This is a genomic window from Cupriavidus laharis, assembly GCF_914271435.1.
Taxonomy (GTDB): domain Bacteria; phylum Pseudomonadota; class Gammaproteobacteria; order Burkholderiales; family Burkholderiaceae; genus Cupriavidus; species Cupriavidus laharis.
The window spans coordinates 398080-513422 of the sequence record NZ_CAJZAI010000001.1 but is presented as its reverse complement, the minus strand read 5'-3'; the positions used below and the strand labels follow the sequence as shown (position 1 = coordinate 513422).

At 63.8% G+C, this 115343-nt stretch carries 102 protein-coding genes, 5 tRNA genes, 2 pseudogenes and 1 riboswitch (1 of these 110 running past the window's edge); of the genes and pseudogenes, 47 read left to right on the top strand and 62 right to left on the bottom strand.

Annotated elements, in window-relative coordinates; all coding sequences use genetic code 11:
• The 11 genes from LDO29_RS02310 to LDO29_RS02260 all read right to left on the bottom strand — a co-directional run.
• Positions 1-800 carry the 5' portion of an NADH-quinone oxidoreductase subunit D gene (locus tag LDO29_RS02310; protein ID WP_224078171.1) on the bottom strand. 454 nt of this gene lie to the left of the window's left edge, so only the first 800 of its 1254 coding nucleotides appear in the window; the start codon lies at positions 798-800; the stop codon falls past the left edge of the window.
• A gap of 9 nt (positions 801-809) precedes the next feature.
• Positions 810-1409 carry an NADH-quinone oxidoreductase subunit C gene (locus tag LDO29_RS02305; protein WP_224078170.1) on the bottom strand — a complete coding sequence of 200 codons (600 nt, stop codon included), beginning with the start codon at positions 1407-1409 and terminating at the stop codon, positions 810-812.
• 1 nt (position 1410) lies between these two features.
• Positions 1411-1893 carry a NuoB/complex I 20 kDa subunit family protein gene (locus LDO29_RS02300; RefSeq protein ID WP_011297145.1) on the bottom strand — a complete coding sequence of 161 codons (483 nt, stop codon included), beginning with the start codon at positions 1891-1893 and terminating at the stop codon, positions 1411-1413.
• Positions 1894-1899: 6 nt separating this feature from the next.
• Positions 1900-2259 (bottom strand): NADH-quinone oxidoreductase subunit A, encoded by a 360-nt coding sequence (locus LDO29_RS02295; RefSeq protein WP_224078169.1) that lies wholly within the window; start codon positions 2257-2259, stop codon positions 1900-1902.
• Between the two features lie 166 nt (positions 2260-2425).
• Positions 2426-2510: transfer RNA gene (locus LDO29_RS02290), tRNA-Leu, on the bottom strand.
• A 184-nt stretch (positions 2511-2694) separates the two neighbouring features.
• A complete protein-coding gene (gene secG / locus LDO29_RS02285; protein WP_224078168.1) occupies positions 2695-3060 on the bottom strand; it encodes a preprotein translocase subunit SecG in 366 nt (121 codons plus the stop codon).
• Positions 3061-3111: 51 nt separating this feature from the next.
• Positions 3112-3849, bottom strand: coding sequence for a triose-phosphate isomerase (tpiA, locus tag LDO29_RS02280; protein ID WP_224078167.1), 738 nt, complete (start codon positions 3847-3849; stop codon positions 3112-3114).
• Between the two features lie 99 nt (positions 3850-3948).
• Positions 3949-4953, bottom strand: coding sequence for an NAD(P)H-quinone oxidoreductase (locus LDO29_RS02275; protein WP_224078166.1), 1005 nt, complete (start codon positions 4951-4953; stop codon positions 3949-3951).
• A gap of 165 nt (positions 4954-5118) precedes the next feature.
• Positions 5119-7287, bottom strand: coding sequence for a polyribonucleotide nucleotidyltransferase (gene pnp, locus LDO29_RS02270; protein WP_224078165.1), 2169 nt, complete (start codon positions 7285-7287; stop codon positions 5119-5121).
• 432 nt (positions 7288-7719) lie between these two features.
• Positions 7720-7989 carry a 30S ribosomal protein S15 gene (gene rpsO, locus LDO29_RS02265; RefSeq protein WP_010809136.1) on the bottom strand — a complete coding sequence of 90 codons (270 nt, stop codon included), beginning with the start codon at positions 7987-7989 and terminating at the stop codon, positions 7720-7722.
• A gap of 173 nt (positions 7990-8162) precedes the next feature.
• Positions 8163-9413, bottom strand: a complete 1251-nt coding sequence (locus LDO29_RS02260; protein WP_224078164.1) for a branched-chain amino acid ABC transporter substrate-binding protein — start codon at positions 9411-9413, stop codon at positions 8163-8165.
• Positions 9414-9614: 201 nt separating this feature from the next.
• Between LDO29_RS02260 and LDO29_RS02255 the strand changes: the two genes are divergently transcribed.
• Positions 9615-10145: a hypothetical protein gene (locus tag LDO29_RS02255; RefSeq protein ID WP_224078163.1), complete on the top strand. Its 531-nt coding sequence runs from the start codon at positions 9615-9617 to the stop codon at positions 10143-10145.
• 132 nt (positions 10146-10277) lie between these two features.
• Here LDO29_RS02255 and LDO29_RS02250 read toward each other — a convergent pair whose 3' ends face one another.
• The 7 genes from LDO29_RS02250 to LDO29_RS02220 form a co-directional block, all read right to left on the bottom strand.
• On the bottom strand, positions 10278-11819 hold the full coding sequence (locus LDO29_RS02250; RefSeq protein ID WP_224078162.1) for a 2-isopropylmalate synthase: 1542 nt from the start codon (positions 11817-11819) through the stop codon (positions 10278-10280).
• 309 nt (positions 11820-12128) lie between these two features.
• A complete protein-coding gene (lysM, locus tag LDO29_RS02245; RefSeq protein ID WP_224078161.1) occupies positions 12129-12632 on the bottom strand; it encodes a peptidoglycan-binding protein LysM in 504 nt (167 codons plus the stop codon).
• A gap of 132 nt (positions 12633-12764) precedes the next feature.
• The gene (gene pssA, locus LDO29_RS02240) at positions 12765-13661 is read right to left on the bottom strand and encodes a CDP-diacylglycerol--serine O-phosphatidyltransferase (RefSeq protein ID WP_224078160.1); all 897 of its coding nucleotides are present in this window, start codon (positions 13659-13661) and stop codon (positions 12765-12767) included.
• A gap of 25 nt (positions 13662-13686) precedes the next feature.
• Entirely contained in the window at positions 13687-14340 is a 654-nt protein-coding gene (locus LDO29_RS02235; RefSeq protein ID WP_224078159.1) for a phosphatidylserine decarboxylase, read from the bottom strand.
• A gap of 256 nt (positions 14341-14596) precedes the next feature.
• The gene (gene ilvC, locus LDO29_RS02230) at positions 14597-15613 is read right to left on the bottom strand and encodes a ketol-acid reductoisomerase (protein ID WP_224078158.1); all 1017 of its coding nucleotides are present in this window, start codon (positions 15611-15613) and stop codon (positions 14597-14599) included.
• A 126-nt stretch (positions 15614-15739) separates the two neighbouring features.
• On the bottom strand, positions 15740-16231 hold the full coding sequence (gene ilvN / locus LDO29_RS02225; protein ID WP_224078157.1) for an acetolactate synthase small subunit: 492 nt from the start codon (positions 16229-16231) through the stop codon (positions 15740-15742).
• Positions 16232-17995, bottom strand: a complete 1764-nt coding sequence (locus LDO29_RS02220) for an acetolactate synthase 3 catalytic subunit (RefSeq protein WP_224078156.1) — start codon at positions 17993-17995, stop codon at positions 16232-16234. It abuts the gene before it with no gap.
• Between the two features lie 342 nt (positions 17996-18337).
• On the opposite strand from LDO29_RS02220, the gene LDO29_RS02215 reads away from it, so the two are divergent.
• The 10 genes from LDO29_RS02215 to LDO29_RS02170 all read left to right on the top strand — a co-directional run bounded on the left by LDO29_RS02215 (position 18338) and on the right by LDO29_RS02170 (position 25814).
• On the top strand, positions 18338-18904 hold the full coding sequence (locus LDO29_RS02215; RefSeq protein ID WP_224078155.1) for an RNA polymerase sigma factor: 567 nt from the start codon (positions 18338-18340) through the stop codon (positions 18902-18904).
• Positions 18901-19335, top strand: coding sequence for a DUF3619 family protein (locus tag LDO29_RS02210; protein ID WP_224078154.1), 435 nt, complete (start codon positions 18901-18903; stop codon positions 19333-19335). The genes LDO29_RS02215 and LDO29_RS02210 overlap by 4 nt, the downstream gene beginning before the upstream one ends.
• Positions 19336-19337: 2 nt before the next feature.
• Positions 19338-20087, top strand: a complete 750-nt coding sequence (locus tag LDO29_RS02205) for a DUF3106 domain-containing protein (protein WP_224078153.1) — start codon at positions 19338-19340, stop codon at positions 20085-20087.
• Positions 20088-20208: 121 nt separating this feature from the next.
• Positions 20209-20745, top strand: a complete 537-nt coding sequence (locus LDO29_RS02200) for an RDD family protein (RefSeq protein WP_224078152.1) — start codon at positions 20209-20211, stop codon at positions 20743-20745.
• Entirely contained in the window at positions 20742-21719 is a 978-nt protein-coding gene (locus tag LDO29_RS02195) for an esterase/lipase family protein (RefSeq protein ID WP_224078151.1), read from the top strand. The genes LDO29_RS02200 and LDO29_RS02195 overlap by 4 nt, the downstream gene beginning before the upstream one ends.
• A 116-nt stretch (positions 21720-21835) precedes the next feature.
• Positions 21836-22834, top strand: coding sequence for a UDP-2,3-diacylglucosamine diphosphatase (locus LDO29_RS02190; RefSeq protein ID WP_224078150.1), 999 nt, complete (start codon positions 21836-21838; stop codon positions 22832-22834).
• A gap of 55 nt (positions 22835-22889) precedes the next feature.
• Positions 22890-24029, top strand: coding sequence for a glycosyltransferase family 4 protein (locus tag LDO29_RS02185; RefSeq protein WP_224078149.1), 1140 nt, complete (start codon positions 22890-22892; stop codon positions 24027-24029).
• Positions 23944-24429 (top strand): diacylglycerol kinase, encoded by a 486-nt coding sequence (locus LDO29_RS02180; RefSeq protein WP_224078148.1) that lies wholly within the window; start codon positions 23944-23946, stop codon positions 24427-24429. The genes LDO29_RS02185 and LDO29_RS02180 overlap by 86 nt, the downstream gene beginning before the upstream one ends.
• A 96-nt stretch (positions 24430-24525) precedes the next feature.
• Positions 24526-25233 carry a TetR/AcrR family transcriptional regulator gene (locus LDO29_RS02175; RefSeq protein ID WP_224078147.1) on the top strand — a complete coding sequence of 236 codons (708 nt, stop codon included), beginning with the start codon at positions 24526-24528 and terminating at the stop codon, positions 25231-25233.
• The gene (locus tag LDO29_RS02170) at positions 25230-25814 is read left to right on the top strand and encodes an LOG family protein (protein WP_224078146.1); all 585 of its coding nucleotides are present in this window, start codon (positions 25230-25232) and stop codon (positions 25812-25814) included. Before LDO29_RS02175 ends, LDO29_RS02170 begins: the two co-directional genes overlap by 4 nt.
• 28 nt (positions 25815-25842) lie before the next feature.
• Here LDO29_RS02170 and LDO29_RS02165 read toward each other — a convergent pair whose 3' ends face one another.
• The 5 genes from LDO29_RS02165 to LDO29_RS02145 all read right to left on the bottom strand — a co-directional run bounded on the left by LDO29_RS02165 (position 25843) and on the right by LDO29_RS02145 (position 31426).
• Positions 25843-26448, bottom strand: coding sequence for a DUF924 family protein (locus tag LDO29_RS02165; protein WP_224078145.1), 606 nt, complete (start codon positions 26446-26448; stop codon positions 25843-25845).
• Positions 26449-26488: 40 nt separating this feature from the next.
• Positions 26489-26908 (bottom strand): group II truncated hemoglobin, encoded by a 420-nt coding sequence (locus LDO29_RS02160; protein ID WP_224078144.1) that lies wholly within the window; start codon positions 26906-26908, stop codon positions 26489-26491.
• 38 nt (positions 26909-26946) lie between these two features.
• Complete coding sequence (locus LDO29_RS02155; protein ID WP_224078443.1) at positions 26947-29451, bottom strand: ABC transporter permease; 2505 nt, start codon at positions 29449-29451, stop codon at positions 26947-26949.
• 180 nt (positions 29452-29631) lie between these two features.
• Positions 29632-30234, bottom strand: a complete 603-nt coding sequence (locus LDO29_RS02150) for a DUF4126 domain-containing protein (RefSeq protein WP_224078143.1) — start codon at positions 30232-30234, stop codon at positions 29632-29634.
• Positions 30235-30328: 94 nt separating this feature from the next.
• The gene (locus LDO29_RS02145) at positions 30329-31426 is read right to left on the bottom strand and encodes a substrate-binding domain-containing protein (RefSeq protein ID WP_224078142.1); all 1098 of its coding nucleotides are present in this window, start codon (positions 31424-31426) and stop codon (positions 30329-30331) included.
• 142 nt (positions 31427-31568) lie between these two features.
• On the opposite strand from LDO29_RS02145, the gene LDO29_RS02140 reads away from it, so the two are divergent.
• On the top strand, positions 31569-32402 hold the full coding sequence (locus LDO29_RS02140) for a substrate-binding domain-containing protein (RefSeq protein ID WP_396022615.1): 834 nt from the start codon (positions 31569-31571) through the stop codon (positions 32400-32402).
• A 55-nt stretch (positions 32403-32457) separates the two neighbouring features.
• Here the strand turns inward: LDO29_RS02140 and LDO29_RS02135 are convergent, their stop codons facing one another.
• The gene (locus LDO29_RS02135; RefSeq protein ID WP_224078141.1) at positions 32458-33405 is read right to left on the bottom strand and encodes a LysR substrate-binding domain-containing protein; all 948 of its coding nucleotides are present in this window, start codon (positions 33403-33405) and stop codon (positions 32458-32460) included.
• A gap of 209 nt (positions 33406-33614) precedes the next feature.
• Here LDO29_RS02135 and xdhA point away from each other — a divergent pair, with 209 nt between their 5' ends.
• The 8 genes from xdhA to ilvD all read left to right on the top strand — a co-directional run bounded on the left by xdhA (position 33615) and on the right by ilvD (position 45402).
• Positions 33615-35117: a xanthine dehydrogenase small subunit gene (gene xdhA, locus LDO29_RS02130; RefSeq protein ID WP_224078140.1), complete on the top strand. Its 1503-nt coding sequence runs from the start codon at positions 33615-33617 to the stop codon at positions 35115-35117.
• A 12-nt stretch (positions 35118-35129) separates the two neighbouring features.
• Positions 35130-37502: a xanthine dehydrogenase molybdopterin binding subunit gene (gene xdhB / locus LDO29_RS02125; RefSeq protein ID WP_224078139.1), complete on the top strand. Its 2373-nt coding sequence runs from the start codon at positions 35130-35132 to the stop codon at positions 37500-37502.
• A gap of 167 nt (positions 37503-37669) precedes the next feature.
• Positions 37670-38662 (top strand): xanthine dehydrogenase accessory protein XdhC, encoded by a 993-nt coding sequence (gene xdhC, locus LDO29_RS02120; protein WP_224078138.1) that lies wholly within the window; start codon positions 37670-37672, stop codon positions 38660-38662.
• A 20-nt stretch (positions 38663-38682) separates the two neighbouring features.
• Positions 38683-39738, top strand: a complete 1056-nt coding sequence (locus tag LDO29_RS02115; protein WP_224078137.1) for an adenosine deaminase — start codon at positions 38683-38685, stop codon at positions 39736-39738.
• 63 nt (positions 39739-39801) lie between these two features.
• A complete protein-coding gene (gene guaD, locus LDO29_RS02110; RefSeq protein WP_224078136.1) occupies positions 39802-41124 on the top strand; it encodes a guanine deaminase in 1323 nt (440 codons plus the stop codon).
• A gap of 172 nt (positions 41125-41296) precedes the next feature.
• Positions 41297-42439 (top strand): fatty acid desaturase, encoded by a 1143-nt coding sequence (locus LDO29_RS02105; RefSeq protein ID WP_224078135.1) that lies wholly within the window; start codon positions 41297-41299, stop codon positions 42437-42439.
• A 51-nt stretch (positions 42440-42490) separates the two neighbouring features.
• Positions 42491-42715, top strand: a riboswitch (yybP-ykoY riboswitch).
• A 29-nt stretch (positions 42716-42744) separates the two neighbouring features.
• Positions 42745-43320, top strand: a complete 576-nt coding sequence (locus LDO29_RS02100) for a TMEM165/GDT1 family protein (protein ID WP_224078134.1) — start codon at positions 42745-42747, stop codon at positions 43318-43320.
• A gap of 222 nt (positions 43321-43542) precedes the next feature.
• Complete coding sequence (gene ilvD / locus LDO29_RS02095) at positions 43543-45402, top strand: dihydroxy-acid dehydratase (RefSeq protein WP_224078133.1); 1860 nt, start codon at positions 43543-43545, stop codon at positions 45400-45402.
• 225 nt (positions 45403-45627) lie between these two features.
• Here the strand turns inward: ilvD and LDO29_RS02090 are convergent, their stop codons facing one another.
• Positions 45628-46839 carry a urate hydroxylase PuuD gene (locus LDO29_RS02090; protein ID WP_224078132.1) on the bottom strand — a complete coding sequence of 404 codons (1212 nt, stop codon included), beginning with the start codon at positions 46837-46839 and terminating at the stop codon, positions 45628-45630.
• 31 nt (positions 46840-46870) lie between these two features.
• A complete protein-coding gene (gene uraH / locus LDO29_RS02085; RefSeq protein ID WP_224078131.1) occupies positions 46871-47224 on the bottom strand; it encodes a hydroxyisourate hydrolase in 354 nt (117 codons plus the stop codon).
• 338 nt (positions 47225-47562) lie between these two features.
• On the opposite strand from uraH, the gene LDO29_RS02080 reads away from it, so the two are divergent.
• The 6 genes from LDO29_RS02080 to LDO29_RS02055 all read left to right on the top strand — a co-directional run bounded on the left by LDO29_RS02080 (position 47563) and on the right by LDO29_RS02055 (position 53259).
• On the top strand, positions 47563-48321 hold the full coding sequence (locus LDO29_RS02080; RefSeq protein ID WP_224078130.1) for a GntR family transcriptional regulator: 759 nt from the start codon (positions 47563-47565) through the stop codon (positions 48319-48321).
• A gap of 147 nt (positions 48322-48468) precedes the next feature.
• Positions 48469-49875, top strand: coding sequence for a nucleobase:cation symporter-2 family protein (locus tag LDO29_RS02075; protein ID WP_224078129.1), 1407 nt, complete (start codon positions 48469-48471; stop codon positions 49873-49875).
• Between the two features lie 169 nt (positions 49876-50044).
• Positions 50045-50995: an allantoinase PuuE gene (gene puuE, locus LDO29_RS02070; RefSeq protein WP_224078128.1), complete on the top strand. Its 951-nt coding sequence runs from the start codon at positions 50045-50047 to the stop codon at positions 50993-50995.
• Positions 50992-51510 (top strand): 2-oxo-4-hydroxy-4-carboxy-5-ureidoimidazoline decarboxylase, encoded by a 519-nt coding sequence (uraD, locus tag LDO29_RS02065; RefSeq protein WP_224078127.1) that lies wholly within the window; start codon positions 50992-50994, stop codon positions 51508-51510. The genes puuE and uraD overlap by 4 nt, the downstream gene beginning before the upstream one ends.
• Positions 51511-51708: 198 nt before the next feature.
• Positions 51709-52776, top strand: a complete 1068-nt coding sequence (locus LDO29_RS02060; protein ID WP_224078126.1) for a porin — start codon at positions 51709-51711, stop codon at positions 52774-52776.
• Between the two features lie 237 nt (positions 52777-53013).
• The gene (locus tag LDO29_RS02055; RefSeq protein ID WP_224078125.1) at positions 53014-53259 is read left to right on the top strand and encodes a hypothetical protein; all 246 of its coding nucleotides are present in this window, start codon (positions 53014-53016) and stop codon (positions 53257-53259) included.
• Between the two features lie 99 nt (positions 53260-53358).
• Here LDO29_RS02055 and LDO29_RS02050 read toward each other — a convergent pair whose 3' ends face one another.
• The gene (locus LDO29_RS02050; protein ID WP_224078124.1) at positions 53359-55686 is read right to left on the bottom strand and encodes an NADP-dependent malic enzyme; all 2328 of its coding nucleotides are present in this window, start codon (positions 55684-55686) and stop codon (positions 53359-53361) included.
• 267 nt (positions 55687-55953) lie between these two features.
• Positions 55954-56625, bottom strand: coding sequence for a DUF4136 domain-containing protein (locus LDO29_RS02045; RefSeq protein ID WP_224078123.1), 672 nt, complete (start codon positions 56623-56625; stop codon positions 55954-55956).
• 227 nt (positions 56626-56852) lie between these two features.
• On the opposite strand from LDO29_RS02045, the gene pepN reads away from it, so the two are divergent.
• The 3 genes from pepN (at position 56853) to LDO29_RS02030 (ending at position 60919) form a co-directional block, all read left to right on the top strand.
• A complete protein-coding gene (gene pepN / locus LDO29_RS02040; protein ID WP_224078122.1) occupies positions 56853-59552 on the top strand; it encodes an aminopeptidase N in 2700 nt (899 codons plus the stop codon).
• A 76-nt stretch (positions 59553-59628) separates the two neighbouring features.
• Positions 59629-60648 carry a class 1 fructose-bisphosphatase gene (locus LDO29_RS02035; protein WP_224078121.1) on the top strand — a complete coding sequence of 340 codons (1020 nt, stop codon included), beginning with the start codon at positions 59629-59631 and terminating at the stop codon, positions 60646-60648.
• Positions 60649-60843: 195 nt separating this feature from the next.
• Positions 60844-60919 (top strand) — tRNA-Thr (locus LDO29_RS02030).
• Positions 60920-61042: 123 nt separating this feature from the next.
• On the opposite strand, the gene LDO29_RS02025 is transcribed toward LDO29_RS02030, so the two are convergent.
• Together LDO29_RS02025 and LDO29_RS02020 are read right to left on the bottom strand one after the other, a co-directional pair.
• Positions 61043-61414, bottom strand: a complete 372-nt coding sequence (locus LDO29_RS02025) for a hypothetical protein (RefSeq protein ID WP_224078120.1) — start codon at positions 61412-61414, stop codon at positions 61043-61045.
• 186 nt (positions 61415-61600) lie between these two features.
• Complete coding sequence (locus LDO29_RS02020) at positions 61601-62269, bottom strand: GntR family transcriptional regulator (protein WP_224078119.1); 669 nt, start codon at positions 62267-62269, stop codon at positions 61601-61603.
• 315 nt (positions 62270-62584) lie between these two features.
• Here LDO29_RS02020 and LDO29_RS02015 point away from each other — a divergent pair.
• The 3 genes and pseudogenes from LDO29_RS02015 to LDO29_RS02005 all read left to right on the top strand — a co-directional run.
• A pseudogene (locus LDO29_RS02015) lies at positions 62585-62717 on the top strand (D-glutamate cyclase family protein); the annotation flags it as partial.
• Positions 62718-62735: 18 nt separating this feature from the next.
• Positions 62736-64397, top strand: a complete 1662-nt coding sequence (gene pxpB, locus LDO29_RS02010; protein WP_224078118.1) for a 5-oxoprolinase subunit PxpB — start codon at positions 62736-62738, stop codon at positions 64395-64397.
• The gene (locus LDO29_RS02005; RefSeq protein ID WP_224078117.1) at positions 64394-66118 is read left to right on the top strand and encodes an acetyl/propionyl/methylcrotonyl-CoA carboxylase subunit alpha; all 1725 of its coding nucleotides are present in this window, start codon (positions 64394-64396) and stop codon (positions 66116-66118) included. Before pxpB ends, LDO29_RS02005 begins: the two co-directional genes overlap by 4 nt.
• Before the next feature lie 250 nt (positions 66119-66368).
• Here LDO29_RS02005 and LDO29_RS02000 read toward each other — a convergent pair whose 3' ends face one another.
• The 3 genes from LDO29_RS02000 to LDO29_RS01990 form a co-directional block, all read right to left on the bottom strand.
• Positions 66369-67925: a methyl-accepting chemotaxis protein gene (locus tag LDO29_RS02000; RefSeq protein ID WP_224078116.1), complete on the bottom strand. Its 1557-nt coding sequence runs from the start codon at positions 67923-67925 to the stop codon at positions 66369-66371.
• A gap of 326 nt (positions 67926-68251) precedes the next feature.
• Positions 68252-68725 carry an SRPBCC family protein gene (locus LDO29_RS01995; protein ID WP_224078115.1) on the bottom strand — a complete coding sequence of 158 codons (474 nt, stop codon included), beginning with the start codon at positions 68723-68725 and terminating at the stop codon, positions 68252-68254.
• Between the two features lie 358 nt (positions 68726-69083).
• Positions 69084-70700 carry a DUF342 domain-containing protein gene (locus LDO29_RS01990; protein ID WP_224078114.1) on the bottom strand — a complete coding sequence of 539 codons (1617 nt, stop codon included), beginning with the start codon at positions 70698-70700 and terminating at the stop codon, positions 69084-69086.
• Between the two features lie 259 nt (positions 70701-70959).
• On the opposite strand from LDO29_RS01990, the gene LDO29_RS01985 reads away from it, so the two are divergent.
• The gene (locus tag LDO29_RS01985) at positions 70960-71793 is read left to right on the top strand and encodes a class I SAM-dependent methyltransferase (RefSeq protein WP_224078113.1); all 834 of its coding nucleotides are present in this window, start codon (positions 70960-70962) and stop codon (positions 71791-71793) included.
• Between the two features lie 9 nt (positions 71794-71802).
• Here LDO29_RS01985 and LDO29_RS01980 read toward each other — a convergent pair whose 3' ends face one another.
• Complete coding sequence (locus LDO29_RS01980; protein WP_224078112.1) at positions 71803-72393, bottom strand: DUF1415 domain-containing protein; 591 nt, start codon at positions 72391-72393, stop codon at positions 71803-71805.
• A 94-nt stretch (positions 72394-72487) separates the two neighbouring features.
• On the opposite strand from LDO29_RS01980, the gene LDO29_RS01975 reads away from it, so the two are divergent.
• Positions 72488-73762, top strand: a complete 1275-nt coding sequence (locus tag LDO29_RS01975; RefSeq protein WP_224078111.1) for a TIGR03862 family flavoprotein — start codon at positions 72488-72490, stop codon at positions 73760-73762.
• Here the strand turns inward: LDO29_RS01975 and LDO29_RS01970 are convergent, their stop codons facing one another.
• Positions 73763-75379 carry an NAD(P)/FAD-dependent oxidoreductase gene (locus LDO29_RS01970; RefSeq protein ID WP_224078110.1) on the bottom strand — a complete coding sequence of 539 codons (1617 nt, stop codon included), beginning with the start codon at positions 75377-75379 and terminating at the stop codon, positions 73763-73765.
• Positions 75380-75855: 476 nt separating this feature from the next.
• On the opposite strand from LDO29_RS01970, the gene LDO29_RS01965 reads away from it, so the two are divergent.
• The gene (locus LDO29_RS01965; RefSeq protein ID WP_396022614.1) at positions 75856-77331 is read left to right on the top strand and encodes a sensor domain-containing diguanylate cyclase; all 1476 of its coding nucleotides are present in this window, start codon (positions 75856-75858) and stop codon (positions 77329-77331) included.
• 72 nt (positions 77332-77403) lie between these two features.
• On the opposite strand, the gene lpxO is transcribed toward LDO29_RS01965, so the two are convergent.
• From lpxO to LDO29_RS01950, 3 genes are all read right to left on the bottom strand, one after another.
• Complete coding sequence (gene lpxO / locus LDO29_RS01960; RefSeq protein WP_224078108.1) at positions 77404-78306, bottom strand: lipid A hydroxylase LpxO; 903 nt, start codon at positions 78304-78306, stop codon at positions 77404-77406.
• A 145-nt stretch (positions 78307-78451) separates the two neighbouring features.
• The gene (locus LDO29_RS01955) at positions 78452-78757 is read right to left on the bottom strand and encodes a hypothetical protein (protein WP_224078107.1); all 306 of its coding nucleotides are present in this window, start codon (positions 78755-78757) and stop codon (positions 78452-78454) included.
• Between the two features lie 36 nt (positions 78758-78793).
• Complete coding sequence (locus tag LDO29_RS01950) at positions 78794-80206, bottom strand: DUF2252 domain-containing protein (RefSeq protein WP_224078106.1); 1413 nt, start codon at positions 80204-80206, stop codon at positions 78794-78796.
• Positions 80207-80581: 375 nt separating this feature from the next.
• On the opposite strand from LDO29_RS01950, the gene LDO29_RS01945 reads away from it, so the two are divergent.
• Positions 80582-80884 carry a hypothetical protein gene (locus LDO29_RS01945; protein ID WP_224078105.1) on the top strand — a complete coding sequence of 101 codons (303 nt, stop codon included), beginning with the start codon at positions 80582-80584 and terminating at the stop codon, positions 80882-80884.
• 94 nt (positions 80885-80978) lie between these two features.
• Positions 80979-81248 (top strand): hypothetical protein, encoded by a 270-nt coding sequence (locus LDO29_RS01940; protein WP_224078104.1) that lies wholly within the window; start codon positions 80979-80981, stop codon positions 81246-81248.
• Between the two features lie 142 nt (positions 81249-81390).
• On the opposite strand, the gene LDO29_RS01935 is transcribed toward LDO29_RS01940, so the two are convergent.
• The 4 genes from LDO29_RS01935 to LDO29_RS01920 all read right to left on the bottom strand — a co-directional run bounded on the left by LDO29_RS01935 (position 81391) and on the right by LDO29_RS01920 (position 82622).
• Positions 81391-81466, bottom strand: a tRNA-Met gene (locus LDO29_RS01935).
• Positions 81467-81563: 97 nt separating this feature from the next.
• On the bottom strand, positions 81564-81803 hold the full coding sequence (locus LDO29_RS01930; protein ID WP_224078103.1) for a hypothetical protein: 240 nt from the start codon (positions 81801-81803) through the stop codon (positions 81564-81566).
• Between the two features lie 220 nt (positions 81804-82023).
• Positions 82024-82308 (bottom strand): hypothetical protein, encoded by a 285-nt coding sequence (locus LDO29_RS01925; RefSeq protein WP_224078102.1) that lies wholly within the window; start codon positions 82306-82308, stop codon positions 82024-82026.
• Between the two features lie 237 nt (positions 82309-82545).
• Positions 82546-82622, bottom strand: a tRNA-Arg gene (locus LDO29_RS01920).
• 132 nt (positions 82623-82754) lie between these two features.
• On the opposite strand from LDO29_RS01920, the gene greB reads away from it, so the two are divergent.
• Positions 82755-83321: a transcription elongation factor GreB gene (gene greB / locus LDO29_RS01915; protein WP_224078101.1), complete on the top strand. Its 567-nt coding sequence runs from the start codon at positions 82755-82757 to the stop codon at positions 83319-83321.
• Between the two features lie 17 nt (positions 83322-83338).
• Here greB and LDO29_RS01910 read toward each other — a convergent pair whose 3' ends face one another.
• The 4 genes from LDO29_RS01910 to LDO29_RS01895 all read right to left on the bottom strand — a co-directional run bounded on the left by LDO29_RS01910 (position 83339) and on the right by LDO29_RS01895 (position 87928).
• Positions 83339-85900 carry a RelA/SpoT family protein gene (locus LDO29_RS01910; protein WP_396022613.1) on the bottom strand — a complete coding sequence of 854 codons (2562 nt, stop codon included), beginning with the start codon at positions 85898-85900 and terminating at the stop codon, positions 83339-83341.
• 75 nt (positions 85901-85975) lie between these two features.
• Positions 85976-86179, bottom strand: coding sequence for a DNA-directed RNA polymerase subunit omega (gene rpoZ / locus LDO29_RS01905; protein WP_006578656.1), 204 nt, complete (start codon positions 86177-86179; stop codon positions 85976-85978).
• 90 nt (positions 86180-86269) lie between these two features.
• Positions 86270-86920: a guanylate kinase gene (gmk, locus tag LDO29_RS01900; protein WP_224078100.1), complete on the bottom strand. Its 651-nt coding sequence runs from the start codon at positions 86918-86920 to the stop codon at positions 86270-86272.
• A 72-nt stretch (positions 86921-86992) separates the two neighbouring features.
• Positions 86993-87928 carry a YicC/YloC family endoribonuclease gene (locus LDO29_RS01895; RefSeq protein ID WP_224078099.1) on the bottom strand — a complete coding sequence of 312 codons (936 nt, stop codon included), beginning with the start codon at positions 87926-87928 and terminating at the stop codon, positions 86993-86995.
• A gap of 158 nt (positions 87929-88086) precedes the next feature.
• Between LDO29_RS01895 and LDO29_RS01890 the strand changes: the two genes are divergently transcribed.
• The 5 genes from LDO29_RS01890 to hemW all read left to right on the top strand — a co-directional run bounded on the left by LDO29_RS01890 (position 88087) and on the right by hemW (position 92798).
• Positions 88087-89151 (top strand): serine/threonine protein kinase, encoded by a 1065-nt coding sequence (locus LDO29_RS01890; protein WP_224078098.1) that lies wholly within the window; start codon positions 88087-88089, stop codon positions 89149-89151.
• Between the two features lie 50 nt (positions 89152-89201).
• On the top strand, positions 89202-90116 hold the full coding sequence (locus LDO29_RS01885) for a PP2C family protein-serine/threonine phosphatase (RefSeq protein WP_224078097.1): 915 nt from the start codon (positions 89202-89204) through the stop codon (positions 90114-90116).
• Positions 90117-90200: 84 nt separating this feature from the next.
• Entirely contained in the window at positions 90201-90920 is a 720-nt protein-coding gene (rph, locus tag LDO29_RS01880) for a ribonuclease PH (protein WP_224078096.1), read from the top strand.
• A 15-nt stretch (positions 90921-90935) separates the two neighbouring features.
• Positions 90936-91553, top strand: coding sequence for an RdgB/HAM1 family non-canonical purine NTP pyrophosphatase (gene rdgB / locus LDO29_RS01875; RefSeq protein WP_224078095.1), 618 nt, complete (start codon positions 90936-90938; stop codon positions 91551-91553).
• 3 nt (positions 91554-91556) lie between these two features.
• Positions 91557-92798 carry a radical SAM family heme chaperone HemW gene (gene hemW / locus LDO29_RS01870; RefSeq protein ID WP_224078094.1) on the top strand — a complete coding sequence of 414 codons (1242 nt, stop codon included), beginning with the start codon at positions 91557-91559 and terminating at the stop codon, positions 92796-92798.
• An 81-nt stretch (positions 92799-92879) separates the two neighbouring features.
• Here the strand turns inward: hemW and LDO29_RS01865 are convergent, their stop codons facing one another.
• A complete protein-coding gene (locus tag LDO29_RS01865) occupies positions 92880-93386 on the bottom strand; it encodes an outer membrane lipoprotein (protein WP_224078093.1) in 507 nt (168 codons plus the stop codon).
• 236 nt (positions 93387-93622) lie between these two features.
• Between LDO29_RS01865 and LDO29_RS01860 the strand changes: the two genes are divergently transcribed.
• Positions 93623-93712: transfer RNA gene (locus LDO29_RS01860), tRNA-Ser, on the top strand.
• Between the two features lie 112 nt (positions 93713-93824).
• Complete coding sequence (locus tag LDO29_RS01855; protein WP_224078092.1) at positions 93825-95618, top strand: site-specific integrase; 1794 nt, start codon at positions 93825-93827, stop codon at positions 95616-95618.
• A gap of 710 nt (positions 95619-96328) precedes the next feature.
• Here LDO29_RS01855 and LDO29_RS01850 read toward each other — a convergent pair.
• Positions 96329-98152, bottom strand: coding sequence for a hypothetical protein (locus LDO29_RS01850; RefSeq protein WP_224078091.1), 1824 nt, complete (start codon positions 98150-98152; stop codon positions 96329-96331).
• On the bottom strand, positions 98149-99000 hold the full coding sequence (locus LDO29_RS01845; RefSeq protein ID WP_224078090.1) for a hypothetical protein: 852 nt from the start codon (positions 98998-99000) through the stop codon (positions 98149-98151). Before LDO29_RS01845 ends, LDO29_RS01850 begins: the two co-directional genes overlap by 4 nt.
• Before the next feature lie 719 nt (positions 99001-99719).
• Here LDO29_RS01845 and LDO29_RS01840 point away from each other — a divergent pair.
• Positions 99720-100862 carry a hypothetical protein gene (locus tag LDO29_RS01840; protein WP_224078089.1) on the top strand — a complete coding sequence of 381 codons (1143 nt, stop codon included), beginning with the start codon at positions 99720-99722 and terminating at the stop codon, positions 100860-100862.
• 272 nt (positions 100863-101134) lie between these two features.
• Here LDO29_RS01840 and LDO29_RS01835 read toward each other — a convergent pair whose 3' ends face one another.
• The 12 genes and pseudogenes from LDO29_RS01835 to LDO29_RS01780 all read right to left on the bottom strand — a co-directional run bounded on the left by LDO29_RS01835 (position 101135) and on the right by LDO29_RS01780 (position 113924).
• A complete protein-coding gene (locus tag LDO29_RS01835; RefSeq protein ID WP_224078088.1) occupies positions 101135-102457 on the bottom strand; it encodes a hypothetical protein in 1323 nt (440 codons plus the stop codon).
• A 575-nt stretch (positions 102458-103032) separates the two neighbouring features.
• On the bottom strand, positions 103033-103599 hold the full coding sequence (locus tag LDO29_RS01830) for a hypothetical protein (protein WP_224078087.1): 567 nt from the start codon (positions 103597-103599) through the stop codon (positions 103033-103035).
• A gap of 663 nt (positions 103600-104262) precedes the next feature.
• A pseudogene (locus tag LDO29_RS01825) lies at positions 104263-104802 on the bottom strand (HD domain-containing protein); the annotation flags it as partial.
• 264 nt (positions 104803-105066) lie between these two features.
• Positions 105067-105297 (bottom strand): hypothetical protein, encoded by a 231-nt coding sequence (locus tag LDO29_RS01820; RefSeq protein ID WP_224078086.1) that lies wholly within the window; start codon positions 105295-105297, stop codon positions 105067-105069.
• 169 nt (positions 105298-105466) lie between these two features.
• Positions 105467-106246 (bottom strand): hypothetical protein, encoded by a 780-nt coding sequence (locus LDO29_RS01815; RefSeq protein WP_224078085.1) that lies wholly within the window; start codon positions 106244-106246, stop codon positions 105467-105469.
• A 174-nt stretch (positions 106247-106420) separates the two neighbouring features.
• Positions 106421-107278, bottom strand: a complete 858-nt coding sequence (locus LDO29_RS01810; RefSeq protein WP_224078084.1) for a hypothetical protein — start codon at positions 107276-107278, stop codon at positions 106421-106423.
• Between the two features lie 2702 nt (positions 107279-109980).
• The gene (locus LDO29_RS01805) at positions 109981-110568 is read right to left on the bottom strand and encodes a hypothetical protein (RefSeq protein WP_224078083.1); all 588 of its coding nucleotides are present in this window, start codon (positions 110566-110568) and stop codon (positions 109981-109983) included.
• Positions 110569-110673: 105 nt separating this feature from the next.
• Positions 110674-110841 carry a hypothetical protein gene (locus LDO29_RS01800; RefSeq protein ID WP_224078082.1) on the bottom strand — a complete coding sequence of 56 codons (168 nt, stop codon included), beginning with the start codon at positions 110839-110841 and terminating at the stop codon, positions 110674-110676.
• Between the two features lie 189 nt (positions 110842-111030).
• Positions 111031-111915, bottom strand: coding sequence for a hypothetical protein (locus LDO29_RS01795; protein WP_224078081.1), 885 nt, complete (start codon positions 111913-111915; stop codon positions 111031-111033).
• Between the two features lie 130 nt (positions 111916-112045).
• Positions 112046-112306 carry a CopG family transcriptional regulator gene (locus LDO29_RS01790; RefSeq protein WP_224078080.1) on the bottom strand — a complete coding sequence of 87 codons (261 nt, stop codon included), beginning with the start codon at positions 112304-112306 and terminating at the stop codon, positions 112046-112048.
• Positions 112307-112329: 23 nt separating this feature from the next.
• Positions 112330-112959 (bottom strand): AAA family ATPase, encoded by a 630-nt coding sequence (locus LDO29_RS01785; protein ID WP_224078079.1) that lies wholly within the window; start codon positions 112957-112959, stop codon positions 112330-112332.
• Positions 112960-113120: 161 nt separating this feature from the next.
• Positions 113121-113924 (bottom strand): hypothetical protein, encoded by an 804-nt coding sequence (locus tag LDO29_RS01780; RefSeq protein ID WP_224078078.1) that lies wholly within the window; start codon positions 113922-113924, stop codon positions 113121-113123.
• Between the two features lie 311 nt (positions 113925-114235).
• On the opposite strand from LDO29_RS01780, the gene LDO29_RS01775 reads away from it, so the two are divergent.
• Positions 114236-114676: a hypothetical protein gene (locus LDO29_RS01775; protein WP_224078077.1), complete on the top strand. Its 441-nt coding sequence runs from the start codon at positions 114236-114238 to the stop codon at positions 114674-114676.
• Between the two features lie 60 nt (positions 114677-114736).
• On the opposite strand, the gene LDO29_RS01770 is transcribed toward LDO29_RS01775, so the two are convergent.
• Entirely contained in the window at positions 114737-115282 is a 546-nt protein-coding gene (locus LDO29_RS01770; protein ID WP_224078076.1) for a hypothetical protein, read from the bottom strand.
• Positions 115283-115343 lie beyond the last annotated feature (61 nt).

Here is a 115343-nt window from a genome sequence, read left to right as displayed (position 1 = left end):
TCCATCTTGTCGTACACCTCGTACGGCTGCTTCTTGCGCAGGTCCCAGGCAATGCCCGAACCACGCAGCATCGGGCCAGTAAAGCCCATCTGCAGTGCACGCTCCGGGCTCACCACGCCGATGTCCACCAGGCGCTGCTTCCAGATCCGGTTGTCGGTCAGCAGCGTCTCGTACTCGTCGACGTACTTCGGGAACCGGTTGGTGAAGTCCTCGATGAAGTCCAGCAGCGAGCCCGAACGCGCTTCGTTCATGACCTTGATGGCACGCTCGTTGTGAACCTTGGACGCCCGATATTGCGGCATTGTGTCAGGCAGGTCGCGATAGACACCGCCCGGACGGTAATAGGCAGCGTGCATGCGCGCTCCCGACACCGCCTCGTACATGTCGAACATATCCTCGCGCTCGCGGAAAGCGTAGAGGAACACCGCCATGGCGCCCACGTCGAGCGCATGCGCGCCGATCCACATCAGGTGGTTCAGCAGACGGGTGATTTCGTCGAACATCACGCGGATGTACTGCGCGCGGACCGGCACTTCAATGCCGAGCAGCCGCTCGATCGCCATCACGTAGGCGTGTTCGTTGGACATCATCGACACATAGTCGAGACGGTCCATGTACGGAACGTTCTGAATCCAGGTCTTCTGCTCGGCCAGCTTTTCAGTGGCACGGTGCAGCAGGCCGATGTGCGGGTCGGCGCGCTGGATCACTTCGCCGTCCAGCTCCAGCACTAGGCGCAGCACGCCGTGCGCGGCCGGGTGCTGCGGGCCGAAGTTCAGGGTGTAATTCTTGATATCTGCCATGGCGCGTAATCAGTGCTGCGTGCCGCCGTAGTTTTCCTCGCGGATCACGCGTGGCGTGATTTCGCGGGGTTCGATCGTCACCGGCTGGTAAATGACCCGCTTCTGCTCCGGGTCATAGCGCATTTCCACGTAACCCGAGGTCGGGAAATCCTTGCGGAACGGATGGCCGACAAAACCGTAGTCGGTCAGGATGCGGCGCAGGTCCGGATGGCCTTCGAACACGATGCCGTAGAAATCGAACGCCTCGCGCTCGAACCAGTTCACCGAATTCCACACGTCGATCAGCGACGGCACCACCGGGAAGTCGTCATCCGGGGCAAACACGCGCACGCGCAGGCGCCAGTTGTGGGTCACGGACAGCAGGTGCGACACCGCAGCAAAACGCAGGCCATCCCAGGCGCCATCGCCATATTCGGAATAGTCGACACCGCACAGGTCGATGAGCTGTTCGAAACGCAGCGACGAATCATCGCGCAGGATGCGGGCAACTTCCAGGTAGTCGTCAGCCTTGACGATCAGCGTCAGTTCGCCGGTCGCCTCGATCAGTTTTTGCACGCGCTTGCCGAGAACTTTCTCGAGCGCGGCCTTCAGGGTCTCAAGCTTCGCCATGTCAGCCCTTGCGCGCGATGGTATTGGTACGCTTGATCTTGTTCTGCAGCTGGATCACGCCATAGATCAGCGCCTCAGCCGTGGGCGGGCAGCCCGGCACATAGATGTCCACCGGCACAATGCGGTCGCAGCCACGCACCACCGAGTACGAATAGTGGTAGTAGCCGCCGCCATTGGCGCAAGAACCCATCGAGATCACCCAGCGCGGCTCGGCCATCTGGTCGTAGACCTTGCGCAGCGCGGGTGCCATCTTGTTGCACAGCGTGCCGGCCACGATCATCACGTCCGACTGGCGCGGCGACGGGCGGAACACCACGCCGAAGCGGTCCAGGTCGTAGCGCGCGGCGCCGGCATGCATCATTTCCACGGCACAGCAGGCCAGGCCAAAGGTCATCGGCCACAGCGACCCGGTGCGGGTCCAGTTGATCAGCTTGTCAGCGGTAGTCGTGACAAAGCCTTCGTTGAGAACGCCTTCGATTGCCATTTCACATCACTCCCAATCGAGCGCGCCCTTTTTCCAGATGTAGACGAAGCCCACGATGAATTCCAGCAGAAACACGCCCATGGCGATGAATCCCGGCCAGCCAATATCCTTCAGGGCAACACCCCACGGAAACAGGAAGGCGGTTTCGAGATCGAACAGGATAAAAAGGATGGCGATGAGGTAGTAGCGCACGTCGAACTTCATGCGCGCATCCTCGAACGCTTCGAAGCCGCACTCGTACGGCGACAGCTTCGCGGGATCAGGTTTGTTCGGGCCGAGAATCCGACCAATCGACATCAGCGCCACGCCGAGCACAACGCCGAAGATGATGAAGATGAGAACGGGGAAGTAGGCTTCGAGAGTCAAGGTACGGCCAGCCTTATCTGGAATGTTGTCAACAGCACCAGCTGAAGCGGCGTTCTGTTGCCCACCCCAGGCGCTATGCCGAAAAACTCACGGCGCGCCGCCTTGCGGATTGCCGGAGCCCTCTGGCCGGGAGCATTGCCCGACAGCGGACTCCGATCAAGTTGTTTGGTGCCGACGGCGAGACTCGAACTCGCACAGCTTTCGCCACTACCCCCTCAAGATAGCGTGTCTACCAATTTCACCACGTCGGCTGGGGGAGAAACAATATTGCCTGGCGCCGGGTTTTCAGGCCCTTCAGGGCTTTGCAGAGGTTTTCCCTTTGCTCAAGCCCCATCGCTGGGGAATCGTTTCAAGCCTTGAATTCTAACCCGGTTCGCTGCATTGTTCAACGCACAACTGCAAAAAAAATCAGGAATCGAATACAAGGCTGCTTGATTATTTCGGTACAGCGGGCACAGCCGGAGCCGAAGCGTCCGCAGCCGCTGCAGCAGGTGCCGAGGCACTGGCCGGAGCCGGCGCAGAAGCCGGAGCCGAACCCATCACGCCCAGCGATGCGGCAGGCTTGTAGTTACCCATCAGCGTGAGGCTGAGCGTGCAGATGAAGAAGAATGTCGCCAGCACCGCAGTCGTACGCGACAGGAAGTTTGCCGAACCCGTTGCGCCGAACAGGCTGCCCGAAGCACCGGACCCGAATGCCGCGCCCACATCGGCACCCTTGCCGTGCTGAATCAGCACCAGGCCGATGACGCCGAGCGCCGACAACACCTGCACCAGTACCAACAAAGTCTTGAAAATTGCCATTTGGATAAAGTAGCGTTACTTGCCTGATCGAATGTCCGGTGCGACAGGCATTCAGGCGTTGCCGATCGCGAGAAAATCTTCCGACTTCAGCGAGGCACCCCCAATCAGGCCCCCGTCAATATCGGACATGGAAAACAGTTCAGCTGCATTGTCCGGCTTGACACTGCCGCCGTACAAAATGGCCATGCGCTCAGCCACGCCGGCATCGCGCTCGCGGACCTTGCGGCGCAGGAAGGCATGCACGGCCTGCGCCTGTTCGCTGGTCGCGGTCTTACCCGTGCCGATCGCCCAGACCGGCTCGTAGGCCAGCACCACACGGCCCAGTTGCTCGACCGACAGCGCGTCAAGGACTGCCTGCAACTGGCGACCCACGACAGCCTCGGTTTCACCGGCTTCGCGCTCGGCCAGCGTCTCGCCGACGCAGATCACCGGCAAGATGCCGAACTCCAGGGCACGCAGAGCCTTGGCGGCAACCACCACATCGGTTTCCGCATGATACGTACGTCGCTCGGAGTGACCAACCAGCGCGTATGTGCACCCGAACTCACCCAACATGGACGCCGCAACTTCGCCGGTGAAGGCGCCACGCGCCTCGGCGGACACATCTTGTGCCCCCCAGGCCACCTGTGAGCCGTTGAGCAGCGCCTGGCACTGTGCAAGATAGGGGAAAGGTGCGCAGACCGCCAGCCGCGCGCGCGCGGGTGCTGCCTTGATACCTTCCAGCAGCGCGGCGTTGGCGGCAAGGCTGCCGTGCATCTTCCAGTTGCCGATGACGAGCTTTTGTCTCACGGGGTCCCCTCCCAAATCAAACCCGTTATTGTAGCTTGCGGCAGGGGGCCGGCGCTACCGCGCCCGGCCAGCCCCCGGCGCGGCAACACTTCGAGGCAATTACCAGGTCAGCACGATCTTGCCGATGTGCTCGCTCGACTCCATCAGCCGGTGCGCCTCGGCCGCCTGGGCAGCGGGAAAGACCTTGTGAATGACCGGCTTGATCTTGCCCGCCTCAAGCAGCGGCCACACCTTCTGATGCAGTGCCTGCGCAATCTGCCCTTTGAACGCCGCGGAACGCGGGCGCAGCGTGGAGCCCGTGACGGTGATACGGCGGCGCAGGATGTCGCCGAGCGGAATCTCTGCCTTGGCGCCACCGAGCAACGCGATGATGACGATGCGGCCGTCATCGGCGATGCACTTCAGCTCGCGCCCAAGGTATGACCCTGCCACCATGTCGAGGATCACGTCAACGCCCTTGCCTTCGGTCAGGCCTGCCACTTCGGCAACGAAATCCTGCGTCTTGTAGTTGATGGCACGGTCCGCGCCGAGCGCCTCGCAGGCCTTGCACTTTTCGTCCGTGCCAGCGGTGACGAACACCTTGTAGCCCAGCGCCTTGGCGATCTGGATCGCGGTCGTGCCGATGCCGCTCGAGCCGCCCTGGATCAGCAGCGTCTCGTCCTTGCCGCGCGGGCCCTGGCCCAGGTAGCCGCGGTCGAACACATTGCTCCAGACCGTGAAGAACGTCTCCGGCAGCGCCGCGGCCTCGATGTCGCTCAGGCCCTTCGGCGCCGGCAGGCACTGGGCTACCGGCGCGGTGCACAGCTGCGCGTAGCCGCCGCCCTGCACCAGCGCGCAGACACGGTCGCCCACCTTGAGCCCAAAGTGATTGTCCGCATGGGAAAGGTCACCGCCGACCACCACGCCCGCCACCTCCAGGCCAGGCAGGTCCGACGCGCCCGGCGGCACTGGATAGTTGCCCGTACGCTGAAACACGTCCGGGCGGTTGACCCCTGCCGCGGCCACGCGGATCAGGATTTCGCCGGCACCCGGCACCGGGTCAGGCCGCTGCGTTTCCTGCAGGACTTCGGGGGCACCGTATTCGCGAATCTCGATGGCTTGCATTGCTGCTCCTGTTCTTGGTCTCGCGCGCGAAGCGCTGATGCCGTCGCGGCGTGTCGGTGAGAGCGGTTGCTCAATTGGGTTGCCCGGCAGTGTAAACAAAAAAGCGGCTGGACATCGCCAGCCGCTTTTTCTCCGATACCGCCTGATGGCGGCACCGATCCCAGCTTACTGCTGCTGGTCCGCCGGGGTGACCGGAGCAGGCGCCGCTTCCGCGTTGTTCTGCGGGCTGATGCTGCCGCCCTCTTCCGCCAGCGCGGCCTTCAGCGACAGACGCAGACGGCCCTTCTCGTCAGCCTGGATCAGCTTGACGCGCAGTTGCTGGCCTTCCTTCAGCCAGTCCTTGATGTCCTTCACGCGCTCGTTGACGATCTCCGAGATATGCAGCAGACCGTCCTTGCCCGGCAGGATGTTCACGATCGCGCCGAAGTCCAGCAGCTTCAGCACCGTGCCGTTGTAGATCTTGCCCACTTCGGCTTCGGCGGTGATGCCTTCGATGCGGCGCTTGGCTTCGGCCATGCCCTCGGTCGAGGTCGAGGCGATGGTGATCGTGCCGTCTTCCTGGATGTCGATGGTGGTGCCGGTTTCCTTGGTCAGCGCCTGGATGGTCGAGCCGCCCTTGCCGATCACTTCGCGGATCTTGTCCGGATGGATCTTCATGGTGATCATGCGCGGTGCGTGCGCCGACAGCTCGGTGCGCGCGTGGCCCATCGCCTCCTGCATCTTGCCCAGGATGTGCAGGCGGCCTTCCTTGGCCTGCGCCAGGGCAACCTGCATGATTTCCTTGGTGATGCCCTGCACCTTGATGTCCATCTGCAGCGCGGTGATGCCGTTGTCGGTACCCGCCACCTTGAAGTCCATGTCACCCAAGTGATCTTCGTCACCCAGGATGTCGGTCAGCACAGCGAACTTGTTGCCTTCCAGGATCAGGCCCATGGCCACGCCGGCCACGTGCGCCTTGACCGGAACGCCGGCGTCCATCAGTGCCAGGCAGCCGCCGCAGACCGAAGCCATCGACGACGAACCGTTGGATTCGGTGATTTCCGAAACCAGGCGGATGGTGTAGGCGAACTCGTCGTCCTTCGGCAGCACCGGGATCAGTGCGCGCTTGGCCAGGCGGCCGTGGCCGATCTCGCGGCGCTTCGGGCTGCCCACACGGCCGGTTTCGCCGGTGGCGAACGGAGGCATGTTGTAGTGGAGCATGAAGCGGTCGCGGTATTCGCCGGCCAGCGCGTCGATGATCTGCTCGTCGCTCTTGGTGCCCAGCGTGGCCACGACCAGCGCCTGCGTTTCACCGCGGGTGAACAGCGCCGAACCGTGGGCACGCGGCAGGACCGACGAACGGATCTCGATCGGACGCACGGTACGCGTGTCGCGGCCGTCGATGCGCGGCTCGCCGCCCAGGATCTGGCCACGGACGATCTTGGCTTCCAGGTCGAACATGATGTTGCCGACTTCCACCTTGTCGGCTTCCACGCCAGCGGCTTCCAGCGCGGCCGCCACATTGGCGGACACTTCCTTCAGCTTCTGGCTGCGGGCCGACTTCTGGCGCAGCTGGTAGGCTTCCTGAAGCAGCGGCAGCGCAACTTCGGTGACCTTGGCGATCAGCGCTTCGTTCTTCGGCGCAGCGACCCAGTCCCACTCAGGCTTGCCGCCTTCGCGCACCAGTTCGTGGATCGCGTTGATGGCGATCTGCATCTGCTCATGGCCGTACACCACGGCGCCCAGCATCACGTCTTCCGACAGCTGGTTGGCTTCCGATTCCACCATCAGCACGGCGCGCTCGGTACCGGCGACGACGAGGTCGAGGTCCGACGTGGCCATCTGCGAGCGGGTCGGGTTCAGCAGGTATTGGCCGTCCTTGTAGCCGACGCGGGCAGCGCCCACCGGGCCGTTGAACGGAATGCCCGACACGGCCAGCGCGGCCGAGGCGCCGATCAGCGCGGGGATGTCAGCCGGCACTTCCGGGTTCAGCGACACCACGTGCACGACCACCTGCACGTCGTTGTAGAAGCCTTCCGGGAAGAGCGGACGCAGCGGACGGTCGATCAGGCGCGAGGTCAGCGTCTCGTTTTCCGACGGACGGCCTTCACGCTTGAAGAAGCCGCCGGGGATCTTGCCGGCAGCATAGGTCTTTTCGATGTAGTCGACCGTCAGAGGGAAGAAGTCCTGGCCGGGCTTCGGGCTCTTGGCAGCGACCACGGTCGCCAGCACGACGGTATCTTCCACATCGACCAGCACGGCACCGCCAGCCTGGCGGGCGATTTCACCGGTTTCCATGCGGACCGTGTGCTGGCCCCACTGGAACTGCTTGACTACTTTGTTGAACATGGACATTTGCATTCCTTGTCTTGCGTGCACGCTGCAATCGTTACGCAGCGTGTCTCGCCCGCGTTCTCAGCCGCGGGCTAACTGCCGGAGGCGGTCGCAGTCGCAGGGAAGTGCTATGCCATTCCAGCGCGGCACTGTCGCCGATGCCGCGCTGGAATGACACAAAGCCCTGTTTCCTTGGCCGGTCCGGATACTAAAAACCATGAAAAAGAGCAACTTACTCCGTTGCGGGGCTTGCCGCAACGGGGGACCAGCGAATCAGAATTCACCTGATCCAGCGATCTGAAAATCACTTTTCAACATGTTGCACTTCCGCCCAGGCGCGAAATCGGCCGGCCAGAAATGCAAAATGCCTGCCCCAGCAATGCTGAAGCAGGCATCGAGGCCTCACGCGAAACCGTGCAAACCCAGGATTCGCGCTGCCATGCCAGCCGATCCTTACTTGCGCAGGCCCAGCTTTTCGATCAGGGCGCGGTAACGGTCAGCGTCGTTGGACTTCAGGTAGTCCAGCAGGCGGCGGCGGCGGCTCACCATGCGCAGCAGACCGCGGCGGCTGTGGTGGTCCTTCATGTTGGCCTTGAAGTGCGGGGTCAGTTCGTTGATGCGGGTGGTCAGCAGGGCCACTTGCACTTCGGGGCTGCCAGTGTCGTTGGCGCCACGGGCGAACTGCTTGATGACTTCGGACTTGTTGATATCGGCGACTGCCATGATGATTTCCTTTCACTTGCGAACGCCACAGCGCGGGATGCGCCGCTTGCGTCGTGCCATGCATAAACAGGCATCTGCCCTCACGCCGGCGGGAGCCGGATGACGACAGCGGCGAATTATAACGGAAAAGCGATACCGGGGGTCACTCTTCCCGTCAAACTCGCGCACAGGCTCTAGGGGCGCTGCATACGGCACGTGGTAGGCAGCGTGGTCTGGGCTGCCTTGAGCTTGCGCACTGTGCGGAAACCGTAGCCTGATCCCTCGTTGTCGAACCGGACTTCGCCGCCCTGCCGCTCCATCACCGAAACGTACAACGGCTGGAGTACCTGATGGTCTTCAGCGCGGATAGTGGCCTCATGAAAGTCGTTGACGTAGCGCATGTTCTCCAGCGCACTGGCGACCTTCACCGCATCGATCGAGCCCGCCTTCTCGATCGCACGCGCCAGCATTTCCACCATCATCTGCATGCGCAGGTGCACGTAGTCGTCCTTCGGCTCGGGATAGCGCGCGCGGAACTGCTCGTAGAACGCATCCGACGCCGCGCCGCCGACATTCGGATGCCATTCCGCCACGGCCAGCACGCGGCCCACGCCGGCATCGCCCATCGCGGCAGGCGCGCCGAGGCCGTTGCCATAGAAGGTGTAGAACTTTGCCTGCAGGCCCCCTTCACGCGCAGCCTTGACCATCAGCGTGAGGTCGTTACCCCAGTTTCCGGTCACGACGGCGTCAGCCCCGCTGGCCTTGATCTTGGCGATATAGGGCGCAAAGTCCTTGATCTTGCCGATCGGGTGGAATTCGTCGCCGACGAACTGCACGTCCGGCCGCTTGGCCGCCAGCATGGCGCGCGCGGAGCGCGATACCTGATGGCCGAAGCTGTAGTCCTGGTTGACCAGGTAGATACGGCGCACCGAGTGGTCCTGCCGGATGACTTCGGCCAATGCCTGCATGCGCATGTCGGCGCTGGCGTCGAAGCGGAAATGCCAGAAGCTGCAGTTTTCGTTGGTCAGGCTGGGATCGACCGCCGAGTAGTTCAGGAACAGCACCCGCGCATCCGGCTGTCGCGCGTTGTGGCGATTGATCGCCGCGACCAGCGCGCTGGCCACGGCCGAACTGTTGCCCTGCAGGACGAAGGGAATGCCCTTGTCCACGAGGCTTCGAAACTGGATCAGGCTTTCATCGACATTGCCCTTGCTGTCGAAAGTGACCAGCTCCATCGGCCGCTGGCCCTGCGCCGTCTTCACACCGCCCCGCGCATTGATCCGCTCGATTGCAATGCGCAGGTTGCGCACCACGGCTTCGCCGGCGTTGGCGAACGGCCCGGAAAGCCCGTCGATCATGCCAAGCCGGATCGGCTCCTGCGCCTGGGCGCCCGCTGCCATCCACATCAGGCCCGCCGCCAGCCAGCCCTTCGCCAGTTTCCACATGCCATGTCTCCACGAAAGCGCGCATGGTAAGGCAGCACCCGGCAAGCCGCAAATCGCTGCGTGTCGTTGATTCCTGCGAAAGTAACGTCGGTCATGCGCGAACTTGCCGGACGTTCGCAACAAAAGATACGCCAGATGCACATCAACCATGTGACTCGCTACACTTCCGCTATACGTACCGACATGAACCGGGAGGCAGTCATGAACCAGACTTTGCTGCACGCCAGTCGCCGCCTGGTGCTGGCGGCGACCATCGCCGTCCTGTCGGCATGCGCCACGCTGATGCCGGTGGACGAAGGCCGCAAGCTCATCGGCGCCCCTCAGGCAGCCGTGCAGGCCCGCTTCGGCCCGCCGCCCGAAGTCTATGCCCTGCGTGACGGCACCACGCGCTGGATCTATTCGAAGCAGCCGCTCGGCCAGCAGGCCTACGCGGCCGACTTCGATCGCAACGGCAATCTGACCGACTTCCGCAACATGCTCGACACGCTCGAGTTGTACAAGGCCGAGATCGGCAAGTGGACCAAGCGCGATGTGCAGGAACACTTCGGCATGACACGCGAGCCGGTCGAGTATTTCCCGCGCATGAAGCGCGAGGTCTGGGCCTACCGCTTCCGCCATGAAGGCGTGTGGCCGTCACTGTTCAACTTCTATTTCGACGACGACGGCATTCTGCGCCAGACACAGATCACGCCAGACCCCCTCTACGACCCCGATCGGCGGTGGCGCTGGTAAGCCTGCGCAATGAAAACAGCCCGCGGACCACGTCTGGCGGCCGGCAGGCTGGTTCTGGCGTTCAGGCCGGATAGGCCCGTCGCCGCCGGCGCCACTCCGGATGGGAACGGCGCCAGGATGCGGGTCTGAATATCAGATTTGCGGGTTGATCTTCTGCACGGCCTTGTCGTGCAGCTTGTTCAGCGCGGCCAGGTAGGCCTTGGCCGAAGCCGCCACGATGTCAGGGTCGGTGCCGACGCCGTTGACGATGCGGCCGGCCTTGGACAGGCGCACCGTCACTTCGCCCTGCGCCTCGGTACCGCCGGTAATGGCGTTCACCGAGTACAGCACCATCTCGGCGCCGCTACTCACCTGCGATTCGATCGCATGCAGCGTGGCGTCGACCGGGCCGTTGCCCTCGCCTTCGCCGGCGTGTTCCTGGCCGTCCATGTTGAACACCACACGGGCATGCGGGCGTTCACCGGTTTCCGAGCGCTGCGACAGCGAAATGAAGCGGTAATACTCGTTGGCATCATGCTGGGCCTCGTTCGAGACGATGGCCATGATGTCTTCATCGAAGATCTCTGCCTTCTGGTCGGCCAGCTCCTTGAAGCGGCCAAAGGCGGCATTGACTTCGGCTTCGCTTTCGAGCTCGACACCAAGTTCCTGCAGGCGCTGCTTGAACGCGTTGCGGCCCGACAGCTTGCCCAGCACGATCTTGTTGGCGGTCCAGCCCACATCCTCGGCACGCATGATCTCGTAGGTGTCGCGCGCCTTGAGCACGCCGTCCTGGTGGATACCGGAGGCATGCGCGAACGCGTTGGCACCAACCACCGCCTTGTTCGGCTGCACCACGAAACCTGTGATCTGCGACACCAGTTTCGAGGCCGGCACGATCTGCGTGGTATCGATGCCGACATCGAGGTTGAAGTAGTCGCGGCGGGTCTTCACGGCCATCACGACTTCTTCGAGGCTGGTGTTGCCGGCACGCTCGCCCAGGCCGTTGATCGTGCATTCGATCTGGCGCGCACCGCCCAGCTTCACTGCAGCCAGCGAGTTCGCCACGGCCATGCCGAGGTCGTTGTGGCAGTGGACGGACCACACGGCCTTGTCGGAATTGGGGATACGCTCGCGCACCGAGCGGATCAGGTCGGCGTAACCCTCCGGCACCGCGTAGCCTACGGTGTCGGGCAGGTTGATCGTGGTCGCGCCTTCGGCGATCACGCCTTCGAGCACGCGGCACAGGAAATCCATGTCCGAGCGGCTGCCGTCTTCCGGCGAGAACTCGATATCATCCGTGAACTGGCGCGCGAAGCGCACAGCCAGACGCGCTTGCTCGTACACCTGGTCCGGCGTCATGCGCAGCTTCTTTTCCATGTGCAGCGCCGAGGTGGCGATGAACGTGTGGATGCGGAAGGAATTGGCCGGCTTGAGGGCTTCGGCGGCGCGGGCGATGTCCTTGTCGTTGGCGCGGGCCAGCGAGCAGATGGTGGAATCCTTCACGACCTGGGCGATGGCACGGATGGCCTCGTAGTCGCCATTGGAGCTGGCGGCAAAACCGGCTTCGATCACGTCGACCCTCAGGCGCTCCAGTTGCTTCGCAATGCGGATTTTCTCCTCGCGCGTCATCGAGGCGCCGGGCGATTGCTCGCCATCGCGCAAGGTGGTGTCGAAAATGATGAGTTTGTCAGACATTGTGGAGCTCCTGGGCTTTATCGTGTGCTGTCCCCGCCATCGTGCCGTCGGGTACCGCCTGTTTCGCACCTTCACTGCGAGTGAATGCAAAACGCCCCGGCGTGCATCGATGCAGGCCGGGGCGTTGGAAAATTCCTTGGCGATTCCGCGCTAAGGGTATAGGCAGCCTTAGCGCGCGCGCGTCCCGACCTGATGGCCTAGTAGGCCACCTAGGGTAGTGCGGGCGAGTAGGGCTTGGCGCGAAATCATGGCAAGGACTATAGCGGAGTTGCCGCGCCCGTGCAAGACGGGCATTCCACAGGCGTGGGCTCAGGCCTTCGGCGGGATCCGGAGCTTCTGCCCCGGGTAGATCTTGTCGGGGTGGGACAGCATCGGCTTGTTGGCTTCGAAAATACGGTTGTACTCGGCACCGTTGCCATAGGCAGCCTGCGAGATCGCCCACAGCGTGTCGCCCTTGACCACGGTGTGCCACTGCGACTCCGACGACTCCACGTTGACCGACATCTTGTCCTCGACCTTGTCGACGCCGTCGACATTGCCGCAGCACAGGACGATCTTTTCGCGCGTGGCCTGGTCCGGTGCCACGCCGAACACGGTCACCAGCCCCTGGGAGCCGTCCACCTGCACCGCCAGCCCCGTGGCATCGAGCCCCATCTTCCTGATGTATGCCTCGATGGCGTCGCCGGCGGCCCGGTTGGCCGCATCCACCTTCTCGGCTGATGCGTCCGCCGCAGCGGCCGCCTGCGCGGCCTTGGCCTCGCCGGTACCGAACAGCTTTTCTCCCGCTTCCTTGATGAAGTCGAACATGCCCATGACATCCTCCTGACGGTGAGTGGAAAACACAGAATGCATGCCTTGGCCGCAGCCATGGCAATCCAGATCCGGCCAAGCAGCGGCCGCGGCAAAGCACGAAGGGCGCCGCAGCGCCCTTCCCTTTCGCGCCGCTCAGTGATTACCGTTCTCGCGCACCTTCTTTGCCACGCCTGGCTGGCCATGCATGCCTCGCCAGGCCCACAGCACATAGCCGGATATCGCGTAGGCGACAAACAGCGCGAACAGCGCGACCGGCGGATCGGTCGACACCAGCACGAACAGCACGAGCACCAGCACCATCATGCCGAACGGCACGCGGTAGCGGACATCAAGCGCCTTGCCGCTGTAGAACGGTGCGTTCGACACCATCGACAGCCCGGCATACAGCGTGATGCCGAATGCCACCCACGGCATCCACAATTCCTTGACCGGTAGCTTGTTGTCGATGACGAGCCAGACGAAGCCAGCCACCAGCGCTGCCGCGGCAGGGCTCGGCAGTCCCTGGAAGAAACGCTTGTCGACCACGCCGATGTTGGCATTGAAGCGTGCCAGCCGCAGGGCTGCGCATGTGCAGTAGACAAAGGCGGCTATCCAGCCCCACTTGCCCAGGTCATGCAGGATCCATTCGTACATCACCAGGGCAGGCGCCACGCCGAACGACGTCATGTCCGACAGCGAATCGTACTGCTCGCCGAACGCACTTTGCGTATTGGTGATGCGCGCCACGCGCCCATCCATGCCGTCCAGTACCATTGCCGCGAAGATGGCAATGGCCGCCACGTCGAAGCGCATGTTCATGGCCTGCACGATGGCGAAGAAGCCGGCAAACAGTGCTGCCGTCGTGAATGCATTGGGCAGCAGGTAGATGCCGCGCCGGCGCGGGCGCGGGCGCTCGTAGACCATGTCCTGGTCATCGGCGGCATCGTCGTCCAGGTCGTCCGCGCCACGCAGCTGGTTGTGGCGGAATGGACGCAGGTGCGTCACGTTGCCGTTGGAAATCCGCTTGTTGCGTCGGTGGAAGGCAACCATTACAGCGCTCCTGTCTGGTTGTCGCTTACTTCAGTTCATCCAGCTCGGCGAGAATCGTCGACGATGCCGACACCTTTTCGCCGATGGTGACACGGGGCCGCGCGCTCAGCGGCAGGTAGACGTCCACCCGGGAACCGAAGCGGATGAAGCCATAGCGCTGGCCGCGCGACAGGTTCTCGCCCACCTTGGTGTAGCACAGGATGCGGCGTGCCACCAGGCCGGCCACCTGCACCAGCGTCACGAGCTGGCCGTCCGCCGCGCGCCGGATCACCAGCGCATTGCGTTCGTTCTCGGTGGAAGCCTTGTCCAGGTCCGCGTTGACGAACTTGCCGGGAAAATACTCGACCTTCTCCACCTTGCCGTCGACCGAGGCGCGGTTCGAGTGCACGTTGAAGACATTCATGAACACGCTGATCTTCAGCGCCTCGCGCCCGGCGTACGGGTCCTGCACCTTCTCCACCGAAACGATGCGTCCATCCGCAGGTGCCAGGACGGCATTCGGTTGCGACGGAATCGGCCGCGGCGGATCACGGAAGAACTGGAGCACGAACAGCGTGATGATCCACAACGGCAATGCCCACCAGAAACCCGCGCTGGCATGCACCAGCAGCGAGATAAGAAAGGCGCCGGCCAGGAACGGCCAGCCTTCACGGGCGATCAGCGGATGAGGATAGTTCATGCAGTGCTTGCTTGGTTGAGGGGAAAAGGCACGATCGCGCACTCAGGTGCAGCAGATGCGGCCACTGGGAGGGCCCGACGGCACCGATGCAGAGCAGGATAAGGCACGCTCCGCCCAAAGTCCGACAAGGATAACAAAAAGCCGTTCAGGCCCCGCGAATCCCTTCCCACTATAGAAGTAGAAGGCATCCACGAGACACTGAACGGCTGCGGCCGGCCACCCCAGCGGGCGGCGCGGCCTCACGCTGGCAGGCAGCTTAGTTCTTCGACTGGTCGACCATCTTGTTCTTGGCGATCCACGGCATCATGGCGCGCAGCTTCTCGCCAACCACCTCGATCTGGTGCTCGGCGTTCAGGCGGCGGCGCGACGACAAGGTCGGGGCGCCAGCCTTGTTTTCCAGCAGGAAGCTCTTGGCGTACTCGCCGGTCTGGATGTCCTTCAGGACAGCCTTCATCGCCTTCTTGGTGTCGTCGGTCACGATGCGCGGGCCGGTGACGTATTCGCCGTACTCCGCGTTGTTCGAGATCGAGTAGTTCATGTTGGCGATGCCGCCTTCGTAGATCAGGTCGACGATCAGCTTCAGCTCGTGCAAGCACTCGAAGTAGGCCATTTCCGGCGCGTAGCCGGCTTCCACCAGCGTTTCGAAGCCAGCCTTGATCAGCTCGACGGTACCGCCGCACAGAACAGCCTGCTCGCCGAACAGGTCGGTTTCGGTTTCTTCGCGGAAGTTGGTTTCGATGATGCCGGCACGGCCGCCGCCGTTGGCGGTGGCATACGACAGGGCGATGTCACGGGCGGCGCCGGACTTGTCCTGGTACACGGCGATCAGGTGAGGCACGCCGCCACCCTGCGTGTACGTGGCGCGCACGGTGTGGCCCGGGGCCTTCGGCGCGATCATGATGACGTCCACGTCAGCGCGCGGCACGACGGCACCGTAGTGCACGTTGAAGCCGTGGGCAAAGGCCAGCGCGGCGCCTTCCTTGATGTTGGCGTGCACTTCGTTCTTGTACACGTCGGCGATCTGCTCGTCCGGCAGCAGGATCATGACCACGTCGGCGCCCTTCACGGCCTCCGCCACTTCCTTGACCTGCAGGCCGGCGTTGACGGCCTTGTTCCACGACGCGCCGCTCTTGCGCAGGCCGACCGTCACGTTCACGCCCGAATCCTTCAGGTTCAGCGCGTGGGCATGGCCTTGCGAGCCGTAGCCGATGATGGTGACGTTCTTGCCCTTGATCAGGGAGAGGTCGGCGTCCTTGTCGTAAAACACTTTCATGATAATTCCTTCAGTCTCAATCTTTGTATGAGGAGGCGGCATCATCGGGCGCATCGTGTGCAACCGGATCGCGCCGCCCGGGGGGATACTGCGTAAAGTTTCAGCGTGCGTTGCCGGACGTCCCGGTCAGACCTTCAGGATGCGCTCGCCGCGGCCGATGCCCGAGCCGCCCGTGCGGACGGTCTCGAGGATGGCGGTGCGGTCGATGGCATCGAGAAACGCATCGAGCTTGACGCCGTTGCCGGTCAGTTCGATGGTGTAGGTCTTCTCGGTGACGTCGATGATGCGGCCGCGGAAGATGTCGGCGGTGCGCTTCATTTCCTCGCGCTCCTTGCCAACCGCGCGCACCTTGACGAGCATCAGCTCGCGTTCGATGTGTGCACCCTCGGTCAGGTCGACCACCTTGACCACCTCCACCAGGCGGTTCAGGTGCTTGGTGATCTGTTCGATGATGTCATCCGAACCGGTCGTGACGATGGTCATGCGCGACAGCGAGGCGTCCTCGGTGGGGGCCACCGTCAGCGTCTCGATGTTGTAGCCGCGGGCCGAGAACAGGCCCACCACGCGCGACAGCGCGCCCGGTTCGTTTTCCAGCAGGACCGAAATGATGTGTCGCATTTACAGGTCCTCCGCGCCGAGCAGCATTTCCGAAATGCCTTTGCCCGCCTGGACCATCGGCCAGACGTTTTCGGTGGGATCGGTCTGGAAGTCCAGGAACACGGTACGGTCCTTCAGGCGGAAGGCCTCGCGCAGCGCCGGCTCGACGTCGGACGTCTTCTCCACGCGCATGCCGATATGGCCATAGGCCTCGGCCAGTTTCACGAAGTCGGGCAGCGCATCCATGTAGGAGTGCGAGTAACGGTTGTCGTACTCGATCTCCTGCCACTGGCGCACCATGCCCAGGTAGCCATTGTTAAGCGAGCAGATCTTGACCGGCGTGTCGTACTGCAGGCAGGTCGACAGCTCCTGGATGCACATCTGGATCGAGCCTTCACCGGTGATGGTGACGACTTCCTTCTCCGGAAATGCCTTCTTGATGCCCATGGCATACGGCAGACCCACGCCCATCGTGCCCAGGCCACCGGAGTTGATCCAGCGGCGCGGCTCGTTGAACTTGTAGAACTGCGCGGCCCACATCTGGTGCTGGCCCACGTCGGAGCAGATGAAGGCATCGCCCTTGGTCAGTTCCCAGATCTTCTCGACCACGTACTGCGGCTTGATGATCTCGGAGCTGCGGTCGTACTTGAGGCAGTCCACCGAGCGCCACTGCTCGATCTGCTCCCACCACTTGGCCAGGGCCTCGCGCTTGGGCTTGACGTCGCTGGCCTGGAGCTGGGCGATCAGTTCCTGCAGCACGTCCTTGACGTTGCCGACGATGGGGATATCCACCTTGACGCGCTTCGAGATCGACGACGGGTCGATGTCGATATGGATGATCTTGCGCGCCTGCGAGGCGAAGTGCGCCGGGTTGCCGATCACGCGGTCATCGAAACGCGCGCCGACGGCGATCAGTACGTCGCACTCCTGCATGGCCATGTTGGCCTCGTACGTGCCGTGCATGCCGAGCATGCCGACGAACTGCTTGCTGCTTCCCGGGAACGCGCCAAGGGCCATCAGCGTGTTGGTGACCGGGTGGCCCGTCAGCGCGGCAAGCTGGCGCAGTTCCTCGCTGGCATTGGCCAGCACCACGCCGCCGCCGGCGTAGATGTACGGACGCTCCGCGCCCTGCAGCAGTGCCACGGCCTTGCGGATCTGGCCCGAGTGACCCTTGTTCACCGGGCTGTACGAGCGCATGTCGATCGACTTGGGGTACTCGTACTTGCAGGTGTTGCGCGAGACGTCCTTGGGAATGTCCACCACCACCGGGCCCGGACGGCCGGTGGAGGCAATGTAGAACGCCTTCTTGATGGTCGAGGCGAGGTCGCGCACGTCCTTCACCAGGAAGTTGTGCTTGACGATCGGGCGGGTGATCCCGACGGTGTCGCACTCCTGGAAGGCATCCTGGCCGATCGCGTGGGTCGGCACGTTGCCGGTGATCACCACCAGCGGGATCGAATCGAGATACGCGGTGGCAATGCCCGTGACGGCATTGGTCACGCCTGGACCCGAGGTCACCAGGGCGACGCCCACCTTGCCGGTTGCCCGGGCATAGCCGTCTGCGGCATGGACCGCGGCCTGCTCGTGGCGCACCAGGATGTGCTCGAATTTCGTTTGTTTGTGAAGCTCGTCGTAGATATACAGCACTGCGCCGCCGGGATAACCCCAGACGTATTCAACGCCTTCTTCGGCAAGTGCATGAACGAGAATTTCCGCACCGATCATTTCGGGTGCGGCAGATGAATTGCTGTCTGCGTGGGAGAATTCCGCGCTGGGCATGTTCATTTCAGTCCTTTGCAATTTTCGGCAAAAAATTGTTTGGATGCTCTCTGCCGGGCTTGTGGCGCGGGTTCAAGCGGTGCGCGTCTGCATGAGAAGACCGCCTCATAAGCGGTCTGATGAGACAACCACTGATGTCGTGAACCGTCGATGATACTGCAATGCACCAGCGCGGTCTATGGTCTTTTTGTGTCGTCCGGCCAGCATTTTAGGGGGACCATCTTGTATTCAGTGCAATACAGAAGTGGTCATGCCCGCTTGTTTTTTGCTAGCATCGCACCACTCCAGGTACGCCGCGAGCCGTTCGCAGCACATCCGCCAGCACAGATACCGTCCTCACCCGCCTGCATGGCTACCGACCAGGAACTGTCCGATTTTCTCACCAGCGTCGAACGGCGCGCCTTCAAGCAGGCCGTATTTGCCGTGCGCGACGACGAAGCTGCGCTGGATATCGTCCAGGATGCCATGATCAAGCTGGCGGAAAAATACGGCGACAAGAGCGCCGCGGAGCTGCCTCCGCTGTTCCAGCGCATCCTCCAGAACACCATCCACGACTGGTTTCGGCGCCAGAAGGTGCGCAATACCTGGGTGTCACTCTTCTCAACGCTGCGCGACGACCGCGAAGGTGACGATAACGACCTCCTCGACACACTCGAGGCCGCTGCCGGTACGGAATTGGCCGAGAGCAGCGCCGACAAGGTGGAGCGGGCCCAGGTCATGCATATCATCGAGCAGGAAATCCAGCGCTTGCCCACGCGTCAACGCGAGGCATTCCTGATGCGTTACTGGGAGGATATGGACGTCGCCGAAACCGCCGCGGTCATGGGGTGCTCTGAAGGCAGCGTCAAGACGCACTGTTCCCGTGCCACGCATACCCTGGCGCAAGCACTGCGCGCACGGGGGGTTCGACTATGAGCAGAAACGACAGAGAAATCCAGGAACGACGCTTCGCGCATGAGATTCGCGCAGCACTTGACGCGTCCGCCGACGATTTGCCGGCGGGCGTGGCCGAGCGGCTCGCAGCCGCCCGGCGCATGGCGCTGGCCCACAAGAAGGCCGAGGCCCCGGTGCGCGTGCCGCAATTTGCCACGCCGGCGGGCCATGCGCCGTCGTTCGATGAGGAAGACGACTCCGCACTTCACCGGATCGGAGCGTGGCTGCGCCGCGGGGCGCTGGTCTGGACCCTGGTCGCACTCGGCGCAGGCCTGATCGGCATCTATCACTGGCAGCAACAGAAACGTGTCGAGGAGCTGGCGGACATCGATGCCGCCATGCTGCTCGATGACCTCCCGCCGACGGCATACGCCGACCAGGGCTTCCACGTGTTCCTGAAGCGCGGGCAATAGACATGGCCTGCGCGACTTTCCGTTCCGACGCACCACGCCGCCGGCTGAGTACCCTGCTGCTGGCCGGCTTCTGCGCGGCCGCCGCCTGGTGCCTGGCACCGTCCCCCGCGCAGGCCCAGGGCCCGGCGTCGGCACCGCACGCCGAACCGGCCATCAACGCGCGCCCGGCATGGTCGGAACTCACGCCCGTCCAGCAGCGCATCCTGGCACCGCTGCAGCCACTGTGGGACACGCTGCCCGAACTCAACCGGCGCAAGTGGCTGCGTATTGCCGAACGCTATCCGAAGTTCTCGCCGGAAGAACAGGCACGGCTGCAGACGCGCATGGCCGAGTGGGTCAAGCTGACACCGCAGCAGCGCCGCCTGGCACGCGAGAACTACCAGATCACCCGGGCCCTGCCGGCGCAAAAGAAGGCCGAGGCCTGGGACAAGTACCAGCAACTGCCCGAAGAGCAGAAGAAAAAGCTTGCCGCGGCCGAACGCGTGCCGCACCGGCCTGGCGCTGTCAGCGCGCTACCCAGCGGCAAGCGCCTGCCTAGCGACACCAGCCGCCAGATCCGCCCGGACAAGAAGTCCGCAACGGTAGCCGCCAAGCCGGCCTCGGCCGCCGAGGCCGGCACCGCCGACGCCTCCGTGGCTGCCCCAACGGTAACGCCGCCCGCGCCCGCTGCGCCCGCTGTCGCACCAGCAACGACCGAAGCCGGGCCCGAAGCCGCTGCCGCCACGCAGGCCGACAGTACGATCCGGCAATAAGCTAGGAACGGCAACGCGACCCATTGACCGGCATTTGGCATAATCGCCGGATTCCGCACGTGGCCGAGCCGGGCTTGGCCACTGCCGGAACGCCTGAACCAAGGTTCCCAGTTCCCGTGCCATGCCAGCCGCCACTCTCGCTCCGTCGTCCACCACCGCTTTCCCTCCGGCCGCCCCGCCGCTACGCCGCCGCATCGCCTGCATGCTCTACGAGGGCGTGCTGCTGTTCGGCGTGCTGAGCGCTTCGACAGCGCTCTTCCTGCTGGTCCGCCCGACATTGCAGAAGCTCGGCCTCGACAGCCCCTACGCCATCCAGGGCTGGAGCTTCATGGTCATGGGACTCTACTTCACGTGGTTCTGGCAGCGCAGTGGCCAGACGCTGGCCATGCAGACCTGGCGCATGCGCGTCGAGACCGCAGGCGGCAAGCCGCCGCGCTGGCCGCAGGCGGCGCTGCGCTACGTGCTCGCATGGCTGTGGCTGCCGCCATCAGCCGCCCTCGGGCACGGGCTTGGCCTGGTGAAAGGCCCCTTCGTCGGCGTGCTGTGTGCCGGCCTGCTGGTGTGGATCCTGCTGGCCTGGCTGGATCCGCGCCGCCAGTTCCTGCACGACCGCCTGGCCCGCACGCGCCTGGTCGACCTGCGCCCGCCGCGCCCATGACCCTGAGCGCCGCCGGTGCCCGCCGCGTGGCGGTGATGCTGCAGGCGGCGACGGCGGCCGGCATCGGCTGGCAACTGACGCAGCACGCTGGCTGGAACTGGCCGGCGGCTTGGCTCGCCGGCGTCCTGGCGGTGCTCGCCGGACTTGCCCTGGGCATTGGGCTGGCGTTCGCGATGACCCGGCACGGTGCCGGCGTGGCGCGCCACCAGCAACCGCCACCGGCGCCAGCCTGGCTTGCCAGCGGCCGGCAGCCACTGCAACTGGCCGACGCGATACGGTGCTTTGCCAATGAGTACATCGCGGTGTTTCGCATGTTCAACTGGCTGCAGCCATTCTGCTCCCACCGCCGGTATGTACAGCCCTCGGACAGCCTCCCGGCCCGCCAGACACCCACCGTGCTGCTGGTGCATGGCTATGCCTGCAACCACGCGGTCTGGCTGGACCTGCAACCCGCGCTGGCGGCCGCCGGCTACCACTGCGAAGCGATCGACATGGAGCCCGTGCTCGGCGACATCGACGACTATGCCGATGCCTTGCTGCAGCATATCGAGCAGATCCGGGCGCGCACCGGGCGCGCACCGCTGCTGGTGTGCCACAGCATGGGCGGACTGGCCGCGCGCGCGGCGCTGTCGAGACGTGCACGGGACCTCTGCGCCGGCGTCGTCACGCTTGGCACCCCGCACCACGGCTGCGCCGTGGCTCGCTTCGGAGCCGGCCGCAATGCCTGGCAGATGCGCTGCGGCAGCCCCTGGCTGAAGGCACTCGCCGACGCCGAGGCGCCCGCGTTGCGCGCGCGCGTGGTTTCCATCTTCAGCTGGCACGACTCCATTGCCGGCCCGCCGTGCACCAGTTGGCTGGACGGCGCGCGGCACATGCCGCTGGCCGGCATCGGCCACGTATCGCTGCTGCGAGATCCGCGCGCCGTCGCGGCCGTGGTGGCAGCACTGGCGGCGCTGCGCAACACGGCGTCCTGACAACGTCGCGCTGCGCTGTCGGATAGCGGCAACGTTTCATATGTCATTCATGTTTCCGTCACGGCTCCGTCATGGCGCGGTGGCTGAATGCAGCCATTGCCGTCACCGGGGCCGCCATGGTTCAAGCAATCCGATCCGCACTCGGATATCTGTCGGGAGTCACGCACAGGCTGCGCGGCAGTCCTGATCCCGAACTCTCCCAGGTCTTGTCGCGCATCGCCGCGCTCGCGGCCTTCGTGCCACCGCCGGCCGAACCTCCCGCCGTCCCGGCACTGACGCCCCCGGCCGACGCTGGCCAGCACTTCCCCCCCGAGCCGCATCCGATCCGGCAATACCGCGCCATCTGGCTGTCCGACATCCACCTGGGCACCGCCGGCTGCCAGGCAGACTATCTGCTCGACTTCCTCAAGCACAACGAATCCGAACGGCTTTACCTGGTCGGCGACATCATCGACGGCTGGCAACTGCGCCGCGGCTGGTACTGGCCGCAGAGCCACAACGACGTGGTGCAGAAGCTGCTGCGCAAGGCGCGCAAGGGCACCGAAGTCATCTACGTGCCCGGCAACCACGACGAGATCGCGCGCCAGTTTGACGGCCTGGCATTCGGCGACATCACGGTGCGCGAGGAAGCGGTCCATGTGACGGCCACCGGCAAGCGCCTGTGGGTCGTGCACGGTGACCTGTTCGATGGCGTGGTGCAGCACGCCCGCTGGCTGGCCTATCTCGGCGATTCGCTGTACACGGTGATCCTGGCGATGAACCGCCACTTCAACCGCGTCCGCGCACGGCTCGGCTTTCCGTACTGGTCGCTGTCGCAGTACCTGAAGCACCAGGTCAAGAACGCGGTGAACTACATCAGCTCGTTCGAGCACGCCATGGTCGACGAAGCGCGCCGGCGCGGCTGCGACGGCGTGGTCTGCGGCCATATCCACAAGGCCGAGATCCGCGACGTGAACGGCCAGCTCTACTGCAACGACGGCGACTGGGTGGAAAGCCTGTCCGCGCTGGTCGAGACCATGGAAGGCGAGCTGAAGATCGTCTACTGGACCACGCTGCTCGATGCGCCGAAGGCCCAGCCGCGCAAGCGCCGCCGCGCGGCCGCCATCAGCGGCTGAACGGCCCGCCAGCCCCCATCTTTCAAGAACGCGGCCACACCACCGAGGAGTCCGCATGAAGATCCTGATCGTCACCGATGCCTGGGAACCGCAGGTCAATGGCGTGGTGCGCACACTCAAGTCCACCCGCCGCGAGCTGGAGGCCATGGGCCATACGGTGGACATGATCACGCCGCTGGAATTCCGCACGGTGCCGTGCCCCACCTATCCCGAGATCCGCCTGTCGCTGTTTCCCTCGGCGCGCGTCGCCCAGCGCATCCGCGACTTTGCTCCGGACGCGCTGCATATCGCCACCGAGGGCCCGCTGGGCATGGCCGCGCGCCGCTATGCGCTGCGCCGGGAAATGCCGTTCACGACGGCCTACCACACGCGCTTTCCGGAGTACGTGCACGCACGCTTTGGCATTCCGCTGTCGTGGACGTACCGCTTCCTGCGCTGGTTCCACGGCCCCGCGCAGGCCGTGATGGCGCCCACGCCCGTAGTGCTGGACGACCTGCAGCGCTACGGCATCGGACACTGCGTGCTGTGGACCCGCGGCGTGGACCTGGACGTCTTCAAGACACAGCGCGTCAACGTGCTCAACACCGCGCATCCGATCTTCCTTTATGTCGGCCGCGTGGCCGTGGAAAAGAACGTGGAGGCCTTCCTGGCGCTGGACCTGCCAGGCTCAAAATGGGTGGTCGGCGACGGTCCGGCGCTGGCTTCGCTGCGCGCGCGCTATCCCGGCGCGAACTACCTCGGCGTGCTGACCCAGCCAGAACTGGCCAGGGTGTATGCTTCGGCTGACGTCTTCGTGTTCCCGAGCCGCACCGACACCTTCGGCCTGGTGCTGCTCGAAGCGCTTGCCAGCGGCCTGCCGGTGGCGGCCTATCCCGTGACCGGCCCGATCGACGTGCTTGGCGACAGCCCGGCAGGCGTAATGCACGAAGACCTGCGTGAAGCCTGCCTGGAAGCGCTGCGCATTGACCGCGCAACCGCCCGCGCCCATGCCGAGCGGTTCTCGTGGCGCGCCGCCTCCGAGCAGTTCCTGGCACACCTGCGTCCGCTTTCGGCCGGCGGCAGTACCGGCAGCGCGGGCGAGGTGCCGACTCAACCAGCCTCGCAGAACCATGTCGAAACCACCTCAGCCGCTGCCGTCCGATCCGCCACTGCGGGGGCAAGCGCCACGCCCGCCAAGCAGCGACTACTCGATTGAGCAGAATCCGCACAAGGGCAACCGCGGCCTGTCCCGCGCCTGGCATGCCGCGCTGAACTCGCTGTCCGGCCTGCGCTACGCGGTACTCGAAGAAAGCGCGTTCCGCCAGGAACTGACGCTGGTGGCGATCCTCACGCCGTGCGCGTTCGTGCTGCCCGTCAGCACGGTCGAGCGCATCATGCTGCTGGGCACGCTGCTCGTTGTGCTGATGGTGGAGCTGCTGAACTCGAGCGTCGAGGCGGCGATCGACCGCATCTCGCTGGAGCGGCACAGCCTGTCCAAGCGCGCCAAGGATTTTGGCAGCGCCGCGGTCATGCTCGCGCTGATCCTGTGCGGCGGAACGTGGATGGCGATTGCCGGACCGCACGTGCTGCACTGGCTGCGCCAGCTGGGAGGCTGAGCGCACGAGCCACCGCGCCGGGCCGGCGGACAGGGCAGGCAGGCCGATTGCTTATAATCGCTACCCTGCCCCGATTTACCGATCGCCCGGACGCCCATGGAACCCAAACCGCAAACCGGCCCCCGTCGCACCAGGGACCGCATCCTCGACGTCTCGCTGCGCCTGTTCAACGAAGTCGGCGAGCCCAACGTCACCACCACCACCATTGCGGAAGCGATGGAGATCAGCCCCGGCAATCTCTACTACCACTTCCGCAACAAGGACGACATCATCAATTCCATCTTCGTGCGCTTCGAGCAGGAGATGGAACGCCGCCTGAAGCTGCCGGACGACCACAAGGCCACGCTGGACGAGAGCTGGGGCTACCTGCAGTACATGTCGGAGTTCCTGTGGAACTACCGCTTCCTGTACCGGGACATCAACGACCTGCTCGCGCGCAACCGCATGCTGGAGACCAACTTCAAGCGCATCGTCGAGCAGAAGCAGCGCTTTGCGCTGGAGATCTGCCGCCAGTTCATCGACGATGGCGAGATGGAAGCCACGCCCGAGCAGGTGGAAGCGATCTGCACCAACATGGTCGTGATCGCGACCTACTGGCTGTCGTTCCAGTTCGTGCAGCATCCGCGCCAGTACAACGATCCCGAGCAGATCCGCGGCTACCTGCACGGCTCGAGCTACCACATCTTCTCGATCCTGGCGCCCTACCTGCGCGGCCGCGCGCGCGACGCGTTCGACCAGCTCGCCCGCGACTACGCGGCGTCCAGGGCGGCCCAGGAAAACCAGTCAGACAAGGACAGGAAGTGAAATCCGTTTGCGTGTATTGCGGTTCCAGCCCCGGCAACCGCCCCGAGTACGCCCAGGCCGCCCGTGCGCTCGGCAAGGCCCTGGTGGAAAACGACATGTCGCTGGTCTATGGCGGCGGCAAGGTCGGCCTGATGGGCGTCGTTGCCGATGCCGTCCTGGAGCACGGCGGCACCGCCATCGGCATCATTCCCGATGCGCTGATGCAAAAGGAGGTGGGCCACCGCGGCCTGACCGAGCTGCACGTGGTGCGCAACATGCACGAGCGCAAGCAGATGATGGCCGACCGTGCCGATGCCTTCATCGCGATGCCCGGCGGCGTGGGGACCTTCGAAGAGCTGTTCGAGACCTTCACGTGGCTGCAGCTCGGCTACCATGCCAAGCCGGTCGGCCTGCTCAATGTGGCGGGCTTCTATGACGGCATGCTGGGCTTCCTGTCGCATGCTGTGCAGGAAGGCTTCCTCAAGCAGGTGCATGCCGACCTGCTGCACGTGGCCGGCACGCCGGCCGCGCTGCTGACGAAGCTGACCGACGCGCCGCGCGTGCGCGTCGACAAGTGGCAGGAACGCCGCGACGAGACCTGAGCCTGGCTCATTGGGCCGGGCGCGACGGTCAGAATCGAGAGCCCGGCTCCTTCAGGAAGGCCAGTTCCTCCGGCGTGCTCTGCCGGCCCAGGATGGCATTCCGGTGCGGAAAGCGACCGAAGCGCGCGATGACCGCGCGGTGCTTTTCCGCCCACTCCACCACATCCACCTTGCCCGCGGTCTCGTCGCACAACTGCGTCATCAGCCTGACGGACTCGTCCTGGTCCTGCATCGACTCGGAGTGTTCGAACGGCATGTAGCAGAACATGCGGTGATGGCCGGTAGGCAGCTCGCGGTCCATGCCGCCGGCCACGATGCGCCGTGCCAGCTCCAGGGCCTGCGCATCCGTGGCGAAGCTGCGCGGGTCATTGCGGAACAGGTGGCGCGGAAACTGGTCGAGCAGCACGATACGGGCGCAGGCGCCCTCATGGGTGGCGCACCAGTCCTCGCCCTCTTCGGGGTCCCCCGAATGGGCGGTCTCCCAGACCGTCAGGAAATTCGCACGAATGGCTTCATCGAACGCGGGAGACTTGGCGAACCATTCCGGCCGTGCGGTATTCCAGGCCGGCGAACCATGGTGGCCGAACCAGAAATCCAGCAACTGTCTCGCAGTGTCGGGCAGCTTGTCTTGCATCGCTCCACCTTTTCTCGAATTGGCGCACCCGCTGCGGTCGTCAGCGGGCCACGTTGCGCATCCAGTCAGCGGTCTGGAAGAAGGCCTGCATCAGGCGCAGCTGCAGGTCCTCGGACAAGCCGACGTCCTGCATCGCCAGCGCCATGCATCGCATCCACTGGTCGCGCTCGCTGACGCCGATCTCGAACGGCATATGGCGCGCGCGCAGGCGCGGATGGCCAAAGCGTTCGATGAAATGATTCGGGCCGCCCAGCCAGCCGCACAGGAACCAGAACAGCTTGTCGCGCGAACCGTCCAGCGAAGGCGGATGCAGCGCGCGCAGGCCGGCGAACTCGGGTTCCAGGTCCATCAGGTCGTAGAAGCGGTCCACCAGCTCGCGCACGCGTGCTTCGCCGCCGACCAGGTCGAAGGCAGTGACGTCGGCGCCGGCCTTGCCGGTGGATTCAGGTTCGGTGCTCATTCAGATACTCGCAAACAGCAGACAGGCTCTCCGGGGCATCAGGCGTCACGCAATGTCGCCAGCGCCGGCTGGCGCAGCACATCGCGCAGGCCCAGCCAGCCGCCCGCAAAAGCGCACAGCATGCCAGAAACCACGCCGGTCGGCACGATCCACGGATTGAAGCGGTACGGGAAGTCGAAGACGTGCTGGGACAGTCCCCAGCCGACTGCGATCGCGCCAAGGCTGGCCAGCAGGCCCGCAAGCCCGCCGACCACCAGGAACTCGGCATATTGCGTCTGCCGGACCTGAGCCGCGGACGCTCCGAGCGCCTTGAGCAGCCCCGCATCGCGCATGCGCTCGTCGCGCGCGCCCGATAGTGCCGCATACAGCACCGTGACGCCGGCTGCCAGCGTGAAGACGAAGAGGAACTCCACGGCGGCGATGACCTGGTCCAGCACTGCCTGGATCTGCCGCAGGATCAGGTCCGTGTTGACCACGGTGATGTTGGGAAAGGCCGCGATCAGCCGGTTGCCGAGCGCGGCGCGTGCCGGCGGTAAGTGAAAGGCCGTGATGTAGGTCTCCGGCAGCCCGTGCATGGCGGCCGGCGGCAGGATCACGAAGAAATTGACACGCATCGACCCCCAGTCGAGCTTGCGCAGCGACGTCACGGGCGCCTGCACGGTCTGGCCGGCGACGTCGAAGCGCAAGGTATCGCCGAGCCGGATGCCGAGGGTCTTGGCGATGCCCTCCTCGACCGAAGCGCCTGCGCCGGAGCCATTGAGCCAGTGCCCGGCCACCACCTGGTTGCCTTCGGGCAGCGCGTCGGTATAGGACAGGTTGAACTCGCGCTCCACCAGGTTGCGGGCGCGCCCTTCGGCGTAGCTGTCCGCACGGATCGCGCGCTCGCCGATATGCGTGAGGCGGCCGCGCACCATCGGGTACAGCAGGTCATGGATGCCGGCCGTCGCCAGCATGCTGCGCAGCGGCTCGCGCTGGTCCGGCTGGATATTGATGATGAAGCGGTTGGGCGCGTCGGCCGGCGTCGCATTGCGCCACGAATCGACCAGGTCGTTGCGCGTCATGCCAAGCAGCAGCAGCGCCATCAAGCCCACCGCGAGCGCCACGGTCTGCAGCACGGTCACGGCACGGCGGCGTTCCAGCACGGCCAGCGCGAAGCGCCAGCCGACGGCGGACCGGCCGGCCAGGCGGCCGCGCAGCGCGCGCGACAGCAGCGTCAGCATCGCCAGCGCCAGCAGCGCAAACACGGCACCTGCACCGGCAAACCCGCCAGCGGTTGTCAGCCCGAGGCGCAAGTCGCGCGCCGCCACCAGCAGCAGCGCGACGAATGCGCCCAGGCCCAGCGCGTAGGCCGCCCACGCCGACACCGGCGGCGGCCCGATGTCACGGCGCAGCACGCGCAGCGGCGCCACGCGCGTGAGCGCGAGCAGCGGCGGCAAGGCAAAGCCCGCCAGCAGCACGAGCCCGGCCAGCACGCCTACGATCGCCGGCAACAGCGACGGCTGCGGCAGCGATACCTGCAACAACCCGCCCAGCGACAGCAGCAGCCCATAGTGCGCCAGGTAGCCAAGCACCACGCCAACCACGGCGCCGGCAGACCCGAGCAGCAGGAATTCCATGCCGAACGCCGCCAGGATCTGCCGGCGCGACAGCCCCATGCACTTGTAGACCGCGCAAGCGTCGGTGTGCCGCTGCATATAGCGGCGCGCCGACATGGCGATCGCCACCGCGGCGATCATCGACGACAGCACGGCGACCAGCGACAGGAAGCGCTCGGCGCGGTCCAGCGTGGCGCGCATCTGCGGCTGCCCCGACTCGAGCGATTCCACGCGCGTGTTGCGCAGCCTGAGGCGCTCGATCTCGCCGGCCGCCCAGCGCTGGTAGGCGCGGCCGGCGGCGTCGGGGCCCGCAATAAGCAGACGGTAGCTCACGCGGCTACCCCAGCCGATCAGGCCAGTGCTGTCGAGGTCGGACAGCGGCATCAGCACGCGCGGCGCGAAATTCATGAAGCCCGCGCCGCGGTCCAGTTCCTGCGTCACGATGCGCTCGATGCGGAACGTACGGCTGCCAAGCTGCAAGGCATCGCCCACGCGCAGCCCCAGCGCGCCCAGCAGCGCCTCGTCCACCCAGACCGTGCCCGGCGTCGGAATGCCTTCGGCGGCCTGTTCCGGCCCACCGGGCGTGGCGGCCACCTTCAGCTTGCCGCGCAGCGGATAGCCCGGGCTGACCGCCTTGAGCGCGGCGAGCTGGCTCGGCGCTTCGGCGCCGGCCGGGGCACCGGCCCGGCGTGCCGTCGCCATGCTCGGGAACGTCACGGTGTGCGCCACCGCCAGCCCGGCCGCTGCCGCACGGCTGGTGAATGCGGCGTCAAACGGGTGATCGGACACCAGCAGCACGTCCGCCGCGATCATCTGCCGCGCATCGCGCTCCAGCCCCAGGCGCATGCGGTCGGCGAGGAAGCCGACGCTGGTCAGCGCCGCGACCGCCAGCACCAGCGCAAACAGCAGCAGGTAAAGCTCGCCAGCCAGCCAGTCGCGCCGGGCCATGCGCAGGGCCTGGCGCCAGGCAGAGAATCGCCGCCCTTGCAGCAAGGCAGTGGCAACAGATCGGGAAACGGCGGTGTCGGGCGTGGAAGCGGGCTCGGTTGGCATCAGTCGTGGTTCCAGTCTCGTTCACGGCGCCGCCGGCCTGGCATGGGCTGGTGGCGTTGGGGCCGGGATGGGCGGTCAGGTTCGCCGTGCAGGCGGGTCCGCACGGTTGCGCAAGGTAGCATGCAGACGGCGCACGCCGCGCCAGAGCTTGGGCAGCAGCCACACGGCAATCAACAGGAAAACCGCCAGCAGGACCAGGAACAGCACCGGCAGGAAAAAGGCCAGCAGCAGGCTGCCGGTCGCCGCCACGTCCTCCGTGAATGAGGCCGCCCAGTTGGAAAACGGTTCCGGCGAGATATTGATCAGCGCGCGCGTGCCCGCCTTGGTGGCGTGGGCCGTGCCTGCCAGCGTGCCGCCCACCAGGCCGGCCGCGACCATCCATTCCGGATCCATCTGGCCAAACGCCGCCGCGGCGAGAATCGCCCCGGCAGGAATCCGCACGAAGGTCTGGATGCCATCCCAGACCGAATCGAAACCCGGCACCTTGTCGGCAATGAACTCCGCCAGCGCCAGCACGGCTGCCACGCCGATCACCCACCACGATTCCAGCACCTGCAGCCCGGGCGGCAGGTCCAGCCAGCCCAGCCGCGACAGCACGCCCGCGGTCAGGACGGCCAGGTAGAGGCGAAAGCCGCTGGCCCAGGACATGCCTGCGGCCAGCGCAGCGGTTTCCAGCATGATGCTCCTCGCGATGGCAGGGCGATGGCACAGGCCATCCCAAGGAGTGTAGCGCGAAGACTGTCCCTGCAATCAGGCGACAGGCACCGGCGGCTCAGCCGCCCTCTTTGCCGTCCGTCCCATACCAGGGCAAGGCTTCCTGCGGCGTCAGGATGCCGGCTGGCTCGGCCATGGCATAGCCCGGCAACGCTTCGATGCGGCGAGCGAACTCCGGATCGGCCAGCAGAGCCAGCAGGCCCGCCATCCAGCCCGCGGTCTGGTCGTTCTTGCGCAGTGCCAGGTAGTACGCCTCCCGCGTGAGCGGCACGAAGCCCAGGCCCAGCGCCTCGGCGTTCATGCGCAGCCCGAAGCCGACCTGCGCGCGCCCGGCATGAACCGCTTCCGCCACCTTTTCGTTGCTGAACTCGGGTTCGTCGTAGCCGATGATCTGGTCCGGATAGAGCCCTTGCGCGGCCAGAAGCTGGTCGAACAGCATGCGCGTACCGGAACTGCGCTGCCGGTTGACGAAACGCGCCTGAGTGCGCACCAGGTCATGCAGGTCATGGATTTCGCCGGCCATGCCGGGCGCCACGATCAGGCCCTGCTCGCGCCACGCCAGGCGCAACAGCCGTACCGAGGCGGGCCGCAGCCACTTGCGCAATGTCAGGTGCGCGACGGAACCCGCTGTCTGCACCGGCGAAACATAGAAACCGGCCAGCTCCGACTGCCGCTCCTGCAGGCAAATCAGCCCTTCCACGCTGCCACAGAACACGGTATCGAGCTGGAGCCCGGGCGCCTGGCCCTTGAGGGCACCGGCCAGGACCTCGATGGCGGGATCGTGGCTGCCGGAAAAGTGCACGCAGGTCTGTGGCTGGGCCGCGTCGTCGAGGTCGGCGATGAACTCGGCCATGGCGCGCTGTACGGCCGGGTCGATGGTTTCGCGCAAGCGCATTTCGGCGCGCAGCAGGCGTTCGCCAAAGCGCGTCAGCGACGCGCCGCGGCCGCGCTCCATGTCCAGCACGGAGCGGCCGAGCATGGCCTCCCAGGTCCGCATCACGCCCCAGGCGTGGCGGTAGGACAGACCGATCTCGCGTGCCGCGCGGTGCAGCGAACCGGTCTCGCGCACTGCCTTGAGCAACTGGAACACCTTGCCATTGGCACGCGGATTGTCGTCCGCGGCAATCACGGGGAACAGGTCAAAACGGAATGTCATATGTTCCACCATGCATATTTACATCTCGAATGTGCGTCGGTGACAATGAATCACCGCGCTTTTCATGTAGTTGCTTGCATTCTCCATGACCCATCAGGGCATGGCAATTATGTTTTTAAAAACATAAATGGAGAAACCACACATGTCACGGATCGCGTTTCGCAAGCTTCCTGTTGCTGCCGGCATTGCCTGCCTGATGGCGCTCTCCGCCGTGCAGGCTGGGGAGCTGAAGCTGGCCACCACTACCAGCACGGAGAACTCGGGCCTGCTCAAGTACCTGCTGCCGAAGTTCGAGCAAAAGACCGGAGTGAACGTCAAGGTCATTGCTGTCGGCTCGGGCAAGGCCATGAAGATGGGCGAGATGGGCGACGTGGACGTGCTGCTTGTGCATGCGCGCAAGATGGAAGACGAGTTCGTGGCGGCCGGCTACGGCGTCAACCGCCGCGACGTCATGTACAACGACTTCATCGTGGTCGGCCCGGCCAGCGACCCCGCTGGCATCAAGGGCAGCAAGGACGTGCTGGCGGGCTTTCGCAAGCTGGCCGGCAGCGGCAGCAAGTTCATCTCGCGCGGCGACAACTCCGGTACCGACGTGATGGAGAAGGACTACTGGAAGCAGATCGGCATCGAACCGAAGGGTCAGCCCTGGTATGTCAACGCAGGCCTCGGCATGGGCGAGGTGCTGACCATGGCCGCGCAGATGCCGGCCTATACGCTGTCGGACCGCGCCACCTATGGCGCCTATCGCGCCAAAACCGGCCTGGCCGTCGCCGTACAGGGCGACCCGAAGATGTTCAATCCGTACGGCATCATCGCGGTCAACCCGGCCAAGCACGCGGGCACCAACTACACCGACGCGATGAAGCTCGTGGAATGGATCACCTCGCCGGAAGGCCAGCAGGCCATTGCCGGCTACAAGGTCGAAGGCGAGCAGCTGTTCTTCCCAGACTACAAGGGTACACAAGCCAGCAAGTAAGCCGACCAACGGCAGAGCCGCGGATCAAGGCAGCCCTGCGCTGCCCTTTCCCGTTTCAGCCCGCCTCGGCTTCCAGGCGCGGCAATTGCGGCAAGTCCGCGGCCACTTCGGCGATCATCCTGCGTATCCACATCACATCAGGCGCCGCATGGCATCGCTCGTGCCAGAGCTGGTAGAAGCGCATGCGCGGGAACGTGACCGGCGACGGCACCATGCGGATCGGCAAGTACTGCGCATAGTGCGCGGCAAACTGGCGGCCGGTCGTGAACACCATGTCGGTCTTCATCAGCACATACGGCACCAGCCCAAAATACGGCAGCGTCACCTGGATATTGCGCTTGTAGCCCTGCTCGGCCAGCGCCTGGTCGATCATGCTGCGCTGCATCGAGGCATAGGGCGCCGGCGCCAGATGGGGCATCTCCAGGTAATGCTTCAGGGTCAGCCCCTTGCGCGCCAGCGGGTGCTGCGCGCCCAGCATGCAGACCACCTCGTCGTCGAACAGCGGCGAGATATGCAGGTGCTCGGGCGGCGACAGCCAGTTGCCGACGACAATGTCCAGTTGCCCCTGCTCCAGGTCCTCCAGAAAGTCGCCCGACGAGGTCATCGGGTGCACGAACAGCTTGGCTCCGGGGGCCAGCCGGCGTACCCGCTCGACGATGTTGGGCAGGAAGAAGGCATCCAGGTAGTCAGGCGCGCCCAAGTGGAAGGTACGGGTCGTGGTGGCCGGGTCGAACTGCTGCGGCGGACGCGCGATGCGGTCCATCGCCGCCAGGCTCTGCTCGGCCAGCGCCAGCAGTTCGCGGCCGCGCTCGGTCGGCACCATGCCGTTTTTGCCCCGCACCAAAATGGCGTCGCCGGTGATCTCGCGCAGGCGCTTGAGCGTGTTGCTGATGGCCGGCTGCGACTGGCCCAGGCGCACTGCCGTGCGGGTCACGCTCTGCTCGGTCAGCAGGGTGTGGAGCACCCGCAGCAAATAAGTATCGAGATGGTCGCGTCCGTGCATGGCAATAGGCGTCCTGCCGGTGCTGGGCCGGGAGGCTGGCGTGGGGGAAGGGAACGGCGCATAGTGTATGTCACGCAACCCGCCACCGGTCAATCCACGTGCGGGAAGGCCGACGGACGGGCTTTCTGATGGGGCATATCACCTGGGCTGAATATTGCATGAATTGCGTCGATGCTATGTTTCCGCCATCACAGAACGAGATAAAGACCATGGAGACGCAAACCATCCGCTTTTTCCATCGCGGCCAGGTCAGGGAAGTGTCCGACGCCCCCGTTACCCGCACCGTGCTGCAGTACCTGCGCGAGGACGTTCGCTGCACCGGCACCAAGGAAGGCTGCGCCGAAGGCGACTGCGGCGCCTGCACCGTCGTGATCGGCGAGCTGCAGGACGGCGGCGACGTCGAGTTCAAGGCTGTCAACGCCTGCATCCAGTTCCTGCCCACGCTCGACGGCAAGGCGCTGATCACCGTCGAAGACCTGCGCCAGGCCGACGGCACCCTGCACCCGGTGCAGGAAGCCATGGTCGAGTGCCACGGGTCGCAATGCGGCTTCTGCACGCCCGGCTTCGTCATGTCGCTGTGGGCGCTGTACCAGCAGCACACCCCGGGCGGCGAAGCCCCGGCGCGCCAGGCCATCTGTGACGCGCTGACCGGCAACCTGTGCCGCTGCACCGGCTACCGCCCGATCATCGACGCCGGCGAGCGCATGATGGCCCTGCCCGCGCCGCACGCCAGCAAGCTCGACCCGAAGCAGATCGCCGACACGCTGCGCAACCTCAAGCGCGGCGAGACCTTCCGCTACAGCGCCAAGGGCCAGAATTTCTACGCGCCGCGCACCGCAGCGGAATTCGGCGCGATCAAGGCGGCCGAGCCCGGCATCCGTATCCTGGCCGGCAGCACCGACGTCGGCCTCTGGGTCACCAAGCAGTTCCGCGAACTCGGCAACCTGCTCTACATCGGCCAGGTGGAAGACCTGCAGTCCGTCACCGAGCGCGACGGCATGATCGAGATCGGTGCCGGCGTGACGCTGGAGAAGGCCTACGCGGCGCTGACCGCCGCGCACCCGGAGCTGGAAGAGCTGTGGAAGCGCTTCGCCTCGCTGCCGATCCGCAATGCCGGCACGCTCGGCGGCAATATCGCCAACGGCTCGCCGATCGGCGACTCGATGCCGGCCCTGATCGCGCTCGGCGCGGAGGTGGTGCTGCAGCACGGCAAGACGCGCCGCACGCTGCGGCTGGGAGACCTCTACCTGGCCTACCAGAAGACGGCCATGGCCGAGGGCGAGTTCGTCGCCGCGCTGCGTGTGCCGGTCAAGGGACCGCAGCACTTCAGGACCTACAAACTGTCCAAACGCTTTGACGAGGATATTTCCGCCGTGTGCGCTGCGTTCGGCATTACCGTCGAGCAGGGTGTGATCACGCAGGCGCGCATCGCGTTCGGCGGCATGGCCGCCACGCCCAAGCGCGGCGCGGCCACCGAAGCCGCGCTGACCGGCCAGCCCTGGAACGAGGCTACCGTCCGCGCCGGTATGGCTGCCCTGTCGCAGGACTTCACGCCGCTGACCGACATGCGTTCGACCGCCTCGTACCGCACACGCGGTGCCGCCAACCTGCTGTACCGCTTCTGGCTGGAGACGCGCGCCGATGCGCTGCCCGCATCCGCCGTCAACGTCCGCGCGATCGGCGCCGGCGCCACCGCAACCGTCACGGCCTGAGGAGAGATCGGCATGAACAAGCAAACCGAACCCTTCCTGCTCGACGCCAGCGTGGCCGACGAGACCGTGCCGCAGGTCGGCATCTCGCGCCCCCACGAATCGGCGCACCTGCACGTGGCAGGCACCGCCACTTATACCGACGATATTCCCGAGCTGGCCGGCACGCTGCACGCGGCGCTCGGCATGAGCAGCCGTGCCCATGCCCGCATCCAGTCGATTTCGCTCGACAAGGTGCGCGCGGCACCCGGCGTGGTGGACGTGCTGACCGTGGACGACATTCCCGGCGTCAACGACTGCGGCCCGATCATCCACGACGATCCGATCCTGGCGCGCAGTGTGGTGCAGTTCATCGGCCAGCCGATCTTCGTGGTGGTCGCGACCTCGCACGACGCGGCGCGCCGCGCGGCGCGCCTGGGCGTGATCGAATATGAAGACCTGCCTCCGGTGCTCTCGCCCGAGGCCGCGCACGCGGCGGGCAGCTACGTGCTGCCGCCGATGCACCTGACCCGCGGCGAGCCGCTGCGGCATATCGCTGCCGCCGCGCACCAGGACGCGGGCAATATCCGCCTGGGCGGGCAGGAGCAGTTCTACCTCGAAGGTCAGATCGCCTACGCCGCGCCGCGCGAGAACGACGGCATGCATGTGTGGTGCTCGACCCAGCACCCGACCGAGATGCAGCATGCCGTGGCCCACATGCTGGGCTGGCACGCACACCAGGTGCTGGTGGAATGCCGCCGCATGGGCGGCGGCTTCGGCGGCAAGGAATCGCAGTCGGCCATGTTCGCGTGCTGCGCATCGCTGGCGGCATGGAAGCTGATGTGCCCGGTCAAGCTGCGCCCGGACCGCGACGACGACATGATGATCACCGGCAAGCGCCACGACTTCGTGTTCGACTACGAAGTCGGCCACGACACGGAAGGCCGCATCGAAGGCGTGAAGATCGACATGGTGTCGCGCGCCGGCTTCTCGGCCGACCTGTCCGGCCCGGTGATGACCCGCGCGATCTGTCACTTCGACAACGCCTACTGGCTGCCGAATGTGCAGATCGACGGCTACTGCGGCAAGACCAATACGCAGAGCAATACGGCGTTCCGCGGCTTCGGCGGCCCGCAGGGCGCGTTCGCGATCGAGTACATCCTCGACAACGTGGCACGCAATGTCGGCAAGGATTCGCTGGACGTGCGCCGCGCCAACTTCTATGGCAAGACCGAGCGCAATGTCACGCCGTACGGCCAGACCGTGGAGGACAACGTCATCCACGAACTGATCGACGAACTGGTGGCGACCAGCGAATATCGCGCGCGCCGCGAGGCCACGCGTGCGTTCAACGCGACCAGCCCGGTCCTGAAGAAGGGCATCGCGATCACGCCGGTGAAGTTCGGCATCTCGTTCAACGTGGCGCACTACAACCAGGCCGGCGCGCTCGTGCACGTCTACAACGACGGCTCGGTGCTGGTGAACCATGGCGGCACCGAAATGGGCCAGGGCCTGAACACCAAGGTGGCGATGGTGGTGGCGCATGAGCTGGGTATCCGCCTGGAACGCGTGCGCGTGACGGCAACCGATACCAGCAAGGTGGCCAACACTTCGGCCACCGCCGCATCGACCGGCGCCGACCTGAACGGCAAGGCCGCGCAGGACGCCGCCCGCCAGATCCGCGAGCGCCTGGCCGCCTTCATCGCCCGCAAGGCCGGAGTCGAACCGGACACGGTACGCTTCAATGACGATCTGGTCATCGCCGGCGAACTGCGCGCGTCCTTCGGCGATCTCGCCCGCGAAGCCTATGTGGCGCGCGTGCAGCTGTGGTCCGACGGCTTCTACACCACGCCCAAGCTGCACTGGGACCAGAAGAAGCTGCACGGCCGGCCGTTCTATTACTACGCCTACGGCGCGGCCTGCTCCGAGGTGCTGGTGGACACGCTGACCGGCGAATGGAAGCTGCTGCGCGCCGATGCGCTGCACGATGCGGGTAAGTCGCTGAACCCGGCCATCGACATCGGCCAGGTGGAAGGCGCCTTCATCCAGGGCATGGGCTGGCTGACGACCGAGGAACTGTGGTGGAACAAGGATGGCAAGCTGATGACGCATGCCCCGTCCACCTACAAGATCCCGACCATCAACGACTGCCCCGAAGACTTCAACGTGCGCCTGTTCCAGAACCGGAACGTGGAAGACAGCATCCACCGTTCCAAGGCTGTGGGCGAGCCGCCGCTGCTGCTACCGTTCTCGGTGTTCTTCGCGATCCGCGATGCGATCGCGGCCGTGGGTGACTATGAAGTCAACCCGCCGCTGCGCGCACCGGCCACCAGCGAAGCCATCCTGGACGCCGTGGAAGCGGTGCGCGCCATGCGCGATATGCGCGAAGCCACCGCACAGCCGGCCTGACGCGCGCGCCTGCCGGGCCCGCCGGACTTTCCCCCCTTGCCCGCCCGCCGACGGGCCAGGGGCCGGCCGCCCGCGCAGGTGCGCGCCACCCCGCCGGCAGGCAACCACAGACCGCAGCATCGACAACGAGACCGGCGCCAGCCGGCATCACAGACAAAGGCCCCGACATGCAGGACGCACCGCTCAAACCCTTCCGCTTCGCCGACGCCGCACGCATGGTGCGCACCGGCGTGCCGGTGGCGATGGTCACCATCGTCGAAGTCAAGGGCTCCGCGCCGCGCGAGCCGGGCATCCGCATGCTGGTCAGCGCCAATGACCTGGTCGGGACCATCGGCGGCGGGCATCTCGAATGGCGCGGCATGGATATCGCGCGCGCCATGCTCGACGAAGGCAAGGAACAGCGCCGCATCGAGCGCATTCCGCTAGGCCCCGCCCTGGGCCAGTGCTGCGGCGGCGTCGTGCAGCTGGCGTTCGAAGTGCTCGGGCAGGACGACCTGCACTGGCTGGATGCCGTGGAGGCCGCATTTGCCGCGGGCAAGTCACTGCAGCGCTCGGTGCCCGCACAGGGGGCCGTGGCCGCCACGGAAAGCCGTGCGGTAGTACCGTCCGTCACGCTGGAAGCAGATGGTTCCTGGACCGACACCCTGGTCCCCGATGACATGCACGTCGTGCTGTTCGGCGCGGGCCACGTCGGCCATGCGCTGGTCAAGGTACTGGCCAACCTGCCGTGCCGCGTCCACTGGGTCGACGAGCGCGACACGCTGTTCCCGGCCGGCCTGCCCGACAACGTCGAGGCCGAGGCCAGCGACACGCCTGAAGCCGTGGTGGCGCAGGCGCCAGCGGGCAGCTACTTCCTGGTCATGACGCACAGCCATGCGCTGGACCAGACCCTGTGCGAGGAGATTTTCCGCCGCACGGACTTTGCGTACTTCGGCCTGATCGGGTCCAAGACCAAGCGTGCGCGCTTCGAGCACCGGCTCGCGGACCATGGCGTCGACCCGGCGCGCTTCCCGGAAATGACTTGCCCGATGGGGGTATCGGGGATCACAGACAAGGCTCCGGCTATGATTGCGGTAGCCATCGTCGCCCAGTTGCTGCAGGTCCGCGACCAGCGTCTCGCCGCGCTGCACGCGAGCCAGGGGGAGACGGTGCATCCGTAACCAAAAGACCGAGGCCCCACATGACCATCGATGCCGCGCTGGCGGACAAGATCCGCCGTACTCCCAAGGCCGAACTGCACGTGCATATCGAAGGCACGCTCGAACCCGAGCTGATCTTCCGGCTGGCCCAGCGCAACCACGTGACCCTGCCCTACCCGAGCGTCGAGGCCCTGCGCGCGGCGTATGCGTTCACCGACCTGCAATCGTTCCTGGACATCTACTACGCCGGCGCCAGCGTACTGCTGACCGAGGAAGATTTCTTCGACATGACCATGGACTACGTCAAGCGCGCCGTCGCCGACAACGTCCGCCATGCCGAGATCTTCTTCGATCCGCAGACCCATACCGCGCGCGGCGTGCCGATCGGCACCGTGATCGACGGCATCGCCGATGCGCTGGCCCAGGCCCGCACCGAATACGATTTCTCGAGCAGCATGATCCTCTGCTTCCTGCGGCACCTGTCCGAGGAAGACGCGTTCGCAACGCTGGAGGCCGCCCTGCCCTTCCGCGACCGCTTTGTCGGCGTCGGCCTGGATTCCTCCGAGAAGGGCAACCCGCCCGAGAAATTCGCGCGCGTGTTCGCGCGTGCCCGCGAACTCGGCCTGCACCTGGTAGCCCATGCCGGCGAGGAAGGCCCCGCGCAGTACGTCAGCGACGCGCTGGACATCCTCAAGGTCGAGCGCATCGACCACGGCGTGCGTTCGATCGACGATGCCGCGCTGATCGAGCGCCTGGCACGCGAGCGCGTGGCGCTGACGGTGTGTCCGCTGTCGAACCAGAAGCTCAAGGTGCATCCGGACCTGCGCGCGCACCCACTCAAGCGCATGCTCGATGCCGGCATCATGATCACGCTGCATTCGGACGACCCGGCCTACTTCGGCGGCTACATGAACGCCAACTGGGAGGCCACGTTCGAGGCGCTGCCGCTCGATGCGGCCGACGCCCACCAGCTCGCGCGCAACAGTTTTGAAGCGGCTTTCCTGCCCCCGGTGCAGAAGGCCGAGTTCCTGGCCGAAGTCGACCACTTCTGGTCGGCCACGCCCACCTCCCCGCCCGCCACGGCCCCCGCGGCCTGAACGCGGAGCATACCCATAGACCGGCCCGTCGCCTGCGCGCGGGCCGGCCCCGAGAGACAAGCCATGACGACCACTCCCCCGACCCCGTCCATTACCCGCGCGATCCGCGGCCGCGTGCTGCATTTCCTGCACGACCCGCAGTTCCATGAGGACGCCTATCAGTATTGGGAGGATGGTCTGCTGATCGTCACCGCCGGGCGCATCGTCGCGGCCGGCGACTACACGGCTCTGGCATCGCGCATCCCGGCCGGCGCGGAGGTGGTGGATCACCGCGGCAAGGTGATCGTGCCGGGCTTTATCGACACCCACGTGCATTACCCGCAGACCGACATCATCGCGTCGCCGTCGCCGGGCCTGCTGCACTGGCTGGATACCTATACCTTCCCCGAGGAACGCCGTTTTGCCGAGCCCGAGTACGCACGCGCCGTGGCCGGCTTCTTCACCGACGAACTACTGCGCAACGGCACCACCAGCGCGGTGGTCTGGAGCACCGTGCACAAGGCCTCGGCCGAGGCCTTGTTTGCCGAGAGCGAGCAACGCAACCTGCGCATGATCACCGGCAAGGTGATGATGGACCGCAATTGCCCCGAGTTCCTGCGCGACACCGCCGAAACCGGCGCGCGCGATTCGGCCGACCTGCTGTCGCGCTGGCATAACAAGGGCCGCCTTGCCTACGCCATCACGCCGCGTTTCGCGCCGACCTCGACCGAAGCACAGCTCGCTGCCTGCGGCGAACTGGCCAAGGCCTATCCGGACGCGTTCATCCAGACCCACGTGGCCGAAAACCGCGACGAGGTGAAATGGGTGGCCGAGCTGTTCCCGGATGCGCGCAGCTACCTGGACGTGTACGACCGCTACGGCCTGCTGCGCCCGGGCGCGTTCTACGGCCACGCGATCTACCTGGACCAGGACGATCGCCGGCGCCTCGCCGACAGCGGCGCTGCCGTCGCGCACTGCCCGACATCGAACCTGTTCCTCGGCAGCGGCTTCTATGACTTCCACCAGTCGGACGCCAACCGCCTGAACGTAACACTGGCGACCGACGTGGGCGGCGGCACCTCGTTCTCGATGTTCCGCACCATGAACGCCGCGCACAAGGTCGCGCGCATGGGTGGCTACCACCTGACCGCGCTGCGCATGTTCTACCTGGCCACGCGCGCCGCGGCCGAGGCGCTGGGCTGGTCCGACCGCATCGGCAGCTTCAGCGAAGGCTGCGAGGCCGACTTCATCGTGCTGGATCCGGAAGCCACGCCGCTGATCGCACGCCGCAGCGGCCGCTCCGAATCGCTGGAGGAGCAGCTGTTCGCGTTTGCCATGCTCGGCGACGACCGCGTCATCGACAGCGTCTATGTGATGGGCGAGGCCGTACAGGCACCGGTGGTGTGACGCTGAAAACACCCGCGGCCGCACCACGCGGCCGCAGGCTGCTATTACCCGTGAGCGCTCCGGCACGGATTGACGCTGATCAAGACTCATACCGGCGAAGCCCTCTAACCTTTGCGGTTCCGTTGCCGGCCAAGACAGGCCGTACAGCAACGCCAGCAAACAGAAGGTTTCCATGACCACCACCGCTGCCACGCACCACGAGGTAACGCTTGAAGCACCGGCCGCTGCCGACCAGCCGTTTCCAGCCCCCATCCCCCCCGACCAGCCGCTGCCGTCCCGCAAGATCATCCGCGGCTGGCTGATCCCGCTTGGCCAGCGCAGCACGCCGCGCGCGCTGGCGCTGTTCGCCTTCGACTACATCCTGTTCGCGGCCACGCTGGCCGGCGTCGTGCTCGCCCCGCACTGGGCGGCCAAGCTGGGCCTGGGCGTACTGGCCGGCCTGATCATCGCGCGGCTGTTCATCATCGGCCATGACGCCTGCCACCAGAGCCTGACGCCGCGCCGCGGCCTGAACAAGTGGCTGGGCCGGCTGACCTTCCTGCCTTCACTCACGCCGTACAGCCTGTGGGAAGTCGGCCACAACGTCGTCCACCACGGCTACACCAACCTGAAGGGCTTCGATTTCGTCTGGGCGCCCTATTCGCTGGAAGAATTCCAGGCGCTGCCGCGCTGGCGCCGCATGATGGAGCGCATCTACCGCAACGGCTTCGGCGCCGGACTGTACTACCTGATCGAGATCTGGTGGTTCAAGCTGTTCTTCCCGAGCAAGCGCCAGATGGCCACGCGCCGGCCCATCTTCATGGCCGACTGCACACTGGTGGCAGCCTTCGGCGCCGCGTGGATCGGCGCGCTGGTGTGGGCCGCGCTGGCCACGGGGCAATCGGCATGGACAATGGTCGGCGCCGGCTTCGTGCTGCCGTTCCTGGTCTGGAACCTCACGGTCGGCTTCGTGCTGTACGTGCACCACACCCACACCAGCGTGGCGTGGTATGACACCAAGGCCATGTGGGCCAAGGCCCAGCCCTTCGTCTCGACCACCGTCCACCTGCGCTTCCGCCACGGCATCGGCTCGGCGCTGCACCACATCATGGAACACACTGCGCACCACGTGGACATGAGCGTGCCGCTGTACCGCCTGAAGCGCGCCCAGGCCCTGCTGGAACACGCGCTGCCGGGCCGCATCATCATCGAGAATTTCTCGTGGCGCTGGTACTTCGACACGGCGCGCCGCTGCAAGCTGTACGACTTCAAGGCCCTGTGCTGGACCGACTTCCGCGGCCGCCGCACCAGCGAGCAGTCGCCGGTGCCGGCCTGACAAGGCACTTTTTCCCGGCGGTGGACGCTCACCGCCGGCGCCGCTATAATTGCAGTTTCCATTGGGGAGTAGCCGCCCTGCTCTCACCGCGCCGCGCAATGCGGAACCCGGAAGACAGGGGCGTACGTCAACAGACTTGACCGCTTGCGGTTATGGCGTGCGCAGCTCCGGACCCGGCTGGCCAGATGGCCCAGCCCGATCCAAGGCCTGGCGAGACCGATGACCTCACCTTTCTGGCCGGGCCGGGAAAGGTGTGCGTCATTGGCATCTCGCGATGCATGCGGCCCGGTTACTCACACAACAACATGGAAGCCTTCCTCGTCTCCACAGGCATCGTCGCGCTCGCGGAAATGGGCGACAAGACGCAGTTGCTCTCGCTCGTCCTCGCTGCACGCTATCGCAAGCCCCTTCCCATCATCCTTGGCATCCTGATCGCCACAGTGGTCAACCACGGCTTTGCCGGCGCGCTGGGCGGCTGGATCACCCATGTGCTCGGCGAAACGCTGCTGCGCTGGATCCTTGGACTGGGCTTCATCGCCATGGCCGCGTGGATGCTGATCCCCGACAAGCTCGACGACGCCGAGGAAGCCAAGCCGGTGAAAGGCGCGCTCGGCATCCTGGCCACCACCATCGTCGCGTTCTTCTTTGCCGAGATGGGCGACAAGACCCAGATCGCCACGATCGCGCTGGCCGCCCGCTTCAACGGCGCGGTGCTTGCCGTGGTGGCCGGCACCACCTTCGGCATGATGCTGGCCAACGCGCCGGCCGTACTGCTCGGCGACAAGTTCGCCAACAAGATGCCGATCGGCCTCGTGCACAAGATCGCCGCGGGCATCTTCCTGGTGCTGGGCGTGCTGGCGCTGCTGAATATCGGCGGCTGAGGCCCAGGAGGCGCATCAGGACATCCGGGCCGCGCAGCCCGGGTGTCCTGCAGCCAGCGCGCGCGATCACCGGCCCTGGCGGCTACACGCGGCCGGGCGGTATGGGATAATCCGTGATTCTGCCCAGGGCGCAGCTCAAGAGGTTGTTCGCACGGGCGCGTGAGGGGCCCCTATTCCCATGGCCCCGCATCCTTTCCGCGATACTGATTTCACAACCCCACAATGCCCGCATACCGTTCCAAGACCTCCACCGCCGGCCGCAACATGGCAGGTGCGCGCTCCCTGTGGCGCGCCACCGGCATGAAAGACGATGATTTCAACAAGCCGATCATCGCGGTGGTGAACTCGTTCACCCAGTTCGTGCCCGGCCATGTGCACCTGAAGGACCTGGGCCAGCTCGTCGCGCGCGAGATCGAGGCCGCCGGCGGCGTGGCCAAGGAATTCAATACCATCGCGGTCGATGACGGCATCGCCATGGGCCATGACGGCATGCTGTATTCGCTGCCGAGCCGCGACATCATCGCCGACTCGGTCGAGTACATGGTCAACGCACACTGCGCCGACGCCATGGTGTGCATCTCGAACTGCGACAAGATCACCCCGGGCATGCTGATGGCCGCGATGCGCCTGAACATCCCCGTGATCTTCGTCTCGGGCGGCCCCATGGAAGCCGGCAAGACGCGCCTGGCCAACCCGGCCACCAAGGCCGTCGAGTTCAAGAAGCTCGACCTCGTCGACGCGATGGTGATCGCAGCCGACCAGGCCTATTCCGACGCCGACGTGGCCGAAGTCGAGCGTTCCGCCTGCCCGACCTGCGGTTCGTGCTCGGGCATGTTCACGGCCAACTCGATGAACTGCCTGACCGAGGCGCTGGGCCTGTCGCTGCCCGGCAACGGCACCGTGGTGGCCACGCACGCGGACCGTGAGCAACTGTTCAAGCGCGCCGGCAGCCGCATCGTCGAACTGGCCCGCCAGTACTACGAGCAGGAAGACGCGCGCATCCTGCCGCGCTCGGTCGGCTTCAAGGCGTTCGAGAACGCGATGACGCTGGACATCGCCATGGGCGGCTCGACCAACACCATCCTGCACCTGCTGGCGATCGCGCAGGAAGCGGGCATCAACTTCACGATGACCGACATCGACCGCCTGTCGCGTGTCGTGCCCCAGCTCTGCAAGGTCGCGCCCAACACCAACAAATACCATATCGAGGACGTGCACCGCGCAGGCGGCATCATGGCCATCCTCGGTGAACTGGAGCGCGCCGGCAAGCTGCACACCGACGTGCCCACGGTGCACGCTGCCACGCTCGGTGATGCCCTGAACCAGTGGGACATCTCCCGCACGCAGGACGAAGCTGTCAGGACCTTCTACATGGCCGGCCCGGCCGGCGTTCCGACGCAGGTCGCGTTCAGCCAGAACACGCGCTGGCCCAGCCTGGACCTGGACCGCGCCGAGGGCTGCATCCGCTCGTACGAGCATGCGTTCTCGAAGGAAGGCGGCCTGGCCGTGCTGACGGGCAATATTGCGCTCGACGGCTGCGTGGTGAAGACCGCCGGCGTGGACGAGAGCATCCTCGTGTTCGAGGGCTCGGCCAACGTCACCGAGTCGCAGGACGAAGCGGTCGAGAACATCCTCAACGACAAGGTCAAGGCCGGCGACGTGGTGATCGTGCGCTACGAAGGCCCGAAGGGTGGTCCCGGCATGCAGGAAATGCTCTACCCGACGAGCTACATCAAGTCCAAGGGCCTGGGCAAGGCGTGCGCGCTGCTGACCGACGGCCGCTTCTCGGGCGGCACCTCCGGCCTGTCCATCGGCCACTGCTCGCCCGAGGCAGCAGCCGGCGGTGCGATTGGCCTGGTCCGCGACGGCGACAAGATCCGCATCGACATCCCCAACCGCACGATCGACGTGCTCGTGTCGGACGAGGAACTGGCGCGCCGCCGCGAGGAGCAAAACGCCAAGGGGTGGAAGCCCGCCAAGCCGCGTCCGCGCAAGGTGTCGGCTGCGCTGAAGGCCTACGCCAAGCTAGTGATGTCGGCTGACAAGGGCGCGGTGCGCGATCTGTCATTGCTGGACGACTGATATTGCGGCGGGGCTTGCGCCCTGCTGCTCCCAAGGCCGCTCTTCGGAGCGGCTTTTTTGTTCTTCCGCTGATCAGCAAAAACGAAAAAAAACGAGGCCAAAGCCCCGTTCAAACCCTCGCCGGTCCGGTACTGACGGCCGCCAACTGCGCGGCCACCGGACCGTCGATCACCGATGCTCGGATTTCATGGGCCCGCTCGCTGGCGGGCCCGGATTCTGCAATGCTCAGTTGGTCGTCTTGGCGCCGCCTTCGAACCACTGGCCCAGCAAGGCGCGCTCGTCGTCAGTGATCTGCGTCACATTGCCCAGCGGCATGGCCTTCTGCTGGACGGCCTGCTGGTAGATCAGCTGGGCGTGCGCCTTGATTTCGTCGGCGGTGTCGAGCTTGATGCCCTTGGCCGCAGTCGGCATCATCTTCGGCGCCGCGGCATGGCACTGCACGCAGCGCGCATTGATCACTTCCTGCACCTTGGTGAAGCTCACCGCGGTGGCGGCGGCTTCAGCGCCACCGCTGCTGGCAACCGTCGGGCGCGGCTGCGGTGCGATCATCACGGCCACCACGCCGAGCGCGGCAACGCCGGCAGCAGGCCACAAGACATTGATCTTGCCCTTGTGCTTCAGGATGAAGAACTGACGGATCAGCACGCCGGCCAGCATAATCAGGATCAGCACCACCCAGTTGTACTTGGCGGCGTAGGTCATGCTGTAGTGGTTTGACAGCATGGCGAACAGCACCGGCAGCGTGAAGTAGGTGTTGTGCACGCTGCGCTGCTTGCCGCGCTTGCCGTGGATCGGGTCGACCGGCTGGCCGGCCTTCAGTGCCGCCACGACCTTGCGCTGGCCCGGGATGATCCACACCAGCACGTTGGCGCTCATGATCGTCGCCACCATCGCGCCGGTCAGCAGGAACGCCGCGCGGCCCGAGAAGATGTGACAGGCGACGAAGGCCGCGGCCATGATGTAGACCGCCACCAGGATGCCGACGAGACGGTCGTTCTTGCCGAACAGCCGGCAGATGCTGTCATAGACGATCCAGCCGATCAGCAGGTACGAGACCGCGAAGCCAACCGCCGCGCCCGGCGACATGTCGAACACGTTCTTGTCGATCAGGAACGTGCTGGCGTTGAACAGGTACAGCACGACCAGCAGCGCGAAGCCGCTCATCCACGTCGAGTACGACTCCCAGTAGAACCAGTGCAGGTTCTCGGGCAGTGACTTGGGTGCGGTCAGGTACTTCTGCGGGTTGTAGAAGCCGCCGCCGTGCACGGCCCACAGTTCGCCATCCACGCCCTTGTCCTTCAGGTCGGGGGCGGTGGGCCTGGTCAGGCTGTTGTCCAGCCAGACGAAATAGAACGAGGAACCGATCCATGCGATGGCGGTGATGACGTGCACCCACCGCAGCAGCATATTGGCCCAGTCGAGGATATAGCCTTCCATGTCTTGTCTCCTGTTTCCCTAGACCACCGGTTCAGCTGCCGCGGTAGGTCGAGTACGACCAGGGCGAAACCAGGAGCGGCACGTGGTAGTGCGCGTTGGGGTCGGCAATGCCGAAACGCAGGGGCACCACGTCCAGGAACGCCGGCTCGGGCAGCTTCACGCCTTGCGCGCGGAAGTAATCGCCGGCAGCGAATTCCAACTCGTACTCGCCGACGGCAAGGTCCGCACCTTCGAGCAGGGGCTGGTCGCAGCGTCCGTCGTGGTTGGTGACCACGGTCTTCAGCGTTTCGCGGCGATTGTCGACAATTTTATGGAGAGTAATCGACATGCCATGGCCCGGGGTGCCGGCTGCGGTGTCGAGAACATGGGTGGTCAAGCGTCCCATCGTATTTGTCCTTTTGCGATTGGGTTGTGAGGGGCGCCGCTGCCTTCACTAGCACCATCTGTGGGAATGGTGCCCGCTCGGTACGTCATGTAACGCATCCCGGCGCTGGGTTGGTGCGTGGCGACAATGCGCCTGCACCCACCCGGTTGACAATTGAGGGATAACCCTTAGTTGTCGAAAACCTGAATCTGTTTTGTTGACAATATTGAAGGCGTAACCAAATAATTGTCAACAATTTTCGGATCACTGCCTGCTGATAGCCTGGATTATCGGCGCGACAGATGGTGGTCCAGCAGGGGCCGCAGCCCGCTGTTTCCGTCCTAACGCTTGGTGCCGAGATGTCCAAGAGCCTGAAGCTGATTGCCGGTGTCGCCGACGCCGTGCTGACCGAACAGAAGCCCGAGAAGCTGGATAAGCCCGCCCGCAAGGGCTCGGTCGAAGAGCGCATGTATCACGAGATCTATGACGCGATCATGGAGCACAGGCTGCCGCCGCGCACCAAGCTGACCGAGCATTCGCTCTGCGAGATCTATGCCACGGCACGGCACACGGTGCGCAAGGTGCTGTCGCACCTGTCCGCGGACGGCATGGTGGACCTGGAACCCAACCGCGGCGCTTTCATCGCCAGCCCCTCCACCGACGAGGCGCACGACATGTTCGAACTGCGCCAGATGCTGGAACGCGCGGTGCTCGACAAGCTCGCCGCCATGCCCGACGTCAAGGCCGTGATCGCCCCGCTGCGCAAGATGGTGGCGAGCGAGCGCCAGGCCTTCCTCACGCACGACCGCCCCACGTGGATCCGCCTGTCGGCCGAGTTCCATACCGCGCTGGCCGAACTGTCCGGCAACGCGCTGCTGGTCAACATGATGCGCCGGCTGGTCTCGCGCACCACGCTGATGATCGCCAGCGTGGAAGCGCCCGGCAACAACGCCTGTTCGTTCGACGAACACGAGGAAATCCTCGATGCACTGGAACAGGGCGATGCCGCGCTGGCCCAGTCGCGCATGGCGCACCACCTCGGCGCTTGCGCCGACCGCGTACAACCCGACGATCCGGGCGCCTTCGATCTTCGCAGCGTGCTGGGCCGCTCCACCTAGCACGGTGTTCCCACCGGCATCACACAAAACGAGGCCTGGCTGTGCCGCCCATGACAGCGTCCTGAAGGACGCGGCGGCGGCGCTGTCCCAAAAGGAGGCCACGGACGCCGGTGTTCCCATCCAACCCAAAGGAGAGGAGACGCATCAATGACTTCCGCAAGCACCACGGTCCCCACGGACCTGACCAACGAGCGTTTGCCCTCCGGGCGTCTGCTCGCGCTCGGGCTGCAGCACGTGCTGGTGATGTATGCCGGCACCGTTGCCGTTCCCCTGATCATCGGTGGGGCCCTGAAGCTGCCCAAGGACCAGCTGGCTTTCCTGATCAATGCCGACCTGTTCGCCGCCGGCCTCGCCACGCTGATCCAGGCAGTCGGCTTCTGGAAGTTCGGCATCCGCATGCCCGTGATGATGGGCGTGACCTTTGCCTCGGTGGCACCGATGATCGCCATCGGCGCCGATCCGAATGTCGGCCTGCTCGGCATCTACGGCGCGGTGATTGCGTCAGGGGTGTTCGGCATTCTCATTGCGCCGATGATGGGCCGCATGCTCGGCCTGTTCCCGCCGGTGGTGACCGGCACGGTGATCACGCTGATCGGCGTGTCGCTGATGCGCGTGGGCATCAACTGGGCGGCCGGTGGCCAGCCCACCACGCGCGCCGTGATCGACGGCGTGGCCAAGGAAGTTCCCAACCTTGCCTACGGCGACCTGGCCAACCTCGGCATCGCCGGGCTCACGCTGGTGATCATCCTGCTGCTGACCAAGTATGGCCGTGGCCTGGTGGCCAACTGCGCGGTGCTGCTCGGCATCATCGCCGGCACGCTGGTGGCGATGGCCATGGGCAAGGTCTCGTTCGAGGGCCTGAACGAAGCCAGCTTCGTCGCCGTCATCACGCCGCTGCACTTCGGCATCCCGACCTTCGAAGTGAGCGCGATCCTGTCGATGTGCATCGTCATGGTGATCACGCTGGTGGAGTCGACCGGCATGTTCCTGGCGCTGTCGGACATCACCGGCAAGAAGCTCAGCAATGAAGAGCTGACCCGCGGCCTGCGCGCCGACGGCCTCGGCACCGTGATCGGCGGCGTGTTCAACACGTTCCCGTACACCTCGTTCTCGCAGAACGTGGGCCTGGTGACCGTGACCGGCGTGCGCTCGCGCTACGTGGCGGCGGCCGGCGGCATCATCCTGATCTCGTTCGGCCTGTTCCCGAAAATGGCCCACGTGGTGGCGTCGGTGCCGCAGTTCGTGCTCGGCGGCGCCGGCATCGTGATGTTCGGCATGGTGGCCGCCACCGGCATCCGCATCCTGGGCAGCTGCGATTTCAACCGCAACCGCCACAACCTGTTCATCGTCGCCATCGCGATCGGCTTCGGCATGATCCCGACGCTGGCGCCGACGTTCTTCCAGTACCTGCCGAAGTGGACGGTGCCGTTCACCCACAGCGGGATCGTGCTCGGCACCATCGTGGCCGTGGCGCTGAACCTCTTCTACAACGGCGTCCAGTCGCGCGAAGAGGCCATGCGCAACGCCGCCGCGAACACGCACGGCACGGAGTAATCGCAGCAACCGGGACCGCCGCGTCAGCGCAGCGGCACGACTGGCACGTTCATTGCGAGATTTGCAGCGCTTTCGGGCGCAGCAACGTGCCAGCCGCCGCAAGACGCCACGGTCCCCGGACATCCCTTCGCAAGCGGGGATGGCCGGTTCCCTGAAGCAGAAACGACCCATGACAAAGCAGAACTATCCACGCGATCTCATCGGCTACGGCGCCCGGCCGCCGCACGCCCGCTGGCCCGGCGGCGCGCGCGTCGCCCTGCAGTTCGTCCTCAACTACGAAGAGGGCGGCGAAAACTGCGTCCTGCACGGCGATGCCGCGTCCGAGCAGTTCCTCTCCGAAATCGTCGGCGCAGCGGCCTACCCCGACCGCCACATGAGCATGGAGGGGATCTACGAATACGGCTCGCGCGCGGGCGTCTGGCGCATCCTGCGCGAATTCGAACGGCGCGGCCTGCCGCTGACCATCTTCGGCGTGTCGATGGCGCTGCAGCGCCATCCGGAACTGACGCGTGCGTTTGTCGAGCTCGGCCACGAGATCGCCTGCCACGGCTGGCGCTGGATCCACTACCAGAATATCGACGAAGCCACCGAGCGCGAGCACATGCGCATCGGCATGGAAATCATCAGGGAGCTGACCGGCTCGATGCCGCTCGGCTGGTACACCGGCCGCGACAGCCCCAATACGCGCCGCCTGGTGGTGGAGCACGGTGGCCTCCTGTACGACTCCGACTACTACGGCGACGACCTCCCCTTCTGGACCGAGGTGGAAGTCACCGGTGGCGAGAAGAAGCCCCACCTGGTGGTGCCGTACACGCTCGACTCCAACGACATGCGCTTTGCCACGCCGCAGGGCTTCAACACCGGCGAGCAGTTCTTCCAGTACCTGAAGGATGCGTTCGACGTGCTGTACGAGGAAGGCGACCCCAGCGGCCTGGACCAGCCCAAGATGCTGTCGATCGGCATGCATTGCCGATTGCTCGGCCGCCCGGGGCGCTTCCGCGCGCTGCAGCGCTTCCTCGACTATGTGCAGGGCCACGACAAGGTGTGGATCTGCCGGCGTGTCGATATCGCCCGCCACTGGGCCGAGACCCACCCCTACACTCCCCGCAACAAAGCATGAGCCAGACCTACACCATCGCCCAACTCAACGCCATGCCCGCCGCCGAATTCGTGACGGTGCTGGGCGGCCTGTATGAACACTCGCCGTGGTTTGCCGAAACCGCCGCGGCAAAGCGCCCGTTCGCGAATGTGGCGGAACTCGCCAGCGCACTGCGCAACGCCGTGGACGAGGCTGGCACCGAAGCGCAGGTCAAGCTGGTGCGCGCCCACCCGGAACTGGCCGGCAAGGCCGCCGTGCGCGGCGAACTGACTGCCGAGTCCACGCGCGAGCAGAGCGGTGCCGGCCTGAACCTGTGCACGCCCGAAGAGTTCGAGCGCCTGCAGTCGCTGAATGCACGCTACAACCAGAAGTTCGGCTTCCCGTTCATCCTGGCGGTGCGCGGCTACGACCGCGCCGGCATCATCAACGAGTTTGCCCGCCGCATCGACAACACGCCCGAGGCCGAGTTGCAAACTTGCATCAACCAGATCCACCGCATTGCGCAGTTCCGCCTTGACGACTTAGTATCCGGCTGAGCCAAAAAAGCGCCACCTGTATAACAAAAACGCTGTACCCGATGCCGCCGGCACCCCGGCCTGCGTTCCTCCAGAACGCGGGCCTGTCAACCGAGCCCCGACCAGGCGGCACGAACAGAAGCACAAAGACCAGAACAAGAACCCGACAGGGACCCAGTACACAACGTTCCAAGCAGGATCAACCACGGAGGTCTACACATGCATAAGCAGTACAAGCCGGCAATGAAGCTGGCGGCGGTAGCAGCTACCCTTCTTTCCGGCGCGGCCATGGCCCAGTCCAGCGTGACGCTGTATGGCCAGGCCGATATGTTTGTCGGCGGCGTCAAGAGCCCGGGCGTCGGCGAGCGCGCCTGGGTCGCCAACTCGGGCGGGATGCAGACGTCCTACTGGGGCATCAAGGGCACCGAAGACCTGGGCGGCGGCACCAAGGCCATCTTCGACCTGAACGGCTTCTTCCGCACCGACAGCGGCAGCATGGGCCGCTTCAATGGCGACTCGATGTTCAGCCGCAATGCCTATGTCGGCCTGCAGAACGACAAGGCCGGCACCCTCAAGCTGGGCCGCAACACCACGCCGTACTTCATCTCGACCATCCTGTTCAACCCGCTGGTCGACTCGTACGTGTTCTCGCCGACGATCTTCCATACATACTTCGGTGCCGCCAGCGGCGCCGTTGTCGACCCCGGCATCATCGGCGATTCGGGCTGGAACAACTCGGTGCTGTACTCCACGCCGAACTTCGGCGGCCTGACGGCCAACTTCATCTACGCCTTCGGCGAGCAGCCGGGCGCAGGCGGCAAGAACAAGTGGGGCGGCAACCTGATGTACTTCAATGGCCCGTTCGCTGCCACTGTTGCCTACCAGCAGGTCCGCTTCGACAGCGTGCCGACCGACCTGGCCAACGCCGGCCTGTCGCGCCAGGACGCCGCCCAGCTGGGCCTGTCGTATGACTTCAAGGTGGTCAAGCTGTTTGCCCAGGGCCAGTACATCAAGACCCGCGCTACAACGGCGCCGTCCGGCGACATCAAGCACGTCAACGGCCAGTTCGGCGCGTCGGTGCCCATCGGCGCCGGCAGCCTGCTGGCTTCGTACGCTTACGACAAGACCGACAACTCACTGGGCGATTTCAAGCGCAACACCGTTGCGGTCGCCTACGACTACAACCTGTCCAAGCGCACCGACGTGTACGCCGCCTACTATTACGACAAGATCACTGGCATCGAACACGGCGACACCTTCGGTGTGGGCGTGCGCCACAAGTTCTGACGCACCACACGCCTCCGACGGCAGTCCCGAGCCCGCCACCCGGCGGGCTTTTTTGTTGCCGTGCCGGCATCACATCCGGCACGGCCGCCTCAACATCATGTTGCACCGCCGCATGATCTGCCACGCGACCGCGGATTGACAGCCATCGCTCCATAGGCGGATTCAATTGGAAGACGGCCGGCACGGTGCCTAGATTGGTTGTCCGGACTATGAAAACCACAGCGAGACAGGTGAGACATGCGGCGATATGCGAAGACCCGTTCCGAACTGATGGCCATTCTGAACCAGTGCCTCGACAACAACCCCGAATGCGGAGAATGTGAGCTTCACGCGGTACGAATGCACCAGCCGGACCATACCGGCTGCAACTGGAGCGCCGAAGTGAACTTCCCGCAGGAGTATGTCGAGCACCTTGACACTCAGCTGGCGGCTGCCCGGTCGATCATCGTGGTCATGCGCGAGCAATACAACGTGCTGCAATAGCAACCGGCCGCGGCGCACCTTTGACGCGCCACAGCAAAAGAAAGGCCGGGTCGATGACCCGGCCTTTTTCATGCCTGCGAGGCTGTGCGAAGCCAGCGCTTAGCGCAGGGCGCTGGCGTTGGCCTCGGCCACCGCGACAGCAGTCATATTGACGATGCGGCGCGTCGTCGCCTGCGGATTCAGGATATGCACGGGCCTGGCCGCGCCCAGCAGGATCGGGCCCACCGTGACGCCCTGCCCACCCGTGATCTTGAGCAGGTTGAATGCAATGTTGGCGGCATCCAGCGTCGGCATCACCAGCAGGTTGGCGCTGCCCGCCAGCTTGGTCGAAGGCAGGAAGTGGCGGCGCACGTCTTCATCCAGCGCGGCATCGCCCTGCATCTCGCCTTCGACTTCCAGGTGCGGTGCCTCCCGGGCGAGGATCTCGGCGGTTTCGCGCATCTTGCGCGCCGACGGACGCGTCGACGACCCGAACATCGAATGCGACATCAGCGCCACCTTCGGGTGCAGGCCGAAGCGGCAGATCTCTTCGGCAGCCAGTTGCGTGATCGCGGCAAGTTCTTCCGCGGTCGGATCGTCATTGACGTAGGCGTCGGTGATGAACAGCGTGTACTTCTCGAGCATCAGCGCGTTCAGTGCGGCAAAGACCTTGGCGCCCGGCGCCAGGCCGATCACGTCGCGCACGTGCTCCAGGTGCGCCTCGAAGCGGCCCACCGTGCCGCACAGCAGCGCATCGGCGTCGCCCATGTGCATCAGCATCGCGCCGATCAGCGTGTTGGAACGGCGCAGCGCCACCTTGGCCATGTCCGGCGTCACGCCATCGCGGCCGCGCAACGCGTGGTAAGCCTCGTGATAGGCACGGTAGCGCGGATCATCCTCAGGGTTGATCAGCTCGAAATCGGTACCGGCGCGCAGACGCAGGCCGGCCTTCTCGATACGCATCTGGATCACGTGCGGGCGGCCGATCAGGATCGGACGCGCCAGGCCTTCGTCCACCACGCCCTGCACCGCGCGCAGCACGCGCTCTTCCTCGCCTTCGGCATAGGCGACGCGCTTGGGCGCGGCCTTGGCGGCGGAGAACACCGGCTTCATGATCATGCCGGTGTGGTACACGTAGGTCGACAGCTGCTGGCGATAGGCGTCCAGGTCCTTGATCGGGCGCGTGGCCACGCCGGACTCTTCCGCGGCCTTGGCCACGGCCGGCGCGATCTTCTCGATCAGGCGCTGGTCGAACGGCGTCGGGATGATGTAGTCGGGCCCGAACTTCAGCTCGCGGCCGCCGTAGGCAGCGGCCACGGCGTCGTTGAGCTCGGCTTCAGCCAGTTCGGCGATGGCTTTCACGCTGGCCAGCTTCATCGCTTCCGTGATCTTCGTCGCGCCGCAGTCGAGCGCGCCGCGGAAGATGTACGGGAAGCACAGCACGTTGTTGACCTGGTTCGGGTAATCCGAACGGCCCGTGGCGATGATGCAGTCCGGGCGCGCGGCCTTGGCCACTTCCGGACGGATTTCCGGCTCGGGGTTGGCCAGCGCCAGGATGATGGGCTTGTCGGCCATCGTCTTGACCATCTCGCCGGTCAGCACGCCTGCGGTGGAGCAGCCCAGGAATACGTCCGCGCCCTTGACGATGTCGGCCAGCGTGCGGGCCGAGGTGTCCTGCGCATAGCGGGCCTTGTTGGCTTCCATGTTGGCGTCACGGCCGACATAGATGACCCCCTTCGAGTCCACCACTGAAACGTTTTCGCGCTTCACGCCCAGGCTCACCATGGTGTCCAGGCAGGCGATGGCCGCAGCGCCGGCGCCCGACACCGCCACCTTGACCGTGGCAATGTCCTTGCCGACCACCTTGAGGCCGTTGAGCAGCGCCGCGGTCGAGATGATGGCCGTGCCGTGCTGGTCGTCATGGAAGACGGGGATGTTCATGCGCTCGCGCAGCTTCTGCTCGATGTAGAAGCATTCCGGCGCCTTGATGTCTTCCAGGTTCACGCCGCCGAGCGTGGGCTCCAGCGCGGCGACGATCTCGACGATCTTGTCCGGGTCGCGCGCGTCGAGCTCGATGTCGAACACGTCGATGCCGGCGAACTTCTTGAACAGGCAGCCCTTGCCCTCCATCACCGGCTTGCCGGCCAGCGGACCGATGTCACCCAGGCCCAGCACCGCGGTACCGTTGGTGATCACAGCCACCAGATTGGCACGCGAGGTGTACTCGGCAGCCGTCGCCGGATCCTTGGCAATCTCCTCGCAGGCATAGGCCACGCCCGGCGAGTACGCCAGCGACAGGTCGCGCTGGTTGGACAGCGCCTTGGTGGCGGTTACCTGGATCTTTCCCTTGGTGGGACTGCGGTGGTATTCCAGCGCAGCGAGGCGCAATTGCGCTTCAGGACTGTTCGGGGCATGTTGCGGTGCATCACCGCTGGTCTTGCTGCTCATTGGCTCGTCCGGAAAATGGCCCGGTACCGGCGCCCGCACGCATCCCGCCATGAACGCAACGGGCACGACGGCCGGCAGCGAGGGGCAGCATCCTGACGGGCTCCGGCGATATGGGGCCGGAAAATCGAGCAGCTATTCTAGCCCACGGTTGCGGCGCTGAACCCACCTGTTTCAAGGGGTGACGCGGGTTTTCGGCCGAATATCGCAGCAAAACAGCTTTTACCAATGCGTATGCAATGGCACGCCAATGTATATGCTTCTCGCGCGTTACTTGGCGGCCGGTTTCGCGTCCGCCGGCGCAGCCGGAGCCGTGCCCTCATCGACCGGCAAGGTCACGCGCCGGGGCCTGCCGCTCTCGGCCGGAAACTCCGTGAAGGCGCTGCGGATCAGGTACGGCATCATCGCCGCCGGGTTGCCGTTCTCGGTCTGGTTCTGCGCGCTGACCTGGTAGACACGCTGGCCGGTGCGCGCATCCTTGAAATAGACCTGCAGGCTGGCAAAGGTCACGGGCACGTCGCGCACGATGGTCTGGGGCGGCCAGTAGCCGGGCCAGCCCCACGGGCCCCAGGGCCGGTAGAAGCCGTACGGCCCCCAGTATGGTCCCCACGGGCCATACCACGGGTCCGGGTAGACCGTTTCCGCCACGCGCACGATGCCGGGCGCCGCGTTGTACTCCATGCTGACCCGGTAGCGCGCCTGCTTCTCGGGCACCTGCTCGAAGCCTACCCCCGCCAGCGCGCTGGCCAGCCACTGCTCATAAGTCTGGCGCTCAAGCTGGGCTGCCTGCTCGGGCGTGTGCGCGAAGCTGTAGGTGCGCGGCGCGTCGTTCTGCCAGCCCGGCTGCCGGAATGCCGTGACATCCGTCACCACCGTGCTCGCGCAGCCAGCCAGCAGCATGGCGCCGGACAGCGCCAGCCACGCGGCAAGCCTGCGCCACATCCCGTTCCCGTCATTGCAGTGGCTGCCTGCGCCACGGCCCGCCTGTTGCCACATATCGATGCCTCTCTTGTTGTTGATCTGACGTGTCTCTCAGACCACGCCAATGCGCCGGAATTCCCGCCAAGCCGTGCTGTCTACCCCTTGGCTACAATGGTTACTTCGGCGCCGTGTTCCGCCCCCGGGCCGGCGCGCCCCTCTTCCACGGTCTTCCGAAGACAGGATTCCCCATGCTGCGCACCGATACGCCCGTTACCGTCTATCGCAAGGACTATACCCCGCCCGCCTTCACCATCGACCACGTCGAACTGGTGCTGGACCTCGATCCGCAACGCACTGTCGTGACCAGCACGCTGCGCTTCGCGCGCCATGCGGCCGCGGCCGCCGACGCGCCCCTGGTGCTGGCCGGCGAAGATCTCGAACTGATCGGCGTGAGCGTGGATGGCAAACCCGTTGCCAACGTCACCCAGCAGCCGGGTTCGCTGACGCTGCCGGGCCTGCCCGCGCAGGGCACGCTGGAAATCACTGCAGCCTGCCAGCCGGCAGCCAATACCTCGCTGTCGGGGCTCTATGTCTCGAACGGCAATTTCTTCACGCAGTGCGAGGCCGAGGGCTTCCGCCGCATCACCTACTTCCTGGACCGGCCGGACGTGATGGCCACCTACCGCGTCACGCTGCGCGCCGATCGCGCAGCCTACCCGGTGCTGCTGTCCAACGGCAACCTCGTCAGCGAACGCGAACTGCCGGGCGGCCGCCATGAGGCGGTGTGGGAAGACCCGTTCCGCAAGCCGTCGTACCTGTTCGCGCTGGTGGCCGGCAAGCTCGAGTGCATCGAGGAACGCATCAAGTCCGCCTCCGGCAAGGACAAGCTGCTGCAAGTCTGGGTCGAAGCGCGCGATCTCGACAAAACCCGCCACGCCATGGATTCGCTGATTCACGCGATCCGGTGGGACGAGCAGCGCTTCGGGCTGGAGCTGGACCTGGACCGCTTCATGATCGTCGCGGTCGGCGACTTCAACATGGGCGCGATGGAGAACAAGGGCCTGAACATCTTCAACACGAAGTACGTGCTGGCCAATGCGCAGACCGCCACCGACATCGACTTCGCCAATATCGAAGCCGTGGTCGGCCACGAGTACTTCCATAACTGGACCGGCAACCGCGTGACCTGCCGCGACTGGTTCCAGCTCTCGCTCAAGGAAGGCCTGACCGTCTTCCGCGACCAGGAATTCTCGGCCGACATGATGGGCTCGGAATCGGGCCGCGCGGTCAAACGCATCGAAGACGTGCGCGTGCTGCGCCAGGTGCAATTCCCCGAAGACGCCGGCCCCATGGCGCACCCGGTACGCCCGGACAGCTATGAGGAGATCAACAACTTCTACACCGTCACGGTGTACGAGAAAGGCGCCGAAGTCGTGCGCATGTACCAGACGCTGCTGGGCCGCGACGGCTTCCGCAAGGGCATGGACCTGTACTTCAAGCGGCACGACGGCCAGGCCGTTGCCTGCGATGATTTCCGTGCCGCGATGGCGGATGCCAATGGCCGCGACCTCACGCAGTTCGGCCTCTGGTACAGCCAGGCCGGCACGCCGGTGGTCGCCGCGCGCACGGCGTGGAATGCCAACGATGGCAGCCTGACGCTGACCTTGTCGCAGCGCTGCCCCAAGGTCGGCATCGAGACGCGTGCCGGCACGCCTGACAAGCAGCCCTTCCACATCCCGTTCGCGATCGGCCTGCTCGGCGCCGACGGCCACGACTTGCCGCTGCAGCTCGAAAGCGAGGCCGCTGCCGGCGGCACCACGCGCGTGCTGGACTTCACGCAGGCCGAGCAGACCTTCCGCTTCATCAACCTGCCGCGCGGTGCCGCAGCGCCGCTGCCGTCGCTGCTGCGCAACTTCTCGGCGCCGGTGATCGTCGATGCCGAGTACACCGACGCCCAGCTCACGTTCCTGCTGGCCCATGACAGCGACGCGTTCAACCGCTGGGAAGCCGGCCAGCGCCTGGCCACGCGCGCACTGCTGCAACTGGTGGGCGACGTGCAGGCCGGGCGCGACCTGAAGCTCGACCCCGCCCTGATCAGCGCCATGCGCACCGTGCTCACTGACGACCGCCTCAGCCCCGCCTTCCGCGAGCAGGCACTGGTGCTGCCCGCCGAAGCCTACCTGGCCGAACGCATGGGCGTGGCGGACCCCGCCGCCATCCATCAGGCGCGCCAGTTCATGCGTGCGGGCCTGGCCCATGCCCTGCAGGCCGACTGGCTGGCGGCCTACGAGTCCAACGCCACGCCCGGCCCCTACAGCCCGGACGCGGATGCATCTTCGCGCCGCGCGCTGCGCAACCTGGCGCTGGGCTACCTCGTCGAGAGCGGCAGCGACGCCATGCTGCAGCTGGCCGGCGAGCAGTACCAGAACGCGGACAACATGACCGACCGCTTTGCCGCGCTCTCCGCGCTGGTCAACAGCTTCGCCCCGGGGCGCGAGGCCGCGCTGGCCGACTTCTACGAGCGCTTCGAAGACGATGCACTGGTCATCGACAAATGGTTCTCGCTGCAGGGCATGCAGCGTGGCGAGGTCGGGCCGCATGCGGGCAAGCGCACCATCGACACCGTGCGCGCCCTGATGGAGCACCCCGCCTTCAATCTGCGCAATCCCAACCGGGCGCGCGCGCTGATCTTCAGCTTCTGCTCGGGCAACCCCGCGCAGTTCCATGCCGCGGACGGTTCGGGCTACCGCTTCTGGGCCGACGAGGTGCTGGCGCTCGATGCGATCAACCCGCAGGTCGCGGCGCGCCTGGCGCGCGTCATGGACCGCTGGCAGAAGTACGAGCCGGCCTTGCGCGAACGCATGCGCGCAGAGCTGGAGCGGGTGTCGGCATCGGCCTCGCTGTCGCGCGATGTGCGCGAAATCGTCGGCAAGTCACTGGCCACCTGACGCCAGGGGGCCGGCACCGGCGCGGCGCCGGCCCTCGCGGGACATGTAGAATTGCGGCCATCCAAGGAGAACCATCATGACTCGCATCAGCCTGACCCGATACCTGGTCGAGGAGCAGCGCAAGCACAATACGATCCAGCCCGAACTGCGGCTGCTGATCGAAGTGGTGGCGCGCGCCTGCAAGGCCATTTCCAATGCCGTCAACAAGGGCGCGCTGGCCGGCGTGCTCGGCTCGGCCGGCACCGGCAACGTGCAGGGCGAAACCCAGCAAAAGCTGGACGTGATCGCCAATGAAGTCCTGCTCGACGCCAACGAATGGGGCGGCCACCTCGCCGCCATGGCCTCGGAAGAAATGGAATCGTTCTACGAGATTCCCAACCGTTATCCGAAGGGCGAATACCTGCTGATGTTCGATCCGCTCGATGGTTCGTCCAACATCGACGTCAACGTCTCCATCGGCACCATCTTCTCCGTGCTGCACATGCCCAAGCCCGGCCAGACCGTGACCGAGGCCGACTTCCTGCAGCCCGGCACCCACCAGGTCGCCGCCGGCTACGCCGTGTACGGCCCACAGACCACGCTGGTGCTGACCGTCGGCAATGGCGTGCACGTGTTCACACTGGACCGCGAAGCCGGCAGCTTCGTACTGACCCAGTCCGATGTGCAGATTCCTGAAGACACCAAGGAATTCGCCATCAACATGTCCAACATGCGCCACTGGGCCCCGCCTGTACGCAAGTACATCGACGAATGCCTGGCCGGCGAAGAAGGCCCGCGCGGCAAGAACTTCAACATGCGCTGGATCGCCTCCATGGTCTCGGACGTGCACCGCATCCTCACCCGCGGCGGCATCTTCATGTACCCGTGGGACAAGCGCGAGCCCCAGAAGGCCGGCAAGCTGCGCCTGATGTATGAAGCCAACCCGATGGCAATGCTGGTCGAGCAGGCCGGCGGCGCCGCCACCAACGGCCACATCCGCATCCTGGACGTGCAGCCCGAAAAGCTGCACCAGCGCGTGTCCGTGATCCTGGGGTCGAAGAACGAAGTGGAGCGCGTGACGCGCTACCACCAGGAAACGGCCGCTCAACAGGGCTGACGCCGCAGGATCGACCCGCTCCGGAACAGGGCGCTTTCGAGCGCCCTGTTTGCTTTCGCGTGGCAGGAGTCGATACCAGGCGACGCCGGCGCCGCCCCGCCTGTCACCGGATGACCGGGTCGACACAAAAAAAGTTTGCAGTGCGGTAAAAGCATTGCTATTATTGCGGGCTGTTCCGGTTCACCGGAACAAGTTGCCGAAGTAGCTCAGTCGGTAGAGCAGCTCATTCGTAATGAGAAGGTCGGGGGTTCGATTCCTCTCTTCGGCACCAAAAGAATCAAGCACTTAGCCCAGCCAGCCGGTTGGGCTTTGTCGTTTCTGGGCATCATGCAGCACCATGCAGTCAGCCCGGCATCACCGAATGCGGCCGAAATGGTGCCGCTGGTGCGTTCTGCTATTGCGCGGTTGCAACCGGCCGCGCAGGGGCCGCAACGGCCTGCGTTTTCTCCGAGCACCTGCGCTCGTAGCTAAGCATCCGGAGTTGGTACGCCCGACTATCTGCGCTCTCCATCGCGGCATTCTTTTCGATGACGTTGCCGATGCCGAAGTCTCCGAGGAAGGAGAGAATCGACCTGCCGCTAAACTCGCTCTCCTTGTCGACCGCCTGGATGTAGCCTTGAACCTTGGCTTGTTCGAGCTGGATTTCACGGCAACTCATCGTCTGCCGCTCGAAGTCCGTTACCACTCCCTGGCGGCCGTAATTCTTCGTGGCACAGCCTTGCATGGCGAGCACGCAAAAGCCAATCGCCAGAATCGACTTGTTCATGACCCCTCCTCCCTGTTGTTGTTAGGAAAGGGTAGCGGGTGAGCACAATTCGCCATATCCACCGGAAGGATGAATGGAATGGGATTTGCCTCAGGCGATCTCAGGCGTGCGGCCCGTTTCAGCCACGCGCCTGCGGCTTACGCACGCGCCGCAAGCATCGCTCTTCCCATTACCGCCAGCCCACACTCAACGCGACATGAACACCGGATGGCGCGCACAAGCCGCCAACACAATGCGCTCGGACTGCGAAAGGTAGTCCTGAAGCGCGGTGGCGGCCTCGTTGAGCTTTCCCGCCTCGAATAGCTGCAGGATGTGCCCGTTCATCTCCACATATGGGGCATGGAGGAATTCGGAATCCTGCAGCATGCCGAATGCCAGGCGCAGTTCGGCAAGCAGGCGCGAGAACATCTCGTTCAATCGCTCGCTGTCGGCCAGTTCCACGATGGCCATGTGGAACTCCATGTTGGCCGTGCCTACGCCCTGCCAGTCTCCCTTGTCGCGGCACTGCGACGCCATTTCCACCGCTCTGTGCAGATGCTTGCACGCCGGGTGACGTGGATACGCCTGGCGCAGCGCCTGGCACTCAATCAGCCGGCGCACGCGGTAGATGTCGATGATCGCTGCGATGGTGGGCACAGCTACCGAGACGCCGCGGTTGGGCTCATGCTTGAGCAGCCCTTCCTTGGTCAGCACGCGAAAAATCTCGCGCAAGGTGTTGCGGGAGATCTGAAGGCTCTCGCTCAACGCCGCCTCCGACAAACGCTGCCCGGGCGAGAACTCGCCGTGCACGATCTTCTGGCGAATGAGTTCGGCCACGCGCTCGGTCAGGTTCTTCGTGTCAGGACTCGATGTCATCTCGTATAGGACTCGCTTGGGCAGGCCGGCCCGGCGCCGGGGCTCGAAGCCCGGAATGTTAGCGCACTTTGATGACGCAAACGCCCCACCTTGATGAACGGATTGCCCCGATTCAGTGACAAAGTAGCCTGCTTTGTCAGGCTAGGTGTATACCTTAACTGCCAATTTTCCAATATTGTTGAACAATACTTGTATTGTAGTTGAACTATGTGTGATTTTTACACCGACATTCCATGCAGATTACGGAACCGGAGCACATGACTGCAGAGCTGGAACCTGGCACCGCAGCCTGATCCGGACACCGTTGCGAAAGCAGAGATTCCAGTCTTCCGGGCATGCGGTGTCACGCCCCAGGCCGCCGTGATGGCCTCCGGCGTTCCGTTCGCCGTGACCCACGGCCGGCTATATGTTCATTACCGACGTGCCCGACGGTACCTGCCACGTCTGATTGCTTGCGGAGTCTTCGTTGCGTTTCCTTCCTGTCTCCCTGAACGCGTTGCTGGTGGAGCTGTCCGACCTGGACCAGACCCTGGCCCTGCTGGCCTCGCTGCAGCGCGATCCCCTGCCCGGCGTGGAAGAGCTGGTGCCCGCCGCGCGCACGATCCTTGTGCGTTTCCGCCCGGCTTCCGTTGGTCTGGCGACGCTGGTGCAAGCCATCGCCGGACGCAACCTGGCACCAAGCGCGGAGCGCGGCAGCACGCTGATCGAAATCCCCGTGCGCTATGACGGCGAGGATCTGGCGGAGGTTGCGCAACGGCTCGGCATCACGCCCGCGGAGGTCGTGCGGCGCCACACGGGCAGCGAGTACACCGTGGCCTTCACCGGCTTTGCGCCTGGCTTTGCCTATCTCTCGGGCGGCCACCCCAGCCTCGATGTGCCGCGCCGAAGCACTCCGCGCACGCGCATTCCGGCCGGCGCCGTGGGGCTGGCCGGCACCTTCAGTGGCGTGTACCCGCAGGCCAGCCCCGGCGGCTGGCAGATCATCGGTGTGACGCCCGTGGCCATGTGGGATCTGGACCGCGAACAGCCCGCGCTGTTGCAGCCTGGCTACCGCGTGCGTTTTGTCGATATCGCCACGCTGGATGTCGAATCGGAAACTGACACCTGGGCAGGCGCATCGAAATCCGCCATCGACGCGCCCGACAGCGGGCGCACCCGCGACGCGCTGGCCCCGGAGCAGACTGCACTTCAGGTCAGGGCGACTGGCCTGCTGACCGTTTTCCAGGATCTGGGCCGCCATGGCCAGGCCGGCCAGGGGGTTTCGGCCTCTGGCGCCATGGACCAGGCCGCGCTCAAGGCGGCCAACCGCCTCGTGGGCAACCCCAGCAACGGCGCCGCGCTCGAGACCGTGGGCGGCGGCCTGCAACTGCAAAGCCTTGGCGAGACAGTAGTTGCCGTGACCGGTGCCGACGCCCCGCTGACCCTGCGCACGGCAGATGGCCGCCAGTGGAGTCCGCCATCGCACCAGGCCCTGGCCCTGGCCGATGGCGACCTGCTGAGCATCGGCCAGCCCAGGGCCGGTGCGCGCTGCTATGTGGCAGCGCGCGGGGGCTTTGCGATCGCGCCGGTGCTGGGCAGTTGCGCCACCGACACCCTGGCCGGCGTGGGTCCCGCGCCGCTGTCCGTGGGCGATCTGCTGGGCCTGCAGCCGTCCCCGGCTGGCGCAGTGGTGAGCGAACCGGCGCTGCCCGCCGCCGACCTGCCCACACTGGAGCAGGAGGTCGTGCTGGACGTGGTCATGGGCCCCCGCACCGACTGGTTTACACCGGAGGCCGTGGCAAGCCTGGCCACGCAACGCTGGCAGGTGACGCCCCAGTCCAACCGCGTAGGGCTGCGCCTGGCCGGCGATATGCTGCTGGAACGCGCCATGGGCGGCGAGTTGCCCAGCGAAGGCACGGCCCTGGGCGCGCTTCAAGTGCCCCCGAGCGGCCAGCCTGTGCTGTTTCTGGCCGACCACCCGCTCACCGGCGGCTACCCCGTGATTGCCGCGGTAGCCCCCTATCACCTCGACCGCGCCGGTCAGATTCCGGTGGGCGCCTGGCTGCGCTTCAACCCGATCCGCGCGTTTGAAGAACTCACTCCGGCCGCCGCCCCGGGCGACGCTGGCACCTTCCGAGACCTCCGATGAAAAAAGTCCTGATTGCCAACCGCGGCGAAATCGCTGTCCGCGTCATCCGCGCCTGCGCCGATTACGGGGTGCAGTCCGTTGCCGTCTACGCCAATGCCGACATCGACGCCCTGCACGCGCGCATGGCCGACGAAGCCTACGGACTGGATGGCGACCGCCCGGCCGATACCTACCTGAACATTCCCAAGCTGCTGGAGATCGCCCGCAAGAGCGGTGCCGATGCCGTGCACCCTGGCTACGGCTTCCTGTCGGAGAGCGAAGGCTTCGCCCAGGCCGTGATCGATGCCGGGTTGCGCTGGGTCGGGCCTTCGCCGGCCACCATCGCCAAGCTGGGCGACAAGGTGGAGGCCCGCAAGATCGCGCTGCAGGTAGGCGCCCCCCTGGTGGCCGGCACGCCCGACCCCGTCAAGGATGCCGGGGAGGTGCTGGCCTTTGCCGAGCAGCACGGCCTGCCGATCATCATCAAGGCCGCTTTTGGCGGCGGTGGCCGGGGCATGAAGATCGCCTGGCGCATGGACGAGGTCGAGGAGCTGTATCACTCTGCCGTGCGCGAAGCCGTCACGGCGTTCGGCCGGGGCGAGTGCTTCGTCGAACAGTTTCTCGACAAGCCGCGCCACATCGAGGCTCAGGTGCTGGCTGACACCCATGGCAACGTGGTGGTGCTCGGAACGCGCGATTGCTCCTTGCAGCGCCGCAACCAGAAGCTGGTGGAAGAAGCGCCCGCGCCCTTCCTGACCGATGCGCAACGCGAGCGCATCCATACCGCCGCCCGCGACATCTGCGCCGCTGCCGGCTACACCAGCGCGGGCACCGTGGAATTCCTGCTGAGTGCCGGCGGGGCGATCTCGTTCCTCGAGGTCAACACCCGCCTGCAGGTGGAGCATCCCGTCACCGAGCAGACCACAGGCATCGATCTCGTGGTCGAGCAACTGCGCGTGGCCGACGGCCTGCCGCTCTCCGTCACGGATACGCCCGCGCCGCTGGGCCATTCCATCGAGTTCCGCATCAACGCCGAAGACGTGGGTCGCGGCTTCCTGCCGACGCCGGGCCCGGTGCTGCGTTTCGAGCCCCCTTCCGGCCCCGGCGTGCGCGTGGATGCGGGCGTGCAGTCGGGCTCCGTCGTGCCCGGCACCTTTGACTCGCTGATGGCCAAGCTCATCGTCAGCGGGGCCACGCGCGAACAGGCCCTGACCCGCGCCCGCCGCGCGCTGCGCGAGTTCCGGATCGAAGGCGTCGCTTCAGTGCTTCCCTTCCACCGTGCCGTGATCGACCACCCGGACTTTGTGGGCCACGACGGCTTCAACGTGCACACCCGCTGGATCGAATCCGACTTCGCCGAACCGCTGGCCGCAGCCGCGCGCGCCGAGCCCCAGGCAGATGGCAGCCTGCTTCGCACCGCCATCGAGATCGACGGGCGCCGCGTGGTCCTGGGCCTGCCGGCTCAACTGTTGGGCGGACTGGCTAACGCGCAGGCGGCGAGCCCAGCCATGGCTTCAACCGAGGCTGCCGATGCCAGAGATGTGCCGGCCCCCGTCGCGGGGACAGTGCATGCCTGGAAGGTAGCCGACGGCGACGAAGTCGAGGAAGGAGAACTCATCGCCGTCATGGAAGCCATGAAGATGGAGATGCAGGTCCATGCGCATCGCGCCGGCCGCATCACGCTGCGCACCGCCGCGGGCATCTTCGTGGCTGCCGGCCTGCCGATCGCGACCATCGGCTAGGCCCGCCGATTCGTGACTTCCCTGCCCCGGGACTGCCTCCAATGGGAGACCGGGACAGTCGTCGGGGTACATGTTGCGCGGGCGTTGGCCTTGTGTCCTGAGTTGGAAGTTCGTTGCAGAAATAAGTCTGTCGAGAAGGCGTGCGAGCCTAGGAGCGAAGCACAGCAAGGCTGGAGCCTTGCGAGCATTCGCGACGACGGATCGTGCGCCTTGTCGGCAGACTTATGCAACGAACTTGCAATTCAGGACATTAGCTCGCGAGCACGTTCACCGCATCCTCCAACGCTTGCGCCTGCTGCTTCAGCCCCATCGCCGCCGCAGCCGATTCCTCGACGAGCGCCGCGTTCATCTGCGTGATCTGCGTCATCTGTTCGACCGCCGCACTGGTCTGCTCGATCTCCACGCTCTGCCCCCTGCTTGCATTCGCAATGGCAGAAATCGTCCGCGTCAGCGCGGACACCGATCGCTCGACGCGATCCATCTCGCTGCCAGCGCTGATGGCCGCTTCGCTGCTGGCCTGTACGACTTCGAGCGAGTTCTCGATCAACGCCTTGATCTGCTTCGCGGCGGCTTCGGCGCGCTGGGCCAGTGATCTCACCTCCCCCGCCACCACGGCGAAGCCGCGGCCGTGCTGGCCCGCGCGGGCGGCCTCGACGGCGGCGTTCAGGGCGAGCAGGTTGGTCTGGATGGCGATGTCGTCGATCACCGAAGTGATCTCGGCGATCTTGCGCGATTGCGTGGTCAGCCGCTCCATCAGCGACGCCGAGCGGCGCACGCCGCCCGCTGCGGCGGATGCTGCCTCGGCGGTCTGGCGCCCTTCCTGGTGAGCCTGTTCGGCATCGCTTGCATTCTGCCGCGCGGTCTCGGTGATCTGCGCGAGCGTTGCCGTGGTCTCCTCGATGGCGCTGGCCTGCTGCTCGGTGCGCTCCGACAGGTCGGCGTTGCCGCTGGCCAACCCGACCGAGGACTGCCAGACGCTCTCGATCGAGTTCCGCGTGTCGAGCAGCACGCCCACCAGACGGGCGTTCATCTGGTTCAGGAAACGGCCAAGCAGCCGCGTCTGCGCATCGCCGCACTCGGGGAAGCGGTGCCGCAACTGCCCGGACAACACAGCCAGCGCGCTGCGGTTCAGGCGCATCACTGGCTGCAGGATGTTGAGCGCGAGATAGCAGGCAGCGGCCCCGCACATGGCCACGGCCGCGCCCGCCAGCAGCCAGGTGACGGCAGGATGCGCCGCCCAGACCGTTGCACTCGCCGCCGCCAGCGCGATCAGCACAACCTGCACGAACTGGACGACAAGCAGTCGAGCCACCACCGGCAGCCGCAGCAGGCGCTGGATCACACCGGCCGCGCCCTTGCGGAATGCCTCGCCGCCGGACAGGCGCCAGCGTGACCGCCCGTCGCGCTTCAGGTCGGCATAGAGCCTTGTCGCCGCGGCGATCTGCGCCGACGTCGGCGCGGTTCTCACCGACAGGTAGCCCGAGGGCTTGCCTTCCTGGAACACCGGCGTAACGTTGGCCAGCACCCAGTAGAAGCCGCCGTCCTTGCGGCGGTTCTTGACCACGCCGGTCCACGGCGTACCGGCACGGATCGTCGCCCACATGTCGGCGAATGCGGCAGCCGGCATGTCGGGGTGGCGGATGATGTTCTGCGGCTGGCCCAGGACTTCGGCACGGTCATAGCCGCTGCTGCGGAAGAACGCCTGGTTGGCGTACTCGATGTTGCCTTGCGTATCGGTCCTGGTGATGATGACTTCGTCCGATGGCAATCGGTATTCCTGATCGGTGACCGGCAGATTCAATCTCATGATGCTGGTTGTCTGTTCTGATGCAACCTTGACTCCGACTTCGCTACGAAAGTCGCCCCTGATATCCCGCCCGGCCCCTCTGTGTTGCCGAGCCGCGGGGAGTATTCCCGATGGGCTGCGCCAGGACGAGACGGGCCGCGGCGAACATCGCTGGGACTTGACGGCGCGCAAATGCCAGCCACGCCTACCCCTTCGGACGGATTGCATTCGCACAGTCGTTGGCCTGGCTGGAACGCCGGCACACGGCATGGAAAAGGCCCCGGAAGCGCGGCGCTCCCGGGGCCTTTTCCTGTCTGCGGAAACCAACACCGGCGCCGCGGCGCCAGCTATTTCAGCGACTGCGCATACGCTTCGAGCTGGGTCATGCAGGTGCCCCACCCTTCGAAGAACCCCATCTCCTCATGCTGCTCGCGCGATGCCTTGTCCTTGTGCAGGACGGTGGCCACGTAGCGCGTGCAGTCGCCCTCGTCCGCCATGGTGATATAGGCGGTCATCGGCAGCCACGGGTTGTCCGCCGGACGCCATTGCGCGACCAGCGCGGAGGTCCAGACGATGCGCGAGCGCGGCACCACGTCGAGGAACGCACCAGGGTTGTCGCTGGTTTCCCCGCCCGGGCCACGCATCAGCGTGTGGAAGGCGCCGCCCGGCGCAAGATCGAAGGCAAGGACTTCCGTGGTCCACGGCTTCGGGCACCACCATTCCTTCAGGTGGTTCGGGTCGGCCCAGGCTTTCCATACGAGATCCCGCGGCGCCTTCAGCACGCGTGAAATTTCGAGGTCGAGGTCCTGCTTACTGCTCATCGAGAGTCTCCTTGGCATGCAGCGCTTCAACGTAGGCAGCCAGGCGATCGGTGCGCGCCTCCCAGATCGCCTGCTGTTCCGCCATCCATGGCTCGGCAGCCTGCCATCAGGGAAGTTCAGGCTGACGCACTCGCGTCGGCAGAGCGGCGCGCAGAAGCAGGAAGGCCAGCCTGCGGGCTGGCCTTCAGTGATTCAGTGCCACGTGAGTCGGTTCCGTGTAACGCTTCCACAGATTGCTGATCCGCTTCTGCATTCACTGCCCAACACTAGCCATCGCCTATCCTGCGGCACCCCAGGACACAACTGCAGCTTAGTACAAATTCCGCTGGGCGGTACCCGCCCGATGCCGCCATGCCGGTCAGGTCACCGCAATGCGGTCGTCCACCAGGCGGATCTGGCCGCCAGGCTTATCTTCCATCACCTTGAGCACGCGGTTGCCGACCTGCAGCGTCACGCCGCCGTGGATGCGGCGGCCAGCGTCGATCACGGCGCCCGCGGCGGGCTGCATCTGCTCGCCAAGCTTCGCGAGCTTCTCGTCAAGCTCGAACAGGTCGCGCGATGACTTGAACAGCGTGGCGCGCGCCTTCTCGCGCAGGTCTCCGACCGCGCGTTCCGGATGCTTGGCAAAGAAGGCCACAAGCTGCTTGACCTTGTTCTGCTCCTCCAGCAGGCGCCGGCGCTCTGCCTCAAGCGCCGCGCGCTGCGCGTCCGCGTACGGGTTCAGGCCGACCTGCACGATGGTCGCGCTGCCCGCCGGTGCACCGAGCACCGGCGCACGCACCGCCAGCAGCGCGCGGCTGCGCCCGCCGCTGATGCTGCCCATGCCGCTGGTGCCGCCCACCATGATGCGTTCACCAGCCGCCACATCGCTCTGGCGGATACCGCTCTCCACCGTCACCTCCGTGCCTGCCTCGACCACCGCGTTCTCGATGAAGCGCGCCTGGACCGCGCCCCGGCAGCGCACGCTGGCCCGGCTGATGGTGCCGGCCGGGTCCGCATGCCCGGTTTCGGACTTGCCGATGATGCCGCCCTTGACCACGATGCTGCCGCCGGCCTCGATCGTGGCGGCTTCGATGACACCGTCCACGAGCACGTCGCCGCTGACCTTCACCGACATGCCGGTGCGGATGTCGCCCGACACGCGCAGCGTGCCATCGAACGCCACGTTGCCCGAGTGCAGGTCCACGGACTCCACCTGCACCACCGGGCTGACCGCGATGCCATGCATGCCTACCACCGGCGAACCGGCAAGGACCGCGACGAGGAGGTCCGGATCATTGGGATCGGCGGCGGCGCCGGTAAGCCCTTCGGCAAACGGCGTGTCTTCGACGGGATCGGCGGCCAGCGTCTTGCCAAAGACATCGACGCCGTCGCTACCGGGCTCGGCCGGGATGCGCCGCATCAGCGGCGTGCCGGGGCTGACCAGCATCAGGTTGCCCAGCTCGCGCAGGTCCATGGGTGCATCGTCGTCAACCTGCGCCGGCTTGCGCGGCTCCAGCAGGTTGACGAAGCGCGCCGGATGGCCTTGCCGCGGGGCAATGCCCGCTGCGATCTCGCGCAGTTCGCAGCTACCCTCGTCCAGCGCAGCCTCCAGTGCCAGTGGCTGGATCCGCGCGGTCACCCCGCGCTCAGCCACCGCACGCCGGATATCGGCCTCGGTCACCAGGCGGCCGCCTTCGGCACGCATCAGCGTGAGGCGAACGGCCAGCCCATCGTCGCTGATGTCCAGCTCGAACGCGCCGTCGACCAGCACGCCGACCGTGGCATCGATTTCGCGATCGGCCTGCTGGCACTGGCTGAGGAATTTCGCCACCGCGCGCTGGTCCAGCCTGGCCTGCTGCCAGCCATGGCTGGCCAGGCATTCGCGGAATGCGACATGGTCCGGTGGCAGCCGGCCCGCTTCGGGCACATAGCGTGCGCGCACCTGCTCGCCTGGCTCGCTGAGCTCCAGGCGCAAACCCGACTCGTGACTCATGAGTCCCCCCAAGTTCTCTTTGTGCAGCGGTGCCGCCACCTGCCCCGCCTGTCCAGGCACAGCAATGCTGGCTAGTGCGCTTGGCCGGCACTTCCGCTTGTTGTCAATCGATTACCTACGGCCGTTGACGACAAAACTTGAGGCAGGACAAACACGGACCTTGTGGTAATACAACCGGTCGGATTGGCCGACTGCGGTAGCGTTTTCGGTAAACTGTCGGCTCCCGAGGCGCCTGCCGCCTCCCGCATTCCCCGCAGTCATGGCAAATACCCACGAAATCCGCCCCGGCCAGTCAATCGAGCTGCTCAAGGAACTCCATATCCTGACGCGCGACGGCAAGATGAACCAGGACAGCCGTCGCAAGCTCAAGCAGGTCTACCACCTGTTCCAGTTCATCGAACCGCTGTTGCAGGAGATCAAGGCCGAGCGCGACGCCGTCACGCTGGTCGACCATGGCGCCGGCAAGTCATACCTGGGCTTCATCCTGTACGACCTGTTCTTCAAGACCCTGCGCGACCAGTCGCACATCTTCGGCATCGAGACGCGCGAGGAACTGGTGCAGAGCTCGCAGGCACTGGCGGCACGCCTGGGCTTCCCGGGCATGTCGTTCCTGAACCTGTCAGTGGCGGATTCCATCACCTCGCCGGCGCTGCCGGCCACGGTCGACGTGGTGACGGCCCTGCATGCGTGCAATACGGCCACGGACGATGCCATCCGTTTCGCGCTGGCCAAGCACGCCCGGCACATCGTGCTGGTGCCGTGCTGCCAGGCCGAGGTCGCCAGCGTGCTGCGCAAGAACAAGGGCCGCCTGCTGGCCGGCAACCCGCTGACCGAGATCTGGCGCCACCCGCTGCACACGCGCGAATTCGGCAGCCAGGTGACCAACGTGCTGCGCTGCCTGCAGCTGGAAGCGCACGGCTACCAGGTCAGCGTGACCGAGCTGGTCGGCTGGGAACACTCGATGAAGAACGAGCTGATCATCGCGCAGTTCAAGGACCTGCCGCGCCGCCGCTCTGCCGAGCGGCTGGAAAGCGTGCTGGGCACGCTCGGCCTGGAAGACATGCGCGAACGGTTCTTCACCACGCCCTTGTAAGCAGCGCCGCTACGCGTCTGCCTTGTGCGGCAATGCCGCGTCATCGTCGCCTTCCATCCAGCGTCGCCAGCCTTCATGGCCCAGGCGGCGCACGGTTTCCATATTGCGTTCGTAGATATCAGCCGCATCAGGAAAGGCTTCGGCAGCGCGCGCGATGCTCTCCTCGCGCAGCAGATGCAGGATGGGATACGGCGCGCGGTTGGTGTAGTTCTCGATATCGTCCGGCTCCGTCCCCTCGAACTGGTACTGCGGGTGGAAGCTGGCGATCTGCAACGTGCCTTCCAGGCGCAGGCTCCCGAGCAGCCGATCGGCGAAGTAAAGGAAGTCGTTGAACTCGAGAAAATCGGCCAGCGCTTCCGGCACGATCAGGAGCGTGGTATCGACCTGCGCCGGGTCGGTCTCGGCCAGCCGCTTCAGTTCGCGTTCCAGTTCGTCGAGCACGTCGGCGGCTTGCGTCGCATCGCTGACCACGTAGCGGACCTGCTCCTTCACATACACGCTCTTGGCAAAGGGGCAGAGATTGAGGCCGATCACCGCGCGCGCCAGCCAGTGGCGCGTGGCGGCGATGACGGCGTCTTGATGGCTGGCAGAGGACGGCATGGCGGCAAGGCAGGGACAAAGCACCATTTTAGCGCTGCCGCAGGCTCTATAATCCGCGGCGTAGCACGCCCCTGCCATCCTTCCACGCATTGCCATGCCGTCCACCGATACCCCGTCCGCCGCGCCCACCACCCTGCCGGTTGAAGCCGCCGTCATCGGTGGCGGGCCTGCAGGCCTGATGGCGGCCGAGGTGCTGGCCGCGCGCGGGGTGCGCGTACACGTGTTCGACGCCATGCCGTCGGTGGGCCGCAAGTTCCTGATGGCCGGCAAGAGCGGCATGAACCTGACGCATGCCGAACCCGAGCAGGCCTTCCTGTCGCGCTATGGCGAACGCACCGCCCAGATCGCGCCGATGCTTGCCGGCTTCGGCGCGCAGGCCTTGCGCGATTGGGTACATGAGCTAGGCATCGAGACCTTTGTCGGCAGTTCCGGCCGGGTCTTTCCAACCGACATGAAGGCCGCGCCGATGCTGCGCGCATGGCTGCATCGCCTGCGTGAAAGCGGCGTGCAGTTCCATATGCGTCACCGCTGGCTCGGCTGGACTGACCCTGCGGGGCGCACACTGCGCTTCGCCACGCCGCAAGGCGAACGACAGGTGCACGCCAATGCCGTGGTACTCGCACTGGGCGGCGGAAGCTGGGCGCGGCTTGGCTCGGACGGTGCGTGGGTGCCGCTGCTGTCGCAGCATGGCATCGATATCGCCGCGCTGCGGCCAGCCAACTGTGGCTTCGATGTGGACTGGAGCGCGATGTTCTCCGATCGCCATGCCGGCCACCCCGTCAAGCCCGTTGCGCTGGCCGTGACCGACATACAGGGCAACGCGCACCATCGCCAGGGCGAGTTTGTGATCAGCGCGGGCGGCATCGAAGGCAGCCTGGTCTACGCGCTGTCCGCGCCGATCCGCGACCGGATCGAGCGCGACGGCGAAGCCGTCGTCCACCTGGACCTGCTGCCCGGCCATGATGCGCAGCGCGTGCTGGCCGAGGTGTCTCACCCGCGCGGCTCGCGTTCGCTGTCGAGCCACCTGCAGAGCCGGCTGGGCATCACCGGCGTGAAAGCCGGCCTGCTGCGCGAGTGCCTGCCGAAGGAAGCAATGCATGACGCGGCAACACTGGCGGCATCCATCAAGGCGCTGCCGCTGCGACTGTTGCGTGCGCGGCCGATCGACGAAGTCATCAGCAGCGCAGGCGGTGTCCGTTTTGAAGCGATGAACACCAGCCTGATGCTGAACGCACTGCCGGGCGTGTTCTGCGCCGGCGAGATGCTGGACTGGGAAGCGCCGACCGGCGGCTACCTGCTCACGGCCTGCTTCGCGAGCGGCCGCACTGCCGGCCGGGGCGCGGCGGACTGGCTGGCGTCCGCGCGCTGATTAGCGGCCGTTGACGATGGCCAGTGCCACGGCCTCGGCCACTTCGATGCCGTCGATGGCGGCCGAGTAGATGCCGCCGGCATAGCCGGCACCCTCTCCGGCTGGATACAGCCCTTCCACATTCACGCTCTGGTAGTCCGCCTTGCGCTCGATGCGCAGCGGCGAGGACGTGCGTGTCTCGACACCGGTCAGCACCGCGTCGTGCATGGCGAAGCCGGCAATCTTCTTGTCGAGCTCCGGCAGCGCTTCGCGGATGGCCTCGATGACGTAGTCGGGCAGCGAGGTGCTGAGGTCGGTCGGCGTCACGCCCGGCTTGTAGGACGGCTCGACCGAACCGAGCGAGGTCGATGGCCGGCGCGCGATGAAATCGCCGACGAGCTGGCCCGGCGCGCAGTAGTTGCGCCCACCGAGCTCGAACGCGCGCTCTTCCCACTTGCGCTGAAACTCGATGCCGGCGAGCGGACCGCCAGGGTAGTCCTCTGGCGTAATGCCCACCACGATGCCCGCATTCGCGTTGCGCTCCGCGCGCTTGTACTGGCTCATGCCATTGGTCACCACGCGGCCCGGTTCCGAGGCCGCCGCCACGACGGTTCCGCCCGGGCACATGCAGAAGCTGTACACCGAACGGCCGTTGCTGCAGTGATGGACCACCTTGTAGTCGGCCGCGCCGAGCAGCTTGTTGCCCGCGAATTTGCCGAAGCGGCTGCGATTGATCAGCCCCTGCGGGTGCTCGATGCGGAAGCCGAGCGAGAACGGCTTGGCTTCCATGAACACGCCACGGTCATGCAGCACCTGGAAGGTATCGCGCGCGCTGTGCCCCACCGCCAGGATGACGTGCCCGGCCGGCAGGTACTCGCCCGTGGACAGCTTCAGGCCGCGCAGCTTGCCGTGTTCGATGTCGAGGTCATCGACGCGCGTCTCAAAGCGGACCTCGCCACCCAGCTCGCGGATCTCCGCGCGCATCTTCTCGACCATGCTCACCAGCCGGAACGTGCCGATGTGCGGGCGCGCCTTGTACAGGATGTCTTCCGGCGCGCCGGCGCGCACGAACTCGTTGAGCACCTTGCGGCCGTAGTGCTTCGGATCCTTGATCTGGCTGTACAGCTTGCCGTCCGAGAACGTGCCCGCGCCGCCTTCGCCGAACTGCACGTTCGACTCCGGGTTGAGCACGCTCTTGCGCCACAGGCCGAAGGTGTCCCTGGTGCGCTCGCGCACTTCCTTGCCGCGCTCGAGGATGATCGGGCGGAAACCCATCTGCGCCAGGAGCAGCCCGGCCAGCAGGCCGCACGGCCCCATGCCGATCACCACCGGACGCGGCACATTGCCGCCCTGCGGCGCCTGCGCCACGAAGCGATACGCCATGTCCGGCGTCACGCTCCAGTTGGGCTTGCCAGCCATGCGGCGGATGGCGGCGGGCTCGTCCTTCACCTCGATGTCGATGATGTAAGTGAGCTTGATGTCGGAGCGCTTGCGCGCGTCGTGGGCGCGGCGGAACACGGTGTATTGCACAAGCCCGTCGCCCTTCACCCCGATCTGGGCCAGCGCGCTGCGCACGGCGCGGTCGAGATCGTCTTCGGTGTGTTCGAGGGAAAGCTTGAGTTCGGAGAGGCGAAGCATTGGAAAACCTGCAAGGATGCGGCCACAGTGGTGGCCGGAACGGCCGCGTCACCTGTGCCACGGGGCATCAGGAGCGGGCCAGAAAAGGGCAACCGGCCGGGCAAGGCCGGCGCGGTGCGCCATTCTATCGGGTTTCCGCCATCGATGGGGCCGGCGGCGGCGGGCCAGGCGTGGCGGCGCAGCCATCGGACCAGCCCGCCCCGCGCGTTGCCAAGGCGCCGGCGCAGGCGCCTGCCAGAGCACCTCGGCAGCCGGCAGGCAATCGTCAGCGAGGAACACCGCCGGACCGCCTGACTCCCAGGCACCGCGCGCCACGCGGCGTGGCACTCGCCTTTTTGCAACACCGCTCCCTTTTTCGTGTGCGCTGGCCTATCCTTGCCGCTGGCGCGGGCGACCGTTTCCTGGCGAGGTTGCAAACCGTTGGCCAGATCGCCGCCGCACCACAGCGATCATCGGGATGACAAGAAGAAGGGAGAATGGCCTTGCGCAGTGCAACCGCGGCGTCGCGCGTCGACGACGACTACCAAACCCTGTTTCAACTGGCGCCGGTCTCGCTCTGGCTGGAAGATTTCAGCGCCGTGCGCGAGCACTTCGAGCGGCTGCGCGCCGAGGGGGTGACGGATTTGCGGGCCTACCTGCGGGCCAACCCGGACGAAGTGGCGCACTGCTCGTCGCTGATCCGCGTGATCGAGGTGAACCACCGCACGCTGGACCTGTTCCGCGCCGCCGACCTTGCCGACCTGGTCTCCAACCTCGACACCGTCTTCCGCGACGACATGTTCGACCAGCATGTCGAAGAACTCGGCCAGCTCTGGGACGGCGGCAACCGCTTCGCGAGCCAGACCGTGAACTACACGCTCGAAGGCGAGCGCCTCGATATCCGCCTGGAAGCCACGGTCATGCCTGGACATGAGGCCACGTGGGACCGCGTGCTGCTGTCGATCGAGGATATCACCGCGCGCGTGCGCACCGAACGCGACCTGCGCCGCAGCGAGCAATATGCGCTGGGCCTGTTCGAGCATTCGCCGGTATCGCTGTGGGTGGAAGACTTCAGCGCCGTGAAGATGCTGCTCGACGAAGTGCGCGCGGCCGGCATCACGGATTTCCGCACCTTCCTCAACGTGCATCCGGATTTCGTGTCGCGCTGCATGCAAGAGATCCGCGTGCTCGACGTCAACCAGCAGACGCTGCAGATGTTCGGCGCGGAATCGAAGGAAATCCTGCTGTCGCGCCTCGGCGACGTGTTCCGCGACGACATGCGCATCCACTTTGCCGAGCAGCTGGTCGACCTGTGGCACGAAAAGCTCTGGCAGCAGCGCGAGGTCATCAACTACGCGCTGGACGGGCGTTCGGTCGATGTCTTCATGCAATGGTCGGTGTTTCCGGGCCGCGAACAGGACTGGGACCAGGTGCTGGTGTCGCTCACCGACATCACGGCCCGCAAGAAGGCCGAAGCCTATGTGGAGTTCCTGGGCAAGCACGACGTGCTGACCAAGCTGTACAACCGCGCCTTCTACGAAGACGAACTGGCACGCCTGGGCCGCAAGGGTCCATGGCCGGTCAGCGTGGTCGCCGTGGACCTGAACGGGCTGAAGACGGTCAACGACCAGTTCGGGCATGGCGACGGCGATGCGCTGCTGCGGCGCACCGGCGAAGTCCTGAAGAAAGCCGTAGGCGAGCAGGTCTGCGTAGCCCGGATCGGCGGCGACGAATTCATGGTGCTGCTGCCCGGCCGCGACGAGCGCGGCGCGGCCACGGTGGTCGAGCAGATCGAAAAGGTCGTGGAACTGAACAACCAGTTCTACCCGGGCACGGGCCTGAGCTTTTCCATTGGCGCCGCCACCTGCCTGCAGGGCGAGCGCCTGAGCGATACCGTGAAGGTGGCCGACAGCCGCATGTACGACGCCAAGCGCGCCCACTACGAAACCCAGGGAGACCGCCGGCGGGACTGAATCCGGTCCCGCCATGGCAAAGAGCCGGCATAGCTGCCGGCTCTTTTCGTTTGCGCACCGGTCTGCCGGTGCTTACAGGTAGATGATCAGCGCGATGCCCGCAATGATCAGCCCGAACTTCGTCACGTAGTACAGCTTGCGGTTCCACGCCTTGTAGCGGCGGCGGTATTGCCCGGCCAGCCAGACGAAACGGAACAGCTTGTTGATCGTGCCCGTCTGGTCGTTCTCGTCGTTGGGCGAGCTCGCCGCGGTCATGACCTTGCGGCCCAGCCAGTGATTGATCTTGCTGGCCCAGCCAAAGCGCATCGGGCGCTCGATATCGCAGAACAGGATCAGGCGGTTGGCATCGCTCTTGTTCTCGGCCCAGTGCAGGTAGGTCTCGTCGAACACCACGCCCTGCCCGTCGCGCCAGCTATGGCGCTCGCCGTCGACCTCGATGAAGCAGCGGTCGTCGTTCGGCGTGGCCAGGCCCAGGTGATAGCGCAGCGAACCGGCGAACGGGTCGCGGTGCGGGTTGAGCTTGCCGCCCGGCGGCAGTTCCGCGAACATCGCGGCCTTCACGCTGGGAATGCCGCGCAACAGCGACACGGTCTTCGGGCACAGCACCTCGGCCGAGGGGTGCTGGGCTTCATACCACTTCAGGTAGAAGCGCTTCCAGCCGTTCTTGAAGAACGAATTGAAGCCGGCGTCATCGTTCTTCTCGGCGGCCTTGATCTTGCGCATCGCGGCCAGGGCCAGGCCTTCGTCGCGGATTTCCGGCCACGCTGCCCGGATCTTTTCCAGGTCCGGGAAGTTGTCGACCGGGATATAGGGCGTGCGCGGCACACCCGAAAACGCGTACATGAAACAATTGATCGGCGCGACCAGCGCCGAATGGTCGAGCAGCTGTCGCCAGATGCGCAATCTCGCCTTGCCGCGGAAATGCACATACAGGATGGCGCCAAGATACCCGGCGACGATAATCCACTTGATCACCCGAATTTCTCCAAGGCGGCCACAAGCCCGCACGCACGGAAAGTGCGCTGCCGGGCCGGAGCCAAAGCTCGTATTTTAAGCGAAATGGCAGGCCTGCCGCGCCGTGATGAGGCTGCGGCACATGGCCACCCTGCCGTGGCGCGTGCTAGCCGCGTGACTGCCGCGAAATGCGTTCGATCAGCGCGCGCGCATCGTCGGGCATGCCCTGCAGGGTCAACAGCCTGGCGTTGAGGACAAGGTTTTCCAGCACCAGCTTGGCGGTGGACGCCCACATCGTCGCCAACTGGGCCTCGGCAGGCATGCCTGAGGCCTCCAGTTCGTTCGAGCGTTCGGCAATCAGCCGGCACGCGAGCTGGCGCAGGGCCGCATCGTCGAACGGCAGGTTGGCGTAGTCGATCGGGTCTTCCTTCTCTACCTCGACCATGAGTTGCATCAGGATGTCTTCGGTCATCGGCAAGCGCTCCTGGCAATCCACTTCCCATCCGCGTCAGACGCGGAAGTCCGCAGCCATGTCGGCATCGGTGCGCGCTTCCAGTCGGCCCGAACGACAGGCGGCAACGAAGCGCTCGTAGTCCTTTTCGACCTGGTCGGCATAGCTGTTCGAATAGCCTACCATCACTTCGGCCATGCGGTCGCCAGTGCCGAGGTAGCCGCTGATCTCGGCGGCGAGTCCACCAGCCTTGGCGTGGGCTCTCGCCAACACCCAGCCGCACAGCGCACCGTATCTGCCCAGGATTTCGGCATCCATCAGTTCGATCTGCGGAGACAGTTTCATGTCGCGCAGCTGGCGCACGTAGAAATAGCGGCCTAACGGCCCCTTGGTCCAGCCGAGGAAGAGATCGCTGGCGGCTTGCATCAGGCGCTGGCCTTCCACGACGCGCTGGCCTTCATGCGCGACTGCGGGACACCTGAAGTAGCGCGACACGACGGAGCGCATCGCTTCCTTCACTTGCAGGAAGATCGGCTTGCCGTGGCTGTCGATCATCAGCTGGATCATGCACCGCGTGCCGACGCTGCCCACCCCCACCACCTTGAAGGCACGGTCATGCAGCGTGAAATGGCTGAGCAGCTCGCGGCGGTCAGGGGCCAGCGTACCGAGATAGTCCTTGAAGGCCTTGTCCGACACGGCGTCGAGGTCCTTCATCGCCATCCAGTCGTCATCCGGGTCGAAGAGCGTCTGTTCGCCGCGCACATGGAAGACAGCTGGCGGGGCATCCAGGATCGTCCAGCGGTCCCCGACCTGCCTGGCCAGCTTGGGCAGGAGCGCCTCGCTGGTACGGTCCGCCGCGCGTTCGATGCCGCGCCGGATACGCTTCTGGATGTCAGGCGAGGTCTCCTCCTCAAGCAGGCGGTCGAAGGTAATACGGTCGTACCACGTATCGAGAATGCCCATCCCGGCATAGGACTGCATACGATCCTGGTAGCTGCGCACGAGTTGGTAAACCAGATCGTCGGCTACGCCCTGCTTGTGGCGCAGGTGCCGGGCAGCGACGACAAAGCTCGCGGCCAGGCGCTTGAGGTCCCATTCCCATGGCCCGACGCTGGTCTCGTCGAAATCGTTCACGTCGAACAGCAGTGCGCGCTCGGGCGTGGCGAAGCCACCGAAGTTGGCAATGTGGCAGTCGCCGCAGATCTGCATGTGCAGGCCGGAATTGGGCGTGCCCGCCAGGTCGTGTGCCTGCACGATCGCACTGCCGCGGTAAAACGCGAACGGGGACTCGATCATGCGGCCGTAGCGCAACGGAACGAGTTGCCGCACCCTGCCTTCGCTGCTGATCTGCAGCAACTCGACCGGATCCCGGTCCACATTGCCGATTGCCATATGCGCGCCGCGCGGCACCTTGCTGCGCACGGACTTGCCGCTGCCGCGCCGATCGCCCGGATCTTCAGTTGTCGCCACAGTGCCCCCATGCCGGCAGCGCCGACAATCGCCATTTGTGCAGCATATGTAACAGAAGCTAGTGCACGGCCTGCCGCTTGTCAATTTCAGCGGATGTCAGAGAAAAGGCGATACGAGTGCGCAAAGAGAGGCCGCGGCACCGCCATGCGCGCGCTTCGTCTCAGGGATATCACTCTCTCCCGCAATCGGCGGCAAATGGTACTCTGCCGCCTGTTCTCGAAGCCGCCTGGCCGGGAAGTGAAGCACCCCGCACGAATTTGGCTGAGGGGTTGCGTATCATGAGTTTTTGCGCCTTTCGCGAGCGCATCGCAAGATGCACTGAACAAAGCGAGCGAGCTGCAGTCTCACTCGCATTCCACACGAAGAGTCGCGTTCATGACCAAGCGTTTGTTGTCCGCCATGCGTCAGTACGCATGGTTTGCCGGTGTCAAACACCATGTCGTCCAGGGCGTGGAAGCCCTGGCCGAGTTGCTCAAATCCCCCTCCGCCGCGGCCCGCGCGGTTGCCGCCGTCATTGCCGAGACCGAACATGGTGTACAGGTCTGGGTGTCGTACTTCGGCAAGCCGCTGGACCCCCATACGAACTACGTACTGTGGCCTGCCCGGGCTCTTCGCCCCGCGCGTCGCCGCGTACAGCCGATTCCGCTGGAACACATGCGGCGCACGCAAGACGACTGAACGCTGGCCTTCGAGCTCGGCGGCAAGCGTACTGGAAGGGGCTCGCCCCTTCACTACAATGACTTTGTGTTCCGGTCGTCGACAAGGAGCGGATATGCCCGAACCCAGACATGACGAAGCGCTGGTCAATCTCTATCTCGAACGCATTTCGGCGCTTTCAGTGAGCGCATTCGACGGGGCCGATGTCAGCAGCGAACTCGATGAGGTCGTGCGCGAAGCCACGTCGCGCAGCGGCACGGACAGCGGCACGTTGAGCGTCCTGGCGAGCCGTCTGCGCGATCGGGCGGAAGCCGCCGACCGTGAAGGCCAGCCGCTGGTGCGCGATACCTTTGCGCGCGCCGCCAGCCTGGTTGCATCGAAATAAGAGCATGCGCCAGCGAATCTGACACGCCTGATCAAGCGTGAATGCGACTTGGCGGCCGTGCCGTGCATCCCGGTACGGGAACTGGCGAATAACTTGGGGAAATTCGGCCGATCGGCCTAAGGAACCAGGCGCCTGAAGGCGTTGGTTGCGGGGGCAGGACTTGAACCTGCGACCTTCGGGTTATGAGCCCGACGAGCTGCCAACTGCTCCACCCCGCGTCTGAGAAGAAAGATTATGTGGGATCCGCGCGCCGATGGCAAGCATTATCTTTGCTCTCGCGCGAATTTCGCACTCGATAGCGCGCAACGCCCGGCATCAAGCGATGCGCCTCTGCTTGCCTTCGTGTTCTGCTTCAGCAAGTACGGTTTCGATGTACTGGTTCACTTGGTCAAGCGCTTCGAGCTTGGTGTCGAAGGGATGGTTGGGAAACGGATTGTGCCGTGGCGCCAGTATCTCGCCGTCCTGCCTGCGGATGATCTCCACCAGGATCGACCATTTGCCCTTGGGCAAGGCAATCACTTCGTAGACGATCTTGCAGCTTTCAAATTCCGGCATGGCGTGTACTCCTTTACTGCGTGGCGGACGGAACATTGCCCGCCTCCACATCCAGAGTAGGAGTGCACCCTTGAGACAAAAATGATCCGCGTCAATCGACGCCAATCAATGTAGATCACAGCATGATATAAGCCATTGCATGCACCGGAACAATGAGCGCATGCGCAGCACAGGGCGCATGCAACGCCCGCACAAGCGTCACGCGACGCACAGGAACGCACTATTTGCCGGGCCCGACGATCCGATCCACAAGTGCATAGCCGGCGCTGAACGCCGCGACTTCCGCCGCATGACGCGTGGCGAAGTGCTGCGTGCCGCTGACCAGCAGTTCCGTATCGCCAGCATCAGCGGGGTCCGCGCCCTCCTGGCAGACGCGGACCTCATAGCCCCATTGCGCAGGCGCCCCCATGCTAACCACACTATCGCTGCCTTCATATTGCTGCGTCACGAGCACGTAGACGTCCATGTCGCGATACGCCTCCACACGCCACTCGGTTTGCACCATGCCGACCTCCTTGCGCGAATCTGTTGCACCTTGTTTCGAGCCTAGGTGCGCGCACAAGGGACTGCAAGGCATGCGCACTGTCGTCGACAGATGGCGAGCGATGAAATATGAGATACCGGGTAACGTTGCGCGAGGCGCGCAGCAAGAGACGAAGCAGGACGCAAAAGCGCGATAATGAAAATACGCGGAAATGAAAAAAGGCTTCCGTTTCCGGAAGCCTTTTTCTTTCTGCATAGGTGGCGCGGCTGGCAGGATTCGAACCCACGACCCCTTGGTTCGTAGCCAAGTACTCTATCCAACTGAGCTACAGCCGCACTCGAGAAGTGAGATTATATCTGAGTTTTCATTTTTGTGAACCCCCTGCGGCACATTTTTTCGTTTTTTCTTCAGACTCGGGCTGCCGTCATGGTTTTCTATAATGGCAGACCGAAGATGTGATCCCGACCATGAACAAGGCATTTGTCAAAGAATCGTCCGGTGACGACGAAGACGATCTCCCCGAAGGCGCTACCCCGCTGCCCGCCGGCACGAAGAACTACATCACCGCCGAAGGCTATGACCGCCTGCGCAATGAGTTGATGCAGCTGATCGACGTCGAGCGTCCCGATGTCGTGCAGATCGTGTCGTGGGCCGCCTCCAACGGCGACCGATCCGAGAACGGCGATTACCTCTATGGCAAGAAGCGCTTGCGCGAGATCGACCGCCGCATCCGTTTCCTCACCCGGCGCCTGGACAAGGCCGAAGTGGTCGACCCGTCGCTGCAGGGCGACAACGACCAGATCTTCTTTGGCGCGACCGTCACTTACGCCAACCAGGCCGGCGACGAGACGACCATCACCATCGTCGGCATGGACGAGGTGGATCTCGACACCAACCACGTGAGCTGGATCTCGCCGATTGCCAAGGCGCTGATCAAGGCGCGCGAAGGCGACACCGTGGCGCTGCGCACGCCGGCCGGCGTGGAACAGATCGATATCCTGGAAGTCAGCTACCCGCCGCGCAAGGCGGGCTGATTGCACGGCGGCGGTGCTCAGCCGTCGTTGCGGTCGCGGAAGATGCGGATCACGTCCGGGTTCCGCCGCAGGGCGCGCATCACATTGGCCAGGTGCAGGCGGTTCTGCACCTGGATAATGAATTGCATGTAGGTCGCTTCCTGGTGGCCGACGTCCTGCTGCTCCATCGACACGTGCGCCACGTTGGCGTCGGCCGAGGTCAGGTCCGCTGCCACGCGGGCGACGATGCCCTTGACGTTGCGTACCATCACCTTGATCGACACGTCGAATGCGCGCGTGGTCTTCTTCGCCCACATGACGTCGATCCAGTGCTCGGGATCCTTGCTGTGCAGGCGCTTGGCCACCTTGCAGTCCTGCACGTGGATCTGCAGGCCTTCGCCCTTGCCCAGGTAGCCGACGATCGGATCGCCCGGGATCGCACGGCAGCACACCGGGAACAGGATCGACATGCCTTCATCGCCCGTGATCGGCACGGCAGGCGCTTCTTCGCCCGAGAAAGTCTGCACGGCAGCCAGCAGCGCGCTGTCCACATCGCCTGACAGCTCCTGCAGCAGGATCTCCATGCGCTTGGCCACCACGGCAGGCACGCGCCGGCCCAGCGCCAGGTCGGCGAAGATATCTTCGCGCTGCTTGTTGCCGGTCCACTGCACCATGCGGTCCCACACGGACTGGGGCACGGCCTTCAGCTCGAAGCCCAGCTGGCGCGCCGACTGTTCCAGCAGCCGTTCGCCAAGCTGAATGGCCTCGTCAAGCTTGGTGGTCTTGAGGTAGTGGCGGATCGCCGCGCGCGCCTTGCCCGTGCGCACGAACGACAGCCACGCCGGGTTCGGCTTGGAGTATGGCGCGGTTACCACCTCGACGATATCGCCGCTCTTGAGCTCCGTGCGCAGCGGCAGCAGTTCGTTGTTGATCTTCACGGCGACGCACTGGTTGCCCAGGTCGCTGTGCACCGCATAGGCGAAGTCCAGCGCGGTGGCGCCGCGCGGCAGCGCGCGGATATGCCCCTTGGGCGTGAACACGTAGACCGCGTCCGGGAACAGGTCGATCTTGACGTGTTCGAGGAATTCCTGTGAATCGCCGGTCTGGCTCTGGATATCGAGCAGCGACTGCAGCCACTGGTGCGCCTGCTGCTGGATATCGTTGGCCTGGTCCGCCTGCGTCTTGTACATCCAGTGCGCGGCCACGCCAGCCTCGGCGATCTGGTGCATCTCGCGCGTGCGGATCTGGAACTCCACCGGCGTGCCGAACGGGCCCACCAGCGTCGTATGCAGCGACTGGTAACCGTTGATCTTCGGGATCGCGATGTAGTCCTTGAACTTGCCCGGCATCGGCTTGTACAGGCCGTGCAGCGCGCCCATCGCCATATAGCAGTGCATCTGCGTTTCCACGACCACGCGGAAACCGTACACGTCCAGCACCTGCGAGAACGACAGCTGCTTGTCGTGCATCTTGCGGTAGATGCTGTAGAGCGTCTTCTCGCGGCCGGATAGTTCGGCCACGATGCCGGCATCGGCCAGCGCCTTCTGCGCGGCCTCGAGGATGCGCTTGACCACCTCGCGCCGGTTGCCGCGCGCGGCCTTCACGGCCTTCTCGAGCGTGGCGTAGCGGAACGGCGAGCCGACCTTGAACGACAGTTCCTGCAGCTCGCGGTAGATGGTGTTGAGACCGAGCCTGTGCGCGATCGGCGCATAGATCTCCATGGTCTCCAGTGCGATGCGGCGGCGCTTCTCCGGCGGCACGAAGTCGAGCGTGCGCATGTTGTGCGTACGGTCGGCCAGCTTCACCAGGATCACGCGCACGTCGCGCGCCATCGCCAGCAGCATCTTGCGGAAGCTCTCCGCCTGCGCCTGCTCGCGGCTCTGGAATTCGAGCTTGTCCAGCTTGGTCAGGCCATCGACCAGTTCGGCGACCTTGGGGCCGAACTTCTCGGCCAGCTCGCTCTTGGTGATGCCCTGGTCTTCCATCACGTCGTGCAGCAGCGCCGCCATGATGGACTGCACGTCGAGCTTCCAGTCCGCGCACAGCTCGGCCACCGCCACCGGATGGGTGATGTACGGTTCGCCGCTCTGGCGGTACTGGCCCAGGTGGGCCTCATCGGAGAACTGGAAGGCCTCGCGCACGCGTGTCAGGTCGGGCGCCTTCAGATAGGCCAGCTTCTCCATCAGCCGCGAGATGGAGATGACCTGCTGGCGCGGCGGCACCGCGGGCTGCGAAGTCGGCCCGAAGAAATGCCGGTATGACTGCGCCAGCACAGCGTCGATGAACAGGCTGTCGCCTGCCGGTGCTGCCGGCGCCTCTTCCACGGCCGTCAGCTCGTCGTGTATTGCCGATGAAGGCGCCATGCGTGCCTTGCCCTGCGCAATGGGCGGTACGACGGCACGCTCTCCGACAACATCGTTGCCGAGCGGATCAGGAAGATTGGGAGCGCCGGTGCGCGCGGTCACGGATGCCTGGCCGGAAGGAGAGCGCTTACGCGCGGACGCCGCTCCGGCATCGCTGCCCGTCTCGCCGCGCGGGAGCGAGGCGCCGGCCTGGGAGCCGGGAGAAACGGTTGGCGAGGATGGCTGTGAGGAAGGCATGGGGACGGCCCCTGGAATCCGGCTGCTGGATGCGTACGCACACGATGCAAGGATGAACCAAGGCCGCCCGGGGAATCAGGTCGGGACCTTCTTGAGCATCTCGATGCCGACCTGGCCCGAGGCGATTTCACGCAGGGCAACCACGGTGGGCTTGTCCTTCGCTTCCACCTTCGGGGTGTGGCCCTGCACCAGCTGGCGCGCACGATACGTGGCCGCCAGGGCGAGCTCAAAGCGGTTCGGGATGTGTTTCAGACAATCTTCGACGGTAATACGCGCCATATCAAATCCACCTTGGGACAAAACCTGTTGGGTTGCTATTTTACAGCACCGCGCGGGAATCGCCCGGCGGCGCCCCGCGCGCATCCGCGCTCAGTGAATGCCAAGCTCGATGAAGAGCTCTGCGTGGCGCGCCTTCTGCGAGGAAAAGCGCAGGCGCGTGGCACGCACCACGTTGCGCAGTTCCTCGAGCGCGTTGTCGAACACCTCGTTGATGATGACGTAGTCCGACTCCGATGCATGCGCCATTTCGCTGCCGGCAGCCAGCAGGCGCCGCACGATCACGTTCTGCTCGTCCTGCCCGCGCTTCTTCAGGCGCTCTTCCAGCGCCGTCAGCGACGGCGGCAGGATGAAGATCTCGACTGCGTTGGAGAAGCGCTTGTGCACCTGTTGCGCACCCTGCCAGTCGATCTCGAGCAGCACGTCATTGCCTTGCGCCATCTGCTCCTCGATCCACACGCGCGAGGTCGCATAGTAGTTGCCGTGGACTTCGGCCCACTCGAGGAATTCGCCGCGGTCACGCGCGGCGCGGAACGTGTCCACGGAACAGAAATGGTACTCGCGACCGTCCTGCTCGCCGGGGCGCGGCGCACGCGTGGTGTGGGAGATCGACAACCGGATCGCCGGGTCCAGCGCGAGCAGTGCGTTGACCAGGGTCGACTTGCCGGCTCCGGAAGGTGCCACCACCATGAACAGGTTGCCGGGATAGACGGTATCGATGGCGGTGTGAGGCGTATCGCTCATGTGAATTCTTTGGTTCTTCAGGCGTCGTGGCGCCGGGTGAAACGGAGTGCGTTGGACGGGAGCGTTGCTGCGTTATTCGAGGTTCTGGATCTGTTCGCGCATCTGCTCGATCAGCAGCTTGAGCTCCATCGACGCGTCGGCCAGTTCCTTGGCGGCCGCCTTGGAGCCGAGCGTGTTGGCCTCGCGGTTGAGCTCCTGCATCATGAAGTCGAGCCGCTTGCCGACCTGCCCGCCCTTCTTCAGGATATGACGGGTTTCGTTCAGGTGCGCCTGCAGGCGCGACAGCTCCTCGGCAATGTCGATGCGGATGCCGTAGACCGTGGCTTCCTGGCGGATGCGCTCGGCGATCTCGTCGCGGCTCATCGACGGCATGCCCGCCGGCGCCGCGAGGTTGAACGCTTCCTGCAGGCGTTCGGTCAGCTTTTCCTGATGGTGCGCGATCAGCTGCGGGATGGTCGGCGTGAGCCGCTCGACGATGGCGAGCATCGTATCGATACGCTCCATCAGCGTAGCCTTGAGCGCCTCGCCCTCGCGGCGGCGCGCTTCACGCAGCTGATCCAGCGCTTCACGCGCGGCGCCCATCACGGCTTCGCGCAGCGCGTCCTGGGACAGTTCGGGTTCGACCAGCACGCCGGGCCAGCGCAGGATCTCGCCCATGCGCAGCGTGCCGGCCGTCGGGAACGTGTTGGCGACCGTGGCTTCCAGCGCGCGGACCTGGCCGAGCAGGCCTTCATTGAGCGCCAGCGTGGCGCCGCCGGTATCGGTGCGCTGCAGGTTGATGCGGCATTCCAGCTTGCCGCGCGACAGTTCGGCCATCAGCATCTCGCGCAGCGCCGGCTCGAACGCGCGGCACTCCTCGGGAGCGCGGAACAACAGGTCGAGAAAACGCGAATTGACAGTCCGAAATTCCACGGAAACGGAAGCCGTCCTGCCGCTGGGCTCGCCCTGCGCGTTTGTCAGCGGCGCCTGGCGGGTTGCCAGGCCATAACCTGTCATGCTGTGGATCATTGAGTGTTCTCGCGAAATGGCGTGCGGGCCGGGAATAGGCTGGCCCACCGAAAAGGCGGCTTGCATCCGCCGAAATGGGGCAACAATGCCCGCTATTGTGTTCTTTACAAGTGACCGATTAGCCGTGACAATCCCGAGGCAAATCCGGTCCGATTCCTATGACAGAGTCCAAGGGCGCTACACAACCCAAGAGTGCACCGCTGCCCGTCGGCACGCTGTTGTCCAACTATCGTATTGTAAAGAAGTTGGCCAGCGGGGGGTTCAGTTTCGTCTACCTGGCCACCGATGAGACCGGGGCACCCGTCGCCATCAAGGAATACCTGCCCTCGTCGCTGGCGCGGCGCAACCCGGGCGAGCTGATCCCGGTGGTGCCCGAGGAAAATGCGGCGTCATTCCGCCTGGGCCTGAAATACTTCTTCGAAGAGGGCCGCTCGCTGGCCCGCATCTCGCATCCCAGCGTGGTGCGCGTGGTGAACTTCTTCCGAGAAAACGCCACCGTCTACATGGTAATGAACTATGAGATGGGCAAGACGCTGCAGGAGCATATCCTGGCCGCGCGCCAGCAGGGCCGCGCCAAGGTGCTGCGCGAGCGTTTCATCCGCAAGGTTTTCCACGACCTGATGAGCGGCCTGCGCGAAGTCCATATCCACAAGCTGCTGCACCTGGACATCAAGCCCGGCAACATCTACCTGCGCGAGGACGAATCGCCGATCCTGCTCGATTTCGGCGCCGCGCGGCAGACGCTCACCATGGAAGCCAATCGTTTCCAGCCGATGTACACCCCCGGTTTTGCCGCACCCGAACTGTATGGCAAGCACAGCGAACTCGGGCCCTGGACGGACGTCTACAGCCTGGGGGCAACGCTATACGCCTGCATGGCCGGCATGCCGCCGCAGGAAGCCAACCAGCGCGAGAAGGACGACCGCATGGGCGATGCCATCACGCGCCTGCGCAGCAGCTACACCAATGGCCTCGTCGACCTGGTCGAATGGTGCCTGCGGCTCGTCCCCGCAGAGCGCCCGCAGAGCGTCTTCCGCCTGCAGAAGGAGCTGCGCGAGCAGACCAACGCCCTCGGCGAGCAAGCCGCCCAGGCGGCGCCGGCCGTCCCTGCGGAACGACCGGAACGGACGGGTCCGTCCAGCCGTTTCCTGACCTTGCTGCGCCGCCGCGACGACTCCGTAGCCGCCACCACGCGCCAACCCGCCGATACAAGCGGCGACTGAGTCACTCGCGTCCGCGCATTTCCGAACCGAACCCTCCTCGAACAGCCAACATGCGATTCTCCGTCTATCAGGAAAGCAGGAAAGGCGGCCGCCGCATCAACCAGGACCGCATGGGTTACTGCTTCACGCGCGATGCCCTGTTGATGGTGCTGGCCGACGGACTGGGCGGCCACGCATTCGGCGAAGTGGCCGCGCAGCAGGCGCTGCAGACGCTGGCGCGCCAGTTCCAGTCCCAGGCCCGCCCGGCGATCCGCAACCCGGCGGATTTCCTGCAGGACACCATCATGCTGGCGCACCGCGAGATCCACCGCTACGCGGAAGCCCACCGGCTTTCAGACGTGCCGCGCACGACCGTGGTCTGCTGCCTGGTGCAGCACGGCCAGATCCACTGGGCCCATGCCGGCGATTCGCGCTTCTACCTGGTGCGCAAGGGCCGGCTTCTGACCCGTACGCGCGACCACTCGAAGATCGAGAACCTGCTGCAGCAGGAACGCGTGCTGCCCATGGAAGTGGCCAACCACCCCGAGCGCAACAAGCTCTACAACTGCCTGGGCTCGCCCAACCTGCCGCTGATCGACATCGGCGGCCCGGTGCGGCTCGATCCGGGCGATGTCGCGCTGCTCGGTTCCGATGGCCTGTGGGGGCCGCTCGACGAGCCGGAGATCGTGGACCGGCTGACCCGGCTGTCGGTCGTGCAGGCCGTGCCCGAACTGATCTCGCGCGCGCTGGAGAAAGCTGGCGAAGGTGCCGACAACACCACCGGCATCGCCATGATGTGGGAGCTCGACGCCAGCGTGACAGGTGACGAATCCGTCATGACCGACACCCTGCCCCTGAACGCCTTCACGACCTCCATCCTGGAGCGCCCCGGCACGGAGGCAGACCTGCTTTCCGAAGAGGAAATCGAGCGCTCCATCGCCGAGATCCGCGCGGCCATCGATAAGACCAGCAACCTGATGCGTTGAGCGCATCCTGCCCGGTGCGTCGGGCACGCGGGGCCCGCCGGCGTTAGAATCGCGGTCTCTACCCGATTCGAGCGAACCATTCCCATGCGACCCAGCGGACGCGCAGCCGATGCCCTGCGTTCTATCAGCCTGACCCGTCACTACACCCGCCACGCCGAGGGCTCCGTGCTATGCGCCTTTGGCGACACCAAGGTGCTGTGCACCGCCAGCGTGCTGGCCAAGGTGCCGCCGCACAAGAAAGGAAGCGGCGAAGGCTGGGTCACGGCCGAATACGGCATGCTGCCCCGTGCCACGCATACGCGCTCGGACCGCGAAGCTGCGCGCGGCAAACAGACCGGCCGCACCCAGGAAATCCAGCGCCTGATCGGCCGCGCCATGCGCTCGGTGTTCGACCTGGCCGCGCTGGGCGAATACACGCTGCACCTGGACTGCGACGTGCTGCAGGCCGACGGCGGCACCCGCACTGCAGCCATCACCGGTGCATTCGTGGCCGCGCATGATGCGGTCTCGGTCATGCTGCGTGACGGCCTGATCAGCGCCAGCCCCATCCGCGACTTCGTCGCCGCCGTTTCGGTCGGCATGGTCGACGGCGTGCCGGTGCTGGACCTGGACTACGCTGAAGACAGCAACTGCGACACGGACATGAACGTCGTCATGACCGGCAGCGGCGGCTTTGTCGAGGTGCAGGGCACCGCCGAGGGCACTCCCTTCAGCCGCGCCGAACTGGACGCCATGACGCGCCTGGCCGAGGCCGGCATCGCGCAACTGGTCCGGCACCAGCGCCAGGCGCTGGGCCTGGCCTGAAGGACAGGACTCGCCATGCAACGCCTGGTACTCGCTTCCAACAACCCCGGGAAGCTGCGCGAATTCGGCGCCTTGCTGGCCCCGCTCGGCTTTGACGTCGTGCCCCAGGGCGAACTGGGTGTGCCCGAAGCCGAAGAGCCATACGCGACCTTCGTCGAGAACGCGCTGGCCAAGGCCAGGCACGCCAGCCTGCTGGCCGGCATGCCCGCACTGGCCGACGATTCCGGCATCTGCGTGCAGGCGCTGGACGGCGCACCGGGCGTCTATTCGGCACGCTACGCGCAGATGGCCGGCCAGGCCAAGTCCGACAACGCCAATAACGCGCACCTGATCTCGCAGCTGGCCGGCAAGCTGAACCGCCGCGCGCATTACTACTGCGTGCTGGTCTTCGTGCGGCATGCCGCCGATCCCTGCCCCATCATCGCCGAGGGCGTATGGCATGGCGAAGTCGTCGACGCCCCGCGCGGCGCAGGCGGCTTCGGCTACGATCCGCACTTCCTGCTGCCTCAACTGGGCAAGACCGCCGCGGAACTGCCCGCCGAAGAAAAGAACGCCATCAGCCATCGCGCGCTTGCACTGCGCGCGCTGACGGCACGCCTGCAGGCCGATGGCCGCGGGCCGCGAGCGGGCTAAGCGATGATCCCGATCGTACCGGCCGGCACGCCCCCGGCCGCCACCGCCGACAACACGCAGCTCTGGCTCAAGCCCGGCCAGATCGCCCTGCCAGGCTCACCGCCACTGTCGCTCTACGTGCACGTGCCCTGGTGCGTTCGCAAGTGCCCCTACTGCGATTTCAATTCGCATGCGGTCCCGGGCAAAGACGGCAGCCATGACATTCCGGAAGAGGCCTACCTCGACGCCTTGCGCGCCGACCTGGAGCAATCGCTGCCGCTGGTGTGGGGCCGCCCGGTCCATACGGTGTTCATCGGCGGCGGCACGCCCAGCCTGCTGTCCGCGGCCGGCATGGACAGGCTGCTGTCCGATATCCGTGCCCTGCTGCCGCTGGATGCCGATGCCGAGATCACGATGGAGGCCAACCCCGGCACTTTCGAAGCCGAACGCTTCGCGAGCTACCGCGCCAGCGGCGTGAATCGGCTTTCCATCGGCATCCAGAGCTTCAACGACAGCCACCTGCAGGCACTCGGCCGCATCCACGGCGAGCGCGAGGCACGTGCGGCCATCGATATCGCGCAGCGCAGCTTCGACAACGTCAACCTGGACCTGATGTACGCGCTGCCGGGCCAGACGATGGAACAGTGCCGCAGCGACCTGGAGGCCGCGCTGTCGTATGGCACCACGCACCTGTCGCTCTACCACCTCACGCTGGAACCGAACACGCTGTTCGCCAAGTACCCACCCGCGCTGCCGGACGATGATCTTGCCTACGAGATGCAGGACCTGATCGAGGCGCGCACGACTGAGGCTGGCTATCGCCACTACGAAACCTCGGCCTACGCGCGCCCGCATCGCGAAGCGCGGCACAACCTGAACTACTGGCGCTTTGGCGACTACCTCGGCATCGGCGCCGGCGCGCACGGCAAGCTGTCGTTTCCCAACCGCATCCTGCGCCAGATGCGCCACAAGCATCCCGCCACGTACATGGCACAGGCCATGGCGGGCAACGCGGTACAGGAAGCGCGCGAAGTCAGCGCGGATGAACTGCCGTTCGAATTCATGCTCAATGCATTGCGCCTGACCGACGGCGTGCCGGCGTCCAGCTTCCACGACATGACCGGCCTGCGGCTGCACGCCATCAGCCGGCCGCTCGCGGCGGCGGAAAAGAAAGGATTGCTCGAAGCAGACCCGACGGTGATACGCCCGACCGAACTCGGCCGGCGCTTTCTCAATGACCTGCAGGAGATGTTCCTGAAGGACTGAGGCTGCCGCGGCAGCCGCCACGAAAGCACGAAGGCCACGGCATTGCCGTGGCCTTCGTGCTATGCAAGACTCGCCCCGGGATCAGTACGGTACGGCCATGTCATTGGCCACGCGGGCGCGCATGCCGACCTGCAGGTTGCCCAGGTTGCTCTGCGTCACCGTGGCAACACGGCCATCATCCAGCCGCACGTTGACGCGATAAGCGGTCTGCGTATTGCTGCCGGCGCGCTTCTCGATCTGGTTGCCGGCTACCGCGCCGACCACTGCCCCACCGATCGTTGCCGCCGTCTGCCCCCGCCCGCCGCCGACCTGGTGACCCAGCAGGCCGCCCGCGGCGCCGCCGATCACGGTGCCCAGAAGGCCGGAGCTGTTCTGCGTGGAGGTAATCGGCTCGATGGACTCCACACGCCCGTAGTAAACCGAGCCTGCCGGCGCCTGCGTGGTATAGCCGCCGTTGCCAGCCGGCGGCGGGGGCGGCGCGTTGTAGCCGGTGTTGTACCCATTGTTGTAAGGCGCCGCGCAACCGGCCAGTCCGATTGCAGCCAACATGGCTGCAAGCACCATCCGATTCTTCGACTTTCTTTGCATCTGGAATTCTCCTCTGTTGCCAGGTAAAGCCGGGAAAACGGCACTTGCTCCGTTTCCCGGCACACCGATATGAGCCATACCTGCACGGTAAGGTTCCGCCGTGTCAGACAGGCACCGACAACATGATCGCCAGATTTGCCCAAGGAAATGCCCGGGCCTTGTATAATGCGCGGCCTGTACTGGCCCTTGCGCCAGCGGCATGCAACGCAATCCGCGCTACAATGCCGGCACTCTAAGGAAGCGTGGCCGAGTGGTTTAAGGCAGCAGTCTTGAAAACTGCCGATGGGGTGACCCATCCGTGAGTTCGAATCTCACCGCTTCCGCCAATTCAAGCCAAGTCATTGATTTGCCGATAGATAGGGGAGTTTTCACCCTTGACTGGTACACATGACTGGTACACAACGGCAGCGCGAGGTTCGGTCAGCACAGGACGCTGACATGCCCCTCTACATGCGCAAGGACGACTACGGCTACAAGTTCGTCCGCCCCATCCCCAAAGAGTTGCGCGGCCACCTTGGCCTGGCCAATTTCATCAAGAGATTGGGCCGGGACTACCGGAAAGCCAAAACCGCCTGCGCCGAGCTCACCGTTGATACAAACCGGCAACTTGCCGAAGCCCGGGCCAAACTGGCCAACCAGAACTCGGTCGATGCGTTCCTCAAGCAGGATGCCCGAGCACGGCTCAAGACCATCTCGGTGACCCCCGACCTCTCCGACCAGTTGGCCGCGCTCTGGCTGCAAGGGCTGAGCGTCGACGCCAAAGCCCGCGAGGCTGGGCGCGACGAGGACGAATTTGAGTCGTTGGATGCCAACGTGGTGGAGATGCTGCCCCTTATCAACCGAGCACTCGCATCCGGGCAAGTCGGCAAGTTCCACGGCGCCATCGCCCAGTTGCTGATGATGCGGGGCTATCAACTGAGCGCAACGGACGCCGAGTGGCAGGCACTCACCTACGGGGTACTCCGGCACATACAAGCCGGCTACAAGATTCTTGCAGCCCGCCAGCAAGGCGAGCAACTCGCCCCGCCCGACTTGTCTGCCTTGCCCGAGCCGCTGCCCGCGGTCTGGGAATCACAGGAGCCTGCCACGGCAAAACAGCCAACCCGCGTTGCCGATGTCGCGCCGCTGTATGAAGAGCACCTGTCGTCAAATGGCGACAAGACCCGGAGTACAAACCTTTCCATCTGGGACCGGCTTGTTGAATACACCAACAACAAACTGCTGACTGCAGTGACCTCGGCAGACATCTTCAACTTCATCAAGAGTCGCCTACACGATGCGGACAAGCCGTGGAGCCACGGCTATGCAACTGGTCGAGCCAAGAGAGCCATTTTCGACGCTTTTGCGTTGGCCAAAACCCTGGGTCTCGTCGAAAAAAACCCGGTCGCCGAGCTGGAAGTTGTTCCGAAAATCAGCGCCAAAGTGGAAAAGAGCCGCCGCAAACCTCGCTTACCGTACAAGGCACATCACCTGAACACGCTGTTCTCGTCGGAATGGTACAACCCGGACTCCCGAAACTGGCGCGGGAAGATGAAAGAGGACCTGGGCGCCCGATACTGGATTCCCCTGCTGTGCATGTGGCACGGCTTCCGCGTGGGCGAGGCCACGCAGCTACAGACCCACGACGTGAATTTGGAGTGGTCGTTAGTCAAGATTCAGGTCACCGAAGAGGAAGATGAGGTCGGGCCCGACCGTTCCGTAAAAAACTCGGCGACGACGCGCGAGGTACCGATTCACCCGGTACTGATTGAGCTAGGGTTTCTTGACTTTGTTCGCTCCATCTTGCGCCACTACCCGAATGGGCCACTGTTCCCGGCGGCGCTCCCAGAACTGGGCGGGGAATCCCCGAAATGGGGTCGCGCGTACGAGCAGCCATTTCTGCGGTTTACGCGCGACACACTGCAATTCGGGCATGGTTACGGAAACCATAGCTTCCGACACGTGCTGGAAGACAGGATTCGAGCCGCAAACGTAGAACAGCCTTGGCCTGAAGGGCTGTCGCGAGCCTACACTGGGCGCGCAACGACTCGCGCCAAGGACAAGTCTGTGACCCGGGAGGAAGGCAGCGAGCAATACTACGGCGACGGCTACGCGCCAAGCGCCATCCTGCGCTATATCAAACAAATCACGTATCCTGAAGTCACGCTGCCCCCGCCGTTCAGGACGTGGCTTGGAAGCAGAGAGGTCGTTAGCAAACGACTATTGACGCTCGCACAGCGGTGGAAGAACTGACCTCCACGCCCGCAAGGTTCGCGCATTGCGGTTTTTTTCTTTTTTCGGCGCCTCTACCGCGCTAGCGAGCAGGCGGAGACGAGCGCCAGTGAGGCGCCAAAATGAACCGTTGAACTTTGGCTGGCGCTACCTTAAAGGTGTTGCCGGCTGGCTGAGCCATCGAGCCTTCGCTCAATCCGCGGGCATCGCGCGCGGGGCGGCCCAGGAACTATGGGGAAATGGACCGGAAAATGCCCGCTTAACTCTGACCTGCGCTGCGCTTACTTCGCTCTACACTGGCCCTGCTGATTTGCTACCGCCCGTGTCATCTTCCCAGGTGCGCGGGTTCTTTTTGGTATTCGCGCCTGTTGTTCACCGGGGCGAATAGTCCATTCAATGGCTACCGGCCGCGCTCATCGGCGGGTTGGACATACACTCACGCGCGACGGGTCCTCCGTGTCGTCAGTGCATCTCTTCTTCTGATGGAAATACTGCGCCCGCATGTCTTACGGCCTGGGGGCTTATTTTGCGCGCACTCAGGGGCTTGCGAGTAGCGTCAGACGAACCGATGCTGGACGCGGGCACGCTTGGAAGGCGAGCCCGATTCTCCTCTTAAGTTGTTCGTCTGCCCTCGGCTTACCCTGGCACGAGGGCGTCTTTTTTGCACGTCGCTTCCGTGGTGCTGGGCTTAGTAAAGCGAATGCCTTGCTTGCGTCATCATGACAACACGCTTAGGAAGCGTCCCGCGCTATGCGCCGAAACAAATCGGCCTTTATTCTTTTCGACTTCATCAGTTCGTTGGCTTCCGCAATATCTGCTGCGGCCGCGCTAGACACCTCCTGAAAAGAGTATCTTTCGAATTCAACCATTTTCTCCGGGGAGTCAGCTTTCAGTCGCTTTGAGTATGAAAAGGAGTTTTCTATGCTAACGAAACGGCATCCAACATGGCTGAATGCTTCGGATTTCGAGAGGACAATGACCTTCCTTTTCTTAGCGAACTGGTCCCGGGCGCGCGGATGATTGAACTCTTTATTTCTGAACAAAACAACCTTTCCGCCCTTCTTCAGCCAATATCTGCCAACGTCAAACCAGTATCCTTCGTCCGCGACCGCTTGAATCTTCAAGCAGCCAATCTCATCTGAGATTAAGTCCTTATGCTGCCTCAAGAACTCTTCAAGGTCACTATTCTTTATCGAAATATGTATCGAATCAATGTTCGCGTAGCAAATCTCTACAGATTTACTCTCGAGGAAGCGCTCGATAGTCTGTATCATTTTAACTCGCGCATTTGCAACCACTTTTGCTGAAAGACTAAAAACCAAACTGTCGGCAGCTATGTCCAGGTAAGACAACTCCAACTGCTGCCCAACTTCCTTCAGGTGAAAATACTTGCTTTTACGCAAAAACCGCTCGACGTACGCGAAAGAAGCATGCGACGCGAAGCTTAGTTGGAAGTTGATTGACAAAAAATCGAGCACGTCACGCATGGAGTCAAAGCGCTTTTTCTTCAACACCCGTTGATTAGTTGCGCTGTGCATCATCTGCAACGAAACCTTGCAGTAGCTCTCCATTATGGTATCGAGCCTTGATTTATAATACTTGCGCCGAGAGAACTGACTGGTCGCCTTATTGTACAGCGGGTGAGAAATCGTCTTACTACTACAAATTCCCTCTTTGATTTCTATAACACAAAAAAACTTCTTGTAGTATTCAATTTCATTTTTGAATAATATGGTTTCGACCGAATCCCCCTTTGCGAGTCTAAACCGGTGCGTTTTCCCAATGAGCTTATACAGAAACGGATGCTTATCGAGGAAGAACCCTTCCTTGGCCCCTCTGAGCAAAACTCTATAGATTCCTTCCTGAAGGTCTTGCGGTTCGACACGACGCTCCGCGAACGCCCGATAGCGAATATTCCTGGGCTCGCAAAATTGTCCTTTCATGCAATCCGCAAACATTGAGTTGAAATCGAACGCAATAATGGTTCTATCTTCACGCGCCTCACGCAGCTTGAAGACCTCCTGATAGCCTTCTTTATACGCAAAAAAGAAACAGCGGTCCAAACCGTTTTTAAACCGGAGCTTGCGAGCTACTGCATGCAAGTTCTTGCAGCTTTGGTCTCGCGCGAGACTTCCCCCTTGGATTCCAAGGCTCTCCACCTTCCTCAAGAGTTTATTCAAGACATCGAGATTTACTCGCAGTGACGAGTTGTAAGTAATATCCTCGAATATGGGATAGTCAAGCTCCAGCACGCTTAGCCGAATGTCACGAATCGAAATCGATTCGAGAATAAGGAGGTATTCCTTCAGCGTAAGGACAACAAGTCGGCCATTCTCAGCTCTTTGAAGGCTGTCTAAAAATTCCTCCGCATGCCAGGTCTTGCCGTCACACATGATACGGCGACCGTCGGTGGAAATCGGCAGATACTTGACCTTTTTAATCTCATTGGGATTATCCGATGCAATCCGCCGTACGCTTATCAGCTCTCTCTGTTGAACCGACTCGAAAGATATGCGATTGTCTAATTTTCCGCAAACAATTACGTTGTCAGTCATTTCTTAGCGCAGATTTCCAATGCCGCCCTGGCAAACGCATCCGCCGTCAGTCCCTCATCGAGCGCCTGCAGCTCTGCCAGCTTCCGACGCGTAGATTTATCATAAAAATGCGAAAGCGGCTTCATGTGCCTAACGCGCCACCTTGGTATGACTTGCTTTCCGGCGGGCAACTCTGGAATATGAGGATTGAAATATTCAAACTCAGACACCAGCTTACTCAGTTCATCCAGGTAGACAGAGTAACTTGCGTCTTTCGTATTGATGTCGCATATATGCAAATGCAGCCTCGCAGCCGCCAGGAGGTTTCGCATATGCTTCACCGGCAAGGCATCACGGGCGCCATTACCGCAGAATTGGTCAACCTTTTCGTGGATAAACTTTTGAATTTGCCCGACACGTTCGTAGACGATAGATAATGAATCGTTTCTTCTATGCATCTCGCACAGTGCTACGACCTCTTCATCCAACATCTCTGAACGACGTATTTTGCAAACCTTATAGAAGATTCCTTTGATTAAGGTCTCCAAGCAATCCGCCGACTCCACAATACTTCTGTAGTCCCAAGGGATTCCCTCACATTGGAAGTAACGCGATATGGCCCGGTCCGTTGCATCACGCATCAACTTGTAAACCAGTCGCTGCCTTATTATCCTCTTATCATCCAGACCAGCAATTTGCTTCGCCGCGTCCTTCAGCAACGCAGGGTCTACAGAATTATCTATGTAGAAGATACCGTAACCATCGACTTTTAGCGCTTCACGGCCGCCATACGCGTCATCGTCGGGGAAATCCAAATAGGCCCCCCGTTCATGCTCCAGAAGGTACTGATTTAGAGAATCGCCGCTCAAAACTAAATTCCTCTATTGAATATCTTCGACGTATGCCACACATGAATAAAATGCGGCCTCTCTTGCTCGATGCATCAACCTACATTACGACTGTTCCACCCAGGAAGAATCTGTAAATTCACCACGATTACTCCTAGGCGCGGCCAGCGTCAACCCCACCGACGTTGGACTCCGCATCGCCGTTTGCACGGCAAGCGGTAGAGCTACGTGGCGAAACAAACGGGCAGCCTCTCCGAATAGCGTTTTCATCCTGGCATCCTAGTAAGGCGAAATGATAGAATGCTGCCGCGCATCGGATAATGTCGGTGCAGTAGCAGGTGACCTCTTGGATTCCCCCTTGAGTGCTACCAACGTAGTGCTTCGCTCGCGCGCTACGCGCCTAATCTCGTTTTTGTTGTAGTTTCCGGACCCACTAAGTCACCTAGTTACTCCGGGAACACCCTTCCTTTATTGCAGTATCGCGACTTGACCGCCGCGCAGACCTCCCTTTTGAAGGGGGTCGTTGCGTAATTCCCGGGAGCAGCGCCGCAGGCTGACGTTTACGCTTCAGATGGACCGTTGCTCCAGTTGCGGAGCGGGCTGTCGGAATCATCCGCGTAGGATGGTGGAAGGCTCTCGGTGTTAGCCCCCGGGGGGGGCCTTCGGATGCGACGCCTTGAGTTAGGCCAGCTCTTAAGCGAACATGCGCAGTCACCCCTGGTCCGACGGTGCAATTGCCGATGTCCACCCACGCCTCGTTTCGCTACCCCTTTGAAGGACATCCCGCGTCCATCCCGATGGTGGGGCTCTTCAGCTTTAGCCCGGGCGCATACCTCAAGCTGTTTGGCGTGCAGATTCATGCCGCATTCGAGGACCGCGGCCTGGGAAACCAGTACAGACGGCTGAACCGTCGAACTGAGGAGGGCCCGCCAAAGGAAAAGTTCGTCGCGAAGGCGCTCAATGAAATCCTGGTCGAGATTGCCTCAGACGAGGACGTGCCCACCATGTTTGCTGACATAAAGCAGGCCCTTGACGGGTGCGCGCAAGCGAGAGAGCGAGTCGAGCAACTGACTTTTATCGAGTCGCTGCTTATCGGGTTTGGCCTCGAGCCGGACACGTGGCAGCGGCGGCATTGCCATCAGGTCTTGATGGAACGTTCGGGCCGGCGTGCCCAACAGCTGTTCGAGGCAGGCGACACGCCTGGCGCGGTCGAATACATCACCACACACCCCCTGTTGAAGGCACTGGTCTGGCCTGAGGCGAAGGAGGTGCTGCGCGGCGCAACCAGCCTGAATGCGCTGCGTCCGTTGGCACTCGCCATGGCCATGGATGCCCACCTGGGATGGCTGGCCGCCTGGGACCTTGATGACGCTGAAAACAGGGAGTTACCCGCGCCACAATTTGCCAGCCTGCTGCCCTCAAATAGGCGCCCGGGGCGCAACTCGACCAGCCTGCTATTCGACGAACTGAAGCGACGGCTGGAGGTGTCGACCATCACGGAGATGATGGACCGCGGCCATCGCGTGCCGGATGTGGAGGTTGGGACGCTTTACAGGTGGAGTGCAGGGAAGAACTTTCCGGACTCAGGGACGATGTCGAAGGTGATGGAGGCGCACGGATTACTGGACGACCGGGACATCCTGTACCGGCAGTTTTCTGCGGCCAAGCTCATTAACCTGATGGGCTGGCTGAGTCAGGACCTATCTAAGAAGACACGGGAACACGGCGAGCCCCCGGCCTTGTGGCCGTGGCCCGCCTACCCCTATGGCCACCCTGATTTCGAGTCATGGGCAGCCGAACGCTATCCGTTCTGGCTGAATTTTCACCAGGAACGAGGAGCTGCCCTGGCCGAGTTGGCCAAGACAGCGCAGACCGACAAGTAGTGCCTGCGTCACTTCCCCTTGGACGGCGTGTTGTTGCCGCGGCCGCCGCCGGAAGGATTGCCCGTTTTGCTCGGCCAGTTCGGATTATTCGTGTCGACGTTGAGATTGCGCATGTGTTCTCCTGTTTGGTTAGGTCGGATAGTTCCGACGGCTCAAATATCGCCCTCAGGGGGAGAACAAGCTATGGCAATGTTTTACCAAAATGGCAGCGCCCAGAATGACACAGGCCGCCAGCTGGCGGCCTGTTGGGTTGTCTTGATAGCAACTACAAGTCAGGAGGTGGAGGCCTCTTCCTCGTCCGGCAGAAGCTTATTCCGTTTGTGCTGCTCAAAGCACTTCATCAAGGCATAAAAATCACAGAGTTCTTTCGGGCGTTGCCGGTCACCGCCGGCCTCTCCGGCGCGCACGTAGTCCTCCAGGTCTCCAAACGGCAGGAATTTGATTAACCTTCCCTCTGTCGCGGAGTTTCGCAAAAGGTGAAGAAAGGCCCAAAGATTTTGAACGGAGGAAGGTTCGAACCTGGACCAACAAGCCGACTGGTCTTCAAGCGTCGTTTCGTGCTCGAGATTGCGAAACATATCGAGAATCTCGCCCGCCTGTTCGCTGTCTGCGTAGAGCCTGAGTGTCTCTTCGCTGGCATCCGCTCGGTCCAACACGTCGGGTTTGCGCCCAAGGCTTTTCACCCTCTTCAGTGCTGCGCGGCGGACGACGGCGGCCTGCCGCGAGATGACGTCGTCGAGTCGGGTGGGCTTCTCACCAAGAATTCGAACGTCACTGGGTGTGTGTTCGCTGTTCCGCCAATTCTGGTTCACGGTAGCCAGTGTCAGGTTGATGTTTTCGCCCTGAGCACTGGGGTTTGACCATACCAAGGCAAAGCCCGACTGACCGATTTTCCGGCATTGTGCGACCGAATCTCTCGCAAGGTCCTCAAAGTACACCTTCATGTTCCATTTGAGTTTCTTGTTCCCACTATCATGTGTGACGGCCAGCACTTGCGGCTTCAGCGCATACATCGGCGAGTAAAACGGGTTCGAGTCGAAATCGAACAGCTCCATGGCTACTTCGAGGTCAAAGTCCGTATCGCCTTGCCTGTAGCAGCGAAGTGGCAGGACGTACTTGCCATCCATCATCAGCGAAAGCACACTGAACCTGAGCAGCGCATCCCAGTGTCGGGCGACAACGATATACACGATTTCATTCGCGTGCGGCTGCTGCAGGCGCAGTACCGCGCTGTAGGCGAGCAGCTCCTGAACACCTTGCCGTTCAGCACCTTCCTTAGACTTGAGTTCAACCAGCATAAAGTTGCCGCTGGTGGACCGCAACGTCAGGTCCGGTCGCATGTGCGCACTACCGTAGGGCGCAACGCTCTTGTCTGCCGTCAGAAGCTCTGCATCAGCCAACATGTGGCAGACGCGGATTGCGCGCTGTACCGCCGCCAGGCTGGGCTTGAGGTTTTCCCTTTGAGCAAGGCGCAGGCGCTCCTCAGCGTCATGCAAGTCGCCCAGATGCGCGATGCATCTGAGGAATCCTCCTTGCGCAGCCTTTGGTGTGAGCCAGTTCTGAAGTTCCTTCTCGTCTATGGCTGCTTCGGCCACGGTATCCCCTATGCTGGGTGCTTGCGCTCAACAAGCGCCATGGCGTGATTATGCTTGAACACCGGCAGCCAGGGCCGTCGACGACAGCCATCGCGCGGCGCAATCAGCCGGGCGGCGCTTCCTTCCTGAGCGTGCGCCAGTGCTGCAGATTTAGGTCACGCCGGGTCTGGAAGACGAGCAGCAGCTTGCCGCACTGCCCCGGCGACCTCTTGAAGGTACTCGGCAAAGCCGTCATCCGCGCGGTCTCGGCTCATCAAGTGGACGCGGCCGAGTCATCCATCTCGTGCTCGCCAGCGTTCCACTCGGCGTCGCCTTGTAGAGAACGTCGTGGACTCCAGCGCAAGCGGCCAGCTCTCATCGCAGACCGGGCCGCCCAGGTTGATTCTTCGAGGCGGCGTCGCGACCAAGCTGTACAAGGCGCCAGTCACCACGGCCGTTATGCCAGTGAGCGGGCGTTCAGCCTCTCTGCCTCGCAGGTCGGATGGCCAGAAGCACCGAATTCGCTGCCATCATCGACGAGCTGTACGCGAAGCTCACCGGAACTTGTAACTGCGAGCAAGCTGACAGGTTGTGCGTCAGTCTGCGTTGACAACCTGCGGCCTTCCCCATTTGATGAGCTTATCTTCCGGCCATGCATTGACCCATTCCAGTGCGGCAGACTGGCCGGCGAGGTACTGTTGGACAAGGTCAAAACGATTTTTCGTCAACGCCTCAATTTCTGGCGTGGCCGGCAAGAAATAGAGAAACATCTTCCAGTTTGGCTTGACGAATTCAGCAACCCAGCGGGACGGTACGAAGAAGACGTCAGGCTGCGTGGTCATGTCGCCTTTGAAGTCCAGTAGCGCGTAGATGAAGGACTCAGCGTGCTTGCCAATCACCCCGCCACCAACGTACCACTCGTAACCTAGGCGGCCGTAACGCTTCTTCTTCGCGCTCTTGGCTGTCTTGACCTGAATCGCCATGGTGCGGCGCCCGTCGCTTGATGACGCCAGCGCGTCGACACTGGGAGCATTACCGAGCGTCAGACTGACGTTGATATGCCTCGCGGCTAAAGCATAAGAGAGGTAAAACTGCCCGGCTGAACCGATAAATTGCGACTTCGCTTGTGCCAACTTGATACTAGCCTTGACGAAAATCCCCATTCTAATACGCGCAACGAACCGAGGGTGCTGCGAAGCGTGGGCTGGTTGTCAAACGCGTTGGCAGCCAATTTTCCGATTGCTAGTGTTGCCGTGCGTCGTATCGAAGGGCGGTCGTAAGTAACAATCCTTGATTGCCGAGTCTTTTATCGCATCGTCAACTACCCATTGATGCAGCTCTCGACATTGCGTAGGCCAAGCCTATAGTAGCGAACTCAGGCTCCCCTCCTAAACCAGGCACTCGATGCGCCAAAGACTTGCAACCTGCAATTTCTTGGAATGAGATGTCACAAGTACGGCTACGGGTCAAACGTCAAAGTCCACGCGCTTCGCAACCGGGACACCAGACTTCGTCGTCAGCCACTCAATGAGGTCCTGGACGTCGGAGAAGGTGGTTAATTGACCAGGGAGCGATGCGATACTTGGGGTCGGCCCCCCGAAGCCTTCCGCCAGTCGTTCGGCGAGAGCTGGCAGGTCGTCCTTCCTCACTGTGTAAATCGTAGAAACGTCGCTGTCGAACGCGGACCGGGCTCCCTCGCTATGGTCGTAGAGCTCGACCTCAATGTCTCCGGTGTTCATCACCCGCACGAACCCAGACATGCCGCGCGTCCCACCCGGCATGCGCAGCCATTCACCCTCGTCCGCCTTGGGCGGCGATGAAGACGGTTCATGAGGACGGGCAGCGTAGGCTTGCTCGAAAGCGCGCAGCATGGCCTCGTTCACCCGAGGAAGACGGTCGACAACTCGCTTGGCCCAGTCGAAATACTCCTGACGCCGTGAGAGCGGCCAATCCGTCGGCGGAGAGATGGCGATGTCACGCAAGTTGCAGGTCTTGTCGGCAAGCTTCACCAGCGCGGCTCCTTTGCTCTTGTGTAGTGCATGTTCGACCTGGAACTCCTTGCGACGCTGCTTGGGCAGCGCTTTGTCGTCCGTGACCTCAAGCACGATGTTTGTGACCTCATCGCCGAAACGTTCGCGCAATTCTGCTTCGGTGGTCTCCGTATCTTCGATGGTGTCGTGCAGGATGGCTGCCTGAAGTACCGCCAAGTCCTCGATGCCGCCAGTTGTCGCAAGTAGGTGTGCCAGTGCGATGGGGTGATTGACGTATGGTGAGGCTTCCGCATCCTTACGACGCTGGTTCTTGTGGCGTTCCGCTGCAAATATCACCGCGTCCAGAAGCGCCGCACTGATTGATATTTCGTTCATGCGAATCCCTAAAATTTGCCTGTTCTTGGCACCATTTTCTACCAATTGTTGCGCAGCATCCGACGGTTCGACTAGGAGAAGCGACGATTCGGCGTCCCGTCGGCGGACAACATGCTGGACAACACAGCGGATGTGGGAACGCTCTATCGGTGGAGCGCGGGAAAGCACTTTCCGGCCGTCGAAACCCTATCAACGCTAATGGAAGCGCATGGCTGCACCGACCCGAAGGACATCCCGTACCGCCAATTCAGGCGCGGCGCATCTTTACCGTGTCTTTTCCGGCGGCAGCAGAATCAACTCGGGCAGCACCACCTCCTCCGCTTCGTGCTTTTGATACCCGGCCTCCATCAGGCTCGCCACCTGCTTGGCTGCCTCCTTGCTCGCCGTCTGGGCCCGCTCGTTGAGCGTCCCATCCTTCTGCATCTGCCGGTACGCCTTCGGGCGCCACTCCTTCCAGTGTTTCAGCGCAAGTCCCACGTACTGCAATCCGAGCATTGCGTCTCCATTGTCAGTTGTATCCCAAGATTTGATTGTAGTTGCCGCCGATGGCATTGCCATGTTGTGCGCCTCGGAGCGGGGAGCTCCGAGTTATGCGTTCGGCCGGCCTAGTTGTCTGCGCTCACACAAGAGCTCAGTCCTGGGGCGTTGTCTGTGAAGGCAGCATTCATTTCCCGGAAGCTTTCCGGGAAAGAGCGTCTTTCAATGCAAAGGCGAGCGTGGAGTCACCCTGAGGTTCTCGGCGGCGCTCGCGATGCTTAGGCGGTTGATTGCTTACGTCGTCTCTAGTAGGCGCTGTACCGCCATAGATGTGATTACGTCGACGTTCGTCTGGGGTTTTCGTCGCCGTGAACGCCGTCCGCGTGCCGTCCTTGGAGACGCGGAATAGGACCTTCTCGGGCGGACTAGCACTGCTGAGCTCGCTAACGGCCGGCTCGGGCATGCCGTTCAGGTGCTGGTGCAGGTCCCGCAACTCTACTGGCAATCGGCTGGCATTGACTCGGCGCAGACGCGCTAAGACACCACCAAGCTTCGGGACAATCAGGAGATGCTTGGGTGCCGCGAAGATGAGGTTGTCGGGGATACCAAAGGTCCGGAGATGTTCTTTGCCGCGGCGCAAGCGGACTGCCATGACCTTTGTCTTTTCGCTGCCCATCTTCAGGACCATGGCGTAGAAGTCCTCCGCCTGCAGGATGCCCAGCTCGGTGACGAAGGTCTGCTTGCACCGGGCCAGGATGGCCTTGCATTTGGCTTCCGAGGAGAACGACGAGGTGTGGACCGAACTGGATTTATAGCCCCACATCTGGCCGGTATGCCGTGTTCCCTTGTACATACTGACTCGCGCGAAATGAACCCGTCGAAATCTTAGCATGGGCTCCTTTGCAGGCAATGCTGCCCGGAACCTGACGGCCAGCTTGGCATAGATGTACTCCGGCGCGGGCGGCATCTGCCCAATCCGTGAATGGCCTGCGTCAGTTGGTCGTGATTGAGATGGACGAAGCGCAGGGTGTCTTCATACTGGCTCTCGGGTTGCTCTGGTCTACCACCCTTACACTGGCGGGAGGGCTGTTCATTGGTCGACGGGTCCGCGACATGCCGAGTCGGGCGGGAGTGCGTGCACTTAGATGTCGTACTTCGCAACCACTTCAGCAGCGTACAGTGCATGGTCGATGATGTCGTAGTCCCCCGCCGCAGCCGCGGCCTTCAGGAACTCGGTGGCAATGTGGTCGTCATGCTGCGCGGAGAAAGTCTGGACAAACTTCGCCACCGCTTTAGAGCCAGCCGCAGAAAAGCCGCGCCGCTCACGCTCTGCGAGAAAGCTTGCCAGTTGTTCGGCTACATCTGTCGGACGCCACAGCCCCTGCGTCGTGTCAGTCTTCGCGAGCGCGGCCTCGTCCTCCACCTCCTCCGCTGGCACCTGTTCCGCGACAGTGACGACCGCCGGGACGGCTTCAGGCTGCAGCGCCTTAGCTGCAGCGAGTTCCGGTTTCGCGGACCGGGCATGCACCGACGCCACCTCTGCGGCAACCCTGGGAGTGATGAGCTCAGGCATATCGCTACGCGGTTTCAGGTGCAGGCTCGAGGCGTACTTGTTGAAATAGTCGTGTAGAAACGGGCAGCTTTTGCTGATAGCAGCAAACTCTTTGTTCACGAATTTCACCTTGTGGTCGCTCGCCTTCAGGTGTTCGCCGAGCTGGTGCCGTGCGCCCTCGACAATCCAGACATATTCGCTGTTCTCGTCGTAGCGGGCGAAGCCGGTCTGCTCAATAGCTACCAGGGCAGCACGCACCTGGTCGAGCGTCAGGCCGAGGTCGTTTGCGATATAGATAATCGGCAGGCGATACAGCCCCGTGTAATTCGCAAGCGGGTTACTCAGCAGATAGAGCGCGGCCAGTTGGGCGAAGGAGCCAACACGACGAAGGTCACGGCCCGTTTGACCGACCCAAAAATTGGGAGAAACCATCACGAATTTGCGCATTTTGAAAATCCCTTAGTGTTTGAGGTTTTGCAGGAGCCCTGCCCCTTCGTATAGCGCCAAACTCGAGATGAAATCCCTTTCACGCGGCTTGGAAGCCCCTCACTCCAAAAGACTCCCACTGATTCATGGTTAAATTTGGCGTTATTATATTTTTAAATCATTGCACAAACAGCGATAGACATCGCACCTTCACAATTCGGAACAACAACCCGGTGCCCAATCTCCGCTTGACTTGAGACATCCGGGTCGATGCGATGGCGGTTGCATTTGTTGACGCTGCTCGAGGGAGACGGTGGTGCCACTCTGGGCCAAGGGGTATGCAAGCCCCTTCCAAGCATATAAATATAAATACTTCGTAGAGCGAAGCGGCCGCACAGGGAGACGGTCCCAGTAAGTCAATAGATGTAGATGCTGCTGGCGCAGCTGACTCCCAAGCGAATACTCACTACGCCTGCGGCGGGCTGGCAGCCAGGGATGGAGTCCGGCAACGCGCTATGCTCTGGACCTTCTCGGGTCTCGACAGCCGCAATGCCGTCCGCGCGACGGTATCTCGCCGCCCAGTTCGTCCCATCCAGAATCCCAGGCTTGCGTGAGCAAAACTCCCTGGCTGCCCATGACCGAGCCCTCTCAGCAGCCCCGCATGCTGGCCCCATATTGCTCCTCGGCTTCAACCGCCGGAGTCGGTCGACGGTCAGGTGCGGCTTGGCGGAGGACCAGGAGAGGTCGGTCAAGTCCGTTGGCCAAGTGGTCATCAACCGAGCCCTTGCCTCCTCCTTCCGGCGATGGCCTCCCACTGAATGCCGTCTCCGCGGCAACGGCAAGCCTGCCGCTCTCAAAGCGCGACCAGGAAGTGTTGAAGTCTGGACTTTTCTGCTATGCCATCTGTCGCGTTGCGCTGTTACGACAGATATACGGCCACATTGACAAACCAGCCATCCGCGTTATCTGCGCGTGAAAAATGACAAATCGACAATTACACGTTATACGAAACTCGACAAATAAACTATTCCACGCTATACAGCCGCCGCCAAAATGTAAATCGACATCTCGCGGCATACCATTGTTGAGCTGACGGCCATTTGATTCTCGCCTGAAAATACATGATGATGAGAACTCCTGTTGGCGACTGGGGTACAAATTGAAAGAGGAAACCAGATACGTCGTAGTCGAAGACTTCGAGCAAGATACTGACATTTACGGAAATATAGCCAGAATTCGAGTTACCGTCCGTCGCGACCTTGGTTACCAGCCTTCTCGATTCATGGCCGGCCCGTATTGCCTTGACCTTCGCGTCGGCAATCAACTCATCTCACACTATGGTTTGTCTGAAATCGGCGCTCGCGAGGCGGCGTGCCGCTTTTTACTTCAACACGTGAAGGGAATTGCCCCGGTACTACATTAACAAGGATGTGACCAGCACCATTACAGGTTGCGCGATTTACAAACTCAGTTCACACATTAAAATAAAATGTTGAATTCAAAACCCAATCATCTGCGGCTCGTCATTTCAAACCAAACGCCCGCGGTCGTGCCGGCATTCTCGTCCGAATTAGGGCGCCAACGACTTCCCATAGTGGGGTCCCCTGCCTCATTCGCTTCAGCGGTGCAAAACCATCTGGTTGTGCGCAGACTGCTCAAAGCCGTGCTTGATGCGAAGCTTGCGTCGACCTCACAATCGAGGATGCCTGTCACCTCCGCGTCTATCACGAGGGAGACACTGTACCTCGGCTTGAAACATTTCTTGACGACGTCCAAGCGGTTCGAAACGTAGACCTTGATATGGTATGTGAGCTCGACGGCTGGCCGTGCGGTATCGTGATGAAGGACCCGCACCTGTTCCGAGCTCGATTTCCTGAGCTCGAGGCCGCGATACCCGTCATGCTCGTTCACGGCGGCGTGCAGCCTTACACAGATGGTCTGCCTCGTATCCCCGCGCCCCCTGCAGTGCCGGAGTCAGTTCGCAGGCAACTTAAAGCAGTGCTCGGCGCTAAGGTCACTCGCTCGGTCACCGTGGAAGAAGCGTGCCACATGGACCTCTACGTTCGCACTAACACCAGCATTCCGTCTACCACCATTCGAGCGCATGAGCGTCACCTCATCCGCACCGGGTTGCGGAAGTGGAGCTGTGGCCGTGACCCTTGGGCGATACAGCTGGTGGACCCAGTGCTATTTATCGCAAAGTTTCCGACCCTGGAACCTGCTGTCCCCCTAATGCAAGCCTATGGCGGCGTCCAACCATACACGGACGGACTGCCAGCGCACACTCCGCGCTGAGCGCTGGTTGAGCGAAGGACCTGAGAGCCTCAAGGGCATAGCTAACCGCTCGGAGCGGCCTCACATGCCTTGCGGCATTATGACGGAGTTACCCCTTGAAGTTCTCTCTCCCCGGTCGGTGATGGAGAGTGGCGCCGGCTGGCGTTCTGCTGCGATTCGGAAGCATTCCGAGGCGGTGGCAAGCATCTCAATCCCCACGCCTACGAACTTTCGGAGTAACGCAACGGAAATATGGGGCCGCTCGCTCACTCTGCGGGCATCGTCGCTACGATGCTCACAAGTTTGCGAGTCATCGCTGCAGATTCACCTTGAGCGTCGGCCATGTGCCGCAGTGGAGCTACCCCGCTACCCCCTTTATTACCGGACACAGCCTCCCCACTTAAAAATAACAGGTTCCTGTGCCTTTCCCGGGGAGGCGCGTTTGGCAGCTAGTACAAGGGCAGTCCGTACAGGTCAGGCGCAGCGCCTTTGAGCTGGGGTAGGTGCCTGACAAGCTTCTTTGGCTCGATTACCGTGGCAAAAGCTTCTAGCTCCAGCCCAAGCGACTTGCCGCCGCTGGAAAGCTGAATGCCCATGCCGTTGAGCGCCCACAACGCGTCAAAGTACAAATCTACGGGCGACTCTAGCCCACTCTCGCCAGTTTCCAGTACCCGATTTGCGACGTTTAGCCAGTCTCGCACTGACCGCTCATGCTCGGACCGTAGGGTACGAATCATGTAGTCAAGTATCAGCTTCCGAGCCGCGTCTTTTTGCGCCGTAGAGGGCGCTGTAGCCGCGGCAACGCGGACCAATTCAGTATTGGCGCTCGCAGCGCCATCGACCTCTTTGAATTCACTGCCCCGTTCGGCCGCATGGGAAACTTTGCGTCGACGAGGCGTCGAGACCTTGGTCTTGGTTGGAGGATTTTCAGCGGTACTTACCTGGGCAAGCTCCGGCGCGGACGCCTCTTCTCGGATGACCCGTTCGTTGGTGACAAGTCGGAGATAGGGCCTTCGTTGTTGTACGTTATTTGTCATATCACTCAAATAATAGACATAGCCGACACAAAAAAATGGCCTACGATATGTCGTTTTACGGCAACTTTTCCGCAAAGTTGATATAAGCCTGACCGAAAGCATCCATCACTCGAGCTCGTTCGCTGCGGACGACAGCATGACACCGAGTAGAGCGGTTTCCGCCGCTTCCTGCTGCTCCGATGTTTCAGCCGCATTCAATGCCGACTCCGCGGCTTGGATTTCGTCCGTCGTCGGCAAAATGCGCACCAGGTCGAGCCAAGCCGGATTCGTCATTGCTTCTTCTTTCGTTGATAACCCCCCTTTGCCACTTCGACGGCTTGCAACTCGCTATGGCGGGCTATGGGGTCGTAGAACTGGGGCATATTGCGCTTCGGCTTCTAATGGAAAAGAAGCGCATCCGCCAAGGTTGTCCTGGCCGGAGCGTGCGTTCCACGATTGCGCTGGAGTTGGCAACGTACCGGCCTACGCTCGACTGGTGGATACCAATCTCAGATGCGTCCTGACACTGGGCTTGAATGTCGTCGAGGGTTTCATGATTCGTGGAAGCCCCCGCGTGTACGGAACCACGCCTTCCACCTCCTTCAGCAGGGAAATCAGGTGCGCCAGTTCGGGGAATGTTGCCGCGAATGCTCTCTCATCTTTCAGCACAATCCCTTCTGGGATAGTTGTGCCAGGCGACCTCATATCCAGAAGGACTGGGACCACGTCCAGGCCGGACTCCCAAAGGAGGCGCACATCTTCCAGGATGTATTCCGCCCTGGGTGGCAACGGTTCATCATCGTAAGGAACGTAGAGGTGACAAGCCTGCTCGACGGTCAAATCGGGCGTGAGCTTTGCCTGCAGTACGGCAAGCAATGGGGTGCCGGACCAGCTTATCGGCGTGGGCGGAACGGGCCTCTTTTCGATGCGCGGGTAGCCAGGAGTGTACGGCACTACGCCACCGCTTTCTTCGAGTAGGTTTGCGAGATGCTTGAGCTCTGGCCGGATTTTCCTGAACCAGCGCTTATCTGTCAGTACGATTGCCGCGGGCAACGCGCCAATGGCTTGCCGAACTCCCAGTCCGTAGTCGCGCAGCAGGCCACGCTCTCGGCGCTGCTCGCGTGTCAGCTCGGCGTCTGGCGTATCGAGATGGCATACCTGTTCGATGGTCTGTTTTGACATCCACGAGACCTCAATGTCGAGTACGGCCCGCAGGGGGTAATCCTCTGCGGAAGCACTTGCGGCTTTGGCCCGACGGCGGGCGGGGGCATGCGGCTTGACGGCTGCGCTCGCTTGAGCGGCGTCAAGCATCGGGGCGCTGATGACAAGCCGTAAGAGCGGCCTGTGCTGCAAGGGACTATCGGTCATGGCGGTGTTGGTGGATGTAGTAGTTCGATTCGTCTCAGGGTCCGGGATGTAGGGCCCCGTCCACATGGAGATATAGCGGCGACAAGTCGCGAAAAAGCATTGCGGGGCGTCGCTCCCGATGTGCTGCCAATCACTCGTCTTTCAGCAGCGTCTTGACAGCGTAGGTAATGACGGCAGCGCGGCTCATGCCCATACGAATCGCGTAGGTGTCGAGCTCGTCGAGCACAGTCGGGTCGATGGACACGGTAATGATGTGTTTCTTGCCCACTTTGCGAATCGGCCTGCCGCCTCCCTGGGCGACCACCGGCGCGGCACTGCATGCTCCGGCGTCTGGGGCGCCGCCGATGAAGGTTTCGACAGAAACAGGCTTTGTACGGGGAATCACGGCCACGAGAGGCTCCTTCTTGTCTGGTATCAGTTGAAAATGGCGGTAAGCAACGCCTGCATTTCAGCGGTAGCTTTGTGGTCTCGAGCGCCCGTCAACTCCAGGACGCTCTGGCCGGCACCGCCCGCGTCGGCGAAGACCTTTCGACGACCGAGAGAGACTGGCATGAGTTGCAGCCCTGCGGGTACGGCCTGGCTCGCGACATCGTTGTCGTTGCCGCGAGCGTCCGCCATGGACAGCAACGCGTAGGCGTCTACCTCCTTAATCGCGCGAGCTTCTGCCAGGAGCGTGCTCATGTCATCGAGGGACCAGACATCGAACGACCGCGGCAGGAAGGGGGCGATGACTTTGTCCGCCAGCAGTAAGGCCGCGCGCAAAGCGGTGTTATCGCGGCCACCTGCATCAATCACGATGTCGTCGTAGTGCAAGACCGCTCGAAGCACTTGCTGGCGTAGTGCCTGTCCATCGACGTATTGCGCAACAGCGATGGCTGGCTCGTGCTCACCGCGATTTGCCAGTGCGGTCAGCAGGCTCCCTTGGCGGTCACCATCTACCGCAAGCACGTTGCGGCCGTGCAGCGCGCGGCCAATGGCCAGGTTTAGCGCAATCGTCGTCTTGCCGACGCCACCTTTCGTATTCAGGACAGCAACGATGGTCATGCACCTTCTCTCAGCAATGATTGATGTGAATGGCTTGAATCTGTACGCGCCCTTTCCGGAAAGATTGGTGAGCGCGTGTTCTACGTGTGTATAGCGCGAGCAACCATGCATGAAGCATGGGGGTGCCCGCTCTTGAGCGATTTCTTGGGTGGCTGCGAGAATCAGGCGGCAAGCTTGTCGAAGCCTGGACGCCCGCTCAGGTCCTGGGCGTTGAAGTGTTCGAGAGCAAGCGCGCGCACCTTGCACGCGAGCTTTCGCGTGAAGCTGCGAACCGTCGCCAGGCTACGCACACCGAGTAGGTCGCGCACCTGGATGAGCTGCGGCAGAGCCTGGCGTTCATGCAGCAGGTCTGCGCCACAGATGTCGATGATGGCTGCTTCTGCCGGGGTTAGTTCGCCGGACAACTCGCTGAGGAATGCGGCAACCGCCAGGTCTTCGGTCTGGGTATCGGCGTTGGAGAGGCTGTCGACCGCTGCGGCGGAATATGCATGCCCCACGCCGTTCATTAGCATTTCGGCAGACATTTCGCATTCCTGCTGATGTCGCCAGCCGGGCCGCCGGGTGCCGTAGATTGAACTCGCAACGGTGCGTACGACTTGATTGCCCAACCAGCTGGAGATTCTGCTTTTGTTGGCGTCGTAAGAGCCTGCCCACCGAATGGCAAGCGAGAACATTTCGCACAGGGCGTCAGGTAGCTCGTGTGGCGCGATGCCGGAGCCGCGGAGCTTGTGCTCGTAGAACCTGCGGTTGTTCCTGAACTCGGCTTCAATGCGAGCAACATTGGCCTCGGTGCGAGCCTCCGTAATCCCGACGGTGTTCGCGTGCGACGGTAGTACGGGGCTTGTTTCGGGGGAGGTGTGCGGCGCGGGACGCGCTGCCTTGCGGCGAGCCGTGTGAGCGCTGGGCGTGTATTCCGGGTGGAACCGGGTGTGGCGTGCTGGGGTGGTGGCAATGATTTGCTGCATGTCGATTCTCCATAGGGTAGGGCACACGCAGCTCCGCAAGCTTGCGTGATATGCCAAAGGTCCCTATGGCGGACAGGTGGGGCCCGTCTGCGCTCGACCATGCGCTGTTGCCTTACGGCAAACATTGCATCAAGGGCACTATTTTTATACGCAAAGATTGCATATATCAACCCGCCATCTGGGGGGTACGAGTCTTCCTGGTCCCTGGCTGGTTTTTCCGCGCTCGCCGCCTCCAGCGCAGCAGAATCCGCAGCGCTTTTCCTATACGAGAGCGTACGCCCGCGGGGCGGTCACTCTGAAAGGAAAGAACGATGGCAAACGAAGACACGCAGCGCGCCCAGGACGAACGGCTCATGAAGGAGTTGAATGAGGCGAGTTACGCGCTCTACAAATCGCGGCCGACCGCCAGCATTGCTGTGGCTGTCGGGACTGCAGTGGCGTGGGTGGATGTGTATCGAGTCAAGCCGTGCAGCCCTGAAGTGCTGCAGGATGTGTTGCAGAAGCTGGATGGCATCGAACGAAGCTTCGCCGTTGAGCTGGCACTACCGGTCGTAGGTTGGCGGGCGACGTTGGAACATTGGTGGCATCGCCGACGATTGAAGCTGCTGGCTCAGCGCGTTGAAGAGCTGCTGCAAATGGTCACGGGTGAGCAGGCGGTGCTCATCACGTATCGCGATATGCCGACGTTGGCCGTGCAAGTGGTGAAGGTGAAATTGGCTGCAATCGCGTTGATTGCTGTAGGGGAATACTGACTTTCCAAAAACTCGAAGGGCTCCTATCTCTCGTGGAGCCCTTTTTCATCAGCCGCCGGGTCAGAAGCCGTTGTTGCTGTCCAAGGCGGTGTAGCCATACGGGTTGCCGTGAATGTCTACGGCACCGACCATGGGCAATCCGTTGATGTTCGTCGATGGCGTTGATGAAATCAGCCAATCCCCTTCGCCGGTAGCCGTGCCGAAGTCATACCCACAATCCACGGCCTCGACTACCGGTGGCATTGGCTCGTAATTGGCTGAGGGCTGCCTGTCGACGAGCCTGGACGTTGGCGCCCGAATGCCGGCGGCCCAGCCTCCGCCAGCACCAGTCGAACGCGTGCCGGTATTGCGATGGTCGATTAACGGGTTGCTCATGAGGCCGGCCAATGCTGCATCGAGTTTGGCCTGGCGGTTGGCCAGGTGGTGCCGACGGTCTGTGAGCTGCCTACGCAAGACCTGGTCGGACACGAGTTCAAGCGTCTCGACCTGCAGCAGATAGCGCTGCGCCTTCGACACGAAGAGGTACTGAATCAACATGTCGCGGTACTGCGAATACACCTCCACGCGGGCAATGTTGGCCGCGCTCTGGGCGGTAACTGAGGGCATTGGGGCTCCTGATTAGTGTGAGTCATTGGGAATGCCGGCATCAGGCCGAGCGAGATTCACC

Coding starts and splice junctions, on each gene's coding strand:
- LDO29_RS02235 (WP_224078159.1), bottom strand. CDS start 14,340: ATGAACTATCCTCATCCGCTGATCGCCCGTGAAGGCTGGCCGTTCCTG.
- xdhC (WP_224078138.1), top strand. CDS start 37,670: ATGCAGGACGCACCGCTCAAACCCTTCCGCTTCGCCGACGCCGCACGC.
- LDO29_RS02045 (WP_224078123.1), bottom strand. CDS start 56,625: ATGTGGCGCAGGCTTGCCGCGTGGCTGGCGCTGTCCGGCGCCATGCTG.
- LDO29_RS01775 (WP_224078077.1), top strand. CDS start 114,236: ATGGCAAACGAAGACACGCAGCGCGCCCAGGACGAACGGCTCATGAAG.
- LDO29_RS02180 (WP_224078148.1), top strand. CDS start 23,944: ATGTCGAAACCACCTCAGCCGCTGCCGTCCGATCCGCCACTGCGGGGG.
- LDO29_RS01815 (WP_224078085.1), bottom strand. CDS start 106,246: ATGCCGCCCGCGCCGGAGTACATCTATGCCAAGCTGGCCGTCAGGTTC.
- pssA (WP_224078160.1), bottom strand. CDS start 13,661: ATGGTTGCCTTCCACCGACGCAACAAGCGGATTTCCAACGGCAACGTG.
- LDO29_RS01995 (WP_224078115.1), bottom strand. CDS start 68,725: ATGAGCAGTAAGCAGGACCTCGACCTCGAAATTTCACGCGTGCTGAAG.
- uraH (WP_224078131.1), bottom strand. CDS start 47,224: ATGGGACGCTTGACCACCCATGTTCTCGACACCGCAGCCGGCACCCCG.
- xdhB (WP_224078139.1), top strand. CDS start 35,130: ATGAACAAGCAAACCGAACCCTTCCTGCTCGACGCCAGCGTGGCCGAC.
- rdgB (WP_224078095.1), top strand. CDS start 90,936: ATGCAACGCCTGGTACTCGCTTCCAACAACCCCGGGAAGCTGCGCGAA.
- LDO29_RS01840 (WP_224078089.1), top strand. CDS start 99,720: ATGTCCACCCACGCCTCGTTTCGCTACCCCTTTGAAGGACATCCCGCG.
- hemW (WP_224078094.1), top strand. CDS start 91,557: ATGATCCCGATCGTACCGGCCGGCACGCCCCCGGCCGCCACCGCCGAC.
- LDO29_RS02305 (WP_224078170.1), bottom strand. CDS start 1,409: ATGGCGAAGCTTGAGACCCTGAAGGCCGCGCTCGAGAAAGTTCTCGGC.
- LDO29_RS01940 (WP_224078104.1), top strand. CDS start 80,979: ATGCCCGAACCCAGACATGACGAAGCGCTGGTCAATCTCTATCTCGAA.
- LDO29_RS01930 (WP_224078103.1), bottom strand. CDS start 81,803: ATGCCGGAATTTGAAAGCTGCAAGATCGTCTACGAAGTGATTGCCTTG.
- LDO29_RS02155 (WP_224078443.1), bottom strand. CDS start 29,451: ATGGCCCGGCGCGACTGGCTGGCTGGCGAGCTTTACCTGCTGCTGTTT.
- rph (WP_224078096.1), top strand. CDS start 90,201: ATGCGACCCAGCGGACGCGCAGCCGATGCCCTGCGTTCTATCAGCCTG.
- LDO29_RS02080 (WP_224078130.1), top strand. CDS start 47,563: ATGTCCAAGAGCCTGAAGCTGATTGCCGGTGTCGCCGACGCCGTGCTG.
- puuE (WP_224078128.1), top strand. CDS start 50,045: ATGACAAAGCAGAACTATCCACGCGATCTCATCGGCTACGGCGCCCGG.
- LDO29_RS02100 (WP_224078134.1), top strand. CDS start 42,745: ATGGAAGCCTTCCTCGTCTCCACAGGCATCGTCGCGCTCGCGGAAATG.
- LDO29_RS02035 (WP_224078121.1), top strand. CDS start 59,629: ATGACTCGCATCAGCCTGACCCGATACCTGGTCGAGGAGCAGCGCAAG.
- LDO29_RS01945 (WP_224078105.1), top strand. CDS start 80,582: ATGACCAAGCGTTTGTTGTCCGCCATGCGTCAGTACGCATGGTTTGCC.
- LDO29_RS02025 (WP_224078120.1), bottom strand. CDS start 61,414: ATGAACAAGTCGATTCTGGCGATTGGCTTTTGCGTGCTCGCCATGCAA.
- LDO29_RS02060 (WP_224078126.1), top strand. CDS start 51,709: ATGCATAAGCAGTACAAGCCGGCAATGAAGCTGGCGGCGGTAGCAGCT.
- LDO29_RS02205 (WP_224078153.1), top strand. CDS start 19,338: ATGGCCTGCGCGACTTTCCGTTCCGACGCACCACGCCGCCGGCTGAGT.
- ilvC (WP_224078158.1), bottom strand. CDS start 15,613: ATGAAAGTGTTTTACGACAAGGACGCCGACCTCTCCCTGATCAAGGGC.
- LDO29_RS01890 (WP_224078098.1), top strand. CDS start 88,087: ATGACAGAGTCCAAGGGCGCTACACAACCCAAGAGTGCACCGCTGCCC.
- secG (WP_224078168.1), bottom strand. CDS start 3,060: ATGGCAATTTTCAAGACTTTGTTGGTACTGGTGCAGGTGTTGTCGGCG.
- LDO29_RS01810 (WP_224078084.1), bottom strand. CDS start 107,278: ATGCGCAAATTCGTGATGGTTTCTCCCAATTTTTGGGTCGGTCAAACG.
- LDO29_RS02190 (WP_224078150.1), top strand. CDS start 21,836: ATGGTTCAAGCAATCCGATCCGCACTCGGATATCTGTCGGGAGTCACG.
- LDO29_RS02055 (WP_224078125.1), top strand. CDS start 53,014: ATGCGGCGATATGCGAAGACCCGTTCCGAACTGATGGCCATTCTGAAC.
- LDO29_RS01770 (WP_224078076.1), bottom strand. CDS start 115,282: ATGCCCTCAGTTACCGCCCAGAGCGCGGCCAACATTGCCCGCGTGGAG.
- LDO29_RS01850 (WP_224078091.1), bottom strand. CDS start 98,152: ATGACTGACAACGTAATTGTTTGCGGAAAATTAGACAATCGCATATCT.
- LDO29_RS02185 (WP_224078149.1), top strand. CDS start 22,890: ATGAAGATCCTGATCGTCACCGATGCCTGGGAACCGCAGGTCAATGGC.
- LDO29_RS02250 (WP_224078162.1), bottom strand. CDS start 11,819: ATGTCTGACAAACTCATCATTTTCGACACCACCTTGCGCGATGGCGAG.
- LDO29_RS02005 (WP_224078117.1), top strand. CDS start 64,394: ATGAAAAAAGTCCTGATTGCCAACCGCGGCGAAATCGCTGTCCGCGTC.
- LDO29_RS02165 (WP_224078145.1), bottom strand. CDS start 26,448: ATGCAAGACAAGCTGCCCGACACTGCGAGACAGTTGCTGGATTTCTGG.
- uraD (WP_224078127.1), top strand. CDS start 50,992: ATGAGCCAGACCTACACCATCGCCCAACTCAACGCCATGCCCGCCGCC.
- LDO29_RS02135 (WP_224078141.1), bottom strand. CDS start 33,405: ATGCACGGACGCGACCATCTCGATACTTATTTGCTGCGGGTGCTCCAC.
- pnp (WP_224078165.1), bottom strand. CDS start 7,287: ATGTCCATGTTCAACAAAGTAGTCAAGCAGTTCCAGTGGGGCCAGCAC.
- LDO29_RS01910 (WP_396022613.1), bottom strand. CDS start 85,900: ATGCCTTCCTCACAGCCATCCTCGCCAACCGTTTCTCCCGGCTCCCAG.
- LDO29_RS01970 (WP_224078110.1), bottom strand. CDS start 75,379: ATGCTTCGCCTCTCCGAACTCAAGCTTTCCCTCGAACACACCGAAGAC.
- lysM (WP_224078161.1), bottom strand. CDS start 12,632: ATGGGCATGTTCGACTTCATCAAGGAAGCGGGAGAAAAGCTGTTCGGT.
- LDO29_RS01955 (WP_224078107.1), bottom strand. CDS start 78,757: ATGACCGAAGACATCCTGATGCAACTCATGGTCGAGGTAGAGAAGGAA.
- LDO29_RS02210 (WP_224078154.1), top strand. CDS start 18,901: ATGAGCAGAAACGACAGAGAAATCCAGGAACGACGCTTCGCGCATGAG.
- LDO29_RS01780 (WP_224078078.1), bottom strand. CDS start 113,924: ATGCAGCAAATCATTGCCACCACCCCAGCACGCCACACCCGGTTCCAC.
- xdhA (WP_224078140.1), top strand. CDS start 33,615: ATGGAGACGCAAACCATCCGCTTTTTCCATCGCGGCCAGGTCAGGGAA.
- LDO29_RS01985 (WP_224078113.1), top strand. CDS start 70,960: ATGGCAAATACCCACGAAATCCGCCCCGGCCAGTCAATCGAGCTGCTC.
- LDO29_RS01830 (WP_224078087.1), bottom strand. CDS start 103,599: ATGGGGATTTTCGTCAAGGCTAGTATCAAGTTGGCACAAGCGAAGTCG.
- LDO29_RS01800 (WP_224078082.1), bottom strand. CDS start 110,841: ATGACGAATCCGGCTTGGCTCGACCTGGTGCGCATTTTGCCGACGACG.
- LDO29_RS01865 (WP_224078093.1), bottom strand. CDS start 93,386: ATGCAAAGAAAGTCGAAGAATCGGATGGTGCTTGCAGCCATGTTGGCT.
- LDO29_RS02075 (WP_224078129.1), top strand. CDS start 48,469: ATGACTTCCGCAAGCACCACGGTCCCCACGGACCTGACCAACGAGCGT.
- ilvN (WP_224078157.1), bottom strand. CDS start 16,231: ATGCGACACATCATTTCGGTCCTGCTGGAAAACGAACCGGGCGCGCTG.
- LDO29_RS01785 (WP_224078079.1), bottom strand. CDS start 112,959: ATGACCATCGTTGCTGTCCTGAATACGAAAGGTGGCGTCGGCAAGACG.
- LDO29_RS01975 (WP_224078111.1), top strand. CDS start 72,488: ATGCCGTCCACCGATACCCCGTCCGCCGCGCCCACCACCCTGCCGGTT.
- LDO29_RS02175 (WP_224078147.1), top strand. CDS start 24,526: ATGGAACCCAAACCGCAAACCGGCCCCCGTCGCACCAGGGACCGCATC.
- LDO29_RS02150 (WP_224078143.1), bottom strand. CDS start 30,234: ATGCTGGAAACCGCTGCGCTGGCCGCAGGCATGTCCTGGGCCAGCGGC.
- LDO29_RS01805 (WP_224078083.1), bottom strand. CDS start 110,568: ATGACAAATAACGTACAACAACGAAGGCCCTATCTCCGACTTGTCACC.
- LDO29_RS02090 (WP_224078132.1), bottom strand. CDS start 46,839: ATGGAAGGCTATATCCTCGACTGGGCCAATATGCTGCTGCGGTGGGTG.
- greB (WP_224078101.1), top strand. CDS start 82,755: ATGAACAAGGCATTTGTCAAAGAATCGTCCGGTGACGACGAAGACGAT.
- LDO29_RS02140 (WP_396022615.1), top strand. CDS start 31,569: ATGTCACGGATCGCGTTTCGCAAGCTTCCTGTTGCTGCCGGCATTGCC.
- LDO29_RS02115 (WP_224078137.1), top strand. CDS start 38,683: ATGACCATCGATGCCGCGCTGGCGGACAAGATCCGCCGTACTCCCAAG.
- LDO29_RS02220 (WP_224078156.1), bottom strand. CDS start 17,995: ATGAACATGCCCAGCGCGGAATTCTCCCACGCAGACAGCAATTCATCT.
- gmk (WP_224078100.1), bottom strand. CDS start 86,920: ATGAGCGATACGCCTCACACCGCCATCGATACCGTCTATCCCGGCAAC.
- LDO29_RS01820 (WP_224078086.1), bottom strand. CDS start 105,297: ATGCTCGGATTGCAGTACGTGGGACTTGCGCTGAAACACTGGAAGGAG.
- LDO29_RS02105 (WP_224078135.1), top strand. CDS start 41,297: ATGACCACCACCGCTGCCACGCACCACGAGGTAACGCTTGAAGCACCG.
- LDO29_RS02000 (WP_224078116.1), bottom strand. CDS start 67,925: ATGAGATTGAATCTGCCGGTCACCGATCAGGAATACCGATTGCCATCG.
- LDO29_RS02260 (WP_224078164.1), bottom strand. CDS start 9,413: ATGTGGAAACTGGCGAAGGGCTGGCTGGCGGCGGGCCTGATGTGGATG.
- LDO29_RS01885 (WP_224078097.1), top strand. CDS start 89,202: ATGCGATTCTCCGTCTATCAGGAAAGCAGGAAAGGCGGCCGCCGCATC.
- pepN (WP_224078122.1), top strand. CDS start 56,853: ATGCTGCGCACCGATACGCCCGTTACCGTCTATCGCAAGGACTATACC.
- LDO29_RS02020 (WP_224078119.1), bottom strand. CDS start 62,269: ATGACATCGAGTCCTGACACGAAGAACCTGACCGAGCGCGTGGCCGAA.
- guaD (WP_224078136.1), top strand. CDS start 39,802: ATGACGACCACTCCCCCGACCCCGTCCATTACCCGCGCGATCCGCGGC.
- LDO29_RS01990 (WP_224078114.1), bottom strand. CDS start 70,700: ATGAGTCACGAGTCGGGTTTGCGCCTGGAGCTCAGCGAGCCAGGCGAG.
- rpoZ (WP_006578656.1), bottom strand. CDS start 86,179: ATGGCGCGTATTACCGTCGAAGATTGTCTGAAACACATCCCGAACCGC.
- LDO29_RS01965 (WP_396022614.1), top strand. CDS start 75,856: ATGGCCTTGCGCAGTGCAACCGCGGCGTCGCGCGTCGACGACGACTAC.
- LDO29_RS02275 (WP_224078166.1), bottom strand. CDS start 4,953: ATGCAAGCCATCGAGATTCGCGAATACGGTGCCCCCGAAGTCCTGCAG.
- LDO29_RS01855 (WP_224078092.1), top strand. CDS start 93,825: ATGCCCCTCTACATGCGCAAGGACGACTACGGCTACAAGTTCGTCCGC.
- ilvD (WP_224078133.1), top strand. CDS start 43,543: ATGCCCGCATACCGTTCCAAGACCTCCACCGCCGGCCGCAACATGGCA.
- LDO29_RS01895 (WP_224078099.1), bottom strand. CDS start 87,928: ATGATCCACAGCATGACAGGTTATGGCCTGGCAACCCGCCAGGCGCCG.
- LDO29_RS01925 (WP_224078102.1), bottom strand. CDS start 82,308: ATGGTGCAAACCGAGTGGCGTGTGGAGGCGTATCGCGACATGGACGTC.
- LDO29_RS02145 (WP_224078142.1), bottom strand. CDS start 31,426: ATGACATTCCGTTTTGACCTGTTCCCCGTGATTGCCGCGGACGACAAT.
- LDO29_RS02215 (WP_224078155.1), top strand. CDS start 18,338: ATGGCTACCGACCAGGAACTGTCCGATTTTCTCACCAGCGTCGAACGG.
- LDO29_RS02200 (WP_224078152.1), top strand. CDS start 20,209: ATGCCAGCCGCCACTCTCGCTCCGTCGTCCACCACCGCTTTCCCTCCG.
- LDO29_RS02255 (WP_224078163.1), top strand. CDS start 9,615: ATGAACCAGACTTTGCTGCACGCCAGTCGCCGCCTGGTGCTGGCGGCG.
- rpsO (WP_010809136.1), bottom strand. CDS start 7,989: ATGGCAGTCGCCGATATCAACAAGTCCGAAGTCATCAAGCAGTTCGCC.
- LDO29_RS01980 (WP_224078112.1), bottom strand. CDS start 72,393: ATGCCGTCCTCTGCCAGCCATCAAGACGCCGTCATCGCCGCCACGCGC.
- LDO29_RS01795 (WP_224078081.1), bottom strand. CDS start 111,915: ATGACCGATAGTCCCTTGCAGCACAGGCCGCTCTTACGGCTTGTCATC.
- LDO29_RS02050 (WP_224078124.1), bottom strand. CDS start 55,686: ATGAGCAGCAAGACCAGCGGTGATGCACCGCAACATGCCCCGAACAGT.
- LDO29_RS02160 (WP_224078144.1), bottom strand. CDS start 26,908: ATGAGCACCGAACCTGAATCCACCGGCAAGGCCGGCGCCGACGTCACT.
- LDO29_RS02300 (WP_011297145.1), bottom strand. CDS start 1,893: ATGGCAATCGAAGGCGTTCTCAACGAAGGCTTTGTCACGACTACCGCT.
- LDO29_RS02195 (WP_224078151.1), top strand. CDS start 20,742: ATGACCCTGAGCGCCGCCGGTGCCCGCCGCGTGGCGGTGATGCTGCAG.